Here is a 111,938-nt window from a genome sequence, read left to right as displayed (position 1 = left end):
TGGCCTGGCCTTTGCGCTGTCGGCCGCGGCGCTCTACTTCGGCGGCCGGGATTCGCACCTGCTGCCGGCGCTCGGTGGGGAGGGGGTGGTGGAGCTGTTCGGCGCTACCACGCCCGTGCATGCGCTGGCGCTGACCGGCATTGCGGTGCTGCTGGTCGGTGCGCTGCGCCTGTTCTACACCAGGACCCTGGCGGGCCTGGCCATGACCGCTGCCTCGCTCGATCCGGATGGCGCCACCACCACCGGCATCAACGTGCGCCGCATGCGCACGTACACGTTCCTGCTCGGCGGCGGGTTCGGCGCGATCGCCGGCGTGCTGGTCACGCCGCTGCTGTCGATGAACTACCAGATGGGCATCGGCCTCACGCTGAAGGGCTTTGCCGCGGCCATTCTCGGCGGCCTGGGCAATCCGCTCGGGGCCGTGGCGGGAGGCCTGCTGCTCGGCCTGGCGGAATCGCTGGCGGTGGTGGGTTTCCCGTCTGGCTATCGCGACGTGATCGCGCTGTCGATCCTGATCGTCATCATGATTCTGCTGCCCAACGGCGTGCTGGGCCGGGCCGGGCGCAAGGGAGGATAACCATGAACCCGTCACGCGCGTTCATCCTGGCTGGCGTGTTGCTGTGGGTGGCGGCCGGGCAGCTGCTGTCGCGGCACCACGTCGACCTGCTCAACTTCGCCGCCATCCTGGCCGTGGGCGGCCTTGGCGTGGGCCTGCTGCTGGGGCAGTGCGGCATCGTCAACCTGGCGCAGGCCTCGTTCTACGGCATCGGCGCATACGCCTCGGCGTACTGCACCACGGCGCTGGGCTGGCCGGCGTTGGCCGGTGCGGCCGCCGGGCTGGCCATCAGCGCCGCGCTGGCTGCGGCCATCGGCGTGCCGGTGCTGCGCCTGGGCGGCTTCTTCCTGGCGCTGGCGACGCTGGCGGTGGGAAGCATCGCCAACGTGCTGTTCTTCGAGTGGGACTGGCTGACCGGCGGCACGCTGGGAATCGGCGGCATTCCCAAGCTGTCCTGGTTCGGCTATGTGCTGGACACCCCGGAGCGCTACTACTACTTCGTCTGGCCGCTGCTCGCGGTGCTGCTGTGGCTGGTCGACAACCTGGTCAAGGGCCGCCCGGGCCTGGCCATGCGGGCGATGCGCGATGCCGCGCCGGCGGCGCAGGTGCTGGGCGTGGACATGCACCGGCTGAAGACCTCGATGTTCGTGCTGTCGGCCATGCTGGGCTCGCTGGCCGGGACCTTGTTTGCCCACTATGTGTCGTTCGTCAGCGTGCAGAGCTTTACGGTGGAGCGCTCCATCGTGTTTCTGCTGGTGCCGGTGGTGGCGGGTGCCCGCTCCACCTATGGCGTGATCCTTGGTGCGCTGTTCGTCTCGCTCGTGCCGGAACTGCTGAGCGGGCTGGGGGATTTCCACCAGGTGCTGTTCGGCGCGGTGCTGGTGCTGGTGGTCACGCTGATGCCCGGCGGGATGACGGGCGGCATCGCTGGTGCGCTGCAGCGCATGCGCGGACTGAAGGAGGCAAGTTGACATCCTCCCCTCCCTAAAGGGAGGAGTTTCCCTCTGCAGGCGATCGATGTCCCGATCGGGCAAGGACATTTAGCGCAGCGTTCACATCGCGATCATGTACAGCACCGCATCCACTGCATACCCACTGCCTTATTCCAAGGTCTGCGATACCTTTCGGCCTCTCCGGCGGCATCGCGTCGCACGAAGAACAAACCTGGGTGGTGAAACGTTCGTCGACTTCCTCGTACCACGCGCCATGCACAATCGCCTTGTACGCGAGCATTGTGCGGAAGGACGACCAGCCCGCATCGAGGACGGACTTCGCCACGCTGGTCTTGGCGAGGCCGGCGGCGTTCACATTCCCCACCGCGATGTAGTCGAAGTCCCGCACGATGCGATGCGAGAGCTTGTGCAGAAAGTCACGCCGCCCATTTTTGATGCGCGCGTCGAGGTTCGTGGCCTGTCGTTTCTTGCGCGCACGCTGCGCCTTGGCCAGCGCTTGCTCGAGTCGGCCAAGGTGGCGCGGATTCTCGACCTTTTCGCCGGTGGACAGCGTGGCAAGGTCCTTCAAGCCAAGATCGATGCCGACGCCGCGTTCCGGGGGCCGGGCCTGGGTGTCGGCAACTTCAATCACGATGTTCAGGAACCAATTGCCTCGCGCATCGCGGGAGAAATTGGTGCCGTCCTTGATCTTGCCCTCGGGAAGGGGGCGGGAGCTGAACACGCCGGCAAAGCGGAATCCGTCGCCCGAGCGCTTGAGATCCCGGCCCTTGAGCGGTGCCCAACCGAGCGACTTGCGGCCGCGATAGCGCAGGCACGGCCGGCGGTGCTGGCTACGCGACTTGGCGTACTGCTCGCAAACCGCGTTGATTGTGCCGGAATGGATACGGAGTTCCTTGCTGCTGCCGGTCGTCAGCACGTTCAGATCGAAACCCGTGGGCCACTTCTTGCCCCATTTGAGCGCGTGCTTCTGCGTGTCATTGCAGAAGTTCCAGACGTAGTTCACCGCGCGGCTCTGCTGATTGAGCAGGCCGTTCAGCGACTTCACCCGGTAGCGATAGACGAGAGGCATGCCGGTCATTCTAATTTGGGATTGCTTGCTGCCGGCAGCACTCCTTTCACTCCCCGCCCTGAAGGGCGAGGTTTTTCGGAGCAAGTCTGATGAACCATCCCGTTCCTGCTTTTGGCACGGCGCCACAAGCCGTGCGCCCGGCGCAGGCATTACTGCGCCTCGACGCGGTCGCGCACAGCTTCGGCGGGCTGGAGGTGCTGCGCAATGTCAGCTTCGACGTGCCGGCCGGCCATATCGTCGGCCTGATCGGTCCGAACGGCAGCGGCAAGACCACCTGCTTCAATATCGTCTCCGGCTTTCTGCGCCCGAAGGGGGGCAAGGTGTCGCTGGCGGGGCGGGACATCACCGCCGACACCGTCCAGCAGCGCAGCCGCGCCGGCCTGGTGCGCACCTTCCAGACGCCACAGGTGTTCGAGCACATGACCGTGCTCGAGAACCTGATGGCAGGCTGCCACAAGGCCACCCACGCTGGCGTGCTGCAGGCGATGCTGCGCACGCCGGCGTCGCGCCGCGAGCTGGCGGCCATGCACGACGCCGCGCTGGCATGCGCCGGCAAATTCGGGCTGGAGCGCTTGCTGCAGCACCGGGCCGGCACCCTCCCGGCGGGCCAGCGGCGCATCGTCGAACTGGCGCGTGCCTGCATCGGCAATCCGGAACTGCTGTTGCTGGACGAGCCGTCGTCGGGGCTGAACAGCGAAGAGATCGAACTGCTGCGCGCATGGATCGTGCGCCTGCACCAGGAGGGCATGACCATCCTGCTGGTCTCGCACGACATGGGGCTGATGACGATCTGCGGTACGGCCCATGTCCTCTATTACGGTGAAATCATCGCCAGCGGGGCGCTGCACGAGGTGCAGGCCGATCCGCGCGTGCGTGAAGCCTATCTGGGAGTCTGACCATGCTGAACGTGAAAGGCCTGCGCGCCGGTTACGGCGCGGTGCCGGTGCTGCACGATGTCGACATGACGGTCGCGCCGGGCGAGGCGGTGGCGGTGGTGGGCGCCAACGGCGCCGGCAAGACCGCGCTGGTGCGCACGCTGGCCGGCCTGATCCGGCCGATGGCCGGCAGCATCGTCAAGGACGGGGCGGAGATCGGCCATGTCCCCGGGCATCGCCGCTTCAGGCATGGCATCGGCGTAGTGCTGGAAAACCGCAACCTGTTTGCCGAGCTGTCGGTGCGCGACAACCTGCGCCTGGCCGAGCAGGCCGGCAAGCGCGCCCGCGGCGGCGCGCTGCGCTACACCTATGACGATGTATGCGATCTGTTTGCGCTGCTGCGCGAACGTGCCGACAGCGCGGTCGGGCTGCTGTCCGGGGGGCAGCAGCAGATGGTGGCGATCGCGCGCGCGCTGTTGCTCCAGCCCGACCTGCTGATCATGGATGAACTCACCACCGGCCTGGCGCCCCGCATCGTCAAGGAGATCCTGGCGGTGCTGAACCAGCTGCGCGCGCGCGGGCTGAGCATCTTGCTGGTCGAACAAAGCGTGGCGATCGCCGCGGACATGACGGATCGCGCCTACGTGCTGTCAGTGGGGCGCGTGATCCATGAAGTCCGGCGCGGCGAATGGCAGGCGCTGCTGAACGACAAGACCCTGGTGAAGGCTTACCTTCATGGCTGACCTGGAGACCACGACGATGGCATTGGGCGAAGCCGCGGACCTTGCCGCACTCACGCAAGCCGATCAGGCGCGCTATCGCGCCATGCTGTCCGGCGACCTGGCTGCGCTCGATGCCCTGCTGGCCGACGAGCTTTCCTATACGCACTCCTCGGCATTGCGCGAGAGCAAGGCGGAGTACCTTGGCTCGATCCGCAGCGGGCGGGTGCGCTACCTGCAAGCGAGCCTGGCGGAGGTGGGGCAGGCGGTCTACGGCGACATGGCCGTGATGCAGGGCAAGGCCCTGCTCAGGGCCGTGGTCGACGGGACGGAGCGCGCGCTCGACAACCGCTTTCTCAGCGTGTGGAGGCGCCATCAGGGCGCGTGGCAGATGCTGGCCTGGGCCTCGACGCCGATGCCGGCCGCGAGCGCGCCGCCCGTGCCCGTAGCCTCTTGACGGCAGCATGCGGAGCAGCACCGATGGACCCGGACGACACGTACTTCATCATCCATTGCCTGGACCATGCCGACGCGCTGCCGCGCCGGCTGGCAAGCCATGACGCGCACCGCAGCGCGACACTTGCCACCCTGGGGCTGAACCTGAATGTTCATCTCCATATCTCGCAGAACTGCCACCCCACTTAAGTTGGGGATTTGCGCCGCGAAAATCAGGGCCCGTTTTTCGCCGCTTGTTATAGATTGTTAAGACATATAAGAGCGTGGGTTTCGCATGGAACCCCAGCCAATAAGTGCACTATTAGCATCAGTCGTTGGTGACGGCCGTTCAGCCGCATGGTTGCCATCGACATCCGGGGGGAAACAATCTTGCGCCAGACGCTTGCGCGCGCGCTGCGCCCGCTTGGACGCCTTGGGTCGCGCACCATCACCGCGGGCACCTTGCTGCTTGGCGTGATGACGACGGCTGTCGTCTATGCGTTCTGCACCGACCTGCTTGAGAAGGACGTCCGCCTGCGTTTTGAGAACGATACCGGCGACGTGATCCAGCAGATCGATACACGGATCCGCCTCTATACCGATGTTCTGGTGACCATGCAGGCGCTGTTCGGCGCCAGCGACCATGTCTCGCGCGGCGAGTTTCGCGATTTCGTCAGCGGCTTGAACCTGCCGCAGCGCTATCCCGGTTTCCAGACGCTGAACTACGCGCCCTACGTGCCGGCGGCCGAGATCGACGCCTTTGTCGCCCGGCAGCGCAGCGATCCGATCCTGCGCGAGGCCGGCGTGACGTTCAACGTCCGCCCTCCCGGCCAGCGGCCGGGGCATTTCGTGCTGACCTATGTCGAACCGCTCGCCCTCAACCTGGCGTCGATCGGCATCGACATGGGCGCCGAGCCACGCCGCCTGGCCGCGCTGGAACGCGCGCGCGATACCGGGCAGCCAGTCAGCAGCGGGCGCCTGATCTTCAGCGAGGCAAAGAACCCGCATGTGGGCATCGCGCTGCGCCTGCCGGTGTACCGCAAGGTGCCCGACCTGGATTCCGTGGAAGCGCGCCGGCGCGCCTATGTCGGCTCGGTTGGCGCGGGGATCCGGGTGGACGACCTGCTGAAGGACCTGGTCAGCAATGAGAACCTGCGCCGGATCCGGTTCCGCGTGCATGATGCCGGAGACTTCGCGCAGGCGGCGGTTCCGCTCTCTGCAGCCAACCTGCTCTATGACAGCGTGACCGGCCTGGCGGCCAGGGAACGCAGCCGGGTTGCTGGCGGCAGCACCGTCCACGCCAGTGCCGCGCATGGCGCGACCGCACTGGCGGACGCCCAGGCGGCCCCGGGCCAGCATGACCTGGCCAAGAGCGTGGTGCGGAATTTCGGCGGACGGCGCTGGGTGATTGCGTTTGCTGCCGATGCCAAGGCCATCAGTGGTCCGCAGCGCTACCTGCCGGGGCTGGTGGTGATTTCCGGCCTGATCATCAGCGTGCTGCTGGGGTGGCTGGCCTACGCGTTGTCGAGTTCGCGCGCGCGCGCCGTGGCCGTGGCCGACCAGATGACGCACAGCCTGCGCGACAGCCAGGCCGCGCTTGCCGAGGCGCAGCAGATTGCCCACCTGGGCGACTGGCGCATCGACCTGGACCAGGACATCGCGCACTTTTCCCAGGAAATGGCGCGCCTGCTAGGCTTGCGCGGCGACAAGCCGACTCCGGAAGCGCTGTTCCAGGCGATCGACGCCGGCCATCGCGCCGTGCTGCGGGAAAGGATGCGGACAGCCCTGCAGGATCGCCAGCCGTTCGAGTTCGAGTGCCCGTACCGGTCGCGGCGCGGACGCCGGGGCTGGCTGCACCTGATCGGCCACGCGCATGGAGCGCCGGACAGCGCAGTGCTGCGGGGCACCGCGCAGGACATCAGCCAGCGCAGGTCCGCCGAGCAGGCCAGGACGCAGGAACACCAGATTGCCCTGCACCTGGCCACCGCCACCAGCGAGATCGAGGTGTTGGAGGGGATTGTCCACACGCTGCTCGAAGGCATGGACTGGGAGGCCGGTGCCTTCTGGCCGGGCGATGACAGCCAGGGGCTGAAGCTGCCGCCGGTCTACCTGGCCCGCGTCAAGACGCTGCAGCCGTGGCTCGCCGAGCGCCCTGCAGGGCCGGCCGGCGCCGCGGTCTTGCCGGCGCCGCAATGGTATGCAAGCCGCAGCGCGATGGCCCGGCATCCGCAAGCCAGGTGGCTCGACGCGGGCGGTATCCGGACGGTGTTCGCCTTCCCGCTGAGCCGGGGCCACGTGAGCCTCGGCGTGGTCGAACTCTATTCCCGCAGCAAGCGCAGCCCCGATACGCATGCGCTCGCGATGGCGAGCGGCATTGCCAATCAGACCGGGCACTTCCTGCTGCGGCGCCAGGCCGAGGAAAACCTGCGCTTCATCGCCAATCACGATGCCCTTACCGGGCTGCCCAACCGCCTCATGTTCAAGGCCGAGTTCGAGCAGGCGCTGACCCGTGCCCGCGCCAGCGGCCAGGCCCTGCATGTCATCTTCGTGGACCTGGACGAATTCAAGGTCGTGAACGACACCATCGGCCACAATGCCGGCGACATCGTGCTGCGCGAGATGGCCGACCGGTTGCGCGGCAGCCTGGAGGAGGTGGAGCTGATCACCCGCTTCGGCGGCGATGAATTCGTCGTGCTGCTGGACCCCAAGGGCGATTCGACGATCCTGGACCGGACCATTGCCCGGATCCAGGCTGCGCTCGCGCCAGGCTTCGTCGTCAACGAGTCGGAACTGCGCATGACGGCAAGCATCGGCATCAGTTCCTTCCCCGAGGACGGCAGCGACTGGCAGACCCTGCTCAAGCATGCCGACCTGGCCATGTATGGTGCCAAGCAGCTCGGCAAGAACGGCTACCAGTTCTACTGCCGGGGCATGAGCGCGTCGCTGCAGCGGCGCATCGACATGGAGTCGCACCTGCACCGCGCGCTCGAGCAGGACGAATTCATCCTCTACTACCAGCCGCGCATTGCGCTCGCGTCGGGAGCGTGCACGGCGGTCGAGGCACTGATCCGCTGGCGCCACCCGGAACTCGGCCTGGTCATGCCCGGAGATTTCATTCCCTTCGCGGAGCAGAGCGGCGCCATTGTCGAGATCGGTGCCTGGGCCCTGCGCGAAGCGTGCCGGCAGAATGCCGCATGGCGCGCGCAGGGACTGCCGCCGGTGCGTGTTTCAGTCAATCTTTCGGCACGGCAGTTCGCCGACAAGTCGCTCAGGCTGACCATCATCGATGCCCTGCGGCAAGCCGGGCTGCCCGGCAACCTGCTGGAGCTTGAACTCACCGAGAGCATGGTCATGCGCGATGCCGAACAGGCGTCCAGCTGGCTCTCGCGCCTGAAGCGCACCGGTGTCCGGCTGGCGATCGACGACTTCGGCACTGGCTACTCCTCGCTCGCCTACCTGAGCCGCTTCCCGATCGATACGGTCAAGATCGACGGCAGCTTCGTCCGCTACATACCGGAAAGCCGCAGCGACACGCAGATTACCAGCGCGGTGATCGGCCTTGGCCACCGGCTTGGCCTCGAAGTGGTCGCCGAAGGCGTGGAGAACGAGGTGCAACTCGAGTTCCTGCGCCGCGAAGGCTGCGACGAAGTGCAGGGCTACTACTTCAGCCATCCGCTGCCGCCGGCGAAGATCACTGCCTTCCTGGCCAGCCGCATGGAGAACGGTCCCGCTCTCGAGCATGGACCGCAACCGATGCGCGCCTGACTGCCCGTCAGTCCGGTGCGTGCTTAAGCAGTCCAATAACAGGGAGCTAGATCATGCAGGACCGTACTATTGAAATCATGTGGCAGGCCATCGACGCCCTGGACTTTTCCAGGATGAAGGCCAAGCTGCTGCATCAGAAGCATGCGCATTGGTCGCCGGAATCGCTGGAGCAGGCGGAGAGCGGCTACCGGCAATTCCTCAAGCTGGCGGCGAAGCATCCGGACACGCCCGTCGTCCCCAGCGAGCAGGTGGATGCCTTCTGGCATGCCCACATCCTGGACACCAGGCGCTATGCGAGCGATTGCGAGCGCATCTTCGGCTATGTCCTTCACCATGACCCCTACGTTGGCATCGACGGTCCGGAGGACGAGGCCCGCCTCCTGCAAATGGCCGCTGCGAGCGATGCGCTGAGCATGCGCGAATTCGGCAGCCCGCTGACGTCTGCCGCATATTGTGCCCGGGCAGCGGCCGACGAGCCCGCGTACTGCGCACGCATTGCCAGGACGGAGGCACCGGCGTACTGCGCGCGCATGGCCAAGGTGGAAGAGGCCGCGTACTGCGCACGCATGGCCAAGGCGGAAGAGGCCGCGTACTGTGCACGCATCGCCAGGACGGACGAACCTGCGTACTGCGCGCGCATGGCCAGGGCGGAAGAGCCCGCGTATTGCGCACGTATCGCCAGGGCGGAAGAGCCGGCGTACTGCGCCCGCATTGCCACGGCCGGCGCCCCCGCATACTGCGCACTGGCTTCGCCCCAGGCCGCGGCCTGCTGAAGGCCTGCATTCGTGGCCGGGCGGGCGTCGTCAGCCTGGCCACGTTGCCCACGCCGGCCCTCCCGGTTGCCGCGAGGCACAGGTGCTGCATCGCGCATTGGCCGCGGCACCCATGAAATGAAAAATTTCATTTCTGAAATTCGTTAAGCCGGCCTCGGAAGAAAATCTTCTGCCAAATCAAAGGGATGGTGCCTGAACCGGCCGTGGCCCGGTTCTTGCGGCAGCAGGACGGGGCGGGCGCGTATTTCATCGTGCCTGCAAACCTGCCGTCGCCCTGCATCGCGCTGCGTCGTGGGCAGGCGAACCTGGTCTTGATGAGGAAGGCACCACGATGTACTACGGAAGAATCGGAGCCCGCGCGCACAGCCGCGAGCTTGCCGGGGACGGCGATCAGCCACTTGCCGGCCAGAACCGAAGCGAGCATGGCGATCGGGACCAGCAGTCGCCAAAGCGGGCCAACTGGGCGTGGGCCGCTGCATCGGCGCACTATGACTGGATGGACTCGCACGTCCCATTTGCCCAATACGACTAGCAGCCCGGGCAAGCCTTGCGCCCGTGCTGCATCCCCGATCACCTGATCCTGCCGTGGCGGTTGCGCGCGGCTGGTTCGCTTCCCTGCATCCCATGGACTACGCCCCTATCCGCTCCCTGCTGATTGCCAACCGTTCCGAGATCGCGATCCGCGTGATGCGCGCGGCCGCCGAGATGAACGTGCGCACGGTGGCAATCTATTCGAAGGAAGACCGGCTCGCGCTCCATCGCTTCAAGGCCGATGAGAGCTACCTGGTCGGCGAGGGCAAGAAGCCACTGGCGGCTTACCTCGACATCGACGATATCCTGCGCATTGCCAGGCAGGCGAAGGTCGACGCCATTCATCCGGGCTATGGCTTCCTTTCAGAGAACCCGGACTTCGCGCAGGCCGTGATCGACGCGGGTATCCGCTGGATCGGCCCGTCGCCCGAGGTCATGCGCAAGCTTGGCAACAAGGTGGCGGCGCGCAACGCGGCGATCGACGCGGGCGTGCCGGTGATGCCGGCAACCGATCCGCTGCCGCATGACCTGGACACGTGCAAGCGCCTCGCCGCCGGCATCGGCTATCCGCTGATGCTCAAGGCAAGCTGGGGCGGCGGCGGACGCGGCATGCGGGTCCTGGAACGCGAGCAGGACCTTGAGGGGGCGCTCGCCGCGGCGCGGCGCGAGGCGCTGGCTGCGTTCGGCAACGACGAGGTGTATGTCGAGAAGCTGGTGCGCAACGCGCGCCATGTCGAAGTGCAGGTGCTCGGCGACACGCACGGCAACCTCGTGCATCTCTATGAGCGCGACTGTACCGTGCAGCGGCGCAACCAGAAGGTGGTGGAGCGGGCGCCCGCGCCATACCTCGACGATGCCGGCCGGGCCGCGCTGTGCGAATCGGCCCTGCGGCTGATGCGCGCGGTCGGCTACACGCATGCCGGTACGGTCGAGTTCCTGATGGATGCCGACTCCGGCCAGTTCTACTTCATCGAGGTCAATCCGCGCATCCAGGTCGAGCACACGGTCACGGAGATGGTCACCGGGATCGATATCGTCAAGGCGCAGATCCGCGTGACCGAAGGCGGCCATCTCGGCATGACCGAGAACACGCGCAATGAGAACGGCGAGATCGTCGTGCGCGCCGCGGGCGTGCCGGTGCAGGAAGCGATTTCGCTCAACGGTCACGCGCTGCAATGCCGGATCACCACCGAGGACCCGGAGAACGGGTTCCTGCCGGACTACGGCCGCCTCACTGCCTACCGCAGCGCGGCCGGCTTCGGCGTGCGCCTGGACGCCGGCACCGCCTACGGCGGCGCGGTGATCACGCCGTACTACGATTCGCTGCTGGTCAAGGTTACCACCTGGGCGCCGACCGCGCCCGAATCGATCCGGCGCATGGACCGCGCGCTGCGCGAGTTCCGCATCCGCGGCGTCGCGTCCAACCTGCAGTTCCTCGAGAACGTCATCAACCATCCCTCGTTCCGGTCCGGCGACGTCACCACGCGCTTTATCGACCTGACGCCGGAACTGCTGGCGTTCACCAAGCGCCTGGACCGCGCCACCAAGCTGCTGCGCTACCTGGGCGAGGTCAGCGTCAACGGGCACCCGGAGATGAGCGGCCGCACGCTGCCATCGCTGCCGCTGCCCGCACCGGTGCTGCCCGCCTTCGACACCGGCGGCGCGCTGCCCTACGGTACGCGCGACCGGCTGCGCGAGCTGGGCGCGGAGAAGTTCTCGCGCTGGATGCTGGAGCAGAAGCAGGTGCTGCTGACCGATACCACCATGCGCGACGCGCACCAGTCGCTGTTCGCCACGCGCATGCGCACCGCCGACATGCTGCCGATCGCGCCGTTCTATGCGCGCGAACTGTCGCAGCTGTTCTCGCTGGAGTGCTGGGGCGGCGCCACCTTCGACGTGGCGCTGCGCTTCCTCAAGGAAGACCCGTGGCAGCGCCTTGAGCAACTGCGCGAGCGCGTTCCCAACGTGCTGTTCCAGATGCTGCTGCGCGGCTCCAACGCGGTTGGCTACACCAATTATGCGGACAACGTGGTGCGCTTCTTCGTGCGCCAGGCGGCCAGCGCCGGCGTGGATGTGTTCCGCGTGTTCGATTCACTGAACTGGGTGCGCAACATGCGCGTGGCGATCGATGCTGTCGGCGAGAGCGGCGCGCTGTGCGAAGGCGCGATCTGCTATACCGGCGACCTGTTCGACAAGTCGCGCGCCAAATACGACCTGAAGTACTACGTAGGCATCGCGCGCGAGCTGAAGCAGGCCGGCGTGCACGTGCTGGGCATCAAGGACATGGCCGGCATCTGCCGTCCGCAGGCCGCGGCGGCACTGGTCAGGGCGCTCAAGGAAGAGACCGGGCTGCCGGTGCATTTCCATACCCACGATACCAGCGGCATCTCGGCCGCTTCGGCGCTGGCCGCGATCGAGGCCGGCTGCGATGCGGTCGACGGCGCGCTCGACGCCATGAGCGGGCTGACCTCGCAACCCAACCTGTCGAGCATCGCCGCGGCCCTGGCCGGCAGCGAGCGCGATCCCGGCCTCAGCCTGGAGCGCCTGCACGAGGCGTCGATGTACTGGGAAGGGGTGCGCCGCTACTACGCGCCGTTCGAATCCGAAATCCGCGCCGGCACCGCCGACGTGTACCGCCACGAGATGCCCGGCGGCCAGTACACCAACCTGCGCGAGCAGGCGCGCTCGCTCGGCATCGAGCATCGCTGGACCGAGGTGTCGCGGGCCTATGCCGAGGTCAACCAGATGTTTGGCGACATCGTCAAGGTGACGCCGACGTCCAAGGTGGTCGGCGACCTGGCCTTGATGATGGTGGCCAACGACCTGAGCGCCGCCGATGTGTGCGATCCCGCCAGGGAGACTGCCTTCCCTGAATCGGTGGTGTCGCTGTTCAAGGGCGAGCTGGGCTTTCCGCCGGACGGCTTCCCCGCGGAACTGTCGCGCAAGGTGCTGCGCGGCGAGCCGCCCGTGCCGTACCGGCCCGGCGACCAGATCCCGCCGGTCGACCTCGACGCGGCGCGCGCCGCGGCCGAAGCGGCGTGCGAGCAGCCGCTCGACGACCGCCAGCTGGCTTCGTACCTGATGTACCCGAAGCAGGCCGGCGAGTACCACGCGCATGTGCGCAACTACAGCGACACCTCGGTGGTACCCACGCCGGCATACCTGTACGGCCTGCAGCCGCAGGAAGAAGTGGCGATCGACATCGCTGCCGGCAAGACCCTGCTGGTCTCGCTGCAAGGCACGCACCCCGATGCCGAAGAGGGTGTCATCAAGGTCCAGTTCGAGCTGAACGGGCAGTCGCGCACCACGCTGGTCGAGCAGCGCAGCACCACGCAAGCGGCGGCAGCGCGCCATGGCCGTCCGGTTGCCGAACCCGACAATCCGCTGCATGTCGCCGCGCCCATGCCGGGCTCGATCGTGACGGTGGCGGTGCAGCCGGGGCAGCGCGTGGCCGCGGGCACGACGCTGCTGGCGCTGGAGGCGATGAAGATGGAAACCCATATCGCGGCGGAGCGGGACTGCGAGATCGCCGCAGTCCATGTTCAGCAGGGGGATCGCGTGGCGGCGAAGGATCTGCTGATCGAACTGAAGGGCTGACGTTGGCCGGCAGGGCGCAGGCTCCGATTTGCATCCTGCAGCGAACCGTCCGCCACTTCCACCACGCCGATCAGACAGATCCCGGCTACGTGCAATTGTCGCGGTACGCCTGCTGCAGTTGCTTGCGCGTCTTGTCGCGTTCGATCTTGGGGATGGTCCGGCCCTGCGCGTTCTGCGTGCCCGGGGCGGAATGGTACGAACGCCTTTTTGATGTGGCGTTGTACTGCTCCTTCAGCTCCTCGCACTTCGCGCGTGCGGCCTCTTCGGGATCCTGGGTGGCGGCCGACGGGGGGCGATAGGGATTGGTCCCGCCCTGAACGGCATCCGATATGGCGCTCGCGGCACCCTCGGTCGATGCGCGCTGCGCCAGCGCCGCCGAGGCGCAGCCCAGTGCCACCAGGCCGGCTACCAGGCATCTCTTGGATATCGGCATCGTTCTCTCCCCGGTGATGGATAACGGGCATGCCCGCCAGACAACCATCATATGTGCCCGTCGCGGGATTGTCAGAAACTGATGGTTGTCGACAGCGCGCAGACCTGCGCAGGCAGCGTGGCAGCACGAGGAGGTGTTGCGATGCAGCATCGGAGCGGCTCGCGGGAGCCTCGGCCTGGTGCCGCCAGCGCAATCCAAAATCCCTTTTTTCTTTGCTTCGATGCACATTTGTCGAAGCGCGACCTCCTATAGTCGATGCATACTCCTTGCCTGCCCAGGGCATAACTCGACCCATGCAGCCCCAGAACCTGACCCCCGCCGCGCAGCGCGAAGTCGACAAGGCACCCGGATGGTTGCGCTGGCTCCCGGGACTGCTGGTGTTGAAGAACTATCAGCCGGCCTGGCTGCCGAAAGACCTCGCCGCCGGTCTGGTGCTCACGACCATGCTGGTGCCGGTCGGCATCGCCTACGCCGAGGCCTCCGGCGTGCCCGGTGTCTACGGGCTCTACGCCACCATGGTCCCGCTGCTGGTGTATGCCCTGCTTGGCCCGAGCCGGATCCTCGTGCTGGGGCCGGATTCGGCGCTGGCGGCGCCAATCCTGGCGGTGGTGTTGCAGGTCTCCGGCGGCGATCCGGGGCGCGCGGTCATGGTGGCCAGCATGATGGCGATCGTGTCGGGCGTGGTCTGCATCGTGATGGGGCTGTTGCGGCTGGGGTTCATTACCGAATTGCTGTCCAAGCCGATCCGCTACGGCTACATGAACGGGATCGCGCTCACCGTGCTGGTCAGCCAGTTGCCCAAGCTGTTCGCCATCTCGATCGAAGACGCCGGCCCGCTGCGGGAGATGATCAGCCTCGGCCGGGCGATCCTGGGCGGCGAGACCAACTGGTACAGCTTTGCGGTCGGCGCGGGCAGCCTGGTGCTGATCCTGTTGCTGAAGCGCTTCGAGCGCGTGCCCGGCATCCTGATTGCCGTGATCGTCGCGACGGTGGCCGTCAGCATGTTCGATCTCGACCAGAACGGGGTGAAAGTGCTGGGCAAGACCCCGCAAGGGCTGCCGGGCTTTGTCGTGCCCTGGGTCAGTGGCGCGGACCTGGTTGCGATCCTGCTGGGCGGCATTGCCGTCGCGCTGATCTCGTTCGCGGATACCAGCGTGCTGTCGCGCACCTTTGCCGCGCGCACCAACACCCGGGTCGACCCGAACCAGGAGATGGTCGGCCTGGGCGCCGCCAACCTGGCCGCGGGATTCTTCCAGGGCTTTCCGATCAGCAGCAGCGCGTCCCGTACGCCGGTGGCCGAAGCCGCGGGCGCGAAGACCCAGCTCACCGGAGTCGTGGGCGCACTGGCCGTGGCGCTGCTGCTGATGTTCGCGCCCAACCTGCTGCAGTACCTGCCAAACAGCGCACTGGCGGCGGTGGTGATCGCGGCGGCCATAGGCCTGTTCGAGTTCGCGGACCTGAAGCGCATCTACCGCATCCAGCAGTGGGAGTTCTGGCTGTCGATGGTCTGCTTTGCCGCGGTTGCCGTGTTCGGGGCGATCCCGGGGATCATCCTGGCCGTGGTCCTTGCAGTGATCGAATTCCTGTGGGACGGCTGGCGGCCACACTATGCCGTGCTCGGCCGTGTCGAGGGCCTGCGCGGCTACCACGACACCAAGCGCTACCCGGATGCCGAGCGCATCGACGGGCTGCTGCTGTTCCGCTGGGATGCGCCGCTGTTCTTCGCCAATGCCGAGCTGTTCCAGGCGCGGCTGATGGAAGCGATCGACGAATCGCCGACACCCGTGCGCAGGGTGGTGGTGGCGGCCGAACCGGTGACCAGCGTCGACGTCACCTCGGCCGACATGCTGCGTGAACTGAGCGGCATCCTGCGCGAGCGCGGCATCGCGCTGCATTTTGCCGAGATGAAGGACCCGGTGCGCGACAAGCTCAAGCGCTTCGAGCTGATGGAAGCGATCGGCGACAAGAACTTCCACCCCACGGTGGGCAGTGCGGTGGATGACTACGTCGACAAGCCAGCCTGAACCGTTACGGTCCAGGCTGGTTGCGCCGCGCGCCGGCTACTCCAGCCGGAACCCGGTCTGCTTGATGGCGAGCGCCCATTTCTTCTGCTCTGCCGCCATGAACGTCGCAAACTGGTCCGGAGAGCTCTGGCTGGCCGGCTCATAGCCCTTGCTGACAAGCTGCTGGCGCACACCTGGCGCATTCAGCGCCTTGTCGATTTCCTTGCTCAGCAGCGCAACGATCTCCCTGGGCGTGCCGGCAGGCGCGACCAGGCCATACCATTCGCTGGCTTCTATGCCCGGGAAGCCGGCTTCCGCCATGGTCGGCACGTCGGGGAACAACGGCAGCCGCTGCTTGCTGGCCACGGCGATGCCCTTGAGCTGGCCGCCCTTGACGAACGGCATCACCGCCGGCACGCCGTGGAACATCATGTGGATATGGCCTCCCACCATGTCGGTCAGCGCCTGGGGTCCGCCCTTGTACGGCGCGTGCACGACGTTGATATGCGCGGTTTCCTTGAACACCTCGCTGATCACGTTCTGCTGGGTGCCCGGGCCGGGCGAGGCATAGCTGAGCTTGCCGGGCTCCGCCTTGGCCCGTGCCACCAGTTCCTTGACCGAGCCGCCCACGGACGGGTTGACCACCAACATGTACGGCGAGCTTGCCATCAGCCCCAGCGGCGCGAAGTCCTTGCCCATGTCGAAGGGCAGGTTCTTATGCAGGCTGGCGTTGATCGCCATCGGCGCGCTGGCGACCAGCAGCGTGTAGCCATCCGGCGCCGCCTTGGCGCCCATGCCGGCGCCGATATTGCCGGTCGCCCCGGGGCGGTTGTCGACCACGACTTGCTGCCCGAGGCTGGCGGTCATCTTCTCGGCCACCGTGCGGGTGACGGCATCGACGCCGCCGCCTGCCGGCCACGGCACGATGATGCGGATTGGCCGGTTGGGATATCCGCCTTGTGCCAGCGCGCTGGTGGCGCAGGCAGCCAATGCGATCGCGCCCAGGGTACGGCCAAAACGGTTCAATACGGATTTCATCTGTTGTCTCCTCGCTGTCTCTGACGGGCCCCGGTGAAGGTGACGGGGCTTTCGTTGGTTCAGTCTTTGGTTTATGCCGCTTCAGTAGCTTTGATTTGTCCCGGCTTTGCGCTCCCTTGATGCCATTGCGCCATCAGCCGCTCCCAGCGCGTGCGCGTGGCCGCCAGGTTGCGCGCCTTGACGTGGCCGTAGCCGCGGATCTCCTGCGGCAGCCGGGCAATCTCCAGCGCCAGCTCGAGCTTTTGCGCGGAAAGTGCCGGCAGCAAGGCTTCCACGCTGCGCCGGTATTCACCGATCAGGGCCCGCTCCTCCTTGCGCTCCAGGGTGTAGCCGAAAGGATCGAATGCCGTGCCGCGCAGGCCCTTGAAGCGGGCCAGTACACCGAATGCGGTGCGCATCCACGGGCCATAGGTGCCCTTGACCAGTTCGCCGGCCTGGCTCTTCCGCGCAAACAGGGGAGGGGCCAGGTGGTGCACCAGCCGGACCTTGCCTTCGAACATCGACGCGATCTGCTGGCGGAATGCGGCTCCGGTATGCAGGCGAGCCACCTCATATTCGTCTTTATAGGCCATCAGCTTGAACAGCGAGCGGGCCACGGCTTCGGTCAGCCGGGTGCCGCCGACGACCGATTCCGCCGCCTTTACGCGTCCGACAAACGACTCGTATTGCGCCGCGTAGGTCCGGTTCTGGTAGCCGGTCAGGAATTCGGCGTGCTTCTTCATGAGTTCCTCCACCGGCACCTTGCGCACGAACTGGATCACCTGCGAGCCGGCCGGCTGCGCGGGTATCTTCGACATATCGTGGGCGCACAGCCGGCCCCATTCGAAGGCCGCCTTGTTGCTGTCGACCTGCACGCCGTTGAGTTCGATGGCGCGCATCAGGGCCGCGTGCGACAGCGGGACCTTGCCTTTCTGCCAGGCATAGCCGAGCAGCAGCAGGTTGGCGTAGATCGACTGGCCGAGCAGCTGCTTCGCCACCTGTTCGGCGTCGAAGCCGGCGAGCTGGCCCTTGCCGACGGACTGGGCGATCCTGCCCACGGCCTCGCCGACCTGGGGATCCCAGTCGGGGTTGCGGACAAAAGCCGCGGTGGGGGTGATATGGCTGTTCAGCACCACATAGGTCCGTGCCGGCGACATCGCGGCCAGCGAGGTCTTGCTGGCCGCGACCACGGTATCGCAGGCGATCACCAGGTCGGCCATTGCCATGTCGACGCGGCTCGCATGCAGGGCGTCCGGGCTGGCGGCGATCTGGATGTGGCTCCAGGTGGCCCCGCCCATCTGCGCCATGCCGGTCGCGTCCTGGGTGATCACGCCCTTGCCTTCGAGGTGGGCGGCCATGCCCAGCACGCCGCCGATGGTGACGATGCCGGTGCCGCCGATCCCCGCCACCACGATGCGCCGCGGCTTGCCGGCGTCCGGCAGCGTGGGCATCGGGATGGCCGGGGGCGTGGCGCGGCCGCTCGCGGTGGTGGCGGGCTTCTTCAGTTGGCCGCCTTCGACCGTGACAAAGCTCGGGCAGAAGCCCTTGGTGCAGGAGAAGTCCTTGTTGCAGGTGTCCTGGTTGACCTTGCGCTTGCGCCCGAAGTCGGTCTCGACCGGCTGCACCGCCAGGCAGTTGCTTTGCACGGAGCAATCGCCGCAACCTTCGCACACCAGCTCGTTGATGACCACGCGCCTGGCCGGATCGATCATGGTGCCGCGCTTGCGCTCGCGGCGCTTCTTGGTGGCGCAGGCCTGGTCGTAGATGATCACGGTCACGCCGGACACCTCGCGCAGCTCGCGCTGCACGGTATCGAGTTCGTCGCGGTGGCGCACGGTGACGCCGGCTGCGAGGTCGTCGACACCCTTGTACTTGCCCGGCTCGTCCGTGACAACGATGATCTGCCGGGCGCCTTCAGCGGCCAGTTCACGTGACATCGCCGGTACATCGAGCTGGCCGTCCACCGGCTGGCCGCCGGTCATGGCCACGGCGCTGTTGAACAGGATCTTGTAGGTCAGGTTCACGCCGGCGTGGATCGACTGGCGCACCGCCAGCAGGCCGGAGTGGTTGTAGGTGCCGTCGCCCAGGTTGGCGAACATATGGGTGCGCTTGCTGAAGGGTGCCTGGCCCATCCAGTGCACGCCTTCGCCGCCCATCTGCGACCATGAGGTGGTCGAGCGGTCCATCCACACCACCATGCCATGGCAGCCGATGCCAGCCGTCGCGACCGAGCCTTCCGGCACGCGGGTGCTGGTGTTGTGCGGGCAGCCCGGGCAGAACCACGGGAGGCGGTCGGTGGCGCGCGCATCGCCCTGGGCGGTGGCGCGTTCCTTGGCGTCGATTTCCTGCAGGCGCACGTCCATGCGCGCGGCCACGTCGGCCGGCACGCCCAGCGCCTTGAGCCGCTGCGCGATGGCCTTGGCCACCAGCGCGGGAGAGAGATCGGCCTTGGCGCGCAGCAGCCAGTCCTCGGCCGGCTTGCGGTGGCTCCATTCGCCGCCGGCGCCGTCGGCGTGGTGGTACTTGCCAAAGACGGCCGGGCGGGAGGTGGGTGGGTAGTGGTACAGCTCGTCCTTCAACTGCTGCTCGATCACGGGACGCTTTTCCTCGACCACCAGGATCTCGCGCAGCCCGCGCGCAAAGTCGCGCACGCTGTCGGGCTCCAGCGGCCATACCACGCTGACCTTGTGCAGCCGGACGCCGAGCGCGCGGCAGGTGGCATCGTCAAGCCCAAGGTCGAGCAGGGCCTGGCGCGTGTCGCTGTAGGCCTTGCCGCTGGCGATGATGCCAAGGCGGTCGTTGGATCCCTCGATCACGTTGTGGTTCAGGCGGTTGGCGCGCACATAGGCGAGCGCGGCCGGCCACTTGAATTCCATCATGCGCGCCTCGGCCGCGAGCGGATCGTCGGGCCAGCGGATATGCAGGCCGCCGTCTGGCAGGGTGAAGTCTTCCGGCAGCACGATGTGCACGCGATCCGAGTCGGTGGTCACGGAGGCGCCCGATTCCACCACCTCCTGCACGGTCTTCATGCCGGCCCACAGCCCGCTGAAGCGGCTCATGGCCAGGGCATGCACGCCCAGGTCGAGGATGTCCTGCACATTGGACGGGAAGAACACCGGCAGCCCGCACGCCATGAAGGTGTGGTCGCTCTGGTGGGCCAGCGTGCTGCTCTTGGAGACGTGGTCATCGCCGGCGAGCGCGATCACGCCGCCCAGCGGCGAGGTGCCGGCGAGGTTGGCATGCTTGAGCGCATCGCCGCTGCGGTCGACGCCGGGGCCCTTGCCATACCAGATGCCGAACACGCCGTCGTAGCGCTTGCTGGCGGTATCGAACTCCAGTTGCTGCGAGCCCCAGACCGCCGTGGCGCCGAGTTCCTCGTTGACGCCGGGTTTGAAGACCACGTGGTTGTCGGCAAGATGCTTCTTTGCCTGCCACAGCGCCTGGTCATAGGTGCCCAGGGGTGAACCGCGGTAGCCGGAAATAAAGGCGGCGGTGTTGTGGCCGGCCGCGGCATCGCGCTTGCGCTGCAGCAGCGGCAGGCGCACCAGCGCCTGCACGCCGCTCATGTAGGCACGGCCGGAGTCCAGCGCGTACTTGTCGTCGATCGACACGGCTCGCAGGGCCTGCCGGGCCGCGTCGGGGAGAATTGGAGCATTCATAGGGGCGATTTCAGGCAAACAGGGTTGAGCGGGGGCTGCCGGCGTGCGTTGGCACCCGGATTCCTGGCAATACTGGTGACGGAAGCGGCGCTAGCCGGGGAGGGGGATGCCGAGTTCCCGGCCGAGCGTATCCAGTGCCCGGACGACCGCGTCGGGCAGGGTGATGCCTTGCTGGCGGCCTTCGCGCTCGAGCGCTTCGCCACGGTGTCCGGGTAGCCGGGCGTCGGCGCCGCCGGCGGCAAGATAGTTGCCGGTCCACTGCGCCATGTAGTCGGCGAACAGCTCCTTGCCGGCAAAGGCGTCCGGCTTGACCAGCCACACAAAACCGCCCTGGCGGCCGACCGCGCCGGCGCCGCTGACAGTGTTGCGCGCCGGGGAAAGCGAGTCCGCGGTGGCGGCCATGGCGCCGGCCAGGCACTCCACCATCATGGCGATGCCGATGCCCTTGTGCCCGCCAGTGGGCAGCAGCGAGCCTTCCAGCGCGCGTTGCGCATCGGTGGTCGGGTGGCCGTCGGCGTCGAGCGCCCAGCCCGCGGGAATCGGCTTGCCTTCACGGGCGGCCAGCAGGATATGGCCGCGTGCGGCAACGCTGCAGGCCACGTCGAACACGATCGGTGCCGCACCCGGCAACGGGCAGCCGAAGGCAATGGGGTTGTGCCCGATCGCGGCGCGGGCAAAGCCTTCCATGCCCAGCACGGGCGGCGTGCGCTGGCCGACCATGCAGAAGGCCCCGGCCTCGGCGGCCAGCAATGCCGGGATACCGAGTGCGCCGAGATGGCCGCACGATTGCACCGCAACCAGCACCGACGCGCTCGACTGCAGCGCCTCCAGTCCGAGTTGCACGGCGCGCGGGCCCGCGATCTGGCCCATGGCGCCGTCGGCGTCGAGCACGACGCCGCCCGGGAAGGTCTTGTGCGACATCTCGGGGCGTGGGTTGAAATCGCCGGCACGCAGGCGTTCGACGTAGGAGGGGACCCGCGTCAGGCCATGCGTCTTGTAGCCGCGCAGCTCGCTGCGCACCAGCGCGGCGGCGGCTTGGGTCGCCTGGTCTGGCGCCACGCCGCATGACTCAAACACGGCGGCAGTCCAGCGCGCGAGGCTGTCAGTGTTCCAGCGGATACTCATGTCGATTTCTCCCGCACGATCATCAGGCGCTCCGCGAACGGGGCGGCGTAGACCGACTGGTAGTAGAGCGGCTGGTCGCGCAGCGTGTAGCCACGCAACTCCATGATGAATGCCGGCGCCTCGGGGTCCAGACCAAGTTCCTGCGCGGCCACGGCCGGGGCCGGGCCGAAGCGGATCCACTGGTCCACGCGCAGCGTCGGCAGCGACAGGCGCTGGCCGATCAGCTCGCGCAGGTTCTTCTCCAGGGCATCGCGGTCCAGCCCGCCGAGTTGCGCGAAGTCTTCCTCGCGCAGCCAGAACTCGCTGTAGAGGTCGAAGCGGCCGCCGACGCTGATCACGCGCTCGATGCGCACGTAGCCGTCACCGGCGAGGAACTCCGACCACGGACCCTTGCGCTTGATCCGCTTTACCGAGCGCGCATGGACGTAGGACGGCAGTTCGTTGCCCTGTTCATCGCGGAAGCGCAGGTAACGGACATCCGCCGGCGCCACGCGCGTCCCGGAAACAAAGGTGCCCCGTCCCTGTTCGCGCGTGATCAGTCCGGAATGCGTCAGCCGTGCCAATGCCTTCTGGACCGTGCCGACGCTGACTCCATGGAAGCTGGCGAGCTCGCCCTCGGAGGGCAGGCGGTCGCCCTCGCGCAGGTCGCCGGATTCGATGGAGCGGATGATCGCGTCGGAGACGCTGCTAAGTTTGGTCATGGTTGTTCAGAGGCTCAGTGCGAATCGACTGACCGCGGTCTCCCGGATATCGAGCACCTCGCTGGTCAGCCGCGTGCCGGATGCGACGTCCATCGCATAGCCAAACAGCTGCTCGCCGAGGTCGGAGATCTTGTCCCCGTTCTGCAGGACTCCGCTGACGTCGAAGTCAATGTTGTCGGCCATGGTGTGCAGGGTATTGACGTTGCCGCACACCTTGACGGTCGGTGCCACCATGCTGCCGATCGGATTGCCCACCCCCGTGCCGAAGAAGGTGAGCTGGCATCCGCCGGCAGCCAGCGCAGTCAGATTTTCCACTGCCGCGGCCGGCGCGTCCATGAAATGCAGCCCCTTCTTCTGCGGCGCCTCGCCGTAGCGCAGCACGCCCACCAGCGGGCTGGTGCCGGCCTTGGCCATCGCGCCCAGCGCCTTTTCCTCGACCGTGGTCAGGCCGCCGCGCTTGTTGTCGGGCGAAGGCTGGTCCTCGCGCATGTCGACCCCGCGCGAGATCGCCAGGTCTTCCATGTTGCGCACCGCCGTGACGAAGGCCTCGCGCACCCGGCCATCAGCCGCGCGCTCGGCGAACAGGTGCTCGGCGCCGATGAACTCCGAGGTCTCGGAAATGATCACGGTGCCGCCGCCGGCGACCACCATGTCCGCCATGCGGCCGATCACGGGGTTGCAGCTCAGCCCGGAAGTGGTGTCAGAACCGCCGCACTCGACGCCGATCACCAGCGACGACACCGGGCATGGCACGCGGCGCGCCTTCGACGCGGCCAGCGACAGACGGCTGGCCTTGCGCGTGCCTTCGGCAATGCATGCGACCGTGCCGTCGGGCTGCAGGTGCACGCATTCGACCGGCTTGCCGGTGCTGCGGATGCGGCGCGCGACTTCTTCCGTCGACGATTCCTCCAGGCCCACCAGCAGCACCGCGGCGATATTGGGATTGCGGCCCAGGCCGGCCAGCGACTCGAATGCGAAATCCAGGTCGGCGCCGAACTGTCCGCGCACGAACAGCGTCGTGACCGGGATGCAGCCGCCCACGGTGCGGGCAATGGTGCGGGTGACCGGATTGCAGTTGTCCATCACGGAGACCACCGCGACCCAGTTGCGCACACCGACCGCGCCGTTCTCGCGCGGGTATCCGAGGAAGGTTGCTGTCATCTGCATTACCCCTTTTGCAGGTCGCCGCGGGCACGCGCCGACTCGATGTTGTGAACATGCATGTGTTCTCCGGCGCGCACCGCGCGGCTGGCGCGGCCGATGACCTGGCCGTACTTCACGATGGTTTGTCCCTCGGCCGTGTCGGCGATGCAGATCTTGTGGCCGAACGGCACGTCTTGCAGCAGCACCAGCCTGCCTTGTCGCTCGCCTTCCAGTGCGCAGGCTTCGCCGGCCTGGCCGGCGTCCAGCAGGGTGGCCACATTGTCGGCCGGGTTCAGTACGATGGCTCGGGGCATTGATCAACTCCTGTATAGGTGTTGAGGTCAAATGTAGGGAGTCGGCTGCCATATAGTCAAGGATAAAACAGCGGAACTCAGAGAAAACCACTACTCCTACAGTTGAAGTCCTATATAGAAGTTTGTTGACATCAGTCCGGCCGCTGTCTATCGTCATGACAACGGCGATGTTGTTTGCGCCGGAGCATTGACGCAGTGAATCAACGGAGAAGGCGGACATGAACGTCATGTCACACAAGGAGAAGATCGCGAAGCTGCAGGCCCTGCGCGCACGCCTGGATCCGCTGCAGGACTTCGGCCTGTGGTTCTGGGCAGGCATGACCGCTGGCACCCATGCCGTCAATGCAGCACTGCACCAGGCCGGCATCACGCTGGACGACGACCGGTTCCCCACGCAACCCGGCGTCTACCTGGTGCCGCAGCCCGACGGCAGCCTGAAGCCGGCGTTCCGGCCGCTCGGCGACGTACTGCATGTCGGCCGCCCGAAAGTGGAGGGGCTGGTGCCTGCCGATATCGCCGGGATGATGGAAGCGATGGAGCACATCGAGCACTACCGTGATCCCTGTCTGCGCGAAGGGTTGGCACCCACCGCCGAGATTGCCGAGGGTTGCGATGCCGCGCTGCGCCGCTGCCTGGACTTATTGGAAGCGCGCCTGGAAGGAGACCGCCATGGACATTGAGCAGCACATGGCGATTGCGCGCAGTCTCGAGGCGTCGCTGCAGAAGTGCACCAGCGCCGACTACGAGATGACTATCGAAGGCGCGATGCTGGCGGGCACGCACTGGCTGAACGCGCTGCTGCACAAGCTGGGCGCGACGCCGCCGCAGGCGGATGTGTTCCACACCTACCTGCTGACGGTCAATGAATTCCGGCGGCTGGCGGTGGCGGCGGAGAAGCCGCTGCACGCGCTGGCCGCCATCGAGGACACGCGGGCGCCGTTTGTGCGCGGCAACCATCCGGGTGGAGAAGCTGCTGCCGAACGGGCGCTGGAACTGCTGTCGCTGATCCGCGCGACGGCGCTGGGACGCGCATAGCAAGTTCAGACACAGCAAGAGACACGTCGAGAGACAGGATAAGGAGACAACAGTGAAGGCAGTCCGTGTAGTGCCGGGCCCCGAGGGCGGCAAGGTCGAAGTGCAGGCTATCCCCGTGCCGGTGGCGGCAGCGGGGCAGGTACTGGTGAGGGTGCGCGCTGCCGGCCTCAACCGTGGCGAGATCAACCAGGCGAAGGAACTGCGCTCGGGCAACACCATCACCACCGGCGTCGAATTTGCCGGCGAGATCGCCGAAGTCGGTGAAGGCGTCAGCGGCTGGCGCAAGGGCGACCGCGTGATGGGCCACGGCCGCGGCTGCCAGGCGGAGTATGTGGTGGCCGATCCGTTGGCGCTGATCCCGGTGCCGGACGGCATGTCGTGGATCGATGCCGCGGCGTTCCCCAACGTCTTTATCACCGCGCATGACGCTCTGGTTACCAACGGCCGCCTGGTGGCGGGCGAGTCGGTGCTGGTCAACGGCGCCTCGGGCGGCGTGGCGATGGCGACGATCCAGATCGCCTCGCTGATGGGCGCCCGGCCCGTGATCGCGTCCTCGCGCTCGGCGGCCAAGCTCGACAAGATCATCCAGTTTGGCGTGGATGTCGGCATCGACGCCTCGCAGGACGACCAGGTCGAGGCCGTCTTGCAGGCCACCGACAACAAGGGCGTCGACATCATCATCGATACCGTCGGCGGCCCGGTGTTCGAGGCCAACATGAAGAGCCTGGCGGTCAAGGGCCGCCTGGTGAATATCGCGCGGCTGGGCTCGGCGACCGCCCAGATCGACCTGGCGCAGCTCTGGCTCAAGCGCCTGCAGCTGATCGGCGTGACCTTCCGCACGCGCACGGAACAGGAGCGGCTGGAATGCATCCAGGCCTGCGCGCGCGACATGCTGCCCTTTTTGCGCGCGGGCCGCGTGCGGCTGCCGATCGACCGGACCTTTGCCATGACCGACATCGACGCCGCGCATGCATACATGAAGCAAGACCAGCACGTCGGCAAGATCGTGTTGCTGGTCGACTGATTCCACAGAGAAGCGATAGATAAGAGGAGACATGATGACAATCCAGATCAAGCCGCTGACCGGCTCCGTGGCCGCAGCCGTGACCGGTGTCGACCTGAACCAGCCGCTCGACGACGCCAGCTTCGAGATCCTGCACCGGGCATTCCTGGAGCATGGCGTGCTGGTGTTCCGCGGCCAGCAGCTGCAGCCGGCCGCGCAGGTCGCGTTCGCCCGGCGCTGGGGCAAGCCGGTGCAGGGCAACCCGCTGCTCAAGGGCCTGACCGAGTTCCCGGAACTGGCGCAGGTCACCAGGATCCCGAAGGAAACCGCCTCGACCGAGGCCTGGCATTCCGACTCGATCTATACCGAGGTGCCGCCGAAGATCTCCATCCTGTCGGCCGTCACCATCCCCATCGGTGGCGACACCATGTGGTGCAACCAGTACGTCTCGTACGACCGCCTGTCGCCGGCGATGCAGCGCATGATCGACGGGCTGCGGGCCCGCTTCTCGGGGGCGCGGCTGGCCAGGATGACGGGTTCGGACAAGGTGCCGACGGCGGTGCACCCGATCGTGCGCACGCACCCGGAGACCGGGCGCAAGGCGCTTTATGTCGGCCACCCCGACACCGCGCAGTGCATCGAAGGCATGACCGAAGCGGAGAGCCGTCCGCTGCTCGACTTCCTGTATGAGCACTCGGTGACGCCGGACAACGTCTACCGCCATATGTGGCAGGAGGGCGATGTAGTGATGTGGGATAACCGCTGCACCATGCACTACGCCGTGCACGACTATGGCAATGCCGATCGCGTGCTGAACCGCGTCACGCTGGAAGGGGAAGTGCCCCGCTGAGCTGTACCGCCAAGACCGGCGCCGCGCCTTGCCGTTGATCCGGCATGCGGCGCCCGGCACACAGGTTGCCCGTCCACCCCCGACGCACGGAATGCACGGGACCAAAGGAGATTGAAATGCAGATAGGGATCCCGACTGAGACGCGGGCGGGGGAGGCGCGCGTTGCCGCAACGCCGGAGACCGTGAAGAAATACGTGGCACAGGGCCACCAGGTCATATTGCAGGCTGGCGCCGGCGTGCGTGCCAGCCAGACCGACAGCGCCTATGAGGCCGCGGGCGCGCGCATCGGCAGCGCCGCCGAGGCGCTGGGCGCGCAACTGGTGCTGAAGGTGCGCGCACCGGACGAAGCCGAGCTGGCGCAGATGAAGCCGGGCGCCGTGCTGGTCGGCATGCTCAATCCCTTCGACGCCGAGAACAACGCGCGCATGTCCGCCGCGAACATCACCGCCTTTGCGCTTGAAGCCGCGCCGCGCACGACGCGCGCGCAGAGCATGGACGTGCTGTCGTCGCAGGCCAACATCGCCGGCTACAAGGCCGTGCTGGTGGCGGCGCACCACTACCAGCGCTTCATGCCGATGCTGATGACCGCCGCCGGCACCGTCAAGGCCGCGCGCGTGCTGATCCTGGGCGCAGGCGTCGCCGGCCTGCAGGCCATCGCCACGGCCAAGCGGCTGGGTGCGGTGATCGAGGCCTCCGATGTGCGCCCAGCGGTCAAGGAGCAGATCGAATCGCTCGGCGCCAAGTTCCTCGACGTGCCCTTCCTCACCGATGAAGAGCGCGAGATCGCCCAGGGCGTCGGCGGCTATGCACGCCCGATGCCGCCGGACTGGATGAAGCGCCAGGCCGAGCTGGTGCACCAGCGCGCCGTCCAGGCCGACATCGTCATCACCACCGCACTGATCCCGGGCCGCAAGGCGCCGGTGCTGCTGCAGGAAACCACCGTGGCGCAGATGAAACCCGGCTCGGTGGTGGTAGACCTGGCCGCGGCACAGGGCGGCAACTGCCCGCTGACGGTGGCCGACGAAGTGGTCAACCACAACGGCGTCATCATCATCGGCCACACCAACCTGGCCAGCATGGTCGCGGCCGACGCCTCGGCGCTCTATGCCCGCAACGTGCTGGACTTCCTCAAGCTGGTCATCGACAAGAACGGCCAGTTCACGCTGAACCTGGAAGACGACATCGTCGCCGCCTGCCTGATGACGCGGCGCGAAGAACTGGCGCTGGCCAGCTGAACCGGCAATCAAGGAGATCTCGATGGAAATGGTTAGCCACACGGTGTTCAACCTGATCATCTTTGTACTGGCGATCTACGTGGGCTACCACGTGGTCTGGACGGTAACCCCCGCGCTGCACACGCCGCTGATGGCGGTGACCAATGCGATCTCGGCCATCATCATCGTCGGCGCCATGCTGGCCGCCGGCCTGACCGAGGGCTACGTTGGCCGCTCAATGGGGACGCTGGCGGTGGCGCTGGCGGCGGTGAATGTGTTCGGCGGCTTCCTGGTCACGCAGCGCATGCTGGAGATGTTCAGGAAGAAGGCACCCAAGGCGCAGCCCGAAGCCAAGGGGCAGCCTGGCGGCAAACTGGCGGAGGTAGCGCAATGAATGGCCTGTCGATGAATATGGTGACGCTGTCCTACCTGGGCGCGTCTGTTTGCTTTATCCAGGCGCTCAAGGGGCTGTCACACCCGACCACGGCGCGGCGCGGCAATACCTTCGGCATGGCCGGCATGTTGGTGGCGGCGCTCACCACGGTGGCGCTGATCTTCAAGCTGAAGAGCGAGCTGCTGTCCGGCGGGGCGCTGATCCTGGCGGCGCTGGTAGTGGGCGGCGGCATCGGCGCCTATGTGGCGAAGAAGGTGCAGATGACCAAGATGCCCGAGTTGGTCGCAGCGATGCACTCGCTGATCGGCCTGGCCGCCGTGTTTATTTCGGTGGCGGCAGTGGCGGAGCCCGCTGCCTTCGGCATCACGGTTGCCGGTTCGCATGACATTCCGCTGGGCAACCGCATCGAACTCTTCATCGGCTGCTTCGTCGGCGCCATCACCTTCTCGGGCTCGGTGATCGCCTTCGGCAAGCTGGCCGGGCGCTACAAGTTCCGGCTGTTCCAGGGCGCACCGGTGGTGTTCGCCGGCCAGCACTGGCTGAACCTGCTGCTGGCGGTGGCGATGGTGGGCTTTGGCATTGCGTTCTTCCTGACGCAGGCATGGATGCCGTTCCTGGTCATGCTGGCGATCGCCTTCGTGCTGGGCGTGCTGATCATCATTCCGATCGGCGGCGCCGACATGCCGGTGGTGGTGTCGATGCTGAACTCGTACTCGGGCTGGGCGGCGGCGGGCATCGGCTTCTCGCTGAACAACCCGATGCTGATCATCGCCGGCTCGCTGGTGGGCTCCTCCGGTGCGATCCTGTCGTACATCATGTGCCGGGCGATGAACCGCTCGTTCTTCAACGTGATCCTGGGCGGCTTCGGCAGCGACGCCGCGGCCGCGGGCGGCCCGGCAGGGCAGGCGCAGCGCAACGTGAAATCGGGCTCGGCGGACGACGCCGCCTTCCTGATGGGTAACGCCGAGACGGTCATCATCGTCCCGGGCTATGGCCTGGCGGTGGCGCGCGCGCAGCACGCGCTGAAAGAACTGACCGAAGCGCTCACGGAGAAGGGCGTGACCGTGAAGTACGCAATCCACCCGGTGGCGGGCCGTATGCCGGGCCATATGAACGTGCTGCTGGCCGAGGCCGAGGTGCCGTACGACCAGGTCTTCGAGATGGAAGACATCAACAGCGAGTTCGGCCAGGCCGACGTGGTGCTGGTGCTGGGCGCCAACGACGTGGTCAATCCGGCGGCCAAGAACGACCCCAAGTCGCCGATCGCCGGCATGCCGATCCTGGAGGCCTACAAGGCCAAGACCATCATCGTCAACAAGCGCTCCATGGCCGCCGGCTACGCCGGGCTGGACAACGAGCTGTTCTACATGGACAAGACCATGATGGTGTTCGGCGACGCCAAGAAGGTGGTCGAGGACATGCTCAAGGCCGCCTGAGCCCGATGCAGAGGAGACAAGCAATGAACCAGCAAGAACGCAACCTCGGCCTGTTTGCCGACCTGGAGGGCAAGGTAGCGCTGGTGACCGGGGCCTTTGGCGGCCTGGGCCTGCATTTTGCGCAGACGCTGGCGCGCGCCGGCTGCAAGGTGGCGCTGGCGGGCCGGCGCGTGGCCGAAGGCGAGGCCGTGCTGGCGGAACTGCGCAAGCAGGGCGGGCAAGGCTGCGTCGTAGCGCTCGACGTTAGGGATCCTGCATCGGTCGGCGCGGCGTTCGAGACGGCGCGCCAACAGCTCGGCCCGGTCCAGGTGGTGGTCAACAGCGCCGGCATCGCCACCACCGGGCCGGCCATGGAGGTGGATGAGGACGCCTGGCAAGGCGTGATCGATACCAACCTGAACGGCGCCTGGCGCGTGGCGCAGTGCGCGGCGCGGATGATGCGCGAGGCCGGCAGCGGCGGCAGCATCGTCAATATCGCGTCGATCCTCGGCCTGCGCGTGGCGCAGCAGGTCCCGGCCTACACCGCCGCGAAGGCGGGCCTGATCCACCTGACGCGCTCGCTGGCGCTGGAATGGGCGCGGCACGGGATCCGCGTCAACGCGCTGGCGCCGGGCTATTTCGAGACCGACATCAACCGCGGCTTCTTCAAGACCGACAGCGGCCGGGCCATGATCGGGCGCATTCCGCAGCGCCGGCTCGGCCAGCCCCGCCAGCTCGACGGCGCGCTGCTGCTGCTGGCCTCGGATGCTTCCGACTACATGACCGGTACGGTGCTGCCCGTGGACGGCGGCCACGCGGTCAGCTCGCTCTGAGCCCACCCGCAATCGAGGAGAGCGATCCGATGCAACCAGCCCTTGCAGTTCCCGCCGCCACTGGCGGTTCGGGTTTCGACAGCGCTGCCCTGGCGACGCTGCTGCACGCAGAAGGCCTGATCGACCGGCCCGAACTGACCCTGGAGCGCCTTGCCGGCGGCCAGTCCAATCCGACCTACCGGCTGGCCTGCGGCGCGCAGCAGTACGTGCTGCGCACCAAGCCGCCGGGCCAGTTGCTGTCGTCTGCCCATGCCATCGACCGCGAGTACCGCGTGATGCACGCGCTGCGCGACAGCGACGTGCCGGTGCCGCGGGTCTACCTGTACAGCGAAGACACCACGATCCTTGGCACGCCTTTCTACGTGATGGGATTCCTGCAGGGCCGCGTGATCTATGACCAGTCCCTGCCGGGCCAGTCCCCGCAACAGCGCGCCGCGATCTACCGCGAGATGAACCGCGTGATCGGCGCCTTGCACCGGGTGGACTATCGCGCCGCCGGCCTGGCGGACTATGGCAGGAGCGGCGGCTACGTGGCGCGCCAGGTCGCGCGCTGGGCCGGCCAGTGCCGCGACACCGGCATGGGCGACAACAAGGCGCTGGCGGCGCTGGCAGAGTGGCTGCCGCAGCATGTCCCGGACGCGGAGCAGACCAGCGTGGTGCATGGCGACTACCGCATGGACAACCTCGTCTTCCATCCCACCGAGCCCCGCGTCATCGGCGTGCTCGACTGGGAGCTGTCCACGCTCGGCCACCCGCTGGCGGACCTGGCCTACCACTGCATGAGCTGGCATATCCCGGCCGACCTGTGGCGCGGTATCGGCGGGCTCGACCTGCAGGCGCTGGGCATTCCCGACGAGGCGACCTACCTGCGCTGGTACGGCGAGACCAACGGCACGCACGCGCTCGAGCACTGGGACTTCTATCTTGCCTACAACTTCTTCCGGCTCGCGGCGATCATGCACGGCATCGGGCAGCGAGCCAGGAGCGGCAACGCCGCCGCGGCGGATGCCGTGGAGACAGGCAGGAAGGCGGCGCCGCTGGCCGAACTGGGGTGGCAATTCGCGATGCGCTACCGCGCGGCAGGGCGCTAGTGTCGGCGCACGGTCCGGCGCCAGCCGGATCGAAGCCGCCGCAGGTGGCGGAATCTGCCCTGGACTCCTTATCGGGAATCAAAGTTTGCCTTCCGATCCGGCCTGGCTTAAAGATAGGAAGGGGAGATGGGCCCGCGGATTCAAGGGCCGCATCGGAACCGGGCTGTCTGGCATCCCGAGCCTTCAGGAGACGTCAATGAGTGTGCTGATGCTTGTGAATATCGATACGGCGACAACCGACGAGGAAATCCAGGAGTTCATCGGTCGTTACGGCTTCCCGGCCTGCGATGAGATCGAGCGCGTTCCGGGAGACGGCACCCGCCCGGCGGTGTCGCTGCATTTCAATTCGGTCGATGGGGCCGCGCTGCGGCTGCTGCAGCCGCGCATCAACCACCTGTTCTGGAAGCAGCGCAAGGTGGACGCGATGGTGCTGACCGAGCGCTTCGAATAGGCCGCTGCCGCGGCTGGCGGGCATGTGGGTCCGGTGCTTCCGCGCTTGCCCGATTGGGGGCGTGCCATGGCGGAGGAGGCAAGATGAACAGGCGATACACGATCCTGCACGCGCTGGCATGCAGTGCCGCAATGCTGGCGGGTGCAATGTCGGCGGGGCCGGCCGTTGCCTATTTTGACCACTACCTGGGCGGCACCATCGTCGGCACGCTTACCCAGGACCAGCTCACGGCGTTGACGGCTGTCTTCCGCAGGACCCTGGAGCAGGGCGCCGACGGCGCCCGCATGACGTTCAGGCTGCCGCCCGACACGCGCGAGCGGCAGGTCGAAGGTTCCTTCACGCCATTGCAGTCCCGGCGCGACCACGGCGACCGCTGCCGGCAACTGCGCAGTGAATTCCGCCGGGCCGGCGAAACCGAAGCCTGGACCGGGTGGTACTGCAAGGAGAAGGACGGCAACTGGAGGTCGCGCAAGCTGCCGAAGTAGCTAGTACCGGTCTTCGACGTACCGATAGGGATAGTCGGGCTCCCGGTATCCGCCCGCCTTCTGCCTGGCAGGCAGCTTGACCGGCTTGCGTTCGATCGCCTGGTACGGGATCTGTGCCAGCAGGTGCGTGATGATGTTCAGGCGCGCCCGGCGCTTGTCATTGGAATTGGCCACATGCCATGGGGCATAGTCGGTATCGGATGCGGCAAACATGGCGTCGCGCGCGCGTGAATAGTCGTACCAGCGGCTGTACGAGCGCAAGTCCATGTCAGTGAGCTTCCAGACCTTGCGGCCGTCCTTGATGCGTCCCTGCAGGCGGCGGGTCTGCTCCTCCGGGCTGACCTCGAGCCAGTACTTGATCAGGATGATGCCGGAATGCACGATGGCGCGTTCGACCAGCGGGACGGCGCGCAGAAACTCGTCGGCCTGCGCTTCGGTGCAGAATCCCATCACGCGTTCGACGCCGGCGCGGTTGTACCAGCTCCGGTCGAAGATGACGATCTCTCCCGCGGCGGGCAGGTGCGGCAGGTAGCGCTGCACGTACATCTGGCTCTTTTCGCGGTCGGTCGGCGCGGGCAGGGCGACCACGCGGAAAATGCGCGGGCTGACGCGTTCCGTGATGGCCTTGATAGCGCCGCCCTTGCCGGCACCGTCGCGCCCTTCGAACACCACGCAGACCTTGCTGCCGCTGGCCTGCACCCATTGCTGCAGCTTGACCAGCTCGACATGAAGGGTGAAGAGCGCCTTCTGGTATTCCTTCTCCGACATGCGCTCGCGCTGCTGCTGGTCCGGCTTTTCGTCGAGGCTGTCAGCCGGGCCTGGTTCGCGCGGCGGCTCCGCCTGGCTCCCGTTGCCGCCGTGGCGCTTCCCTTTTCGCTTGGCCATGATCTTCCTCCACTGACGTACCGGTGCCTTGAGGGTCCGGTCATGCACCTTCAAACCTGGGGGTACCGCTTGCATGCGCGCTGGCGGCTCGTTTCTACGATAGGAACAAAATCGGGGGAAATCCTCATGCCGATCCGTTTTCCTGTCGCAACCCTTGCCGGGCGGCGACCGGAATTCGGTTGAATTTCAATGTCTTCCGTACTACCTTCGTAGCGCGTATGGAGCAATATCCGCTCTGTATGCCGGCTGGCAATGGCGCGCGGCAGGAGAACATCCTCCAGCCCGGCGCGCTGCCCCAGTACGCCTCGGATGGCTCCGTCACCGGCTGCGAGGAGGGAACATGGCCTTTCTGGTCAGGCGGCTGCTCAGGTCCGGCTGCGCATGGCTGTTTGTCGCGCTGGTGGCGGGAGCGGGCGGCGCCGCTGCCCAAGACTTACAGAACCCGCCACCCACCTTCAAGCCCGAGGAGCTTGAGGCGCTGGTCGCGCCGATCGCGCTCTATCCCGATTCCGTGTTGTCGCAGGTGCTGATGGCCTCCACCTATCCGCTGGAGATCGTGCACGCGGCGCGCTGGGTCAAGGCCAATCCCAAGGTCAAGGGCGACGCCGCGGTCAAGGCCGTGGCCGACCAGCCCTGGGATGTCAGCGTGAAGTCGCTGGTGGCCTTCCCGCAGGTGCTTGAGCCGATGAACGACAAGCTCGACTGGACGCAGAAGCTGGGCGATGCCTTCCTGGCCCAGGAGAAAGACGTGCTGGCCGCGGTCCAGCGGCTGCGCAACAAGGCCCAGCAATCCGGCAACCTCAAGACCACCGAACAGCAGAAGGTCATTGTCGAGCCCGCGACCACGGCGGCGCCAGGCGTGCAGACCGTGGTGCGCATCGAACCGGCCGACCCGCAGGTCATCTACGTCCCGGCCTACAACCCCACCGTGGTCTACGGCTCCTGGGGTTATCCGTCCTACCCGCCGTACTACTGGCCGCCTTATCCCGCCTACTACCCGGGCGCCGCGCTGGCCACGGGCTTTGCCTGGGGCATCGGGCTGGCCGCCGCCGGGGCGATCTTCGGCAACTGCAACTGGGGCGGCGGCGACGTGAACATCAATGTCAACCGGGCCACCAATATCGACCGCAACTTTGACCGCACCAAGGTACAGGCGGGCGGGCGCTGGCAGCATGACGCCAGTCACCGCCAGGGCGTGGCCTACCGCGACAACGCCACCCGCGAGAAATTCTCGCGCGATGTGCCAGGCGGGGACCGGCGCAATGAGTTCCGCGGTCGCGAGGGCGGTGCCGGCGTGTCCGACCGCGCGGTGCGCGACCGGGCAGGCGGGCAGGAGCGGCCGGGTGCCGGGGATCGGGCCGGAGACCGGGCGGGTGATCGGGCGGGAGACCGGGTCGGTGATCGCGCTGGCGAACGGGGTGGTGATCGGGCCGGGGTCTCTGACCGGGCCGGAGTTTCCGATCGAGGCGGCGTATCTGACCGGGCCGGTGCATCGGACCGCGCGGGGACCGCCGACCGGTCGCGGGGCGCCGGTGAACGGGCCACCACCGTAGCCGACCGCGGCGGCGGTGGCGGGCGGGACAACGCCTTCCAGGGCGTGGGCGGCGGCGCGGCGTCGCAGCGCGACTTTGATCGCGGACGCTCCAGCATGCAGTCGGCCGGAGGCCGCGCAGGCGGCGGCTTCAGCGGCGGCGGGGGCCGTGGTGGCGGCGGCTTCGGCGGCGGGGGCCGTGGCGGTGGCGGACGCGGTGGCAGGCGCTAGCGGACCAGGGAGCCTCGATCATGACGTCACCACTAAGCCTTGCCCGATCCCTGCCTGGCCGCCTGGCCTGCGCGCTGGCGCTTGCGCTCGCGCTGACCGTTGCCGGCATGCACGCCGCGCACGCGCAGAAGCCCTTCAAAACCCCCGAGGCCGCCATGAACGCCTTTGGCGAGGCGGTCGCCACCAGCGACGACGATGCCATGAAGGTGCTGCTGGGCGCCAGGTTCCACGACCTGATCCCGCCAGTCGGCGCCGACATCCGATACCGCTTTCTCGAGGCCTGGCGGATCTCGCATGCGGTCAAGCCAGAGGGCGACAGCCATGCCCGCATCGCCGTAGGCAATGACGGCTGGACCCTGCCAGTGCCGCTGGTGAAGACATCGAAGGGCTGGCAGTTCGATACGCGTGCCGGGGTCGACGAGATGCGCATACGCCGCATCGGCCGCAATGAACTCGCGGTGATCCAGGCCATGCTCGCGGTCTATGACGCCCAGCGCGAATACGCCCGGACCGACCATGACGGCGACGGCCTGCTGGCCTACGCGGGCAAGCTTGCGAGTACGCCGGGCAAGCAGGACGGGCTGTACTGGCCGACATCGGATGGCGCACCGCCCAGCCCGCTCGGGGCCGCGTTCCTCACGGCCGGCCAGCGCAATCCCGGGCAGGGCGGCTACTACGGCTATCACTACAAGCTGCTGACCGCGCAGGGCCCCAACGCACCCGGCGGCGCGTACAACTATGTCGTCAATGGCAAGCTGTTCGGCGGCTTCGCCGTGCTGGCCTGGCCGGTGCGGTATGGCGATACCGGCGTGAAGAGCTTCATGGTCAGCCACGATGGCCAGGTCTATGAGCGCGACCTGGGGCCCGACAGCGCCGGCAAGGCCGCGGCGACCAAGACCTTCGATCCCGGCCCTGGCTGGAGCAAGGTGACGCCATGAAGCATGGGCTCGGGCTCCTGGCGGGCGTCGCCGTGTTCGCCGCAATGCCGGTGCTGACGGCATGCTATCCCTACCCTTACCCTGCCGAGGTGGTCCCGACCACCTACCCGGGGCTGCAGCCCAGCCGTTACGACCGCGCCTTTGCCGCGGCCGCCGGCGCCATGCGCGACCAGGGCGTGGCGATCAGCACCGAGGATGCCGTGGCCGGCACGGTGGAAGGAACCCGCAACAACCTGCCGGTGAGGGCCAGCGTGCGCCGCCAGGCCGACGGCACGGTGCGGGTGCAGTTCGACGGCACCGACCCGTCGGATCCGCGTCTGCTGGAGCGCATCTCGCGCAGCTACGACGCGCGCATGGGCCGCTGAGGCGCGCTGCGCCGCCGTTGCCGCCTACCAGTCAAGGCTGCGCGCGCGGAATGACCGGCGCCCCCGGCGCCGGACTGGCCGGGCGCTGCGGATACACCGACGTGCCGAAGGTGTTGCCCATGCGATGGCTGGTGGCCGCCTCGTTATAAAGGCCGAGCTGGTTCGAGGGCCGCTGCGCGATCGCCTCGGCCGCCAGTCCGCTGTCAGGCCGTGCCGGCCTGCCTGCGTTGGCAGGTTGCAGCTTCTGCGTCAGGCACGGGAACGAAGGCGCGCGCTCGCCGTTGACCTCGACCTCGACGCAGGGCGCGGGTCCCGCAGCGGCGGCGGGTACCATGTCGACCAGTCCAAGCGCCGCAACGGCGCATAGCGTCAGCCAGGTCCGCATCCGATACCTCCTTCGTTGGCCGCCAGGCAGGACGCCGGCGAAGCCGCTGCAGTATAGCCAGCAGGCTGCGCTCGCGGGGACCATCCTCGCGCAGGGATTTGCCGTTGACTCTGTCCCCACGCCTCCCTCCTTCGTCCTCGATGAATCTTTTGTGACAAACGACAGGCGGCGCCAGTGCCGTCCGTCTAGGCACCGTGCGCAATGCTGACATGAGGGCACGCCATCATGTCCTGCGATCGGATGCGCGCCTGCCGTGCCCTTGGTCAGGGCGTTGCGGCAGGGGCGCGGCGGCAATCGATTCGAACAAGAAGCTTGAGTCAATCCAATGCATGACCCCGCGTGGGCCGCGTGCGCGTGGTCGGTGCCGAGTACAACTCGCCGCGGGAGGTGCGCGAGCAGGTGCCGGCGCTGGCGGAAGGCGTGGTGCCTGATTTCACGCAGGCGCAGACAGAGCTGACTGCGTTGAACCGTAGTGCCAAGCGCCAGGTGGTGGCGCTGGTGTGGCAGGGCGCGATGCCGGGCACCATGGTCGTCGACCTGAAGGTCGACGACAGCAGTCCGTGGCGCGCCAGCGTTGGCCTGAACAACGACTACAGCGCCGATACGAAGGAGCTGCGCGCCTTCGCCTCGCTGGGCCACGACAACCTCTGGCAGCTGGGCCATAGCGCCTCAGTGAGCTTCTTCGGCACGCCACAGGATTTGAACCAGACCCAGGTGTGGTCCGGCTCCTATGTGGCGCCGATCCGCGGCAGCAACTGGAGCGTGGAGGCGTCGGGCTATCTTTCCGACAGCAACGTGGCCACGGTGAACGGCACCAGCGTGCTGGGCAAGGGCCACGCCGTCGGCCTGCGCGGCACCTATACCGTGCCGGACACCGGGGCATGGTGGCATACGCTGAGCCTGGGCGTGGACTTCAAGGACAACGAAGAGGTCACGCGCCTGGGCAATGCCGGCGACACCGTGCCGCTCAAGTACGCGCCGATCACGCTTGCCTAGCGGGCTTCACCCAGACCGAGTGCGGCCAGCTGGGCGTCATCTGCGCCCCGGAGTCGAGATCGTCAGCGCCACGCCGGACGGCGACCTGCACCTTGACGGCGATATCGACCTGTCGGGTTTCCGCTACGCCACCTTCGCCGCGACTGCCTCCCCCTGGCCGTCCGCCGCTTCGCGCTGGAGCGCTGAAGCGCGCTGCACCAGCTTGCTCAGGCTGGGGTTCATCGGCTTGAGTTCCATGCGCTCGGCCGCCAGCGCGCAGGCCAGGTTGGCGCGTTGGCCTCGCAACGCCGCCTCGATCAGCGTCAGGTTGATGAGATCGCGCTGGGCATGGCTGCCGCCGAACCGATGCGCGATCTGGCGCACCGGCAGCAGCAGCTCGATGGCGTGGTCGTAGTCTTGCCGCGAGAAGGAGAGCAGGGCCTCGGTCACCGGCAGGCCGACCTCGCGGGTGATCATCGCGTTGGAGCCACTGCCACCTGCCGCAGCGCGCATGCCGGCAAGCAGGCCGGCCAGGGCGCTGTCGCGCCCGGCGCAGAGATAGGACATGGCGGCATGGGTATCGTTGAAGGCGTAGTAGCCTTCGGCGCCGCGTGCCTGCCAGGTGTCGGCGACTTCGTTCCAGCGCTCGCCCACGTCGATGCCGCGCAGGTGCAGGCGCCACAGCATGGCGCAGGCATCGATCAGCTCCAGCGCCACCGCGGAGTGGTTCTCGCGGATATGCGCGTCGTAGATGTCCAGCACCTGCCTGGTATGGCCGAGTTCGAGATGGAACAGCGCCAGGTGCCACCAGTTGTGCACGGCCATCATATTGTCCTGCGACCAGTCGGCGGCGCGCCCGCTCAGCCAGTCGATGCCTTCATCCTGGCGGCCCTGCATTTCCATCACGTGGGCGACCGCATGAATGGCCCAGGGATCGCGCGGGTTCAGTTCCAGGGCGAAGCGGCCGCGTTCCTCCGCTTGCTCGTACAAGTTCGTTTCCTCCAGGCCGAACGCATGCATGCCCAGGACGTAGCCGAAGCCGGGTACGCGCGTAGTCCAGTGGGGCAGCACCTGGGCGATGCGGTCGCGCAGCAGGGTGGACTGCCCGAGCAGGAAATCCCCGATATGGGCGATCTGCAGCGCCAGGCTGTCGCGCGGATAGTCGACCACGATGTCGCCGTACAGCTGGATCGAGCGCGCGAAGTGGCCATCCAGCCAGGCGCGTGCCGCCGCGATATGCCGGCGCTCGCGCTCGTTGGCGCTGGTGGACAGCGCTTCGCCTGCCTCGACGCTCTGCCTGAGCATCGGCTCCACGGTGCCATCGCCAGCCGTGATCATCATCCCCGCGCGCATGGCATGGCCCATCACGAAGCCCGGATCGTCGGCCAGGGCATGGTCGATCACCGTAAGCGGGTCGCCATAGTAGCCATGCAGCAATTCCAGGGCGGCTTCGAAGCGCTCCAGCGAGTTGGTGTTGGTGCTCGAGACCGAAACACCGCGCGAGTCAGTATGTGTCATGACGCAATCCTTCCAGTGTGACCGAGGCAGCCCTTGCCTCGATGGCAGCCCCTGTTCGTCCGCTATGTCGGAGCCACGCGGCCCGGGGTTGTCGTCATACTAGGGAGCCGCCGTGAACGGGCCCGGCAATCCAGCGTGAAAGAAGCGTGAAAATTGCGGCAGGCCAAGGAAGTACCGGCTTCATCTCTTTGCGCTGGCGAGGCGCGCGTTGGCCCGTGCCGTCGCCTATAAATGATGGGTTTTCCGGTTTCCCTATCATGGCCCGTGCCCGTCTTGACCTGTTCGGCGGCTTCCAGCTGAGTTCTGCAGACGGAACGCCGATTTCGCTTTCTGCCCGCAAGGCGCGCGCCGTGCTGGCCTATCTCGCGCTGGCGCAAGGGCGCGCCCAGCCGCGCGACAAGCTGGCCGCACTGTGCTGGGCCGAAAGCAATACCGAGCAGGCGCGCAGCAGCCTGCGCCAGGCACTCAGCGCGGCGCGGCGCGCACTGGAAGAAGCTGGCCAGCACGTGGTGCTGGCAGAAGGCGACAGCGTGACGCTAGGCGAGATCGGGGTCGACGTGTGCGAGTTCGAGCAGTGTGCCCGGGAAGCCACGCCCGCGTCGCTGGAGCGCGCCGCGGCGCTGTACCGGGGTGACTTGCTGGAGGGCTTTCATGCCGCCGCGCCGGCGTTCGACCACTGGCTGGCGATCGAACGCGAGCGTCTGCGCGGCGTGGCGTTGGCGGTCATGGCCAGGTTGCTGGCGCACCACGAGCAGGCTGGCGAGACGGAGCGGGCCATCGCCACTGCCACCCGGCTCCTTGCCCTCGATCCGTTGCAGGAAGACGTGCACCGGACGCTGATCCGGCTGTATGAGCGCCAGGGCCGGCAGGCGCTGGCGCTCAAGCAATACCGCTTGTGCCGGGCGGCACTGCAACGCGAACTCGGGGTATCGCCTGAGCCCGAGACCGAGGCGCTGTACCAGGCAATGCTGCGGGCCCGCCGCGAGCCGGTGGCTGGCATGGCTGCGGCCGGTGACGACGGTGCCGCGGTGCCACCTGCTTGCGCCGTGATGGCTGCCGAGCCGCAACTGCGCCACGCAGTGGTCCTGGTAGCCAGCCTGGACGATAGCAGCGCTGGCCTGGAGCCCGAGCCATTGCACGATGCCCTTGCGCGCTGGCGCCAGCATGCCAGGGCATTGGCCAGCGCCTGCGGCGGCCATATCACCGATGAAATCGGCACCCGGCTGACCATCGTGTTTGGCGTTCCGGTGGCGCATGGGAACGACGCCGAGCGCGCCCTGCATACCGCCGGGGCGCTGCATGCCGGTCTGGCGCGGCTGGCGGAATCCGCCAACGCCAGGCTGCTGGCGCGCGTAGGCCTGGCCAGCGGCCAGGTGCTGGCCGCCTGCCGCGAAAGCGGCATGACGCTGACCGGCGGGCCGGTTAGCGTGGCCTTGCAGGCGATGGAGCGCGCCGAGCCTGGCGCAACCATGGTGTCGAATCGGGTCTACCAGGCGCTGCCCGGACGCCTGGAAGCGGACTGCGTGGCGCACGCCGTGCTCCCCGGCGTGGCCGAACCGATTCCGCTCTGGCGCGTGCGGCGCTTTCTCGGGGTGGAACAGGCGCCGGCGCAGCACGCGTTCGTCGGGCGGCAAGCGGAGCTGGCCCAGCTCGCCGGCGTTGCCGACAGCTGCCTGCGTTCCGGCCATGGCCGGGTCGTGCTGATCCGCGGCGAGGCCGGCATCGGCAAAAGCCGGCTCGCCGACCGCTTCGTCGCGCTGGCGCGCGAGCATGGCCTGGAGGCACACCGGGCGCTGGTGCTCGACTTCGGTGCCGGCAGCGGCGGCGATCCGTTGCGCATGCTCGCGCGCAATCTGCTGGGCGTCGCGCCTCGCACGGGCGCGGATGGCGCCGCCGCCGAAGTAGCGACAGGCGCGGCCATCGAGCAAGCGCTCGCGGCCTGGCAACTCGGCGAGGATGAGCTTGGGTTCGCCCGCGACATGTTCGAGCAGCCCCAGTCCCAGGAGCAGGCCGCTGCACTGGCCGCGATGGACGCCGCCAGCCGGCAACGCGGCGCACAGCGATTGATGGTGACGCTGGCCACCCGCCGCAGCGTGGTGCGCACGCAGTTGATCGTGGTCGAAGACGTCCACTGGGCCGAGCGCACGGTGCTCGATTGCCTGGCGCAGCTGGCCGCGGCAACCCGCAGCCATGCGCTGATCCTGGTGCTGACCGTACGGCCCGAGCATGACCCGCTCGATGCGGCCTGGCGGGCGACCAGCCAGGGAGCATCGCTGACCACCATCGACCTCGGGCCGCTCGACGATGCCGAGGCGCACGAACTGGCAGCCTGCCATCGCCAGGTCGATCCTGCAGTGGCCGCTACCTGCATTCGCCGGGCTGAGGGCAATCCGCTGTTTCTCGACCAGTTGCTGCGCGGCGCGGAGGCGGGTGCGGACGAGTTGCCCGGCACGCTGCAGAGCATTGTGCTGGCGCGGATGGACCGGTTCTCTACCGCCGACCGCCAGGCGCTGCAGGCCGCTGCCGTACTGGGCCAGCGCTTTGGCCCGGCCGCGCTGCGGCATTTGCTCGAGGACCCCGCGTACGCTTGCGAGCGCCTGGTGCAGGAGGCCATGGCCCGGCCGGAAGGCGAAGACTATTTGTTCATGCACGCGCTGATCCATGAGGCGGTGTACGCCTCGCTGCTCAAGTCGCGGCGACAGAATCTGCACCGGCGCGCGGCTGCCTGGTACGAAGGCCGGAATCCGGCGCTGGCGGCCGAGCACCTGGATGCCGCAGGCGATCCCGGCGCGCCCGAGGCCTATGCCGCCGCGGCGCGCCATGAGGCGGCGCACTTCCGCGGCGAGCGCGCATTGCGCCTGGTCGAGCGTGCGCAGCGCCTGGATAGCGGCGACGCCTGCAGGCACACGCTTGCCTGCCTGCACGGCGAGCTGGCACTTGACCTGGGCCTGCCGACGCAATCGCTGCAGGCGTTCCGGCAAGCGCAGTTGCTGGCGAGCGATGCGGCACAGCGGGCCCGGGTGTGGCTTGGCACGGCGGCCGCCTTGCGCCTGCTCGACCGCTATGACGAAGCCCTGGCGGCGCTGCGCGAGGCGGAGCAGGCCGCCGCCGCGCTGGGCCAGCCCGAGCGGCTGGCCGAGATCGAATCGCTGCGCGGCAATCTCTATTTCCCGAAGGGCGACATGGAAGAGTGCCTCGCCGCCCACCAGCGCGCCCTCAGCCATGCGAGGGCGGCCGGATCGGTGCTGGGCGAGGCGCGTGCGCTGGGCGGCCTCGGTGATGCGTACTACCAGCAAGGCCGCATGCTGACCGCGCATGCGCATTTTGTCCGCTGCGTCGAGCTGGCGCGGGCGCACGGCTTCATCCGCATCGAATGTGCCAACCTGCCGATGGTGGGCGCGGTGGAACTGTTCCGCAACGAACTTGCGGCCGCGCAGGCCAGCTGCGAGGAAGGGCTGCGCCTGGCGCGGCGGATCAGCGATGCGCGCAGCGAGATGCTGGCCTACGACGTGATGGCGTCGACCGCACAGCTCGCCGGCGACTGGCCGGGTGCCGAAGCGCACGCGCGGCTGGCACTGGCGCTGACGCGCCGGCTTGGGGCCCGGCGCTTCGAGGCGGAAGTGCTGGCGCGGCTTGGCCTCGCCATTGGCGCGCTCGGCCAGGTGGAGGAGGCGGAGTCCGTGCTCGACGAGGCGCTGCAACTGAGCCACGCCAGCGGCGTGCGGTATTCAGGGCCAACCGTGCTGGCGTTCCTGGCGCGCACTACGCGCGATCCGGACAAGCAGCTCGACGCCCTGCGCCAGGGCGAGGCCATTCTGGCCCAGGGCTGCGTGAGCCATTGCCACGTCGATCTGCTCGAAGCTGCGATCGACGTTTCACTGGCGGCGCGCCGGTGGCAGGAAGCCGAACGCTACCTGGCAGCGCTGCAGGATTACATGCAGCATGAGCCGTTTCCGTGGGGAGACTTTCTGATCCGCAGGGGCCGCGCCTTGATATGCGCCGGACGGGAACAGGGGGCCGGGACCACGCCGCCCCTTTTTGCCCGATTACGGCTGCTCAGGGACGAGGCGCATGCGGCAGGTCTGAATGAGTCCCTGGGTGCCATCGATGCTGCACTGGAGAGGCTGGCAGCGACATCGCGTATCGAGTCGGACGCATCAGGCCGGTCCTGATCGAAATTCCTGCGCTCGCAGATAACGCCTGTAGCAGCAGGCATCATGAGCGGATTCATGCCATGCGTGGTATGCAGATTCACTGAGGGCTCACCGTCACCCCCGCGCAGCGTTCAAGCAGTGCCTCGCCGCTGGTCACGGGCGCGCTACAGGCGCGATGGCGGCACACGTAGGCTGCCGGCCGGCCGTCCACCGGGAGCCGCCCCTGGCCGACGGGAACGTCTTCGGCGAATGCCAGCACGCGTGCCGGAAGATAGGTGCGGTGAACGCTTTCCACCAAGGCGGCGGCCGCCGCCTTGTCGCCGGCAAGAATGATCCCGAACGCGCCGCGCTGCGCGAAGTCCGCGGCGGCCAGGAAGTGCACGAAGCCGGCCGGGGCCGCGCTGGCGGCAGCCCGGTAGCGCTGGAATTCGTGCTCGGCGAGGTCACGATAGCGATCCTCGCCGCTGAGTTCATGCAAGCGCAGGAAGGAGAACACGCTGGCTGAAATGCCGGACGGCCAGGCGCCGTCGTGCGGCGCGCGAGGCCTGTGTATCAATGGCTCGCCATCATTGGGCGTGAAATACAGCCCGTCGTCCCAGAAGTTATCGATGATGAGCGCCACGAGTTCGGCTGCGCGATCAAGGTATCGCCTGTCGAAGCAGGATTCGTAGAGGTCGATCAGCGCGTTAGCCAGGAAGGCATAGTCTTCCAGGAACCCTGGCACCTTGACTGTGCCGTCCTTCCAGTACCGATACACACCGCCGTCCGGCATGGTGAGCTTGTCCTGGATAAAGCTGGCGGCACGCCTTGCGGCGGCGAGGTGTGCGGGGTTGCCCGTTGCCTGGTAAGCGGCGCAGAGTCCCTGGATCATGAGACCGTTCCACCCGGCGAGAATGTTGTCGTCGCGCCCGGGGCGCACGCGCTGGGCGCGCGCAGCCAACAGCCGCTCGCGCCAGCCTTCCAGCCGTGCCTCCTCCAGGGGAGTCAGCGTGACGGCACGCTGGAGCACCGATCTGCCGGGTTCAAAGTTCCCGCCTTCGGTCACGCCGTAGGCGCGACACGCCAGGGCTCCCTCGGATTCGCCCAGGACTGCCTTCACCTCGGGCGCTGTCCAGACATAAAAGCGGCCTTCCTCGCCTTCGCTGTCGGCATCTTCGCCGGCATAGAAGCCGCCGTCGGGGTGCGTCATGTCCCGCACAATGTACGCGATCGTTCCCTCGAATACGCGGCGCCAGGCTTGCTTTCCCGTCAGGCGATAGGCGTTGGCGTAGAGCGTGACGAGCTGGCCGTTGTCGTAAAGCATCTTTTCGAAGTGGGGCACGGCCCAGCGTTCGTCGACACTGTAGCGGGCGAAGCCACCGCCGAGCTGGTCATGGATGCCGCCGGCCGCCATGCCGTCGAGCGTGCGCTCCAGCGCATCAAGCAGCGCGGGTTCATGCGTGCGCTGACAGATGCGCAGCACGAGGTCGTACGCGCTTGCGTTGGGAAACTTGGGCGCTCCGCCCAGGCCGCCATGGGTCGGGTCCGTATTGCGCGCGAGGGCGAGGGCTGTCTGCGCGGGCAGATCCTGGACTTCCGCGGCTTCTTCCGCGTCTTCACGGCTCAGGACCGTATCGTCCAGTTGCCGGAACCCCTGCTGAAACTGCTCGATGGTGTCGCGCAGTGCCTCGCGGCGATGCGTCCAGGCTTCGCTCAGGCTCAGCAGCACGCGCGCGAGCCCGGGGCGGCCATAGCGGTCATCGGGCGGAAAGTAGGTGCCGCCGTAGAATGGCTCTCCTTGCGGCGTCAGGAATACCGTCAGCGGCCAGCCGCCGCCCTGTCCCATCATCTGGGGGACTTTCTGGTAGATGTCGTCGAGATCGGGACGCTCCTGCCGGTCGACCTTGATGCTGATGAACCGATCGTTCATCAGGCCGGCGATCCGGGGATTCTCGAACGATTCGTGCGCCATGACGTGGCACCAATGGCAGGTGGCGTAGCCGACGGAAAGCAGGACCGGCTTGTCATCGTCGCGCGCGCGGCGAAACGCCTCTTCGCACCAGGGATACCAGTCGACAGGATTCTCCGCGTGTTGCCGGAGGTAAGGCGAGGTTTCTGTGGCGAGCCGGTTTGTCATCATGGTCTCCAGCCTGGGCCCGGTGGGACCACTGTGGCGCAGAACAGGGCGCCCGGCAAGCGCGTGGCGGGTTTCCGGCATCAGGCCACCCCAACCCCTTGTGACCAGCACTGGTGCCGCCAGGTAAAGCCATCGCGCGGTGGCATGGTGCCGGCGGGTGCTCCACCGCCACGATAGGCGAAGGTGTACAGCACCAGCGCCGTGCGCCGCGAAGAATACCGGTCGCGCAGTGGCATGGCCTCTCTTGCAGGCCACCAGCGCGGTGCGAGCAGCGCGCCGCTGACATAGGCCAGGCCGCAGTGACCCCAGCCGGCGGCAGACAGCTGCCACAGCCAGCGGTAGCCGGCGTCGGGAGGGCGTGAGCGGGCGCGCATGCGACTCCTTGTTTCAGTTCGGATCAGGTACGGCTCTGATCCGATCCGTCCACTTTTGCATTACCCGAATCGCTCAATGGCGGCGCGCGAGGCGAGTGGTCAACGTCGCCCCGTATGCCGCCAATAAAAAGAGCACCTTCCACAGGTGCTCAGCGCTTCAATCTGGGTGCATCCGAACCGGGTCAGCAACTTATGATCCGGTCCGGACCTGCAGGCATATGTGGCCTGCACGATCACGCTTCATCTGGCAGATCATCCAGGAAGCATGATCGTTTGGCTGGCCTACCTTCGCTTTACTAAAGCGTGTCTCAGCCAGCACTTTAAGTATAGGGCAGCCGACGATCAGGTCAACCTGAATCTGGCTGTGCGCGAGCCGCCTGATCCATCGATCTGCGCTACAGGGCCGCGATGAACTCGTCCCACGGCGTCGCTTGCAGCGTCTCGGTCGCGGCGTGTCCATAGCCCCGGATGATCAACGCCGCCCGCTCGAGCTGCTTCAGGTCGTCCGTCTCGACAATGTCCACGACGTCAAAGCGCCCGAGTGTCAGATAGCTGTCCTTCCAGGTGACGGCAGGGCATTCAGACTTGATTTTCTCGGCCACCGTGGCGGCGAGCTGCTTCATGTCCTTGGGATCCGTGAACGCATCAGGAGCGAGACGGCTGAGGATGACGTATGTAGTCATGGCATACCTCCGTGCAAGAAATTGCCCCGCAAACCGGCACGGCAGTCATGCGGGAACAACCGGCCGCAGGTCTTTCAGTCTATGTCATCGGCGCTCGCCTGCTGCGACGATGGCTTTGATCATCCATGCGCCTGCGAATGCAGTTCCACCACGTCCCGATCGGCTACCGGATGATCGGCGCCCACCTGCTGGCCGCTGAACTTGCCACTCCCCCAGATGCGGGCGAACTTGAACGTACGCGCGAGATCGGGGTGCACCTGCAAGGCGACATCCAGCACGGTGTCGCCGCGGCGCATCGTAAAAGGCCGACGCTGGTCGACAGGTTTCCCGGGTGCCTTGGTGTAGACACGCACGATGCGCAGAGCCCTGAAAAGGAACGGACCGACCTCGGCCAGTCCGCGCCCGTCGATGGCCGAGGTTGCGAGCGCCGGAAAGCTTACACCGAGCAGGTCTTCGAGCACGGCCGCGTCTTCCGGGTTGGCGAGATCGGTCTTGTTGGCCAGCAGCAGCGCAGGGAGGTGAACACTGAACGGGTCAGCCGCCGGTTCCGCCGTCGCCCCAGGGCTGTCGGCCTGACCCGGCCAGCGCTCCGACAGGATGATCTTTGCCTCGGCGAGGCGCCGCAGAATCAACGCCAACTGTTCGGTACAGTCTGGCGCGCTCAGGTCGACCACCAACAGTACGCCGTCTGTCGCCCGCAATATGTCAGTGAGCCCGGGTTGCATGAATTCGACCGATACAGGTGGCAGGTCCACCAGCTGGAAAGCAATGTCGTCGAACGGCAACATGGCGGGGACCGGCACCTGCGTAGGGTGGGGGGAGGCTCCGACCTCGCTGCCCGATCCTGTCAGCCTTGCGTGCAGGCTGGATTTTCCCGCGCCGGGCGGGCCGATCAGACAGAGCTGGGCCGCGCCTTCGGCATGCACCGCATGTGCCGGCCCTCTGTGAGCGGCCTTCCCGTGGCCCGCAGATGCCTGCGTGAGCTCCCTGATGCGCGACTTGATATCGGCCTGCAGATGCTCCGTCCCCTTGTGCTTCGGGATGACACGGAGCATCTCCTTCAGGCATTCGAGCTGCTCGCGCGGCTGGCGTGCCAGCCGATAGGCTTGTTCGGCCTGCTTGTACTCTGGAGTGAGGTTTGCTGGCATGGGCTGTCGCCAGAGCTTCAGCGTCCGGAAGCCGAAAGAGCGATCCAATCGCCAAAGGGCAGTTTCATTTTAGTCTGCCGTCCGTGCTGCTAATGGCAAGCGGGGCCGGCAGTGGCGGCTCCGTACCCGGTCTCCAGCCCGACCATCCGCTCAGCGCGCAAGGCAGCCCGCCGGCCCCGCATGGTGTTGACCCCGCACAGCAGGCCCAGCCCGACCACGAAGTAGCTGCCGGTGACCAGCAGCGCCTGCCGGTGATCGCCGCCCGTCAGCCAGCTTGCCATGCCATAGGTCAGCGGCCCGGCGATCGAGGCCAGCTTGACCGCCAGGCCCCACAGACCGAAGAACTCGGCCGCGCGCGAGGGCGGGGCCAGCAGCCCCACCATGGCCCGTCCCGCGGACTGGGCGGCGCCCAGGCACAGGCCGGCCACGTTGGCGGCAAGCCAGAACAGCGGCGCTTCGCGCGCGGCGTGCGCCAGCAGGATGGTCAGGATCCAGCCCAGCAGCGTCAGGGCAATGGCGCGCACGTGGCCGATGCGGTCCTGCACAGGGCCGAACAGGAAGGCGCCGGCCGCCGCCGTCAGGTTGACCACCAGCACCAGGGTCAGGGTCTGCTGCATGGTGAAGCCCATGGCCTGGTTGGCGTAGATGGCGGTCAGCGTGATCACTGCCTGGATGCCGGCCTGGTAGAACAGGGTGCACAGCAGGAAGCGGCGCAGGTCCCTGAACTGGCGCAGCTGGCCCAGGCGTTGCCATACCCTGGCCCAGGCCTGTTCGCCAGCCGGCGCGGACGCAGCGATCCGTGGCGCGCCGCGGTCGCGCAGCAGCAGGAAGGTCGGCAGGCTCGCCAGGGCAAAGATGGCCGCCGTGATCAGCATGGTGACGGGAACGAACTGGCTGGCGACGTGGCCGCGTGCGCTGGCCCAGTTGACATAGAGCAGGCATGCGCCCAGCGTGGCCAGGCCACCGATATAGCCAAGGCTCCAGCCCCAGCCCGATACCCTGCCCAGGGCCCGGGTGGTGGAAAGCGACGGCAGGAAGGCTGCGATCAGGTTTTCGCCGCTGCCGAAAAAGAAGTTGGACAGGACCACGCACAGGATGGCCAGGCCAAGGGTGCCGGGCTGCGCAAAATAGAGCAGGGCGGTGAACACCACGCAACCCGCCGTCGTCACCGCAAGCAGTGGCTTCTTGGCTGCGCGCAGGTCGGCGTAGGCACCGACCAGCGGCGCGCTTAGCACCACCAGCGCATAGGAGAGCGAAAGCGCCGCGGTCCACGCCAGCGTGGCCCAGGACGCATTGCCGGCCACCACGGCGACGAAGTAGGCATTGAACAGCGCGGTGATGACCACGGTGGTGTAGCCAGAGTTGGCAAAGTCGTACATGGCCCATGCCCACACTTCGCGCGGCCGTACGTCGACGCCCAGGGCAGAGGGCTCGCTGGGCTCGCGAGCGTGGCCACCAGGTTGGGGCACGGTCATGTTCCTTCCTCCACGATGCGGCGCCGCTTCAGCCGAAGCAAGACGCCATAGACGGCCAGCGCCGCGAACACGTGCTTGAGTGTGTGCCCGCTGACCAGCCCCGTGAGCGCGGCGATCTGGTGATCCAGCACATCGCAAGCCAGGGCCAGCACATAGCAGCCGGTGATGGCCAGCACATCCCGGTCGCCAGTGTAGCGCGGCGCATAGAGGCAGAGCAGCAGCGGCACCACCAGCATGGCCGATGCCTGAACCAGCAGATAAGGGCGCAGGTCGCCGATGCCGCGGGCCTCGCTCCATGCCCAGTAGGCGACGCTGGCCGGCCCTGCGATCAGCAGCAGCGGCAGCAGCCGCAAGCCGGCCTTCAGGCTGACCCGCTCGCACAGGTTGGCGCCCAGCCAGGACATCAGCGCGAACGCCAGCGGGGCCCTGTCCCACACCAGCCGCTGGTTGTCCGGCGCAAGGTGGTAATAGGCGGAGCCCAGGCCAACCAGGAAGACGGCGAGGAAAAGCAGCCGGAAAGGCCAGGCCTCAGCCGGCGCGATAAAGGCACGGCTGGCAGCCGTGGTGCCCAGATAGCGCAGGCCTGCCGCGCCCGCGAGCAGGAACAGCAGATTGGAGCCGATGTCGAGGCAGTGGGGCGTGCCGAAGCAGACGTAAGGGTCGGCATAACGATGGTATTGCGGCGGCTGCGCGATGCGCGGCAGCAGCCAGGCCGCGGTGGCCATGGCCGCCACCAGCAGCCAGACTGCGGCGACCCTGGCGGCAGGGCGGGCTTGTCGGCAGGCGCGCATGATGGCCTCCTTGCGCTTGTGGGCGGCCCCGTGACAGCCGCGTACTACCAAGTTTCGACAATTGTCTGTGGCTTTGCCAATTCCTTGGCCGTGACGTCGCATTGTTTCGGCATTGGAACACTGTGTTTGCTTCGGGCAGGCTTCCGCAAATCTGAAGGGCTGCTATCTTCGAGCGCCGTGATCAAAACAAAGTGGCAGCGCCGCGATACACGTCGACGCTGCCCGAAACCCACGGATGTCAGTGAAGATAGCAACCCCATCAAGCCGGCTGGCGCACCTTGCTGCCGCCGTTCCGTTTGCGGCCTGCCTGTGCGCGCTTCCGGCCGCCGCCGACGCGGCAACCTTCTCGATGCAGGGCGGCTATGGCCGCGACAACCGCCACGGCGTTGAAAAATACGAAGTGGCCGCGCGCTGGGACGATATCGTGCAGTGGCAGCTGTCAAGCCGCCTTGCGCTGTCCCTGGACGGCGAGGTCAATCTCGCAAACTGGCGGGCGCTGTCGTCCCGGCCGTCGAGCCAGCTGACGGAGTTCGGCGTGTCACCGATCTTCCGCCTCAGCTATGCGGGCGAGTACGCGACGCCGTTTGTTGAAGCCTCCGTGGGTTTGCGCGTGCTCAGCCATACCGAGATCGCCGACGGCCATCGCATGGGCTCGGCGTTCCAGTTCTCTGACATGGTCGGCGTGGGCATTGCCTTCGGCAAGGCGCAGCGGCTTGCCATCGGCTACCGCTTCCAGCACCTGTCCAATGCCGGCATCAGGCAGCCCAATCCCGGCACCAACTTCAGCATGGGCTACGTGCGCTACCGCTTCTGACGGACGGCGGCCGGGCATCGTTCCAGCCACAGGACACTGCATTGCAATCCCACGGTCTACCGCGCGCCGGCTGCAGCTCCTATCATTGCTCCATGGATCATTGCCTGCCGCTATCGGTCGGCATACTCGGAGATCAGACATGAAGCGCATTCTGGGCGTCTACAGCGCACCGCGTCAGCACTGGGTCGGAGATGGCTTTCCGGTGCGCTCGATGTTTTCGTACATGAGCCACGGCAAGCAACTGAGCCCGTTTCTGCTTTTGGACTATGCCGGGCCGGCCGACTTCACGCCGACGCAGCGCCCGCGCGGGGTTGGCCAGCATCCGCACCGCGGTTTCGAGACCGTGACCATCGTCTACAAGGGCGAGGTCGCGCATCGCGACTCGACCGGGCAGGGCGGCGTGATCGGCCCCGGCGACGTGCAGTGGATGACGGCGGGCGCCGGCATCCTGCATGAGGAATTCCACTCGCCGGCCTTTACGCAAAGCGGCGGCGCGCTGGAAATGGTGCAGCTGTGGGTCAACCTGCCGGCGCGCGACAAGATGACCACGCCCGGCTACCAGGCCATCGTCGACCGCGATATCCCGGTGGTGCCGATGCCCGATGGCGCCGGCACGGTGCGCGTGATCGCCGGCGAGTACGCGGGCAAGGCCGGCCCGGCGCGCACCTTCACGCCGATGCATGTGTGGGATATGCGCCTGAACCAGGGTGCCAGCGCGCGGCTGGCGCTGCCGGAGGGCTGGCATACCGCGCTGGTGGTGCTGCGCGGCAAGATCACCGTCAACGCGGAGGCGACGGTGCGGGATGCCGAGATGGTGGTGCTGGACGGTGCCGGCGAGGATGTGAACATCGAAGCCAGCACCGACGCGGTGGTGCTGCTGCTCAGCGGCGAGCCGATCGACGAGCCGATCGTCGGCCATGGCCCGTTCGTGATGAACACTGAAGAGCAGATTGCCGATGCCTTCCGCGACTTCAGCAGCGGTCATTTCGGCAGCATCGCGGCGGGCGGCCGGTAGGCGCCTGCTGCAGCAACGGGGGCTCGCCAACGCGAGCCCCCGCTTCGGTGCGGCTGGATTTACTGCACGTTGCCGGCGACCGCGATCACCTGGCCGGTGATGTAGTTGGAATCCGGCGAGCAGAACAGGTACACGCCGCCCGCGGCTTCTTCCGGGGTGCCCCCGCGGCCAAGCGGATTGCGCTGGGCGTGCGACTTCAGCATCTCCGGATTCAGCCCGACGCGGATTTCACGGCCTTCGATGTTGACCGTGGCGCCGGCCTTGGCGTCGGCCGAGGTCATGCGGGTGTGGATCAGCCCAAACGCCACCGCATTCACGTTGACGTTGAAGCGGCCCCACTCGCGCGCCATGGCGCGGGTCATGCCGATCACGCCGGCCTTGGCGCCGGAGTAGTTGATCTGGCCGGCATTGCCGTTCAGGCCCGAGGTCGACGAGATATTGACGATCTTGCGGTACACCTCGCGGCCGGCTTCCTTGTCGGCGGCGGCCAGTGCCTTGATGTGCGGGTAGGCGGCGCGCAGGATGCGGAACGGCGCGGTCATGTGGCAGTCCAGGATGGCGTACCACTGCTCGTCGCTCATCTTCTGCACCACGTCGTCCCAGGTGAAGCCGGCGTTGTTGACGATGATGTCGATGCTCTTGAAATTGCTCATCGCCGTGTTGATGAAGCGGTCGGCAAAGTCCGGTGCGGACACGTTGCCCACGCAGGCCACGGCTTCGACGCCCATTGCCTTCAGTTCCTCGACGGTCTGTTGCGCCGGCTCGGCGTCCAGGTCATTGATGACCAGGCGCGCGCCTTCGCGTGCCAGCCGCATGGCGATGGCGTTGCCGATGCCGCGGCCCGAACCGGTGACCAGTGCCACCTTGCCTTCAAGTGCTCCCATTTCAGACTCCTTGTGCTTGATTGGATTTACAGGGCAACGACGGCGTCGCCGAGGATCTTGCTTTCGCCATACTGGTTGGCGGTCTGGATTTCCAGCCTGACGCGCTTCTCGCCGTCGACTTCCAGCTTCTCCACCACGCGGCCGGTGCAGGTGATGCGATGGCCCAGGTGGGTGATGCCGACAAAGCGCACGCCGAACTGGCGCAGCTGGCGCTGGTCCACCCACTGCGTCAGCAAGCGGCCCAGCCAGGCCATCGCCAGCATGCCGTGGGCAAACACGTCGGGGTTGCCGGCCTTGCGTGCGAAATCGATGTCGATGTGGATCGGGTTGTGGTCGTTCGACGCGCCGGCGAACAGCGCCAGCGTGGTGCGGTTGACCGGCTCCAGCGTCAGCGGCGGCAGGGTGTCGCCTACCTTGACCTGGTCGAAGCCTAGTTTGCTCATGCGGGTTCTCCGGTTCAAGTGCGATGCACCAGCACGCTGCGCAGGTCTGCCACGTGCTCGCCATCCTGGTTGGTCACGCGCGTCTCGCGCACTACGAATTCCAGCGCGCCGCCCTTCTTGTCGTAGATGTCGGCGATGGTGGACTTGAAGTGCAGGGTGTCGCCGGCGTAGGCCATGCGGTGGTAGGCAAAGGATTGCTCGCCGTGCAGGATGCGGTCGATGCGGATGCCCAGCTCATCTCGCCAGCCGGTCGCCGGCCCGGCCAGTTCCAGCGAAAAGAGGAAGGTCGGCGGCAACGGCAGGCCCGGGTGGCCGGCGTCGCGCGCGGCGGCTTCGTCGAGATAGACCGGATCGGTCTGGCCGGTGGCCTTGGCGAAGAAGCGCAGCTGGCTGGCCGGTGCGCAGGCGCGGAAATCCGCCACCACCTTGCCGATGTGTTTCTTGTCGATCATGGATGGACTCCTGTGTCAGTGTGCTCAGGCGTGCTTCTGGTACAGCGTGACCACGCAGGCGCCGCCCAGGCCGAGGTTGTGCGTCAGGGCCAGGCGTGCGCCTTCCACCTGTCGCTGGTCGGCGGTGCCGCGCAGCTGCTGGACCATCTCGTAGCATTGCGCCAGGCCGGTGGCGCCCAGCGGATGGCCCTTGGACAGCAGGCCGCCTGACGGGTTGACCACCCACTTGCCGCCGTAGGTGTTGTCGCCGTCGTTGACCAGCTTCTCGGCGCCGCCTTCCGGGCACAGGCCGAGGCCTTCATAGGTCAGCAGCTCGTTCTGCGCGAAGCAGTCGTGCAGCTCGATCACGTCGAGGTCCTGCGGGCCGACGCCGGCCTGCTCATACACCTGCTGCGAGCCTTCGCGCGTCATGCCGAAGCCGACCACGCGGATCATGTCGCGTGCGTCGTAGGTGCTGGGGCGGTCGGTGGTCAGCGACTGGCCGGCGATCAGCACGTCGGTCTTCAGGCCCTTCCTGCGCGCGAATTCCTCCGACACCACGATGGCGGCAGCGGCGCCGCAGGTTGGCGGGCAGGCCATCAGGCGCGTGAGCACGCCTTCCCACAGCGCCGGCGCGGCCAGCACGTCCTCGGTGGTCAGCACGTTGCGGAATACGGCCAGCGGGTTGTTGGCGGCGTGGCGGCTGGCCTTGGCGCGGATCCTGGCGAAGGTTTCCAGCCTGGTGCCGTACTTTTCCATATGGGCCTTGCCGGCGCCGGAGAACTGGCGGATGGCATTGGGCAGGTCCTTGCGGTCGACCAGTTCGTCCACCAGGCCGATGGCGCGCTCAAGCGCCGGGGCGCGGTCGTCCCAGCGCGACTTCAGCGCGCCGGGCTGCATGAACTCGAAGCCGACCGCGAGCGCGCAGTCCACCGCGCCGCTCTGCACCGCCTGGCGCGCCAGGAACAGCGCCGACGAGCCGGTGGCGCAGTTGTTGTTCACGTTGATGACGGGGATGCCGGTCATGCCGACCTGGTACAGCGCCTTCTGGCCGCAGGTCGAGTCGCCATACACGTAGCCGGCGTAGGCCTGCTGCACGTCCTCATAGCCAAGGCCGGCGTCTTCCAGCGCCTGGCGCACGGCGGTTGCGCCCATCACGTCATAGGTGTCGCTGCTGCCCGGCTTCTTGAACGGGATCATGCCGGCGCCGGCGACGAAAACCTTGCGAGTCATAGGTGTGCTCCGATGATTGTTTGTCTTGGGGTCAGTGCTTACAGCTTGCGCGCGATCAGATCGCGCATCACTTCGCTGGTGCCGCCGTAGATGCGGGTCACGCGCATGTCGGCAAAGGCGCGCGCCACCGGGTACTCCATCATGTAGCCGTAGCCGCCGTGCAGCTGCACCATCTGGTCCAGCGCGGTGCCCAGAACTTCGGTCGCATGGAGCTTGGCGATGGCCGCTTCTTCCAGCGTCAGGCGGCGGCGGATGTGCTCGCCGAGGTAGTGGTCGACCAGCAGCCGCACCGAGATCGCCTGCGTCTTGATGTCGGCCAGCTTGAACTTGGTGTTCTGGAAGTCCCAGACGGTCTGGCTGAAGGCCTTGCGGTCCTTGACGTAGGCCAGCGTGTGTTCCAGGCAGACCTCCAGCTTGGCGGCGGCGCTGACCGCGATCGACAGGCGCTCCTGCGGCAGTTCGGCCATCAGGTAGGCAAAGCCCTTGCCTTCCTCGCCCAGCAGGTTGGCCACCGGCACGCGCACGTTGTCGAAGAACAGCTCGGCGGTGTCCTGCGCGTGCTGGCCGACCTTGTCCAGCTTGCGGCCGCGGCGGAAGCCCTCGCGCTCGGCTTCGACCACGATCAGGCTGACGCCGCGCGCGCCGGCGGTCGGGTCGGTCTTGCAGACCATGATGATCAGGTCGGCGTTCAGGCCGTTGCTGATGAAGGTCTTGCTGCCGTTGATCACGTACTCGTCGCCATCGCGGGTGGCAGTGGTGCGGATCGCCTTGAGGTCGCTGCCGGTGCCGGGCTCGGTCATGCCGATGGCGAGGATGTATTCGCCGGAGCAGACCTTGGGAAGCCAGCGCTGCTTCTGTTCCTCGTTGCCGATGCGGGCGATATACGGCGCGATGATGTCGGAGTGCACGCCGAAGCCGACCCCGCTCAGGCCGGCGCGGGCATACTCTTCGGCATAGATGGCGGAGTGGCCGAAGTCGCCGCCGCCGCCGCCGTACTCGGTCGGCAGCGTCACGCACAGCAGGCCTTCGCGGCCGGCCTTGAGCCAGGTCTCGCGGTCGACCTTGCCGGCCTTGTCCCATTCGGCTTGCCTGGGCAGGCATTCGCGTTCGAGGAAGCGGCGCACGGTGGTGCGGAACATCTCGTGGTCGTCACGATAGATGCTGCGGTTGATTTCCATTGAGTACTCCGGATGTCGGTCTGCGGAAGGTTGCCTCAGCCCAGCAATGCGGCCGTTGGTATGGCGCTAAGGTACCGGGGAGGAGGGGGCCGCGAACACCACCCGCGTCAGGTGGCCGGAGACAGCAAAGGGGCGGCCGCGCATGGGTTGCGCGGCGTTGGGGAGGGGGGAGGGAGAGGGGGCGGTTGCGCCGTCAGTGCGGCGCGTCAGGCGGCGCCTGGTCCAGCTCGCGGTCGCGGACGCGCGCCACGGCCTCGTCGCGGCTGCTCACGCCCAGCTTGCGGAAGATGTTGCGCAAGTGCCATTTCACCGTCTCCGGCGACAGGCCCAGGGTGCGCGCAATCTTCTTGTTGGGCAGGGCCTGGCCGAGCAGGCGCACGACATCGGCTTCGCGGTCGCTCAGTTCCTCGAGGCGCGCGTCGGCCCGGGCCGGGCTGCCGGCGGGCGCGGCAGCCGCGGCGGTGCCGCCCGCCGCGCCGGCTTGCGCGGCGCGCGGCGGCACGGTGGCCTGCAGGCGTTCGACATAGAAGGCCAGCACCGGGTCCAGCGTGGTGTCCGCGGCCACGCGCACGATCTGGCCGAGCGCGCCGGGGCAGGCATCGATCACGCTGCGCATCAGCCCGAGCCGGTGGCCGCGGCGCAAGCCTTCCAGCACATGCGTGCGTGCCGCCTCGGCGTCGCCGCGGCGCGATGCCACCACGGCCGCCAGCATGTGCATCTGCGCCACGTGGCGTTGCCAGCCGCGCGCCTCGCAGTACGCGATCAGCGCTGCGGTGCGGGCCTCGGCCCCGCGCATGTCGTCATGCGCCAGGCTGAGCAGCAGGTGGGCGCGCTCGGTCACCATGTGGATGGCGTCCAGCGAGCCGCGCGGCGCGTTGCGATGGCGTGCGGCAATGGCATCCAGGCGCGCCAGCGCGGCCTCGGCGGCGGCAATGTCGCCGCTGGCCAGGTGCAGCCGGATCTGGTTGGCCAGGCTCTGCGCGACCAGCCGGTCCAGGCGCAGTTGGGTGCCGTAGTCTTCCAGCCGCTCCAGTTGCACGAAGGCATCGAGCCGGTGGCCACAGATCCAGTGCGCGGCTGCCAGCACGGTGTGCACCCGCAGCACCGAGTCCGGGATCGAGACCCGCTCGAGCACGTCGACGCGGTCCTCCAGCAGCCGGCGTGCAGCCTCCAGGTCGTTCTGCTCGTACAGCGCCTCGCCCAGCAGGGCCGCGGCAAAGTACTCCGGCTCGGCGCCGCCGTGGCCCGCTTGCTCGACTTCGCGCAGCACGTCGCGGGCGACGCGCTCGGCCTGGATCATGTTGCCTTCCAGCGCATGGCTGAAGCCGATCATGCAGCGCCCGTTGAGCATGCCGCTGGCGGTGCCCAGCAGCGGCACGCCGTCGATCACCAGCGGCGCTGCCTCGGTCTGGATGCGGCGGGCGCGCTCGTAGTCGCCCAGGTGCATGTAGAGCCACGACAGCAGGTTGTTGCGCGAGCCGATAAACAGCGCCGGCATGTCGGCGGGCACGTTCTCGATCTGCGGCAGCAGCGCCAGCGCGCCCTGGCTGTCGTCTTGCAGCAGCACCAGGGAAAAGCGCAGCAGCGCGAGCCGGTAGCGCAGCGAGGCGTCGCCCGGCGGGATGTCGGCCTCGAGCCGGTCCGCGGCCGCGGCGCACGCGTCCAGCTCGCGCGAGAACATCTGCGTGCGCAGTGCCAGCAGGCGCAGTTCGGGGCGCGCCTGCACCTGGTAGGCGGGGATGGCGCGCAGCAGCCCGAGCGCCTTGCGCACCTCGCCGCGAATGATCAGGGTGTCGGCATAGCGCTGCACCAGGTCGGCGGCGGTGTCGGCGTCGCCGGCCAGCACCGCATGGCGCACGGCCTCTTCCAGCATGCGATGGTCGCGGAACCAGCGCCAGGCCGCCGCGTGCACGGCGCGCTGCTGGGCATCGCTGCGCGAGCGGAAGCGCTGGGCCAGGGTTTCGCGCAGCAGCGGATGCAACCGGTACCAGGATTCGCGCTCGGGGCCCTGCGCCGGGGTGATGAAGAGGTTCTCCTGTTCCAGCCGCGCCAGCAGCGCCAGGATCTCGCCTTCGCCCAGCGCCTGCTCGCCCAGGGCCTCGCACAGCGACGCGGTAAAGCGTTCGCACGCGGCGGCGCGCACCAGCAGCTCGGCTTCGTCCGGCGCCAGGCGCGACAGCACCTCGCGTTCGAAATATTCTGCGAAGGCGCCGGCATCCTGCACGCTGGCCTGCACGAAGCCGGTGGCAAAGGTGAGGCCGCTGGCGTTGGCCTTCTTGCGCTTCCAGTGCGCGGCAAAGAGCTGCAGGCCGGCCACCCAGCCGTCGGTCAGCTCGTGCAGCATGCGCGCATCGCGCGGGCTGATGTCGCCCAGCTGGGCGCGCAGGAAATGCTGCGATTCAGCCAGCGTGAAGCGCAGGTCGCGCTGGTCCAGCTCCAGCAGCATGCCCTGGTCGCGCAGGCGCCCGAGCGACAGCGGCAGCGCCACGCGCGAGGCCAGCACCACATGGAAATTGGCCGGGGCATAGTCGAGCAGCCACTGCAGCGGCTCCAGCACGCGCGCCGTCAGGTGGTGCACGTCGTCGAGCACCAGGGTCACGTCGCGCTGGTGGGCGGCAATGCCGCGCACCAGCGCGATGATGGCGCGCTCGACGGCTTCGTCGTCGGTGCCGCGGTCGGCCAGGACCATGGCTTCGCGCGTCAGCGCGGGGCTGACCTCGGACAGGCAGCCGAGCAGGCGGTCGAGCCAGCGCTGGCGCTCGTTGTCGGCCGGCTCCAGCGTCAGCGCGGCCATGTCGAAGCCGAGCGCGAGCAGGTCCAGCCGCCACGCGGTCAGCAGCGCGGTCTTGCCGTAGCCGGCCGGGCCCTGCAGCACGATGCAGCGCCGGCGCCGTGCCTCGGTCAACTGCACCAGCAGGCGCTCGCGCGCGACCACGCGCGCCGCGCTGCGCAGCGACGCCGGCCGGGACGGCTGCGAGACTGGCGCGGCGGGCTGGCTGCGGGGGGCGGCTGGCGGATTGGCTGGCGTCTGGGGCATGGGCGAGGCAGGACGGTGCAGGTGAGATGCGGAGGAAATGCGGGTGGGGCAGCGCGATGCCGGGCAAAGGCGGCACGTTGTCGCGATTGTACTGGCAGACGCGGCGCGGCGGCCAAGCCACGCCTGGCCGGCTGTCCGCGTGGCCCGGGTGAGACGCGCGCAGCACCCGCAGGCCATCAGCAACAGGTGGGGGAGGGTTTGCCGGGTGCCCGGTCACAAGGCGTCGCCTTATATCTGCCGGCCAGTGGTGCGCGCGTGGCCTGTTCCTGGAGCCAACCCCGCCCGATCCGGACGAGGTTGCCGATGGGGGCGGGCGCGAGCGCGAGATCCTCGCGCTGCTTGAGCAGTCGATGTCGAACAAGCGCATTGCGCTGGTGCTCAACCTGAGCGTCGACACCGTCAAGTGGAACCTGCGGCAGATCTACGCCAAGCTCAATGTGTCGCGCCGCTACGATGCGATCCTGGTGGCCGCGCAGCGCGTTGCAGCGGCCGGGCTGACCGCACTGGCCACCCGGCTGCGCGCTTGCCTTATTCCGCGGTGGCGCCGCTGGCCTTGATCATCTGGGCGACCACGGGCTCGGTCGCGTCGAATTCGCGCCGGAACTCCGCCGGCGAGTTGCCCACCGGATCCATGGCCAGTGCCTCGAGCCGCGCGCGCATGGTCGGCGACTGGACCGACGCCCGCGCTTCCGCTTCCAGCCGCGACAGCACCGCCGCCGGCGTGCCGGAGCGCGCGAACAGGCCAAGCCAGGCGGGCGAGCGCAGTTCCTGCTCCTTCAGCCCGGCCTCGGCCATGGTCGGTACGTCGGGCAGCTCCTTGATGCGCTTGTCGCCCATCACGGCGAGGGCGGTAAGCCGGCCGCTCTTGATATGCGGGCCGAGCGTGCTCATCGAGCCGATCGCCCAGGCGATATTGCCGGCGATCATGTCCTGCGCCATTGGCGCTTCACCCTTGTAGGCCACATGCGCCATGTCCAGGCCGCGCACCTGGTTCAGGTGCGCGCCGACAAGGTGCGGGAAGGTGCCGACGCCATAGGAGCCGTAGCTGACCTTGCCCTTGTTCTTCGCGGCCCAGTCGAGGAACTGCTGCACGTTCTTTACCGGCACGTCCCGGTTCACGGCCAGCACGATCTTGGCGATGCAGAGTTCGGTGACAAAGGCCAGGTCCCGGCGCACGTCATACGGCACGTTGCGGTACAGGTGCGGCGTGTTGATCAGCGGCGAGGAGTGGGTGAGCAGGATGGTGTAGCCGTCCGGCGCGCTGCGCGTGATGGCCTGCACCGCGATCACGCCCGCGCCGCCGGGCTTGTTGTCGACGATGATGGTTTGCCCGAGACGCTTGCCCATGTCCTCGGCCAGTGCGCGCGCCACGGTGTCGGTGGCGCCGCCGGGCGGGCCCGGGACAACAACGGTGATGGGACGCGACGGGTAGCTCTGGGCACCGCAGGCGGCGCTCCACGCCATCGCTGCCATCGCGATCAGGGACTTCATGCGCATGATGTGATACCTCGGGAAGGGGGGTAGGAGACTGCGCAGCAAGAAGGGCTGCATGTGGGAAGTTATAGGATGCCCGGCACCTTGCATGCCCCCCATATCGGCTGGGCGGGATTGCCCTGGGTGGCGGTGCCACGCAGCGGGGCAGCCATGAAAAGAATGCTCCGGCTCGGGGCCGGAGCAAAACACGCGGCCGGACGATGCCGGCCAGGTGGACATTGAGTTGTGCGGCGCGGCGCCTGCCGCGCGTGTGCGCCTTAGCGCTCTGCCATCAGTCCCAGGCCCTGTGCCTGCAGCTGTGCCACGCCATCGGCATCGAAGCCCCAGTCGCGCAGCGCGGCGGCGCCATGCTCGCCGCGCGCCGGCGCGGGGCCGGAGATCTCGGAAGGCGTGCCGAGGAATCGCGGCGCCGGTGCCGGCTGCACCACGCCCGCGACTTCGACGAAGCTCGGCGCGCCGTTTTGTCTGCGGAGCAGGACACTAGGCCTTGTGGTTCGGCAACGGAGCTCCCTGCATCTCCTGCTCCTGCAGTTCGCGCCACGCGATCTTGCCGGTGGCGGAGCGCGGCAGGCGTTCGACAAACTGCACGATGCGCGGCGCCTTGTAGGTCGCCATGCTGGTGCGGCACCACGCCAGCAACTCTTCCTCGGAAACGCCGGCGCCGTCACGCCGCACGATCACCGCCTTCACGGTCTCGCCCCGGTGCGGATCGCGCGCGGCGATCACGCAGGCTTCCAGGATGGCAGGGTGGGTATGCAGGATCGCTTCCACCTCGGCCGGCCACACCTTGTAGCCCGAGGCGTTGACCATGCGCTTGAGGCGGTCGCGCATGACGAAGTAGCCGTCGGCATCGACGCTGGCAAGGTCGCCGGTACGGAAGAAGCGCTTGCCGTCGATCGTGATAAAGCTCTCGGCATTGGCCGCGGGCTGGTTCCAGTAGCCCAGCATCACCTGCGCGCCGTGCACCACGATCTCGCCGACCTCGCCGCGCGGCACTTCGGTCAGCGTGGCGGGATCGATGACGCGCGCATCGACGCCGTAGGTCGGCACGCCCAGGTGCCCGGAGCGCGCTGCGGCAAGCGGGTTGGCGATGATGAACGAGGCAGTCTCGGTCAGGCCGTAGCCTTCGACAAACTGCAGTCCGTAGCGCTCCTTCATCAGCCGCGCGGTACTGTCGGGCACCGCCGCGCCGCCCCCGACCACGCAGGCCAGGCTGCTCAGGTCGAATGACTCGATACCTGGCTGCGCGAAGAACTCCACCAGCATCGGCGGCGGCGCAGCCCAGAACGTGACGCGATGGCGCGCCACCAGCTGCGCCACGGTGCGCCGGTCCCAGCGCGGCAGCAGCACGATGGTGCCGCCCATGTAGACCGGCGCGTTGACGCCGTTCTGCAGCCCGAGCAGGTGGAACATCGGCGCCACTGCCAGGAAGGTCGATTCGGCGTGCGAGCGCCGCCACAGCTGCGAGCCCGCCACCGACACCATCACCGTGCGGTGCGTGTGCATGCAGGCCTTGGGCGCCCCGGTGGTGCCCGAGGTGTAGGGCAGCATGCACAGGTCGTCCAGGCCTGCGGAGCGCGGCGATGGCGTGGAGCCGGCGGCCATGGCCTGCTGCCAGTGGACCGCGCCGGCCGGCAACGCCGTGCCGGACGAGCGCTGCTGCACCCAGTCCGGAATCGAGAGTCCGTCGTCGGGCTGCGCGGGCAGGGCATCGCCATAGTGATGCACGATCACGTGGCGCAGCGGCGTGGTGCCGACCAGCGGCGCCACCTGGCCGACCAGCTCGCTTGCGGCAAACGCGGCCACCGCGCCGCTGTCGGTGACGATATGGCGCAGCTCGTCTTCCAGCAGCATGGCGTTGGCCGGCACCACCACGGCATCGGCGCGCAGGATCGCGTGGTAGGCCACGATGAACTGCGGGCTGTTCTGGCTGAGCAGCACCACGCGGTCGCCGCGGCGCACGCCGCATGCCTGCTGCAGGTAGCCGGCCATGCGCTCCACCTGCGCCAGCAGTTCGGCATAGGTGGTGGCGCCGTGGTAGAACTGGACCGCGACCTTGTCGGGGAAGCGCCGGGCCGAGATCTCAAGGTTCTCCGCCAGGGTGGTGTGCGGCATATGGAAGACGCGCGGCACGTCGCCGAGCGCCACTGCGGCGTCCACCGCAAGCGGACCCGCGGGGACGGCGGTGACGCCTGCATCGGGCAGATAGTTGTGGGTCATGGTTGTCTTTACTGTCATGTTGCAGTTGCCGTCAGAGCGCGGTATCGCCCATCCAGCAGCCGGCCTCAGGCCAGCGTGAACGTCGGTACCGGTGCGCCGCCATCGCTGGGCGAGAACTTCACCTGTACCTTCTGTCCGATCCGCACCGTGTCGAGGTCGCAGTCGACGATATGGGTCATCATGGTCACGCCTTCGTCCAGCTTCACGTAGGCGATGCAGAACGGATTGGGGCCGGCGCGGCGCGTCACGCTGAAGCTGTAGATGGTGCCGCGGCCGCTGGCTGGCTTCCATGAGGTGGTGCCCATGCAGAACGGGCACAGCACGCGCGGATACCAGTGAGGCTTGCCGCAGTCGTCGCAGACCTTGACCAGCAATTGCCCTTCGCGCGCGGCCTGCCAGAAGGGAAGGTTGTCGGGCTGCTCGTCCGGTGCCTTGTAGGCAAAGGGGGTATGTGGGGTCGTCATGTCATTGCTCCCGCGCATTATTCACGTTCAAGGATCAGGGTGGCGCTGCCGTGGCGCGAGCCCAGGTAGCCGCCGGTGCCTTGCGCCAGCGCCAGGTCGCAGTTGGCGACCTGCACCGCCGGGTGGGCTTCGCCGCGCAGCTGGCGCACGGCCTCGATGACCTTGGTGATGCCGCCGCGGTTGGCCGGGTGGTTGTTGCACAGGCCGCCGCCGTCGGTGTTGAAGGGCAGCTTGCCGACGCCCGAGATCAGGTTGCCGTCGGCGACGAACCTGCCGCCTTCGCCTTTCTTGCAGAAGCCCAGGTCTTCCAGCTGCATCAGCACGGTGATGGTGAAGCTGTCGTAGATCGACGCGTACTTGATGTCGGCCGGCGTGACGCCCGCCTCGGAAAATGCCGTCGCGCCCGAGAAGCGCGCGCCGGACCAGCTCAGGTCGACTTCGCCACCGAGCTGGCCCTTGATGTACTCGCCGGCGCCGCGGATCTTCACCTTGGGCCGTTTCAGCGTGGCGGCGATTTCCGGGCGCGCCACGATCAGTGCGCCGCCGCCGTCCGATACCACGCAGCAGTCGAGCTTGTGCAGCGGATCGGAAATCATCGGCGAGTTCAGCACGTCTTCGACCGTGACCACGTCGCGCAGCATGGCATGGGGGTTGTGCTGCGCGTGGTGCGACGCGGCCACCTTGACCCAGGCGAACTGCTCGGCAGTGGTACCGTACTCGTGCATATGGCGCATGGCCGCCATCGCGTACAGGTTGACTGTGACCGGGCTGAAGGGGCTCTCGAACGGCGCGTCGGGCAGGTTGGCGCCCCAGTTGCGCGCCTGCGTGCCGCTGGAGCCTTCCGAGCGCGGGCGCCCCGCCAGCGTGATCAGGGCCACGTTGCACTTGCCGGCCGCGATGGCCTGCGCCGCATGCGAGACATGGACCAGGTAGGCGGAGCCGCCGGTGTCGGTGGAGTCGACATGGCGCACCTTGAGACCGAGATAGTCGACCATGTTGACCGCGCCCAGCCCCGGCGCGTCGCCGGCGCAGAAGTAGCCGTCCACGTCGGCCAGCGTCAGGCCAGCGTCCTGCAGCGCGCCCTTGGCGCTTTCAGCGTGCAGCTGCGCCACCGACTTGTCCGGTGCCTTGCGGGTCGGGTGCTCATAGGCCCCGACGATATAGGCCTTGCCCTTGATGCTCATCTTTTCTCCTCTGGTGCGTCAAATGGTGCTACGCATGGATATTGCAGGGGTTTCCGGGCCGAACGGCACCCTGCCGCCGAGGCACTGTGCGATCTCTTCCTTGGTGCGCACCCTGCTGAAAGACTCGATGGCGTCGATCACCTGCTGCGCATTGCACACGCGCCCGGCCGTTCGTCGGTCAGCTTTTGCACGTTGCGCTCATTTGGTCGATCCCTGCGACGTCCGGCATGCGGCTTTATGTACGTACATAGTAAGAGATCAGCGCGGTTCGGTGGCAAGTCAAGGCGCCGGCCCACCCGTATCGGGTGGGTGAATTTCCGCCAAGATTTCCTGGATATTCCGATCATTGACATAGCTTGGTCCGCCCTCCACTATGTACGGACATAGTCACGGCGGGAGACGAGGTCTTGCGCCAGCATGACGGTGCCGGCCGAAGCGGACCGGCGCTTCTTCGAGGCCTGAGCGGCGCGGCTCCGGGTGCCGCTGCCGCTTGTCTTAGAATGCGCGGCCCCATTTTTCATGCATCGGCCCGGGACATCTCATTGCCATGCGCAACCAACTGAACGACAAGCGTGCGGAAGCACCGGCGGCGCCGGGGGCGACCGCCTCGACCCGCTATGCCGAGCTGGCCAGCACCCTGGTCCGGGATATCGTCGAGGGCCGCCGCGTGGTCGGCAGCCTGCTGCCGACCGAGCATGATCTCGCCGAGCAGCATGGCGTCAGCCGCCATACCGTGCGCGCGGCACTCAAGCTGCTGCAGGACTGGGGCTATATCTCGCGCAAGAAGGCGGTGGGGACCATCGTCGAGAGCGCCAACCCGGACGCGTCGTACATCCAGTCGTTCGGCACCGCAGAAGACCTGGTGCGGGTGGCAGCCACCGAGATCCGCAGTATCGAGGCGGTGCACAGCGTCACGCTGGACCGCGCCGAGGCCCGCCTGCTGGAGGCGCCGATTGGCAGCGAATGGCTGCGTTTTTCCGGCACGCGGGTCGATGCGCGCAAGGGCAGCACGCCGGTGGCGCGCGCCGACATCTACATCGACGCCTCGCTGGCGCACCTGGCGGATACCATCCGCAACAACCCCAGGCTATTGGTCAGCGCGCTGATCGAGCGCGATTGCGGCGTGGCCATTGCCGAGATCCGGCAGGTGATTCACGGCGTGCTGATCGATGCGCGGCTGGCAGCGGTGTTGGGCGCCGAGCCGGGCTCGGCCGGCCTGCGGCTGATCCGCCATTACAAGGACGCGCAGGGCAGGATCCTTGAGATCACCGACACGATCTATCCGGCGGACCGGGTGACGGTGGCGTTCCAGCTCAAGCGCAGCCGGGTGCAGCTGTAACGGCTGCATCCCGGCGCAGCGAAGGAGACAAGGATGAAGGCTGCTGTCCTCTACGAGGCCAAGACCCCGTCCGTCATCGAAGACGTTGTCATCGGCAAGCCCGGCCCGCGTAAGTGCGGTGCCGGCCGCGGAAGATGGTGACGACTTGGTCGGGCTGTTGCTGCAGCGAGCGGTGCAGGGCTCTGGTCAGGTACAAGGTTGTCTGCGTCAATCTCTAATCTGTGCATGAGGTGCTGCGAGTACTGCCGATCATAAGCCGGGCTTTGCATTCGAAAATTCCAGATTGTGGGGTTCGCAGGTGGTGCCCCCTCGCCGGAGACTCTGCCTGATTCATCTTCCTTCGGGGCGCTTCTGCGTCGCCTGTCTGTGTGACGCAGTGCATACCGAATGCTCGCGGCGACCGCTACAATCCGCGATGGGACATTTACGAACATGGCGAAGAAGGATCGATGACCTACATCGTTGAAGCGGTGGACGAAGCCTTGGGCTTGCTGATGCTGGTGGCCGAGCACCCATCGCTGGGCGTGACCGAACTGGCGCGGCGGGCCGGGCTGACCAAGGCGCGCGCGTTCCGCCTGCTGACCACGCTGGAGCACCGCGGCCTGATCGCGCGCGAGTCGCCGGCAGCGGTCTACAAGCTCAGCTACAACGCGCTGCTGGTGGGCAATGCCGCGCGCGAGCAGTTCGACCTGGTCAAGCTGGTGGCGCCGCGGCTGGCGGCGATCGGCGCGGCCTGCGGCGAGAACGTGATCGTGCGCGTGCGCGACGGGCTGGAGTCGGTGTGTGTGGCGCGGCATGAGTCGACCCAATCGGTGCGCGTGCATACCGAGATCGGCAACCGCCGGCCGCTGCATGTGGGGGCCTCCGGCAAGCTGCTGCTTGCCTACGCTGCGCCCGAGGTGCTGGACGCCGTGCTGGCGCACCAGCTGGAACGTTTCACCGCCAAGACCATCATCGAGCCGCAGTCCCTGCGCGACGAGCTTGCGGCGATCCGCGCCGCGGGCTATGCGGTGTCGCTTGGCGAGCGCGATGCCGATGCTGTCTCTGCCGCCGCGCCGCTGCGCGATCACAGCGGCGCGGCAGTGGCGTCGCTGAGCATCGCCAGCCCGGCCAGCCGGACCACGCAGGAGGCGCTGGACCGGCATGTGGCGATGGTGGTGGCGGAGGCCGCCGCGCTGTCACGCGCGCTCGGGCATACCGGCGGCTGAACCCGGCTGGGCGCGGCAGGACCGCGCAAATTCCCGATATCTCAAAAGCGGCGCTTCGGCGCCGCTTTTTCTTTGGCCGCGCGAATCACAGGGGTAAACCCTGCTTCTCGACAACGGCTTCGATGTCTTATTCTTCGATACGCGGTATCACTGAATGAAACATTGTTTCGAGAAACGAACCAGATCCCCATGTCTCACCTTGCTGTCCACCTGGCGTCACGTATCGCCGCTGCCCTGGCTGCCTTCGCGCTGCTCGCGGCCGGCCACGCCGCGCATGCCGCCGACCTGCGCATCGGCTACAAGGCCGAGATCAGCGCCGCCGATCCCCATGTGCTGGACGCCGCCGGCCGCAACCTGTGGGGCCACGTGTACGAGACCCTGGTCGGCCTGGACAATGCGCTGCGCCCCGTGCCCCAGCTGGCCACGGCATGGCGCCAGCTGGACGACCGCAACTGGGAATTCCAGCTGCGCCCGGGCGTGCGTTTCAGCAACGGTGAGCCATTCACCGCCGAGGATGCACGCTATTCGATCGAGCGCGCCATGAAGCTGCCGGGGGCGCGCACCTTCCGCACTTACCTGAAGTCGGTTGCAGCGGTAGAGGTGACGGGGCCGCTGACGCTGCGCGTGCGCACGCGCTCGCCCAACCCGGTGCTGCCGCAGAACATCGGCATGGTGGCGATGCTGCCGCGCTCGCTCGGCAAGGCCGTGCGCGAGGCCGACTTTGCCCATGGCAGCGCCAGCATCGGCACCGGCCCATACAAGCTGGTGGCCTGGGAGCACGGCCAGCAGCTGACGCTGGCGCGCAATCCGGGCTACTGGGGCGGACCGCAGCCGTGGCAGCGGGTGGTGTTCCAGTTCATCCCGAAGGAGCCGGCGCGGGCCTCGGCGCTGCTGTCGGGGCTGGTGGATGTGATCGACGCCTCGTCGGCCAGCATCGCCGAAGCCTTTGCGCGCACCAACGGCCGCATCCGCACCGTATCGGCGACCTCGTACATGCTGAACTACCTGCAGCTGGACCAGGCGCGCGCGGTGTCGCCTTATGTGCAGGACAACGCCGGCCAGCCGCTGGCGGCCAATCCGTTGCGCGATGCCCGGGTGCGCCAGGCCATCAGCCTGGCCATCGACCGCGACCTGATCGCGGCGCGCGTGACCAGGGGCGATTCCGTGCCGGCCGGGCAGATGGTGCCGCAGGGTTTCTTCGGCTTTGCCCCCAACGTGCCGGCGCCGCGTGCCGATGCCGCGCGGGTGCGCCGCCTGCTGGCCGAGGCTGGCTATCCCGAGGGCTTCCGCCTGACGCTGCATTGCCCCAACGACCGCTATCTGAACGACGCCAAGACCTGCGAGGCGGTGGGGCAGATGCTGACCCGCGCCGGCATCCGCACCGAGGTGCGCACGCTGCCGTATTCGGTCTATATCACCCGCGCCACCTCGGGCGGCGACGGCGGCAAGCCGGAATTCAGCGTCTTCCTGCTCGGCATCGGCGCGGTCAGCGGCGATTCGCTGGAGCCGCTGGTGGCGGTGGCGCATGCGCAGGACAAGGCCGCCGGGCTGGGCGCCAACAACCGCAGCGGCTATGCCAACGCGGCAGTGGATGCGCTGATCGAGGAATCGATGCATACCATGGCGCCGGCGCCGCGCGACCAGGCGCAGCAGCGCGCGGCCGAGAAGCTGGCCGCCGACGCGGGCATCGTGCCGCTGCATCACCTGCGCGCCGCGTGGGCCTATCGCGACGGGCTCGCGGTGCAGCCGCGCAGCGACGGCTTCACCTATGCCAGCAATATCCGCCCGGCGCCGCCCGCCGCCCCGCAACGCTGATCCGCGCCACGGACTATCCCGCCTTTAATCATCATGTTCGAAACCCTTCTCAAACGGCTGCTGCAGAGCCTTGCGGTGCTGTGGATCATGTCGGTGCTGACCTTCTGCGCGGTCAACCTGATCGGCGACCCGGTGCACCTGCTGGTCAGCCCCACCGCCACCGAGCAGGAAATCACTGAGGCGCGCCACGCGCTCGGCCTGGACCTGCCCATGCCGCAGCAATACCTGCGCTTCCTGCAGGGCGCCCTGCACGGCGACCTGGGCGATTCCTTCATCTATAACCGGCCGGCGATCGAGCTGATCGTCAGCCGCGTGCCGGCCACGCTGGAACTGGCCGTGACGGCGCTGCTGCTGTCGCTGGGCATCGGCATCCCGATGGGTGTGTTTGCGGGCCTCAAGCCGCATAGCCGGCTGGCGCGGATGCTGATGGCGTGCTCGCTCGGCGGCGTGATCATGCCGACCTTCTGGATCGGCATGATCTGCATCCTGGTGTTCTCGGTGAACCTGGGCTGGCTGCCTTCGGGCGGGCGCGGGCCGGTCAGCACGGTGCTGGGCATGCCGCTGTCGGTGACCAGTTGGGAAGGCATGCGCTTCCTGCTGCTGCCGGCGCTGACGCTGTCGCTGTTCAAGATCTCGCTGGTCGCGCGCCTCACCGAGGCCGGCACGCGCGAAGTGGCCGGTCAGGAGTACATCAGGTTTGCCCGCGCCAAGGGCGTGGGCGGCGCGCGGCTGGTGCTGCGCCATGTCGTTCCCAATGTGCTGATCCCGATCGTCACCGTGGTCGGCCTGGAGTTCGGCCACCTGATCGCGTTCTCGGTGGTGACCGAGTCGGTGTTCTCCTGGCCTGGCATGGGCAAGCTGATCATCGATTCGGTGCTGGCGCTGGACCGTCCGGTGGTGGTGGCCTACCTGCTGGTCACGCTGGTGCTGTTCGTGGTGCTGAACCTGGTGGTCGACCTGCTCTACGTGGTGCTGGACCCGCGCCTGCGGCACAAGCCGGCCTAGACCCCGCCTCCGCCGCTTTTCTCCCTCCAAAAGAACGAGACTGAACCGATGTCCCTGCCTGTATCTGAAGCCGACACTGCCGTGCCCGCGCTTGCGCCGGCCGCGGCGGAACCGGCGCCTGCCGCCGCGCCGCCTGCGGCACGGCCCTCGCTGCTGCGGCGCTTCTGCGCCAACCGCGTCTCCGCCGCCGCGCTGGCACTGCTGGTGGCGCTGCTGCTGGTTGCCGTGCTGGCCCATGTGATCAGCCCGCAGAATCCCTATGACCTCGCCACGGTGTCGGTGATCGACTCCGAACTGCCGCCGGGCAGTGTCGGCTACGAAGGCCGGCCGCATTACTGGCTGGGCACCGACGGCGCCGGGCGCGACCTGCTCAGCGCCATCTTCTATGGCATCCGTATCAGCGTGGGCGTGGGCGTGATCAGCGCGGTGGTGGCGCTGATGGTCGGCAGCGCCGTGGGCCTGGCCGCGGCGTACTTCGGCGGGGTGGCGGATGCCGCCATCATGCGCGTGGTCGACCTGCAGCTGAGCCTGCCCGCGGTGTTGGTGGCGCTGATCCTGCTGGCGGTGCTGGGGCAGGGCGTGGACAAGACCCTTCTGGCGCTGGTGATCGTGCAGTGGGCCTACTTTGCCCGCACCGTGCGCGGCGCGGCTCAGGTGGAGCGGCGCAAGGAATATGTCGAGGCCGCGCTTGGCCAGGGCTTGCCGGCGCTGCGCGTGATGTTCCGCCATATCCTGCCCAACTGCATGGCGCCGCTGGTGGTGACCGGAACGCTGCAGATCGCGCATGCGATCACGCTGGAGGCCACCATGAGCTTCCTCGGCATCGGGCTGCCACGCACGCAGCCGTCGCTGGGCATGCTGATCGCCAATGGCTTCGAATACATGCTGTCGAACAAGTACTGGATCAGCATCTTCCCGGGCGTGGCCCTGGTGCTGCTGATCGGCTCGATCAACCTGGTGGGCGACCGCCTGCGCCGCGTGCTCAATCCGCGGCTGGAAGGGTAAGGAGCCCGGCATGGCACTACTGGAAGTTACCGGCCTGAGCACCAGCTTCGCGCTCGCGCGCGGGGCCGTGAAGGCGGTGGATGGCGTGTCGTTTGCGCTGGAGCCGGGCGAGATCCTCGGCATCGTCGGCGAGTCAGGCTCGGGCAAGTCGGTGACGGCGTTTTCGCTGATGAACCTGCTGGACCCGCCCGGGCGTGTCACTGGCGGTTCGGTGCGCTTCAAGGGACGGGAGCTGCTGGCGTGTTCGCCGCGCCAGTGGCAGGCGCTGCGCGGCGACCGCATCGCGATGGTGTTCCAGGATCCGATGATGTCGCTCAACCCGGTGATGCGCGTGGGCGACCAGCTGGCCGAGACCGTGCTGGTGCATCGCCGCCGCACCCGCGCGCAAGCGCACGCGCAGGCAGTCGACGCGCTCACGCGCGTGGGCATCCCGGCGCCGGAGCAGCGCATGCGCGCCTATCCGCATGAGCTGTCGGGAGGCATGCGCCAGCGCGTGGCAATCGCCAATGCGCTGATCAACCGCCCGGACCTGATCATTGCCGATGAGCCCACCACCGCACTGGACGTCACCATCCAGGCGCAGATCCTCTACGAGATGAAGCAGCTGGTGCGCGAGACCGGTGCCGCCGCGATCTGGATCAGCCATGACCTGGCCGTGGTCAAGGACCTGGTCGACCGCGTCTGCGTGATGTACGCGGGCAGGGTGGTGGAGCAGGGCCCGGTCGCCGACCTGATTGAGCGGCCGCTGCATCCGTACACGCGCGGGTTGCTGGATTCCCTGCCCACGCCGGCCATGCGCGGCGCAACGCTGCGCGCGATCCCGGGCGCGGCCCCGGCGCTGGCCGCGCTGCCACCGGGCTGTGCTTTTGCGCCGCGCTGCCAGCGCGCGCAGGACGCATGCCGCCAGGCGCCCGCCGAAACCACCGTGCGCGGCCGGACGCTGCGCTGCTTTTATCCCCTGGAGGTGGCATGACAGTCATGCTCGAAGCGCGCAACCTGCAGAAACGCTTCTCCATGAGGCCCGGCCTGCTGGGACGCATGGCCGGCAAGCCAGTGCAGGCGGTGCATGCCGTCAATGATGTCTCGCTGCAGGTGAAGAAGGGCGAGGTGCTGGGTGTGGTCGGCGAGTCCGGCTGCGGCAAGTCCACGCTGGGCCGCATGCTGGCGGGGCTGCTGCCGCAGACGGGCGGCGAGATTGCGTGGGAAGGCAGGCGCGCCGATATCGCGTCCGCCGGCTATCACCGCGCCGTGCAGATGGTGTTCCAGAACCCCTATGCCTCGCTCAACCCGCGGCTGCGCATCGGCCAGGCCATTACCGAAGGCGCGGTCTATCACGGCATGGTCAAGCGTGCGCGCGCGGCGTCGTTCGCCGGCGAACTGCTGCAGCAGGTGGGGCTTGATCCCAGCTACGCCGAGCGCTTTCCGCATGAGTTCTCCGGCGGCCAGCGCCAGCGCGTGGCCATTGCCCGCGCACTGGCGCTGCGCCCGCGCCTGCTGATCTGCGACGAGGCCGTGTCCGCGCTCGACGTCTCGGTGCAGGCGCAGATCATCAACCTGTTCATGCAGCTGCGGCGCGAACACGAACTGACCTATGTCTTCATCAGCCACAACCTGGCGGTGGTGGAGCATATGTCGGACCGCGTGGTGATCATGTACCTGGGCCGCATCGTCGAGAGCGGCGCTGCGCGCGACGTGTTCGGCGCGCCCAACCATCCCTATACCCGTGCCCTGCTGGCCGACGCGCCGCGCCTGGGCGCCAGCCCGCCAGCGCACCAGCCGATCCGCGGCGAACTGCCCAGCCCGCTGGCGCCGCCCACGGGCTGCGCCTTCCATCCGCGCTGCCCGCATGCGAGCGCGCGTTGCGCGGCCGAAGTACCGGTGCTGCGCGATATCGGTGGGCGGCTGTCCGCCTGCCACTTGAATGACTAGATAGCTGCCGCCCGGCCGGCCCACGCTCCCCCCTGTGCATCGATGCCATCCCGCCGCGCGCGCGGCGGGCGGGGAGCGTGCGCGCTGCGCGGACAGACAACGCGGCAGTTGGGATCACCCTAGGGGCACTTGTGCGTTGGCACACAACAATAGAGGGAGCAGAAGCATGAAGGGTATCCAGACCAAGAGTGCGCTCGCACGCGCCTGCATCGGCGGCGCGCTGGCGCTGCTGTCGGCCGCGGCCGACGCATCGGTGACGCTGTACGGCCGCCTCGACACCGATATCGAATACCAGAAGGGCCCGGACGGCCGCGCCACGCAGATGGTCGACAACGCCTCGCGCTGGGGCATGCGCGGCAGCGAAGACCTGGGCGGGGGCTTGCGCGCCGCGTTCGGGCTGGAGCAGGGCTTTGCCGCCGACAGCGGCACGGCCACCAACCCGCAGTTCCGCAATGCCTTTGTCGGACTGCAGGGCGGCTTCGGCGCGATCGCGCTGGGGCGGCTGGATTCGGTGACGATCGTGGGTTCGCCGATCTACTCGCAGGTGACGCAGAACATCGACTTCGCCATCCATGATGCGGGCGCCACTGCCATCGGCACCAAGGTGCTGAACGCGCGCAACCGCGTGTCGAACGCGCTGGGCTACGCGACGCCGGAGTTCGGCGGCTTTTCAGTACGGGCGCGCGTGAACCTGGCGGGCCCCGATCCGGCCACTCCCAACGCCAGGTCGCCGGTGCGGGCCGAGGACGACTTCCGCCAGTACGACCTTGGCCTTAACTACGCTGCCGGCAACTTTGCCGCGGGCGTGGGCTATTCGCGCGATGCCAAGGCCGGCGGGCTGGTGGCCAATGATTTCCGCGACAAGGTGCAGGGCGCGGCGTCGTATAACTTTACCGTGGTCAATATCTACGGCATCTACGGGCGCGACCGCTACGCCGGCACTGCCGCCACCCGCACCGACGTGCCTTACTGGCTGGTCGGCTTCACCGTGCCCTATGGCGCCCACAAGCTCACCGTGAACTACATGGAGCGCGCAGTACAGCGCGACCCGCAAGGCAGGCTCAAGAAGGTGCAGGCCGGCTATGGCTACAGCCTGAGCAAACGCACCATGCCCTACGTCTTCTTCGATCGCGAGGATCCCAACTCGCACAAGCCCGGTGACACCGTGACCACGGTCGGCATCGGCATCCAGCACAAATTCTGATAATGGCCCTTCCTTATTCGCTGACTGAACCGGCCGGCGCGGCGCTGCCGCTGGTGGTGGACTCCCCGCACAGCGGGCTGGTGCATGCCGAGACCCTGCCGCTGGCGGCGCCCCCCGAAGCCCTGCTGACGGGCTGGGACGCTTATGTCGACCAGTTGTTCGCGCATGCGCCGATGGTGGGCGGCACGCTGCTGTGCGCGCGCTTCCCGCGCTGGATGGTCGACGTCAACCGCGCCCGCGATGACATCGATCCCGCGCTGATCGACGGCGCCATGCCTTATGCCGTGCAGCCCAGCGACAAGTCCGGGCGCGGCATGGGCGTGCTGCGCCGGCTGGCGCTGCCGGGCGTGCCGGTGTACGCCGCGCCGCTGTCGCCGGACATGGCGGAGTACCTGCTGAAGACCTACTACGATCCCTATCACGCCGCGCTGTCCGGCCTGCTGGCGCAGCATCATGCGCGCTCGGGCGCGGTGTGGCATATCGACTGCCATTCGATGAAATCGCGCGGCAATGCGATGAACGTGGACAATGGCGTGGAGCGGGCTGACTTTGTGATCAGCAACGGCGACGGCGCCACCTGCTCGCCTGCGTTTATCGAGCTGGTGGCGCAGTGCCTGCGCGGCTTCGGCTACCGGGTGGGCATCAACTGGCCGTACAAGGGGGCGGAGCTGATCCGTGCCTATGCGGACCCGGCGCACGGCCGCCACAGCCTGCAGATCGAAATCAACCGCGCGCTTTATATGGACGAGGCAAGGTTCGCGCAGCACCGCGGCTTCGCCGTGCTGCGCGGCCATCTCGACCAGTTGCTGGAGGCGGTGGCGGCATATATCCGCGAGGCACTGGCGCGATGATGGCGCGGCGCGCTCAGATCACCTTGCCGGGATTCATCAGCCCCTGCGGATCGAGTGCGCCCTTGATCGCGCGCATCATCGCCAGTTCGACTTCGCTCTTGTAGAGCCGGTTTTCCTCGCGCTTGAGTTGGCCCAGTCCGTGCTCGGCGGAAATCGAGCCGTTATGCGAGCGCACGCTGTCGTGCACGATGCGGTTGACCTGGTCCTGGTGCGCCAGGAAGGCGTCATGGTCGACGCCTTCCGGCGGCGACACGTTGTAGTGCAGGTTGCCGTCGCCGAGGTGGCCGAAGGTCACCATGCGCGCGCCGGGGAAGGCGTTCTGCAGCAGCGCGTCGGTGGTCTCGATGAAGTCCGCCACGCGCGACACCGGCACGGCGATATCGTGCTTGATGTTCTTGCCGTCTTCCACCTGCGCCAGCGGGATATGCTCGCGCAGGTTCCAGAAATCGCGCGACTGCTGCACCGATTCCGCCACCACCGCGTCGGCGACCACGCCGGCATCGAAGGCGGCCGACATCATGGTCTCGAAGATGCCGCGCGCATGGGCTTCGCTTTCGCTGTCGGACAGTTCCAGCAGCACCAGCTGCGGGTGGATGTCTGCGAACGGATAGCGCAGCTGCGGGAAGTGCCGCGTCACCAGCGTCATGCTGAGCGCGGACATCAGCTCGAACCCGGTCAGCATGGCGCCCGCATGCGATTGTGCGATGGCCAGCAGCGCCAGCGCGGCGCGCGGGCTCTGCACCGCGGCCAGCGCGGTGACCGAGGCGCGTGGCAGCGGGAACAGCTTCATCACCGCCGCGGTGATGATGCCGAGCGTGCCTTCTGCGCCGACAAAGAGGTCGCGCAGGTCGTAGCCGGTGTTGTCCTTGCGCAGCCCGCGCAGGCCGTGCCAGATCTCGCCCGACGGCGTCACCACTTCCAGGCCCAGGCACAGCTCACGCGTGTTGCCGTAGCGCAGCACCGCGGTGCCGCCGGCATTGGTCGACAGGTTGCCGCCGATGGTGCAGCTGCCTTCGGCCGCCAGGCTCAGCGGAAACAGCCGGCCGTGCTCGCGCGCCACCTCTTGCAGGTGCTGCAGCACCACGCCGGCCTCGACCGTGATGGTGTTGTTGAGCGGATCGACCTGGCGGATGCGGTGCAGCCGCTGCAGCGAAACCACCACCTGGTCCTGCCCGGCCACCGGCGTGGCGCCGCCGCACAGGCCGGTGTTGCCGCCTTGCGGCACCACCGCGATCTTGTGCGCATGGCAGGCATGGACCACCTCCGCGACCTCCTCGGTGGTGCCGGGGCGCAGCACCGCCAGCGCTTCGCCGCGATAGCGCTTGCGCCAGTCGGTCAGGTAGGGTGCCTTGTCGGCTGCATCGGTCAGCACGTGCTGCGCACCCAGCGCGGCGCGGCACAGTGCGAGGAAGGAGTCTTGAGGCGAGGTCATGGCGACGGCGGAATGAGGGTCAGGACTTGGGCGCGGCCGGCTTGCCGGCCGCCCGGGCGCGGCGCTTGTAGGGGCGCAGGTACAGGATGGTGCTGGTGAAGAACACCAGCGTCAGCGCCACCTCCACCCACGCCAGCGTGGACGAGGGCGCGCGGTCGCTGGTGGCGCGCACGATGCCCTCGGTGAAGAACAGCAGGATCAGCATCGACGACCACTGCATGGTGTAGCGGTTGCGCGTCAGCACGCCGCGCAGCGGCAGCAGCAGCGACAGGAACTTGATGATCAGCCACGATCCGCCAGGGCGCAGCGGCGCCAGGAACCATTCCCAGGCGATGCACAGCACCACCAGCGCCAGCAGGCTGCCCACGCTGAACCGGTACAGCCAGGGACTGTGCAGCGCCTGGTCGCTCTCGGGGATGGGGCTCATGCCGCGCCTCCCGCCAGGCGCAGCGCGGTCTGAGCCAGCCGCCGGCCCATGGCGATGGCCAGTCCCGATTCGTCTTCCGTGACCGGGCCGCGGTTGTCGCCGTGGGCATGGTGGCTGGGGCCGTAGGGTGTGCCGCCCGAGGCCGTGGTCATCAGGCCCTTCTCGGAATACGGCAGGCCCAGGATCAGCATGCCGTGGTGCAGCAGCGGCAGCATCATCGACAGCAGCGTGGTTTCCTGCCCGCCGTGCAGGCTGCCGGTGGCGGTGAAGACGCAGGCCGGCTTGCCGGTCAGCGTGCCCGACAGCCACTGCGCCACGGTGCCGTCCAGGAAGTACTTCATCGGCGCGGCCATGTTGCCGAAGCGGGTGGGGCTGCCCAGGGCCAGGCCGGCGCACTCCTCCAGGTCGCGCAGCTCGGCATAGGGCGGGCCGTCGGCCGGGATATCGGACGCGGTGGCCTCGCACACGGTGGAAACCGGCGGCACCGTGCGCAGCCGGGCCTGGGCGCCGGGGACGCTGTCGATACCGTTGGCAATCAGTTCGGCTAGTTTGCGGGTGCTGCCGTGGCGGCTGTAATACAGGACGAGGATGTCGGTCATGGAGCGGGATGGCCGGCGGTGGCGGGGTGGTGTTGCGCGAAAGGTGCCGGAAGCAATGCGCGTATTATAGATGCGCCCCCCGCGCCATCTCCCATCGGCTTTGCGCCCCCGGTGCCGCGGGCCGCCTGTTTATCCGTCAGAACCAGATCCAGGAGGTTGTTTGCGCATGATCGGACCCCGCGTTGCCCGCCTGCGCCGGGAATGGAACCTGCAGAAGGTACGCGCCCTGGCGCGGTATGCGCTGCGCCGCGCCGGCGAAGACCGGCTGCCACAGGTCTCGGCCAGCCTGACCTTCACCACCGTGCTGGCAGTAGTGCCGGTATTGACGGTGGCGTTCGCGCTGCTGGCCGCGTTCCCGGTGTTCCGCGACTTCCGCAACGCCATCGAGGCGTTCCTGTTCCAGAACCTGATCCCCGGCAACGTCAGTGAATCGATCCAGCGCTACCTCGGCATGTTCGCCAAGAGCGCGCGCGGGCTGACCGCAATGGGCCTGGGCGGGTTGATGGTCACCTCGGTGCTGACCATGCTGACCGTGGAAGACGCGCTCAACGCGATCTGGCGCGTCAAGCAGCGCCGCCCGCTGGCGCAGCGGGTGCTGGTGTTCTGGGCGGTGCTGACCTTCGGGCCGGTGCTGATCGGCGCGAGCCTGTCGATCAGCTCCTACCTGATCTCGGTCTCGGCGGGCTATGTCGGCACCATGCCGGTGGGGCTGGGGCTGCTGGTGGGCGCGACGCCGGTGCTGCTGTCGGCGCTGGCCTTCGCCTTCCTGTACACGGCGGTGCCCAATGCCTATGTCGAATGGCGCGATGCCATCGTGGCCGGCCTGGTGGCGGCGGTCGCGTTCGAGTTCGCCAAGCGCGGCTTCGGCTATTTCATCACCGAGATCCCGGCCTATACCGCGGTCTACGGCACCTTCGCCGCGTTGCCGCTGTTCCTGCTGTGGATCTACCTGAGCTGGCTGGTGACGCTGCTGGGTGCGACCATTGCCGCCAACCTGCCGGTGATCCGGCAGGGCTACTGGCGCCGCCGCACCTTTGCCGGCAGCGAGTTCTTCGATGCGCTGGGCGTGCTGCTGCTGCTCTACCGCGCGCGCGACGAGGTGCCGCGCAGCGTTGGCGAACTGGACCTGGGCCGCAAGCTGCGGGTCGAGGCCGATTACCTGTCGGACCTGCTGGGCAAGCTCAAGGCCATGCATCTGGTCGGGCGCTTGCAGCAGGAGCGTGGTCAGGCCCATTGGGCACTGCTGTGCAATCCGTCACAGGTGACGTTGCGCACGCTGCATGACCGGCTGGTGCTGAACCTGCCGCGGCTGCCGCGCACCGCGCTGGCGCAGCAGCTGCAAGGGGCGGATGCGCTCAAGTCGGTCCTGGACAATCCGCAGCTGGATCAGACGCTGGAGGCGGTGTTCCGGCAGCAGCCGGCTGATCTGCCGCCGACTGAAGGGGATGGGGGGAGCCACCCCCAGCGGCGCACGCTGGAAGTGGTGCCGCCGGGCTGGCATGGCCAGGTGTAAGGTCCGCCCCCTGCGACAGTGAAGTTGCTCAGAACGGGATCCTGCCCCGCCAGATATCGGCATACATCACCCAGTCTCCCATCAGGCTGTAGAGCGGATGCCGGAACGTCGCCGGCCGGTTCTTCTCGAAACCAAAGTGCCCGACCCAGGCAAAGGCGTAGCCTGCCAGCACGGCGGCCAGCAGCCACCATGCATTGCCGGTAACCACCAGCGCCACCAGGCACAGCAACGCTACCGTCGACCCGGCAAAATGCAGGCGCCGGCAGGTACGGTTCTGGTGTTCGCTCAGGTAGTAGGGATAGAAGGCCGCGAAGTTCTCGAACTCGCGCGCGCGGGCGTGGGCCATGGCTGTCTCCGGCAGGTCTTGTTTTGTGCAGTGTAGACCTTCTGCGCCGAGGTGTCGGGAGGCTGGCCGCCGGCGTGGCCGGCCAGCCATCCGCGACCAGGCTTAGCCGGCAGCGACCACCTTGCGCGCAAAGGCCGCCAGCGCGTCCAGCACTTCATCCGGGCGTTCGCCCATCAGCGCGTGGCCGCACGGCACCGTGACCAGGCTTGCCTTGGCCATCTTGCCGGCCAGCGCCTGGGCCGCCTTGGGCGACGTCATCATGTCCTTGGTGCCGGTGATGAAGAGCGCCGGGCAGGCCACTGCGGCCGCGGCCTCTTCGCCATGGGCGTAGGCATTGCAGGCCGAGAAGTCATTGTGGAACACATGGGCCTGCGGGTTGTTGCGCGACACGCGCTCCATCAGCCGCTGGCTGCCGCCGTGCATCCACGCGCCCGGCCCGGGCGAAGACGGCTTGTTGGCCAGGCTCGAATGCGACCAGGTATTGACCATGGCGATGGCCTCGCCCTCGCGGTTGAGCGAGGCGTCCAGCAGCGCGTCCGAGACCTTCATCGGGTAGGCCGTCGCCAGCAGGCCGATGCCGCGCACCGCCTGCGCATGCCGCGCCGCGCATTCCAGCGCGATCAGCGAGCCCATGCTGTGGCCGAACACGAAGGCCGGCGTCTTCACGCCGGCGGCGGCCACCAGCGCCATGACCCAGTCGGCCATGGCCTCGACGGTGGCGAGCGGCGCGCCCTTGCTGCGGTTGTGGCCCGGCAGGTCCACCGCCAACACCGAGAAGCCGTGGTTGGCAAACCAGCGCGTCTGCAGAGCCCACACGCTATGGTCGTTCTGCGCGCCGTGGACGAACACGGCACAGGGCAGGGCGGGATCGAAGGGTTTGCCGCCGGTATAGGCGTAGGCCGGCTGGCCGGCAATGGTCAGTTCCATCAGGCTTGCCCTCCCTTGCCGCTCATGGCTTTCTCGGCCGCCTTCAGGCCGCGCTTGAGATCGTCGATCAGGTCATCCGGGTCTTCCAGCCCGATCGAGAGCCGGATCGTGCCCTCGGTGATGCCTGCCGACTGCAGCGCCGCCGCGTCCATGCGGAAGTGCGTGGTCGAGGCCGGGTGGATCACCAGCGAGCGCGCGTCGCCCACATTGGCCAGGTGCGAGAACAGCGACATGCTCTCGATGAAGCGCTGGCCGGCCACGCGGTTGCCCTTCAGGTTGAAGCTGAACACCGCGCCGCAGCCGCGCGGCAGCAGGCGCCTGGCCAGTTCGTAGTCGGGGTGCGATTCCAGTTCCGGGTAGGACACCGACTCCACCATCGGGTGCGAGACCAGGAACTGCACCACCTTGCGGGTGTTGTCGACATGGCGGCTCATGCGCAGCGGCAGCGTCTCAACGCCCTGCAGCAGTTGCCAGGCGGCCATCGGGTTCATGCAGGCGCCGAAGTCGCGCAGGCCCTCGCGGCGCGCGCGCAGCAGGAAGGGCGCCACCGTGCTTTCCTCGGTGAACACCATGTTGTGGAAGCCCTCGTACGGCTCGGACAGCTCCGGGAAGCGCCCGGAGGCCTCGAAGTCGAAAGTGCCGCCTTCGACCAGCACGCCGCCGATGGTGGTGCCGTGGCCGCCCAGGAACTTGGTGGCCGAGTGGTAGAGCAGGCCGGCGCCGTGATCGAACGGGCGCAGCAGGTAGGGCGTGGTGAAGGTGGAATCCACCAGCAACGGGATGCCGTTATCCTGGCCCAGTTGCGCCAGCGTCGGGATGTCCAGCACGTCCAGCCCCGGGTTGCCCAGGGTCTCGCCGAACAGCAGCCGGGTATTGGGCCGGATCGCGGCGCGCCAGGCGTCGATGTCGCGCGCCTTGACGAAGGTGGTCTCGATGCCGAAGCGGCGCAGCGTGTAGTGCAGCAGGTTGTGCGAGCCGCCGTACAGCGCCGACGAGGCCACCACGTGCGAGCCCGCGCCCATCAGCGTGGCCACCGCCAGGTGCAGCGCGGCCTGGCCCGAGGCCGTGGCGACGGCGCCGGCGCCGTTCTCCAGCGCGGCGATGCGCTCTTCCAGCACGGCCACGGTGGGGTTGGAAATACGGGAATAGACGTGCCCCGCGCGCTCCATGTTGAACAGCGACGCGGCGTGCTCGCTGTCGCGGAACACGAAGGACGTGGTCAGGTGGATGGGGGTGGCGCGGGCCCCGGTGGCGGGGTCTGGCGCGGCGCCGGCGTGCAGCGCCAGCGTGTCGAATCGGGTTCCGGACATGGTCGGTCGGCCTTGAGTTGTCTCCGGCCAGCATCGTAGCACCGTGCGCGCGCCGACGCCCGCAAACCGGCCTCCTGCTTTACTTTGACGGCGGGTTTGGGCTAGGATCGGCCAACGGGGCGCCGTGATGCAGCGCGCGCCCGCACACCCGTAGACAGATAACAATGTGACCGGTATCGCCTCCTGTGCCCCCCGCCGGAGCGATGCCCCCAGTTTGAGCGCAGGCAGCGGAGACCAACATGAAAGTCAGCGACATCCTCCAGATCAAGGGCAATACGCTCTATACCGTGACGCCTGACACCTCCTTGCTGGTAGCCGTCCACACCATGGCCGAGCACGATATCGGCTCGCTGGTGGTGATGGAATACGGCGACCTGGTCGGCATGCTGACCTTCCGCGAGATCATCGAGACACTCGCCCGCAATCATGGCAACGTCGGTGGCACCAGCATCCGCAAGGTGATGGACGATGCGCCGCTGACCTGCACCATGGAGACCGACGTCAACGAGGTCCGCCGCATGATGCTGGAGCGTCACACCCGCTACCTGCCGGTGCTCGACAACCGCACGCTGATGGGCGTGATCTCCTTCTACGACGTCGCCAAGGCCGTGGTCGAGGACCAGAGCTTCGAGAACAAGATGCTCAAGGCCTATATCCGCGACTGGCCGGAAGAGCGCGCCGAGTGATGGCGCCGGGCCGCCCGGACTGAAGCTTCCTTCGGAAATACCCTCGGTTGGCGCCGCGCGGCCGTGGCGGGGTGGCGGCCGGGCGCCGGCTCCGGCAAACTTGCCGGCGTTCCCACTTCCGCGGCGGTCCGCCGACCGACCGGCCCATCCATGAGCCAACCCAGCCAGTTCCGACTGCTCGGCCTGCGCCGCTTCGCCCCGTTCTTCTGGACCCAGTTCCTGGGGGCGATGAACGACAACGTCTTCAAGGTCGCCTTCACCTCGCTGGTGACCTACCACACGGCGCTGTTCGAGGGCGTGGACGCGCGCAGCGCGGCCTTCCTGATCTCGGCCATCTTTATCGCGCCGTTCGTGCTGTTCTCCGCCACCAGCGGGCAGATCGCCGACAAGCTGGAGAAGTCGCGCCTGATCCGGCTGGTCAAGTCGCTGGAAATCGCCATCATGGTGCTGGGCCTGGCCGGCTTTGCCTGGCACAGCGCGCCGCTGCTGTACGCCGGCACCTTCCTGATGGGGCTGCATTCCACGCTGTTCGGGCCGGTCAAGTTTGCCTACCTGCCGCAGCACCTGGATGAAAGCGAACTGGTCGGCGGCAACGGCATGGTGGAGATGGGCACCTTTGTCGCGATCCTGATCGGGACGCTGATCGGCGGCGAACTGGCCGGGCTGCAGCAGGGCGGAACCATCGTGGGGCCGATGTACGTGGGCGCGGTGTGCGTGGTGATCGCCGTGGCGGGGCGGCTGGTGTCGGGCCGCATCCCGGTTTCGCCGGCGCCGCAGCCGGACCTGCGCATCAACTGGAACCCGTTTTCCGAGACCTGGCGCAACCTGGTGCTGGCGCGTGGCAACCGCACGGTATTCCTGAGCCTGCTCGGCATTTCGTGGCTGTGGTTCCTGGGCGCCACCTTCCTGACCTCGTTCTTCAGCTATGCCAAGGATGTGCTGGGCGGCGACCAGAACGTGGTGACGCTGCTGCTGGCGGTGTTCTCGCTGGGCATCGGCACCGGTTCATTGCTGTGCGAGCGCTTGTCCGGGCGCCATGTCGAGATCGGCCTGGTGCCGTTCGGCTCGATCGGCATGACGGTGTTCGCGGTCGACCTGTACTTTGCCAGCCAGGGGCAGGCACCCGTGGCGCTCAGCAGCATCGGCGGCTTCCTGGCCGAGCCGCGCCACTGGCGCGTGCTGGCGGACCTGTTCCTGCTGGCCATGTTCGGCGGCTTCTACAGCGTGCCGCTGTACGCGCTGATCCAGAGCCGCAGCGCGCCCACGCACCGCGCCCGCATCATCGCCGCCAACAACATCCTGAACAGCTTCTTCATGATCGCCGCGTCGCTGCTGGGCGTGGCGATGACGCAGGCGGGCTACAGCATCCCGCAGCTGTTCCTGGTGGTGGGGCTGCTCAATGCGGTGGTGGCGGTCTACATCTACTCGCTGGTGCCGGAATTCCTGCTGCGCTTTATCGCGTGGATCCTGGTCCATACCCTCTACCGGCTGCGCCGCGTCAATGCCGAGCGCATTCCCGCCGACGGCCCGGCCGTGCTGGTCTGCAACCACGTCAGCTTTGCCGACGCGGTGGTGCTGATGGCCTGCAGCCCACGCCCGGTGCGCTTCCTGATGGACCACAACATCTTCAGGGTGCCGCTGCTGTCGTGGTTCTTCCGCCAGGCCCGCGCTATCCCGATCGCGCCGGCGCACGAGAATCCGGACATGCTCAGGCGTGCCTATGACAGCGTGGCGCAGGCGCTGGACGAGGGGGATCTGGTCTGCATCTTCCCCGAAGGCAAGATCACCGCCACCGGCGAGATCAACCCGTTCAGGCAGGGCGTGCAGCAGATCATCCGGCGCACGCCGGTGCCGGTGGTGCCGATGGCGCTGCGCGGGCTGTGGGGCAGCTTCTTTTCGCGCAAGGGGGCACCGGCGATGTCGCGGCCGTTCCGGCGCGGCATCCTGAACCGGCTGGAACTGGTGGTGGGCGAGCCGGTGCCGCCCGAGGCCGCCACCCCCGAAGGGCTGCAGCAGATGGTGCAGGCCCTGCGCGGCGACTGGCGCTAACGCCTTGTGCCGAACCCGAATCCACGATGATCACGCTCTACACCTTTGGCCCCGCCTTCGGGCTGCCCGACGCCAGCCCCTTCGTCACCAAGGCCGAGATGCTGCTCAAGCTGGCCGGCCTGCCTTACCAGGCGCGCCGCGGCAGCCTGCGGCGCGCGCCCAAGGGCAAGCTGCCCTACCTGGACGACATGGGCCGGATCGTGGCGGATTCCACCTTGATCCGCTGGCATATCGAGAAGACCTACCACATCGACTTCGACGCGGGCCTGAGCGCGGCCGAGCGCGGTATCGCCTGGGCCGCCGAGAAGCTGATGGAAGACCACCTGTATTGGGCGGTGGCGCGGGTGCGCTGGCTGGACCAGGCCAACTTCGACAAGGGGCCGGCCCAGTTCTTCCGCGGCGTGCCGGCGCCGGTGCGCGGCCTGGCCGAGCGGCTGGTGCGCTACAAGGTGCGCAAGACGCTGTGGGGGCAGGGCCTGGGCCGGCATAGCGAAGAAGACCTGGTGGCGCTGGCCAGCAAGGGCGTGACCTCGATCGCCGACATCCTGGGCGACAAGCCCTACCTGATGGGCAATGTGCCATGCGGGGCCGACGCCACGCTGTTTGCCTTTGCCGGCAGCCTGCTGTGCCCCGTATTCGACACTCCGATCCGCACCGCGGCCGAGGGGCATGCCAACCTGGTGGCCTATATGGAGCGGATGCGCGCCGAGTTCTACCCCGAACTGGCGCTGGAAAGCGCCGCCGCCTGAGCCTGCCGGGCCGCCCGAGGCCCGCCATTGGCCTTACAATGGAAACCTTCCCCAATTCCTGTGCGGTTTCCATCATGTCCGGCAACACCCTTGGCCTGCTTTTCACTGTTACCACCTTCGGCGAATCGCACGGGCCCGCCATCGGCGCGGTGGTGGACGGCTGCCCGCCGGGCATGGCGCTGACCGAGGCCGATATCCAGGGCGACCTGGACCGCCGCCGGCCCGGCACCTCGCGCCACGTCACGCAACGCCAGGAACCCGACCAGGTCGAGATCCTGTCCGGCGTGTTCGAGGGCAAGACCACCGGCACCCCGATCTGCCTGCTGATCCGCAATACCGACCAGCGCAGCAAGGACTACGGCAATATCGTCGAGACCTTCCGCCCGGGCCATGCCGACTACACCTACTGGCAGAAGTACGGCATCCGCGACCATCGCGGCGGCGGCCGCTCGTCGGCGCGCCTGACCGCGCCGGTGGTGGCGGCCGGGGCGGTGGCCAAGAAGTGGCTGCGCGAAAAGTATGGCACCGAGATCCGGGGCTATATGTCGCAGCTGGGCGAGATCGCGGTGCCGTTCACGGACTGGTCGCACGTGCCGGAGAACCCGTTCTTCGCGCCCAACGCCGACATCATCCCCGAGCTTGAAACCTATATGGACGCGCTGCGCCGCGACGGCGACTCGGTCGGCGCGCGCATCGAGGTGGTGGCCAGCAACGTGCCGGTGGGCCTGGGCGAGCCGCTGTTCGACAGGCTCGACGCCGACATCGCCCACGCCATGATGGGCATCAACGCGGTCAAGGGCGTGGAGATCGGCGCCGGCTTCGACAGCGTGGCCCAGCGCGGCAGCGTCCATGGCGACGAGCTGACCGCCGAGGGCTTCCGCACCAACAATTCCGGCGGCGTGCTGGGTGGCATCTCCACCGGCCAGGACGTCACCGTGTCGCTGGCGATCAAGCCGACGTCTTCCATCCGCACCCCGCGTGAATCGATCGACAAGGCCGGCAATGCCGCCACCGTCGAGACCTTCGGCCGCCACGACCCGTGCGTGGGCATCCGCGCCACGCCGATCGCCGAGGCCATGCTGGCGCTGGTGCTGATCGACCACGCCCTGCGCCACCGTGCCCAGTGCGGCGACGTCAAGGTCGATACGCCGCGCATTCCCGCGCAGGCCGGCCAGACCCCCTGACCTGACCTCGCGTTGGCCACGCCTTTCGCGGGCGGCGGTGCCACCGGCGCCGGCCGCCCCGACTACGCCCGTTTCGGGCTCTTCTATCTTGGCTACTACGGCTACGTCGGCCTGATCTCGCCGTACGTCAGCCTGTATTTCGCCGACCGCGGCTTCAACCCGGTGCAGATCGGCGTGCTGATGGCGAGCTTCCAGGTCAGCCGCATCGTCGGGCCCTACCTGTGGGGCTGGCTGTCCGACGTGATGCATACGCGCGTGCGCATCCTGCGCGTGAGCGCGTTCACCTCGTTGCTGGCCTTCCTGATGCTGCCGGGTGTGGGCAGCTACGGCGGCATGATGGCGATGATGCTGACGCTGAGCCTGCTCACCAGCGCGATGTCGCCGCTGGGCGATGCCCTGACCATCTCCACGCTGCGCCGCTACGGCGCCTTCGACCATAGCTACGGCCGCATCCGCATGTTCGGCTCGGTCGGCTTTATCGGCGCGGTGCTGGCCGGCGGGGCGCTGTTCGAAGCGGTCGGCATGCGCGCCTTCCCGTGGGTGGCCAGCACGCTGCTGGCGATCCTGGCCGGCGTGGTGCTGACCATGCATGACGCCGCCGACGACGGCCCGCGCACGGCGCCGCCGCGCGCCTTGCCGCTGCTGCGCCGCCCGGACGTGGCCTGGTTCCTGGCGTCAGCCTTCCTGATGATGTTCGCGCACGCCGCGCTCTATGTGTTCTATTCGCTGTGGCTGGCGCAGCTGGGCTACAGCAAGTTCGCCATTGGCGTGATGTGGACCATCGGCGTGGTCGCCGAGATCGTTTTCTTCTACTACCAGGGCCTGCTGTTCGCGCGCTATGCGCTGCGCACGATCCTGGCCGGCACCTTCGTGCTGGCGGCGCTGCGCTTCGGCCTGACCGGCTACCTTGCCCAGTTTGCCTGGCTCATGGCGCTGGTACAGGTGCTGCACGCGGCCACTTTTGCCGCGCACCACAGCGCCAGCCTGAAGCGGTTGCAGGCATGGTTTGCCGGGCCGCTGCAGGGGCGCGGGCAGGCGCTGTACACGGGCATTTCCTACGGCGTCGGCGGCACGCTGGGCGGGCTGGCGATGGGCTGGACCTGGAACGCGCTGGCGCCCGAGCATACCTTCGGGCTGGCCGCCATTGCCGCGGCGGCCGGCGCGTTCTGTGCGGTGATGAGCTTCCGCGCGGAAGGCGATGGCGCCGCTCAGGCCAGCGCCGCGCAGACCCGCTCGGCGATCGCCAGCGACGAGGTCAGCCCTGGCGACTCGATGCCGAACAGGTGAACCAGCCCCGGCACGCCATGCACGGCGGGGCCGTCGATGCGGAAGTCCGCGGCAACCTCGTGCGGCCCACTGATCTTGGGGCGGATGCCGGCATAGCCGGGTTGCAGCGCGCCGTCGGCCAGCCCCGGCCAGTAGCGGCGCACTTCGTCATAGAAACCGTCGGCGTCGGCCGGGTCCACGCCGTATTCGATCTCGTCGATCCAGCGCACATTGGGGCCGAAGCGCGCCTGGCCGCCCAGGTCGATGGTCAGGTGCACGCCCAGCCCGGCCGCCTCGGGCACCGGGTAGATCAGCCGTGAGAACGGCGCGCGCCCGGCCAGCGTGAAATAGCAGCCCTTGGCGTAGTACTGCGGCGGGATATGGGTCTCGGGCATGCCGTCGATGCGGCGCGCCAGTTCCGGCGCGGTCAGCCCGGCCGAGTTCACCACCGTGCGCGCCAGCAGCGTGGTGGCGCTGCCATCCTCGCTGCCGATCTCCAGCCGGATGCCGTCCGCCGTCACCGCGCCGCCCAGCACCGGCGACTGCACCGCCAGCATCGCCCCGGCGTTTTCCGCGTCGCCCAGCAGCGCGGTCATCAGGCCATGGCTGTCGACAATGCCGGTCGACGGCGACAGCAGCGCGGCATGGCACTGCAGTTGCGGCTCCAGCGCCTGCGCCTCGGCGCGGCTGACAAGGCGCAGGTCGTCCACGCCGTTGGCCGCCGCCTTGGCGCGGATGCCTTCGAGCGTTGCCACCTGGGCCTCGCTGGTGGCCACGATCAGCTTGCCGCAGCGCTGGTGCGCCACGTGGTGACTGGCGCAGTAGTCGTACAGCATGGCCTTGCCGCGCACGCACAGCTGTGCCTTGAGCGAGCCGGCCGGATAGTAGATGCCGGCGTGGATGACCTCGCTGTTGCGCGCGCTGGTGATGGTGCCGAAGGCGTTCTCGGTTTCCAGGATGATCACTTCGCGACCCTGCAGCGCGAGTGCGCGCGCCACCGCCAGTCCCACCACGCCGGCGCCGATGACGACGCAATCCACTGTTTCCATGGTTGTTCCTTGCTTCAAAGTCTGTGTGTTCGGAGGCTCAGGCCGTCAGGCCGAGGCGGGCGGCGGCGGCCGCAAGGTGCTGTTGCGCGGCACTGCGGGCGGCCGTGGCATCGCCGGCGGCAATCGCTTCGGCCAGCGCCGCATGTTCCTGGTCGGCGGCGCGCGGCGCGCCAGTCGTCACACTCAGCCGCGCGGTGTTCTCCCAGGCGCGCTGGCGCGCGGCCAGCATCTGCTGGCTGACGAAATCGGTCAGGCCGGTAAAGCAGGGGTTGTGCGCGGCTTCGGCAATGGCATGGTGGAAGGCCATGTCGGCCGCCGCCGCGCTGGCCATGTCGCCCTGGCCGTCGGCCTGTGCCTGCATCGCCGCCAGTGCGCCGCGGATGGCATCGATATCGGCATCCGTGCGCCGCTGCGCGGCCATTTCGGCGCAGGCGGTTTCCACTACCCGGCGCAGTTCGAACAGCTGCGCCAGCGTCGGGCCGCCGTCGGGCGCGCTGGCCACGCGCCAGGCCTTGCCGCCCGGGGTCTCCGACACATAAGCGCCCGAGCCCTTGCGCGTCACCAGCACGCCATCGGCCTTCAGCTGGGCGATGGCCTCGCGCACGATCGGCCGGCTCACGCCGAAGTTATCGGCCAGGCTGGCCTCGGCCGGCAGGCGCGCGCCCGCGCCGTAGCGGCCGGCGAGGATGTCGTCGTGCAGGGTCTGGGCGATGCGGCTGGCGAGCGAGGCCGGGCGGGGCAGGATGGTCATGGTTTTGATATGTCAGGCTGTCAGACAGCTTTTGTTGATTTTCGGCCTAACTTTGCGAGGCGTCAAGGTCTCCGTAGGGAGTGAATGCTACACATGCGACTCTGGTCAATCGCCGAGGGCTTAATTTCGCCGCTCCGGCGCCGATAGAAGTCTGATACAGGTGGCGGATCCTGCGCGTCGGCTCCGCCCAAGGCTTGCCATGCCCCCATCTAATGCCGGGGCCTACTGCGAACAGCCATGATCCAGCTCACACCTAACGATCTTCCCGTCGGATACCCGCTGCCCTGGTCATTGCTCGATGGCGAGGGCAACCTGGTGCTCGGCAGCGGCAGTGTCATTCCCGATGAACGCGACCTGGCGCTGGTGTTCCGCCATGGCGTGGTCTGTCGCGAAGATGGCCACGACGATGCCGATGACGAACTGCGTCCGGCCACCGGGCCGCTTGGCCTGCAGGTCGGCACGCTGCTGCATGTCAAGCATGAGGGCGAGGCCGCGCGCCCGGCCGCCAGCCGCCTGATCGGTTTTATCGAGCAGGGCCTGTTTGTCACCTGGCCGCAGCTCGGCGGGCGCGACCTGCCGCTGCAGGCGGGCGATGCCGTGCTGCTGCGCGGCTTCTCCGGACACGCCATCCACAGCTTCACCTCGACCATCACCGCCGTGTGCCGCAGCCCGTTTCGCTACCTGGTGCTGTCGGCGCCGGTGCAGAAGCACGCAATGCCGGTACGCAAGGCTGCACGCGTGCCAACCCGGCTGGCCGCCTACCTGACCGAGCCCGGCGATGACGACGACATCGACACCGGCACGGCGCGGCTGGCGCTGCTGTCCGACCTCAGCACCGGTGGCGCGCTGGTGCAGACCACCGCGCCGGCGCCGGCGCCGGGCAGCCGCGTGCGGCTGCGCTTCAAGATGCGCACGGCGTCACTGGACAGCGAGGTCACCATCGATGGCTGGATCCGCCTCGCGCCCCCCGGCGCGGCCAGCGACGATGCCGACTTTCCGGCCTTCGGCGTGGCCTTCGACGTGCTGGCCGAGCGCGAGCTGACGCTGCTGCAGTGCTACATCTACGAACAGCTGCTTTCCAGCACCCGCATGCCCTTGCAGCCCGCGGCTGTAGCGGCCGTTTAGAGGGAATCCGCTAATGTTTTGATTGTCTCGTCGGGGCGGCCAGTCTTTACTGCTTCCAACATAAAAAGACCCACCACCGAGGAGACAAGATGGAGCACAGCGGACACCACGCGTGCGGACGACGCACGCCCGCGCTACGCGAGCAGAAGGCCGGCAAGGCCTTGCGCAGGCTCGCAGGCACAGCCACGCTGGTCGCAGCGGCCATGCTGGCGCAGCCAGCACCAGCCCTGGCCGCGAGCGGCGACTACGCGAAGACGCGTTACCCGATCGTGCTGGTCCACGGACTGACCGGCGCGGCCAGGATGGGTGGTGTGCTCGACTACTGGTATGGCATCCCCGAAGTGCTGCGGGCCAACGGCGCGCAAGTCTATGTGGCCACGGTGCCGTCGTTCAACAGCGACGAAGAGCGCGCCCTGGCGCTGCAGGCCTATGTGCGCGCGGTCAAGCTGGAAAGCGGCGCAGACAAGGTCAACCTGATCGGCCACAGCCAGGGCGGGCCGACCTCGCGCATGCTGGCGGCGATGTCGCCGCAGGACGTGGCCTCGGTCACCACCATCGGCAGCCCGCATCGCGGCAGCGAAGTGGCCGACACCGTGCTGGACCTGATCAATGGCGTCAACAGTATTCCGATCGCCGGGCCGGTACTCGTCGGCATCATCCAGGGCGTGCTCGATACAGTGGGCTGGTTCAACGGCATCGGCAACGGGCAGGCGCTGGACCAGGATGCGCTGGCCTCGCTCAAGATCCTGACCACGCGTGGCGCCGCCGAGCAGAATGCGCGCCTCGATGCCACGCTGGTGCCCGGCACGAAATCGGCACTGGGGCCGGATTGCAATACTGCTGGCGCGGTGTCCGAGCAACGGCAGGCGCGCGATGCCGCGGGCAACTTCGTCACCCATACCCAGGCCGCGTATTCCTGGACCGGGCAGGGTGGGCCGTTCAGCCTGCTGCGCTCCAACCTGCTGGATCCGACCACGGTGATGATGTCGGCGTCGGCCGGGCTGATGGACCTGAAGGGCGCCGGCCCCAATGACGGGCTGGTCTCGGTCTGCAGCAGCAAGTGGGGCCGGGTGCTGGCCACGGGCTACTACTGGAACCATCTCGACGAGGTGAACCAGATGGCCGGCCTGTACCAGGACGTCGATCCGCGCACGGTCATTCTCAGCCACGCCAACCGGCTGCGCAATGACCAGCTCTGAGCGCTCGCCGCGGCCCTGGCTGGCCTTGCTGCCGGCCGGCGCGGCGGCGGCCGCGGTGTACTGGCTGACGATGCCGTCTGGCCCGGTTGCCGTGCCGCAGCGCCCGGCAGCGATCACCACCGCTGCGAGTCCTTCGGCGACATCGGCTGACGCCGGACCCGCCGGCGTGGCTGCCTTGCCATCGCTGTCCGGCGTCGACGTGCCCGCGGGCCCCGAACTCGACGCGCAAGGCAACCTGCGCCTGACGCGCGCGCTGCGCACCTACTTCGACTACTTCCTCAGCGCCCGCCACGACGCCGGCGGCGCCGACGCGCTGGACCGGCTGGTGTACGACGATATCCGCCGCCGCGTGCCGCAGCCCGCGGCAGGGCAGGCGTGGCAGCTGTGGCAGCGCTACCTGGCTTATCTTGCCGAGATTCAAGCGCTGGCCGCGCGCAAGCCGCGGGCGGATACGAACGGCACGCTGGATGCGGCACAAGTGCAGCAGTTGCGCGCGCTGCAGGCCGGGCGTAACGGCGCGCGGCAGCACCTGCTGCCGGAGGTGGCGGCAATCTGGTTCGGCGACGAGCAGGTGTATGACGATGCCATGCTGGCGCGGCTGGACATCGCGGCACAATCCGGCCTGGATGACGCGCAGCGGCGGCAGCGGCTGGCCGAACTCGAAGCCACGCTGCCCGAGCCACTGCGTGCGGCACGGGAGGCCAGCGCGCGTCCGCAGGCGATCAGCGACACCATCGCCGGCATGCAGGCCGCCGGCCGCAGTGCGCAGGACATCGGTGCGGCGTTGGCGCAGGCCTACGGTGCCGAGGTGGCGCAGCGCTACCAGCAGCAGGCGCAAGCCGGGCAGGCCTGGCGGCAGCGCTACGACGACTACGCCGCGCGCCGCGAGCAGATCGAGTCATTCCCGGGGTTGTCGGAGCAGGACCGCCGGCAGCAGCTGGATGCGCTGCGCAGCCAGGCCTTCGGCAATCCCGCCGAGGCGCTGCAGGCCGAGGTGGTCGACAAGGCGATGGCCGCGCGGCGGCAGGCACGATAGCCGCGCTGCATCGCCCAAAGAAAAACGGCACCGGGTTTCCGGTGCCGTTTTTTCTGCCGCTGGCGCGGCAGGCTTACATCCCGACGTAGTTCGGACCGCCGCCGCCTTCCGGCGTCACCCAGACGATGTTCTGGGTCGGATCCTTGATGTCGCAGGTCTTGCAGTGAACGCAGTTCTGCGCATTGATCTGCAGACGTTCCTTGCCCGACGTCTCGTCCTGCACGAACTCATACACACCTGCCGGGCAGTAGCGCGACTCGGGGCCGGCGTACCTGTCCCAGTTGATGTTGACCGGAACGCTGGCGTCCTTGAGCGTCAGGTGCGCCGGCTGGTTCTCTTCGTGGTTGGTGTTGCTGATGAACACCGAGCTCAGGCGGTCGAAGGTCAGCTTGCCGTCCGGCTTCGGATACTCGATCTTCTGGCACTCGGCCGCGGGCTTCAGGTACACATGGTCCGGCTTCACGCGGTGGATGGTCCATGGCGGGTTGCGGATGCCTAGCTTGGGCAGCAGCCATTGCTCGATGCCGGTCATCAGCGTGGCGGTGGTGCGGCCCTTCTTGAACCACTGCTTGAAGTTCTTGGCCTGCAGCAGTTCCTTGTGCAGCCAGCTCTGCTCGAACGCGGTCGGGTAGGCGGCCAGCTCATCGTGCTGGCGGCCGGCCTGCAGCGCGTCATAGACGGCCTCGGCGGCTAGCATGCCGGTCTTGATGGCGGCGTGGCTGCCCTTGATGCGCGAGGCGTTCAGGTAGCCGGCGTCGCAGCCGACCAGCGCGCCGCCCGGGAACACGGTCTTGGGCAGCGACAGCAGGCCACCGGCGGTGATGGCGCGGGCACCGTAGGAGAGGCGCTTGCCGCCCTCGAAGTACTGGCGGATTTCCGGATGCGTCTTGAAGCGCTGGAATTCCTCGAACGGAGACAGCCACGGGTTAGTGTAGTCCAGGCCGACCACAAAGCCGACCGCGACCTTGTTGTCTTCCATGTGGTACAGGAACGAGCCACCGTAGGTGGCGGGGTCGAGCGGCCAGCCGGCGGTGTGCACCACCAGGCCTGGCTTGTGCTTGGCCGGGTCGATCTCCCACAGTTCCTTCAGGCCGATGCCGTAGCTCTGCGGATCCTTGCCGGCATCGAGCTTGAATTTCTCGATCAGTTGCTTGCCCAGGTGGCCGCGCGCGCCTTCGGCGAAGATGGTGTACTTGGCATGCAGTTCCATGCCCAGCTGGAAGTTGTCGGTGGGCTCGCCTTCCTTGTTGATGCCCATATTCCCGGTGGCCACGCCCATGACCGAGCCGTCTTCGTTGTAGAGCACTTCGGCGGCGGGGAAGCCCGGGAAGATCTCAATGCCCAGCGCCTCGGCCTGCTGGCCCAGCCAGCGCACGAAGTTCGACAGGCTGATGATGTAGTTGCCTTCGTTGTGGAAGCACTCTGGCAGCAGGGCCGGAGGCGTGCCCTTGGAGCCGGACTCGTTCAGGAACAGGAACTTGTCTTCGGTGACGGCCTGGTTCAGCGGCGCGCCCAGTTCCTTCCAGTTCGGGATCAGTTCATTGAGGGCGCGCGGGTCCATGATGGCGCCCGACAGGATGTGGGCGCCGGGCTCGGAGCCCTTTTCCAGCACGCACACGTTGACGTCGGCGCCTTTCTCCTGCGCGAGTTGCTTCAGGCGGATGGCGGTGGCCAGGCCGGCGGGGCCGCCGCCGACGATGACCACATCGTATTCCATGGCTTCGCGCGGGCCGAACTGCTCCAGGAGCTGTTGCTGATCCATTGTCTCTAACCCTCTATTTCTTTGCTGCTTGCTTGCAATTGTGGGAAATGCGGTGATCGTTTTGCCGAGAACCGGGCCAGCGCGCGGACGGGAACCGCGGATGGGTGAGTTGGCAGCGATTTGGGGTCCAAAGACTCCCGGATCGCGCGTTTTCCCTCTTTCCCTTTGCTGGTCAAGTTCTTAGAATCTCCGGCATTGTCCGGGACTCGCCACCCACAGGCAAGGATTTTTTTGGAACGGTCGTTCTTTTTTTGATATGCTGCCTTCTGCTCCCGAATAGGCCGGAGGAGCTCCCGCACAAGAGGTAATCATGGGTTTGTCGATCAATCTGGAAGGCAAGGTCGCGCTGGTCACCGGCGCTTCAAGCGGGCTGGGCTCGCGTTTCGCCACGGTGCTGGCCGCCGCCGGCGCCAAGGTGGTGCTGGCCTCGCGCCGAACCGAGCGGCTCAAGGAACTGCGCGCTGCGATCGAGGCCGAGGGCGGCAGCGCCCATGTGGTGCGGCTGGACGTCACCGACCCGGACAGCATCCGCGCCGCGGTGGCGCATGCGGAGACTGAGGCCGGCTCCATCGACATCCTGGTCAACAACTCCGGCGTGTCGACCACGCAGAAGCTGACCGATGTGACCGCCGACGACTTCGATTTCGTGTTCGACACCAATACCCGCGGTGCCTTCTTCGTCGCCCAGGAAGTGGCCAAGCGCATGATCGCGCGCGCCAAGGGCGCCGAGCGCAACGGCAGCCCGCTGCCGCAGGCGCGGATCGTCAATGTCGCGTCGGTGGCGGGGCTGAAGGTGCTGTCGCAGATCGGCGTGTATTGCATGAGCAAGGCGGCCGTGGTGCACATGACCAAGGCCATGGCGCTGGAATGGGCGCGCCATGGCATCAATACCAACGCGATCTGCCCGGGCTATATCGATACCGAGATCAACCACCACCACTGGGATTCGGACGCCGGCCAGAAGCTGATCCAGATGCTGCCGCGCAAGCGCCTGGGCAAGCCGGAGGATCTCGACGGCCTGTTGCTGCTGCTCGCATCCGACCAGTCGCAGTTCATCAACGGCGCTGTCATCACCGCCGACGACGGCATGGTCTGACCGCCTGATCGCTGACCGGGGGGGCGCAAGGCCCCCTGCATCCCGGCTGCGCGCCAAAAGCGCCGCGGGATGCCCGGACTGCACGCCCAGGGCTTATCCGGTCCCCTTGGGTGCGCCGTCGTCAGCACACATCAATCATCAGAAAATTCGTGCGTGGCGGGCCAGTCTTGGCATAATCCGCCATGTCTGCAGATTAAGTCTTTACATACAAGTAAAAAAACGCCGCGGTGGCCGCATGGCCCGAGCGGCCCGGACCGGAGGCCGGGGAGATGGAGCAACAAGAAGAGGCACGGCGCAACGCCGTGCCGCAACACGTCGTCGATTCCGCGGTGATCCCGCAGGCCGCCGACGAAGCGCAGGACGCTGATTTCCGGGTATCGCCCCGCATCGAGGACTGGGTTGGCGTGATCGTGATGGTGCTGCTGGTCGGCATCACTTTCGCCAACGTGGTGGTCCGCTATTTCACCGACGAGTCATTTGCCTGGACCGAGGAGTTCTCGGTCTTCCTGATGATCGTGCTGGCGCTGGTCGCCGGCAGCGCCGCGGTGGCACGCGATCGCAATATCCGCATCGAATTCTTCTTCGAGCGCGGCAGCGCGGCCCGCCAGCGCCGCCTGGCGATCCTGTCGGCGCTGGCGGTGGCGGTGATGTTCATCGCGCTGGCGGTGCTGGGCGCACGCATTACCTGGGATGAGTACACCTTCGGCGAGACCTCGCCGGGCATCGGCGTGCCGAGCTGGTGGTACTCGATCTGGCTGCCGGTGCTGTCTGCCGGCATCGCGCTGCGCGCGCTGGGGCTGGTGCTACGCAACGTGCGCGCGCTCAAGGCGCTGCATGAAGGCAAGGCCACCACGACGGAGAAGGCGCAATGACGTTCGTCGCCATCACCCTGTTCGTGGTCTTTATCGGCCTGATGCTGCTGGGCGTGCCCATCGGCGTGTCGCTGGGCCTGGGCGGCCTGGTTGCCATCGGCCTGTCCAATCTCGACACCCAGATGTTCGGCCTGCTGGCCGTGCCGCAGAACTTCTATGCGGGGCTGGCCAAGTATCCGCTGCTGGCGATCCCGATGTTCGTGCTGGTGGGGTCGATCTTCGACCGCTCCGGCGTGGCGCAGCGGCTGGTGACCTTTGCCATCGCCATCGTTGGCCGCGGCCCGGGCATGCTGCCGCTGGTGGCGATCCTGGTGGCGATGTTCCTCGGCGGCATCTCCGGCTCCGGCCCGGCCAACGCGGCCGCGGTGGGCGGCGTGATGATCGCGGCGATGTCGCGCGCCGGTTATCCGGGTTCGTACAGTGCCGCGGTGGTCGGCGCGGCAGCCGCGACCGACATCCTGATCCCGCCGTCGGTGGCCCTCATCATCTACAGCGTGCTGGTGCCCGGCGCATCGGTGCCGGCCTTGTTCGCCGCGGGCATGATCCCCGGCATCCTGGCCGGCGTGGCGCTGATCGTTCCGGCCGTGTGGCTGGCGCGCAAGCACAACATGGGCGCGATCGAAGCCGCGCTGCCGCGCCCGCCGTTCTGGAAGAGCCTGCGCGAGGCCGCATGGGGCCTGGTGGCGCCGTTCCTGATCCTGGGCGGCATGCGCGCCGGCTGGTTCACGCCGACCGAAGCCGCCGTGGTGGCAGTGGTCTACGGCCTGTTCGTCGGCATGGTGGTGTACCGCAGCATCGGCATGCGCGACCTGTTCACCATCTTCCAGGAGGCGGCCGAGACCTCGGCAGTGATCCTGCTGGTGGTGGCACTGGCCGGCATCTTCGCCTATGCGCTGTCGACGCTGGGCGTGATCGACCCGCTGGCGCACGCCATCGCCAATTCCGGGCTGGGCGAGTACGGCGTGCTGGCGCTGATCGTGCTGCTGCTGATGACGGTCGGCATGTTCCTGGACGGCATCTCGATCTTCCTGATCTTCGTGCCGCTGCTGCTGCCCATTGTCAATGCCTTCCACTGGAACCCGGTGTGGTTCGGCGTGGTGCTGACACTGAAGGTGGCGCTGGGCCAGTTCACGCCGCCGCTGGCCGTGAACCTGATGGTGTCGTGCCGGATTGCCCGGGTGCGCATGGAAGAGACCGTGCCCTGGGTGATCTGGATGTTGCTGGCGATGTTTATCGCCATGCTGATGGTGCTGGCCTATCCGCCGCTGGCGACCTGGCTGCCTGAGTACCTCGGCTACTGATGTTCCGCATTCACAAACAAGAATTGACGCTTTCCCGAGAGGAGATGAAATGAAACGTCGTGCCCTGATGCTCGCAACGGCTGCCGCCATTGCCGCTTCCGCCTTCGCCCCCGCCGGCGCAATGGCCCAGACCTACAAGTCCGAGTACAAGATGTCGCTGGTGCTCGGCCCGGCCTTCCCGTGGGGCAAGGGCGGCGAGATCTGGGCCGACCTGGTCAAGCAGCGCACCAACGGCCGCATCAATATCAAGCTGTACCCGGGCACCTCGCTGGTGGCCGGCGACCAGACCCGCGAGTTCTCGGCGATCCGCCAGGGCGTGATCGACATGGCGGTGGGCTCGACCATCAACTGGTCGCCGCAGGTCAGGGAACTGAACCTGTTCTCGCTGCCGTTCCTGATGCCCGACTACAAGGCGCTGGACGCGCTCACGCAGGGCGAAGTCGGCAAGTCGATCTTCGCCACGCTGGAAAAAGCCGGCGTGGTGCCGCTGGCCTGGGGCGAGAATGGCTTCCGCGAGGTGTCCAACTCCAAGCGCGAAATCCGCAAGCCGGAAGACCTCAAGGGCATGAAGCTGCGCGTGGTCGGTTCGCCGCTGTACATCGAGACCTTCAACGCGCTGGGCGCCAACCCGACCCAGATGAGCTGGGCCGATGCGCAGCCGGCGATGGCCTCGGGCGCGGTCGACGGGCAGGAGAACCCGCAGTCGGTGTTCGCCGCCGCCAAGCTGTACACGGTGGGCCAGAAGTTCGTCACCACCTGGGGCTACGTGGCTGACCCGCTGATCTTCGTGGTCAACAAGCAGATCTGGGAAAGCTGGACCCCGGCCGACCGCGAGATCGTGAAGCAGGCCGCCGTCGACGCCGGCAAGCAGGAAATCGCGCTGGCCCGCAAGGGCCTGGCCGAGCCGGGCGCGCCGGCCTGGAAGGACATGGAGGCGCACGGCGTCAAGGTCACGCACCTGACGCCGGCCGAGCATGACGCCTTCCGCAAGGCCACCGCCAAGGTCTACGACAAGTGGAAGAAGCAGATCGGCACCGACCTGGTGACCAAGGCCGAAGGCGCGATCGCCAAGCGCTGAGCCAAGCAGAGGGCCCGCCAGACCCGGCGGGCCTGTTCTTTTGGAGGCTGTGATGAAGCACGTCTATACGGTGGTCATGCCGATCCGCTGGGGCGACATGGATGCCATGGGCCATGTCAACAACACCGTCTACTTCCAGTACCTGGAGCAGGCGCGCATCGAGTGGTTCGCGTCGCTGGGCCGCGGCGGCAAGGATGCACGCGGGCAGGGGCCGGTCATCATCAATGCGCACATGACTTTCCTGAAGCAGCTGCGCTACCCGGGCGACATCGAGTGCCGCGTCTACGCCGGCCAGCTCGGCCGCACCAGCTTCGAGACCCGCATGGAAATCCGCCGCACCGACCAGCCCGACGTGGTCTGGGCCGAGGGCGGGGCCAAGGTGGTGTGGTGCGATTACACGCAGGAGAAGTCGGTGCCGGTGCCGGCAGAGATCCGCGCGATCATCGAGGGCTGATGCCTGCCACGGGGCTCAGTGGTTGACCAGCCGCTGCACCAGGTCCACCGACGTGCTGGCCCCGTACTTCTTCATCAGCCGCGCCCGGTAGATGTCCACCGTGCGCGGGCTGATCGCCAGCAGCTTGCCGATCTGCTTGCTGGTCTTTCCCTCCACCAGCTGCGCCGCGATCTCGCGTTCGCGCGCGGTCAGCTCCGCAGTGACCTGGCGCTTCTGCGACAGATCCTCGAAGGTCCAGATCCCCGCGCCCAGCGGTTGCGTGCGGTCCAGTGCGCGCCCGGTGACATGGCACCAGAACAGCTCGCCGCCGGCGCGCTTCATGATGCGTTCGTCCGAGTACATGCCGCGCTTGCCCATGATCGGCGCGATGCGCGCGCCGGTGCGCTCGAATTCGTCGGCGGTGGGGTAGAGCACCTGGAAGGACTGGCCCAGCAGCGCTTCGCGCGTGGTGCCGAAAATGCGGCAGACCTCCTCGTTGCAGTCCTCGATCACGCGTTCGCGTGACAGCACCAGGCCCACGGGGGCGAGCTGGAAGGCGGTCTGGTAGTCGATTGCGGGCATCTGCTTATGTATTTTTACGTAATGGCGTAGCCGGCTGCGCTTGCGTATGCTGTCGGTCGGACGAGTTGCGGCGACTGTCGCCCGCCTGTTGCCGATTGTACCGTTACAATTTCCCTGCGTCGCCCGCCGCACAACCCGGTGGCGGGAAGAGCGACAGGGAACTACCGAGGAAGGAGCGAAGCATGAACAAGGTCTACGCCAGCGCCGCAGAAGCGCTTGCAGGCGTCGTCCGCGACGGCCAGACGATCGCCGTGGGCGGTTTCGGCCTGTGCGGCATCCCCGAGGCGCTGATTGCCGCGCTGCGCGACAGCGGCGCCAAGCAGCTGACCTGTATCTCCAACAACGCCGGCGTCGATGGCTTCGGCCTGGGCCTGCTGCTGGCCACGCGCCAGATCAGCAAGATGATCTCGTCCTACGTGGGCGAGAACAAGGAGTTCGAGCGCCAGTACCTGGCGGGCGAACTTGAGCTGGAATTCACCCCGCAAGGCACGCTGGCCGAGAAGCTGCGCGCCGGCGGCTCGGGCATCCCGGCCTTCTTCACCAAGACCGGTGTCGGCACCATCGTCGCCGAAGGCAAGGAAATCCGCGAATTCGACGGCCAGCAGTACGTGATGGAGCGTTCGCTGACCGCCGACGTGGCGCTGGTCAAGGCATACAAGGCTGACAAGGCCGGCAACCTGGTGTTCCGCCGCACCGCGCGCAACTTCAACCCGATGTGCGCCATGGCGGGCAAGGTCACCATCGCCGAGGTCGAGCATATCGTCGAGACCGGCGAGCTGGACCCGGATGAAATCCACCTGGCCGGCATCTTCGTGAAGCGCCTGGTGCTGAACACCACCCCCGAGAAACGCATCGAGCAGCGCACCGTGCGCGCGGCCAGCTAAGGAGACGCATCATGGCATGGACACGTGACGAAATGGCCGCGCGCGCCGCGACCGAGCTGCAGGACGGTTTCTACGTCAACCTGGGCATCGGCCTGCCGACGCTGGTGGCCAACTGGGTGCCCGAAGGCATGGAAGTGTGGCTGCAGTCCGAGAACGGACTGCTGGGCATCGGCCCGTTCCCGACCGAGGACGAAGTCGACGCCGACATGATCAACGCCGGCAAGCAAACCGTGACGACGCTGCCGGGCTCGTCGATCTTCTCGTCGGCCGACTCGTTCGCGATGATCCGCGGCGGCCACATCAACCTGGCGATCCTGGGTGCGATGCAGGTCAGCGAAAAGGGCGACCTGGCCAACTGGATGATCCCGGGCAAGATGGTCAAGGGCATGGGCGGCGCGATGGACCTGGTCGCCGGCGTCGGCCGAGTGGTGGTGCTGATGGAACACACCGCCAAGAAGAAGGATGGCACCGAGGACATCAAGATCCTGAAGGACTGCAACCTGCCGCTGACCGGCGTGGGCGTGGTCAACCGCATCATTACCGACCTGGGCGTGATCGACGTGACCGACGAAGGCCTGAAGCTGGTGGAAACGGCTCCGGGTGTCAGCCGCGAGGAAATCCAGGCCAAGACTGGCGCTCCGCTGCTGTAAGCGGGCTGAGCTCCGAAGCCTGGCAGGGCCCCTGAGGTGCGATGCGCCGCAGGGGCTTTTTTGTCGGGTCGCTTCGCTTTGGAATTGCCCGGCCGGGCTACGCCAGCCGGCTGCATTCCCTAGCTCTTCCGGCGAATAGCCCGGCAATATCGCTGCGCACTAAGCTGGCTGCTCTCCGGCAAGGCGCAGACCCTGCCGCCCGGCAGCCGCAGGTCAGCCTGCCTGCTTGTTGTAGCTGGCGAACACCGAAGCGGCGCCATCCGCTTTTACGATCAGCACGTCGAACGGGTCCTTGCGCGGGCCCTGTTCCATGCCGGGCGAGCCGACCGGCATGCCCGGCACGGCCAGGCCGACGGCCTTGGGTTTTGCTGCCAGCAGCTTGCGGATATCCGCCGCCGGCACATGGCCCTCGATGGCGTAGCCGCCGATATACCCGGTGTGGCAGGAGCCAAAGCGTTCCGGCATGCCGAAGCGCTTGCGGTACACGCCGGTGTCCTCGACATCATGCACCGTCACGGTGAAGCCGTTGCTGCGCAGGTGCTTGACCCAATCCTCGCAGCAGCCGCACAGCGGGCTCTTGTAGACGTCGATGGCAAGCGGCTTGGCGGCTTGCGCCAGCGCGCCGGCCACCGGTGCCAGCGCCCCGGCCGAGACCGCGCCCAGCGCCAGCGCGCGCAGGAAACTGCGTCGTTGCATCGTTTGCTCCTTACTGCGCCACCCAGCCGCCGTCCATGTTCCAGATCGCGCCGCGGACCTGGCGGGCCGCTTCGGACGACAGGAACACGGCCAGCGCGCCCAGCTCATCGGGCGTGACGAACTGTCCCGAGGGTTGTTTCTCCAGCACCAGCTCGCGCTTGGCCTGTTCCACCGGAATGCCTTCCTTCTGCGCGCGGGCTTCGACCTGCTTCTGCACCAGTGGCGTCAGCACCCAGCCCGGGCAGATCGCGTTGGCGGTGACGCCGGTCTGCGCGGTTTCCAGCGCGGTCACCTTGGTGAAGCCGACGATGCCGTGCTTGGCCGCCACGTAGGCGGACTTCTGCGCCGAGGCCACCAGCCCGTGGGTGGAGGCGACATTGATGATGCGGCCCCAGTCCTTCTGCTTCATGCCGGGCAGCGCCAGGCGCGTGGTGTGGAAGGCCGAGGTCAGGTTGATGGCGATGATCGCGTCCCAGCGCTCGGGCGGGAAATCCTCGATCGCGGCCACGTGCTGGATGCCGGCGTTGTTGACCAGGATGTCGGCGCCGCCGAAGTCGGACTGCGCGTAGCGCATCATGTCTTCGATCTCGGCCGCCTTGCTCATGTCGGCGCCGTGGTAGCCGACCCGGATCCCCTGGCCGGCCTGCGCGATTTCTGCCTTTGCGGCGTCCGCGTCACCAAAGCCGTTGACGATGATGTTGGCGCCCTGGGCCGCCAGCGCTTTCGCGATGCCGAGCCCGATGCCGCTGGTCGAGCCAGTCACCAGTGCGGTCTTGCCGTTGAGCATGTAAGCCTCCGTCGAGAGAAAGGAATGCCACAGAAAGGTTGCCACAGGGTTGGCGGAGCGCGCCGTGGCGGTGCGCGGCCGCGCACGCGGGACGCTGACACTGTGCTGTGGCATTGTACCCGCTGCGGCGTACAATCCAGCTTTGCTCAACCTCCGGCAGCGCCGTCTTTTTGCGGTCCGCGGTCCGGTTCGTCAGGGAGTCCAGATGTCTGCCAGTCCGCGTCTCGGTTTTGTCCAGTGCATCAGTCCGGCGGGCCTGCACCGCATGGCCTACCACGAGTGGGGCGACCCCGCCAATCCGCGCGTGCTGGTGTGCGCGCATGGGCTGACGCGCACCGGCCGCGACTTCGACACCGTCGCCAGCGCGCTGTGCGGCGACTACCGCGTGGTCTGCCCCGATGTGGCCGGGCGCGGCCGCTCGGAATGGCTGGCCGATGCCAACGGCTACGTGGTGCCGCAGTATGTGTCCGACATGGTCACGCTGATTGCGCGGCTCAACGTGGAGAAGGTGGACTGGTTCGGCACCTCGATGGGCGGGCTGATCGGCATGGGCCTGGCCGGGCTGCCGAAGTCGCCGGTGCGCAAGCTGCTGCTCAACGACGTGGGCCCGAAGCTGGCGCCGTCGGCGGTGGAACGGATCGGCGCCTACCTGGGGCTGCCGGTGCGCTTCAAGACCTTCGAGGAAGGCCTGGCCTACCTGCAAACCATCAGCGCATCGTTCGGCCGCCATACGCCCGAGCAGTGGCGCGAGCTCAACGCCGCCATCCTGAAACCGGTGCAGGGCACGGACGGCCTGGAATGGGGCTTGCATTACGATCCGCAGCTGGCGGTGCCGTTCCGCAAATCCACGCCCGAGGCCATTGCTGCCGGCGAGGCCGCGCTCTGGCGCAGCTTCGAGGCCATCGAAGGCCCGGTGCTGGTGGTGCGCGGCGCGCAGTCGGACCTGCTGCTGCGCGAGACCGTGGCCGAAATGGTGGCGCGCGGCAAGCATGTGAGTTCGGTGGAAGTGCCCGACGTGGGCCATGCCCCGACCTTTGTCGATCCGGCGCAGATTGCGATCGCCCCGCAGTTCTTTACCGGGGCCTGATGGCATCGCATGCCGGCCCTGTTTTTATCAGTCAACGCATTGTCATGAGTAACCTTGAACTGAAGCGCGCCCATGTGGGCAAGCGGTTGTCCGAATACGCGGTCTATAACGGCGTGGTGTATCTCGCCGGTCAGGTGCCCGAGGTCGATCCCAAGGCCGATATCCGCGGCCAGACGCGCGAGGTCCTCGGCCATATCGACCGGCTGCTGGCCGAGGCCGGCAGCGACAAGACCCGCATCCTGTCGTGCCAGATCTTCCTGACCAATGTCGACCAGATCGGCGAGATGAACGAGGTCTGGGACGCCTGGGTGCCGCAAGGCAACACGCCCCCGCGCGCCACTGTCGAAGCCCGTCTGGCCAATCCCGATTACCTGATCGAAGTGGTGGTGACCGCTGCGCTCAACTGATGCAGGCGTTGTGACATGGTGACGTCCACCGACCTGACCGGTCGGGTCGCGGGCATTCCGGATGCCGAACTGGTCGAACGCGCACTGGCCTACGTGCGCGAGCATGGTGCCGAGGTAGCGCTGCCCACCGGCGAGACCGTGCTGTCGCACGCGCAGGGCATGCTGCGCATTCTCGACGGCCTGCGCGTCGACGACGCCGCGCGTGCCGCCGCCTGCCTGTTCGGGCTGGTGGCCTTCGTGCCCGGTACCGAGGCCGAGATCGCACCGCGCTTTGGAGACGAGGTGGCACGGCTGGTCGACGGTGTGCGGCAGCTGCTGCGCATCGGTGCCATCGCCGGCAGCCGCCCCGAGGCCGAGCCGGCCGCGCCGTCCAAGAACGAAGCGCAGGCGCGCCACGAACAGGTCGAGGCGCTGCGCAAGATGCTGCTGGCGTTTGCGCAGGACATCCGCGTGGTGCTGGTGCGCCTGGCCTCGCGGCTGCAGACCCTGCGCTGGCTGGCCGAGACCAAGCAGGCGCCGCAGCCGGGCGTGGCGCGCGAAACGCTGGACATCTACGCGCCGCTGGCCAATCGCCTTGGTATCTGGCAGATGAAGTGGGAACTGGAGGACCTGGCGTTCCGCTTCGAGCAGCCCGATACCTACAAGCGCATCGCCAAACTGCTGGACGAGAAGCGCATCGAGCGCGAAGGCTATATCGGCGGCGCCATCGAACGGCTGCAGTCCGAGCTGGCGACTGCCGGCATCCGTGCCGAGGTCAGCGGGCGGCCCAAGCATATCTACAGCATCTGGAAGAAGATGCGCGGCAAGGAGCTGGATTTTGCCGACCTGTACGATGTGCGCGCCTTCCGCGTGATCGTCGACGATATCAAGGACTGCTACACGGTGCTGGGTATCGTCCACCATATCTGGCAGCCGATCCCGCGCGAGTTCGACGACTATATCTCGCGGCCCAAGGCCAATGGCTACAAATCGCTGCATACGGTGGTGATCGGCGATGACGGGCGCGCCTTCGAGGTGCAGATCCGCACGCATGAGATGCACCACTTTGCCGAATACGGCGTGGCCGCGCACTGGCGCTACAAGGAAGCGGGCAGCCGCGGCTATGCCGGGCAGTTCTCCGCCAGCGAGCGCTATGACGAGAAGATTGCCTGGCTGCGCCAGCTGCTGGCGTGGAAGGACGATGCCGACCACAGCGTGGCGCACGATGAATCGTGGGAGCAGATCAAGCACGCCGCGATCGACGACCACATCTACGTGCTGACGCCGCAGGCGCGCGTGGTGGCGCTGCCGCAGGGCGCCACCGCGGTGGACTTTGCCTACTACCTGCACAGCGATCTCGGCCACCGCTGCCGCGGCGCGCGCGTGGACGGCACCATGGTGCCGCTGAACACGCCGCTGAAGAACGGCCAGACCGTGGAGATCATCGCGGTCAAGCAGGGCGGACCGTCGCGCGACTGGCTCAACGCGGACCTGGGCTACCTGGCCAGCAGCCGCGCGCGGGCCAAGGTGCGGGCCTGGTTCAATGCGCTCGATTCGCAGGAGACCATCGCCCAGGGCCGCGTGCTGATCGACAAGACCCTGCAGCGCGAAGGCAAGACCGCGGTCAAGCTGGAAGACCTGGCCACGCGGCTGGGCTTCAAGACGCCGGAGGACCTGTTTGCGGCAGTGGCCAAGGACGAGTTCAGTCTGCGCCACGTGGAGCACGCGCTGCGACACCCGGAGGGCGAGGTCCAGGCGCCGCTGAGCGAGGAAGACGCTGTCACCAAGAAGAGCCGCGCCACCAGCGTGGCGCGCGGCGCCAAGAGCGGCGTGCTGGTGGTGGGGGTGGATTCGCTGATGACGCAGATGTCGCGCTGCTGCAAGCCGGCGCCGCCGGACGACATCGTCGGCTTTGTCACGCGCGGGCGCGGGGTGTCGATCCATCGGCGCAGCTGCCACACCTTCCAGCAACTGGCCGGGCGCGCGCCGGAGCGGGTGATCCAGACCGAGTGGGGCCAGAAGAGCCACGCCGCGGTCTATCCGGTCGATATCCATGTCGAGGCGATCGATCGCCAGGGGCTGCTGCGCGATATCTCCGAAGTGCTGTCGCGCGAGAAGATCAATGTCACCGGCGTCAAGACGCTCTCCAGCAAGGGCGTTGCGCGCATGCAGTTCACTGCCGAAGTGTCCGAGGCTACGCAGCTGCAGCGCGCGCTGCAGTTGATCGAAGACGTCCAGGGGGTGTTGCAGGCGAAAAGAAAGTGATGCTATACTTGCGGCTTCGCTAGGCTCGTAGCTCAGCTGGTTAGAGCACCACCTTGACATGGTGGGGGTCGTTGGTTCGAGTCCAATCGAGCCTACCAACGAATTGCAGTAAAGCAGTAAAAGAAGTGTGGCAAGTCCGATTCAACCCCATACGGAACGGAAGCGCATCATGGTTATGACACCGCGAACTACTACCGCTGGCAAGCGACAGTAGTCGAGGTGCGCCTTCGACCCGGTTGGATCGGGTTTGACAAAGAGAAACGCGGCCTTGGCCGCGTTTTTTTTCGTCTGTCGCCTGTCAGCGTCCTGATAAGCTGCCGCGTTTCCGGTGCGGCAGGGCAGGGCAGCAAAGAATAAATCGCCGGTCCCGCAGGCATGCAGGGCCGGTGCCACAAGATGCAGTTTGATCCGCTCGGGCGAAGCGCAAGACGCCGCCGGCGGAATCCTGGAGAGTCGAAATGATCGCAATCACGCTGCCGGATGGGTCCCGCCGCGAGTTTCCCGGCCCGGTGACGGTTGCCGAAGTGGCGCAGGGCATCGGTGCTGGCCTGGCCAAGGCCGCGCTGGCCGGCAAGGTGGACGGCCAACTGGTCGACACGAGCTACAGGATCGACCGCGATGCCGAGCTGGCCATCGTCACGGACAAGGACGCCGATGGCGTCGATGTGATCCGCCACTCCACGGCGCACTTGCTGGCCTATGCCGTCAAGGAGCTCTATCCGGAAGCGCAGGTGACGATCGGCCCGGTGATCGAAAACGGCTTCTACTACGACTTTGCCTACAAGCGTCCCTTCACGCCCGAAGACCTGGCCGCCATCGAGAAGAAGATGACGGAACTCGCCCGCAAGGACGAGAAGGTCGTGCGCGAAGTATGGAACCGCGACGAAGCGGTGGCGCTGTTCGAGTCGATGGGCGAGAAGTACAAGGCCGAGATCATCGCCTCGATCCCCGCCGACCAGGAAATCGGCTTGTACCGTGAAGGCAGCTTCGTCGACCTGTGCCGTGGCCCGCACGTGCCGTCCACGGGCAAGCTGAAGGTCTTCAAGCTGATGAAGGTGGCCGGCGCCTACTGGCGCGGCGACGCCAACAATGAGATGCTCCAGCGCATCTACGGCACGGCCTGGGCCAGGAAGGAAGACCAGGAAGCCTACCTGCACATGCTGGAAGAGGCCGAGAAGCGCGACCACCGCAAGCTGGGCAAGACGCTCGACCTGTTCCACCTGCAGGAAGAGGCGCCCGGCATGGTGTTCTGGCACCCGAAGGGCTGGCAGGTGTGGCAGGCCGTCGAGCAGTACATGCGCGGCCGCCTGACGGACGCCGGCTACGATGAGGTTCGTACGCCGCAGGTGATGGATCGTTCGCTTTGGGAAAAGTCCGGCCACTGGCAGAACTACAAGGAGAATATGTTCGTCACGGAGTCGGAGAAGCGCGACTACGCGATCAAGCCGATGAACTGCCCGGGCCATGTGCAGATCTTCAACCACGGCCTGCGTTCGTACCGCGACCTGCCGCTGCGCCTGGCCGAGTTCGGCGCCTGCCACCGCAACGAGCCGTCGGGCGCGCTGCACGGGCTGATGCGCGTGCGCGGCTTTGTGCAGGATGATGCGCACATCTTCTGCACGGAAGAGCAGATCGTGGCGGAGGCCAAGGCCTTCAACGAACTGGCGTTCTCGGTCTACGACGACTTCGGCTTCAAGGATGTGAAGGTCAAGCTGTCGCTGCGCCCGGACCAGCGTGCCGGCTCCGACGAGATCTGGGATCACGCCGAAGAGGGCCTGCGCCTGGCGCTGCGCGCCTGCGGCGTGGATTGGGAGGAGCTGCCGGGCGAGGGCGCGTTCTACGGCCCCAAGGTCGAGTACCACATCAAGGACGCGATCGGCCGCTCGTGGCAGTGCGGCACGCTGCAGCTTGACCTGGTGCTGCCGGAGCGCCTGGATGCCGAATACGTCTCCGAGGACAATTCGCGCAAGCGCCCGGTGATGCTGCACCGGGCCATCCTGGGCTCGTTCGAGCGTTTCCTGGGCATCCTGCTGGAAAACCACGCCGGTGCGCTGCCGGCCTGGCTGGCCCCGGAGCAGGTGGTGGTCATGAATATTGCGGATTCGCAGGCGGAATACGCCGAAAGCGTCGTGCAATTGCTGCAAAAACAAGGGTTTAGGGCCAAGGCTGATTTGCGTAATGAGAAAATTACGTATAAAATCCGCGAGCATTCGCTTCAAAAGGTTCCCTACCTGCTGGTAGTGGGCGACAAGGAGCGGGATGCCAGTCAAGTGGCCGTGCGTGCCCGTGGCAACGTGGATCTGGGTGTGATGCCCGTCTCCGCGTTTGTTGAGCGTCTGAAAAACGACGTCGCCAGCAAAGCCTGATGGGTGGTGAGCACGGCTTGTTTTTTTGTCTTCTTGAGGTAACGCAACATCGCTACGGACAAAGGTCATCGCATCAACCGGGAAATCAGCGCGCCTGAGCTGCGCCTGGTAGGGGTTGATAACGAACAGCTCGGCATCGTCAAGTTCATGGACGCGCTCCGGCTGGCTGAAGATAAGGACTTGGACCTGGTCGAGATCGCGCCGAACGCGGTTCCGCCCGTCGCCCGGATCATGGATTACGGGAAGTTCAAGTACGAGGAAGCCAAGCGCGCCCACGAGGCGAAGCTGAAGCAGAAAATCATCCAGGTCAAGGAAGTCAAGTTCCGGCCGGGTACGGATGATGGCGACTACAACGTCAAGCTGCGCAACCTGAAGCGCTTCCTGGAAGACGGCGACAAGACCAAGATCACGCTGCGGTTCCGTGGTCGCGAGATGGCGCACCAGGAAATCGGCGCGCGCATGCTCGAACGCCTGAAGGCGGACCTGGAAGAAATCGGCCAGGTCGAGCAGATGCCGAAGATGGAAGGGCGCCAGATGGTGATGGTGCTCGCCCCCAAGAAGAAGAAGTAATTCCTGCGCGGTGCAGCGGCCGGGATGCCAGGCATCCCGGCGTTGCTTCGTGCGGAAGTCGCGCGCGGTCCGCAAGGGCCGCTGTGCAACAACAAGTGGATGCGGGTCTTGCAAGCGTCGGCGTGAGCCGTCCACCTGCATGCATGTCATATGAGCTGGAGTTTTTCATGCCGAAGATGAAGACGAAGAAAAGCGCCTCCAAGCGCTTTACTGCACGTCCGAACGGTTCGTTCAAGCGTGGCCAGGCCTTCAAGCGTCACATCCTGACCAAGAAGACCACCAAGAACAAGCGTCAACTGCGCGGTACTCAGGACGTCCATGAGACGAACCTGAAGTCGGTGCGCGCGATGATGCCTTACGCATAACCCCTGACGAAAACGAAAGGAGAATTACATGCCTCGAGTAAAGCGTGGGGTCACTGCACGGGCCCGTCACAAGAAAGTCATCGACGCTGCCAAGGGTTACCGCGGCCGTCGCAATAATGTCTACCGCATCGCCAAGCAGGCGGTCATGCGTGCTGGCCAGTACGCATACCGCGATCGCCGCAACAAGAAGCGCGTGTTCCGCGCCCTGTGGATTGCGCGTATCAATGCCGCGACGCGTGAGCATGGCATGACCTACAGCGTGTTCATGAACGGTCTGAAGAAGGCCTCGATTGAACTGGACCGCAAGGTGCTGTCGGACATGGCTATTCACGACAAGCCTGCCTTTGCCGCCATCGTCAACCAGGTGAAAGCCACCGTTGCCTGATGCCGGCTGCGGCAGCGCGTAAGCGCTGCCGGGCAAGCACCGACCGCAAGGTCGACCGCCGACTGCAAGGTCCGCTGAAACGGGGCTCCTCACCGAGCCCCGTTTTTATTTCGAATGCCGTTTCAGTTGCCGCTATCCGGTTGCCGAGACCGCATTCGAAACGAACACCGCACGTAGTGCCAACCCACGTCGGACCGGTGCGTACCGGCCCCGACGCCAAAAATCCCACGACCGCCGCCATGTCTCAGGATCTGGATCAAATTGTCGCCGATGCCCAGGCCGCCTTCGCTGCTGCCAACGACAACGCCACGCTGGAAAACGAAAAGGCCCGCTTCCTGGGCAAGACCGGCGCGCTGACCGAACTGCTCAAGGGCCTCGGCAAGCTCGACCCGGAAACCCGCAAGACGGAAGGCGCCCGCATCAACCAGATCAAGCAGCAGGTTGAAGCCGCACTGCAGGCACGCCGCCAGGCGCTGGCCGATGCGCTGATGAACGCGCGCCTGGCCGCCGAGGCCATCGACGTCACGCTGCCTGGCCGTGCGGTCAGCCGCGGCAGCCTGCACCCGGTGATGCGCACGTGGGAGCGCGTCGAGCAGATCTTCGGCTCGATCGGTTTCGATGTGGCCGACGGCCCCGAGATCGAGACCGACTGGATGAACTTCACCGCGCTGAACAATCCGGACAACCATCCGGCGCGTTCGATGCAGGACACGTTCTACGTGGATGGCCGCGACAGCGAAGACAAGCTGTTGCTGCTGCGCACGCATACCAGTCCGATGCAGGTCCGCTACGCCAAGATGCATGTCGAGAAGTACGCCGGCAAGGCGATGCCGCCGATCAAGGTGATCTGCCCGGGCCGTACCTACCGTGTCGACAGCGACGCCACGCACTCGCCGATGTTCAACCAGGTCGAAGGCCTGTGGATCGGCGAGGACGTCAGCTTTGCCGACCTGAAGGGCGTGTACACAGACTTCCTGCGCAAGTTCTTCGAGCGCGATGACATCCAGGTGCGCTTCCGCCCGTCGTACTTCCCGTTCACCGAGCCGTCGGCGGAGATCGACATGGCCTTCGGCAATGGCAAGTGGCTGGAGATCTCCGGTTCGGGCCAGGTGCATCCGAACGTGCTGCGCAACATGGGCCTCGATCCCGAGCGCTATATCGGTTTCGCGTTCGGCTCCGGCCTGGAGCGCCTGACCATGCTGCGCTATGGCATCAACGACCTGCGCCTGTTCTTCGAGGGCGACGTGCGCTTCCTGCGCCAGTTCGCCTGACGCGCCGCCGTCCCCTCGTCAACGACCACACAGAATACTTACCGGATCAGAAGCGCCATGCAATTCTCGGAATCCTGGCTTCGCACCTTCGCCAACCCTGAAAAGATCTCCACCGACGCGCTGTCGCACACGCTGACCATGGCCGGCCTGGAAGTGGAAGAAGTGGGCTCGGTCGCGCCGCCGTTCGACAGGGTGGTGGTCGCGCGCGTGCTGTCGACCGAGCGCCATCCCAATGCCGACCGCCTCAACGTGTGCCAGGTCGATGCCGGCACCGGCGAGACCCTGCAGATCGTCTGCGGCGCGCCCAACGTCAAGCCCGGCATTCTGGTGCCGTGCGCACTGGTCGGCGCCGTGCTGCCGCCGTCCGAGGATGGCGGCAAGCCGTTCGAGATCAAGATCGGCAAGCTGCGCGGCGTGGACAGCTACGGCATGCTGTGCTCGGCGCGCGAACTCAAGCTGTCGGAGGACCACGGTGGCCTGATGGTGCTGCCGGAAGACGCGCCGGTCGGCCAGGATATCCGCCAGTACCTCGACCTGGACGACCAGGTCTTTGTCATCAAGCTGACGCCGAACAAGGCCGACTGCCTGTCGATCCACGGCGTGGCGCGCGAAGTGTCGGCGCTGACCGGTGCCGCGCTGAACCTGCCGGAGATGAAGCCGGTGCCGGTGACGATCCAGGACAAGCTGCCGGTC

At 67.3% G+C, this 111,938-nt stretch carries 103 protein-coding genes, 1 tRNA gene and 1 pseudogene (2 of these 105 cut by a window edge); 64 read left to right on the top strand and 41 right to left on the bottom strand.

The features are described from left to right. Together I6H87_RS00800 and I6H87_RS00795 are read left to right on the top strand one after the other, a co-directional pair. A protein-coding gene (locus I6H87_RS00800; protein ID WP_010808944.1) for a branched-chain amino acid ABC transporter permease crosses the window boundary here: on the top strand, positions 1-577 show its 3' portion. It extends 311 nt beyond the left edge of the window; 577 of the gene's 888 nt are visible here — the last part of the coding sequence; the start codon falls outside the window, past its left edge; its stop codon occupies positions 575-577. A 2-nt stretch (positions 578-579) separates the two neighbouring features. Further along, positions 580-1,527 (top strand): branched-chain amino acid ABC transporter permease, encoded by a 948-nt coding sequence (locus I6H87_RS00795; RefSeq protein WP_011614950.1) that lies wholly within the window; start codon positions 580-582, stop codon positions 1,525-1,527. A gap of 13 nt (positions 1,528-1,540) precedes the next feature. On the opposite strand, the gene I6H87_RS00790 is transcribed toward I6H87_RS00795, so the two are convergent. Then, positions 1,541-2,578 (bottom strand): RNA-guided endonuclease InsQ/TnpB family protein, encoded by a 1,038-nt coding sequence (locus I6H87_RS00790; RefSeq protein WP_041687675.1) that lies wholly within the window; start codon positions 2,576-2,578, stop codon positions 1,541-1,543. A gap of 89 nt (positions 2,579-2,667) precedes the next feature. Here I6H87_RS00790 and I6H87_RS00785 point away from each other — a divergent pair, with 89 nt between their 5' ends. From I6H87_RS00785 to I6H87_RS00760, 6 genes are all read left to right on the top strand, one after another. Further along, positions 2,668-3,474 carry an ABC transporter ATP-binding protein gene (locus tag I6H87_RS00785; protein ID WP_011614952.1) on the top strand — a complete coding sequence of 269 codons (807 nt, stop codon included), beginning with the start codon at positions 2,668-2,670 and terminating at the stop codon, positions 3,472-3,474. 2 nt (positions 3,475-3,476) lie between these two features. Beyond that, positions 3,477-4,196: an ABC transporter ATP-binding protein gene (locus tag I6H87_RS00780; RefSeq protein ID WP_010808940.1), complete on the top strand. Its 720-nt coding sequence runs from the start codon at positions 3,477-3,479 to the stop codon at positions 4,194-4,196. Then, a complete protein-coding gene (locus tag I6H87_RS00775) occupies positions 4,189-4,629 on the top strand; it encodes a nuclear transport factor 2 family protein (RefSeq protein WP_011614953.1) in 441 nt (146 codons plus the stop codon). Before I6H87_RS00780 ends, I6H87_RS00775 begins: the two co-directional genes overlap by 8 nt. A 23-nt stretch (positions 4,630-4,652) precedes the next feature. Beyond that, a complete protein-coding gene (locus tag I6H87_RS00770; protein ID WP_011614954.1) occupies positions 4,653-4,817 on the top strand; it encodes a YciI family protein in 165 nt (54 codons plus the stop codon). Positions 4,818-4,964: 147 nt separating this feature from the next. After that, on the top strand, positions 4,965-8,372 hold the full coding sequence (locus tag I6H87_RS00765) for a bifunctional diguanylate cyclase/phosphodiesterase (RefSeq protein WP_041687249.1): 3,408 nt from the start codon (positions 4,965-4,967) through the stop codon (positions 8,370-8,372). 53 nt (positions 8,373-8,425) lie between these two features. Next, positions 8,426-9,145: a glycine-rich domain-containing protein gene (locus I6H87_RS00760; protein WP_062804576.1), complete on the top strand. Its 720-nt coding sequence runs from the start codon at positions 8,426-8,428 to the stop codon at positions 9,143-9,145. A 127-nt stretch (positions 9,146-9,272) separates the two neighbouring features. Here I6H87_RS00760 and I6H87_RS00755 read toward each other — a convergent pair whose 3' ends face one another. Continuing rightward, positions 9,273-9,569 (bottom strand): hypothetical protein, encoded by a 297-nt coding sequence (locus tag I6H87_RS00755; RefSeq protein ID WP_011614957.1) that lies wholly within the window; start codon positions 9,567-9,569, stop codon positions 9,273-9,275. A gap of 200 nt (positions 9,570-9,769) precedes the next feature. Here I6H87_RS00755 and I6H87_RS00750 point away from each other — a divergent pair, with 200 nt between their 5' ends. Then, positions 9,770-13,273, top strand: a complete 3,504-nt coding sequence (locus I6H87_RS00750) for a pyruvate carboxylase (RefSeq protein ID WP_011614958.1) — start codon at positions 9,770-9,772, stop codon at positions 13,271-13,273. Between the two features lie 85 nt (positions 13,274-13,358). Here the strand turns inward: I6H87_RS00750 and I6H87_RS00745 are convergent, their stop codons facing one another. Beyond that, a complete protein-coding gene (locus tag I6H87_RS00745) occupies positions 13,359-13,706 on the bottom strand; it encodes a hypothetical protein (protein WP_010808933.1) in 348 nt (115 codons plus the stop codon). Positions 13,707-13,999: 293 nt separating this feature from the next. Here I6H87_RS00745 and I6H87_RS00740 point away from each other — a divergent pair, with 293 nt between their 5' ends. Continuing rightward, positions 14,000-15,730: a SulP family inorganic anion transporter gene (locus tag I6H87_RS00740; RefSeq protein ID WP_010808932.1), complete on the top strand. Its 1,731-nt coding sequence runs from the start codon at positions 14,000-14,002 to the stop codon at positions 15,728-15,730. Positions 15,731-15,766: 36 nt separating this feature from the next. Here the strand turns inward: I6H87_RS00740 and I6H87_RS00735 are convergent, their stop codons facing one another. The 6 genes from I6H87_RS00735 to I6H87_RS00710 form a co-directional block, all read right to left on the bottom strand. Continuing rightward, positions 15,767-16,747 (bottom strand): tripartite tricarboxylate transporter substrate binding protein, encoded by a 981-nt coding sequence (locus I6H87_RS00735; RefSeq protein WP_011614959.1) that lies wholly within the window; start codon positions 16,745-16,747, stop codon positions 15,767-15,769. A 71-nt stretch (positions 16,748-16,818) separates the two neighbouring features. Beyond that, positions 16,819-20,385 (bottom strand): indolepyruvate ferredoxin oxidoreductase family protein, encoded by a 3,567-nt coding sequence (locus I6H87_RS00730; RefSeq protein ID WP_011614960.1) that lies wholly within the window; start codon positions 20,383-20,385, stop codon positions 16,819-16,821. 90 nt (positions 20,386-20,475) lie between these two features. Continuing rightward, a complete protein-coding gene (locus tag I6H87_RS00725) occupies positions 20,476-21,510 on the bottom strand; it encodes an Ldh family oxidoreductase (RefSeq protein ID WP_011614961.1) in 1,035 nt (344 codons plus the stop codon). After that, the gene (locus I6H87_RS00720) at positions 21,507-22,211 is read right to left on the bottom strand and encodes a GntR family transcriptional regulator (protein WP_011614962.1); all 705 of its coding nucleotides are present in this window, start codon (positions 22,209-22,211) and stop codon (positions 21,507-21,509) included. The genes I6H87_RS00725 and I6H87_RS00720 overlap by 4 nt, the downstream gene beginning before the upstream one ends. A gap of 6 nt (positions 22,212-22,217) precedes the next feature. Next, on the bottom strand, positions 22,218-23,372 hold the full coding sequence (locus tag I6H87_RS00715) for a UxaA family hydrolase (RefSeq protein WP_041687679.1): 1,155 nt from the start codon (positions 23,370-23,372) through the stop codon (positions 22,218-22,220). 5 nt (positions 23,373-23,377) lie between these two features. Continuing rightward, positions 23,378-23,668: a UxaA family hydrolase gene (locus I6H87_RS00710; RefSeq protein WP_011614964.1), complete on the bottom strand. Its 291-nt coding sequence runs from the start codon at positions 23,666-23,668 to the stop codon at positions 23,378-23,380. A 218-nt stretch (positions 23,669-23,886) separates the two neighbouring features. On the opposite strand from I6H87_RS00710, the gene I6H87_RS00705 reads away from it, so the two are divergent. The 11 genes from I6H87_RS00705 to I6H87_RS00655 all read left to right on the top strand — a co-directional run bounded on the left by I6H87_RS00705 (position 23,887) and on the right by I6H87_RS00655 (position 32,439). Continuing rightward, the gene (locus I6H87_RS00705; protein WP_011614965.1) at positions 23,887-24,348 is read left to right on the top strand and encodes a hypothetical protein; all 462 of its coding nucleotides are present in this window, start codon (positions 23,887-23,889) and stop codon (positions 24,346-24,348) included. Next, on the top strand, positions 24,338-24,703 hold the full coding sequence (locus tag I6H87_RS00700; RefSeq protein WP_011614966.1) for a hypothetical protein: 366 nt from the start codon (positions 24,338-24,340) through the stop codon (positions 24,701-24,703). The genes I6H87_RS00705 and I6H87_RS00700 overlap by 11 nt, the downstream gene beginning before the upstream one ends. A gap of 52 nt (positions 24,704-24,755) precedes the next feature. Then, positions 24,756-25,727: a zinc-binding dehydrogenase gene (locus I6H87_RS00695; protein ID WP_011614967.1), complete on the top strand. Its 972-nt coding sequence runs from the start codon at positions 24,756-24,758 to the stop codon at positions 25,725-25,727. A gap of 34 nt (positions 25,728-25,761) precedes the next feature. Further along, positions 25,762-26,556: a TauD/TfdA dioxygenase family protein gene (locus I6H87_RS00690; protein ID WP_041687681.1), complete on the top strand. Its 795-nt coding sequence runs from the start codon at positions 25,762-25,764 to the stop codon at positions 26,554-26,556. Positions 26,557-26,672: 116 nt separating this feature from the next. After that, entirely contained in the window at positions 26,673-27,791 is a 1,119-nt protein-coding gene (locus I6H87_RS00685; protein ID WP_011614969.1) for a Re/Si-specific NAD(P)(+) transhydrogenase subunit alpha, read from the top strand. A 22-nt stretch (positions 27,792-27,813) separates the two neighbouring features. Then, positions 27,814-28,164, top strand: coding sequence for an NAD(P) transhydrogenase subunit alpha part 2 (locus tag I6H87_RS00680; RefSeq protein WP_011614970.1), 351 nt, complete (start codon positions 27,814-27,816; stop codon positions 28,162-28,164). Then, positions 28,161-29,600 carry an NAD(P)(+) transhydrogenase (Re/Si-specific) subunit beta gene (locus I6H87_RS00675; protein ID WP_011614971.1) on the top strand — a complete coding sequence of 480 codons (1,440 nt, stop codon included), beginning with the start codon at positions 28,161-28,163 and terminating at the stop codon, positions 29,598-29,600. Before I6H87_RS00680 ends, I6H87_RS00675 begins: the two co-directional genes overlap by 4 nt. A 23-nt stretch (positions 29,601-29,623) precedes the next feature. Then, positions 29,624-30,412, top strand: coding sequence for an SDR family NAD(P)-dependent oxidoreductase (locus I6H87_RS00670; RefSeq protein ID WP_011614972.1), 789 nt, complete (start codon positions 29,624-29,626; stop codon positions 30,410-30,412). A gap of 29 nt (positions 30,413-30,441) precedes the next feature. After that, the gene (locus I6H87_RS00665; protein WP_011614973.1) at positions 30,442-31,503 is read left to right on the top strand and encodes a phosphotransferase family protein; all 1,062 of its coding nucleotides are present in this window, start codon (positions 30,442-30,444) and stop codon (positions 31,501-31,503) included. Between the two features lie 196 nt (positions 31,504-31,699). After that, positions 31,700-31,954: a hypothetical protein gene (locus I6H87_RS00660; protein ID WP_010808930.1), complete on the top strand. Its 255-nt coding sequence runs from the start codon at positions 31,700-31,702 to the stop codon at positions 31,952-31,954. An 83-nt stretch (positions 31,955-32,037) separates the two neighbouring features. After that, positions 32,038-32,439, top strand: a complete 402-nt coding sequence (locus I6H87_RS00655; RefSeq protein ID WP_010808929.1) for a hypothetical protein — start codon at positions 32,038-32,040, stop codon at positions 32,437-32,439. Here I6H87_RS00655 and ppk2 read toward each other — a convergent pair whose 3' ends face one another. Then, on the bottom strand, positions 32,440-33,324 hold the full coding sequence (gene ppk2, locus I6H87_RS00650; RefSeq protein ID WP_010808928.1) for a polyphosphate kinase 2: 885 nt from the start codon (positions 33,322-33,324) through the stop codon (positions 32,440-32,442). 340 nt (positions 33,325-33,664) lie between these two features. Between ppk2 and I6H87_RS00645 the strand changes: the two genes are divergently transcribed. The 3 genes from I6H87_RS00645 to I6H87_RS00635 are packed head-to-tail and all read left to right on the top strand — an operon-like array spanning position 33,665 to position 36,389. Then, positions 33,665-35,086: a DUF3300 domain-containing protein gene (locus I6H87_RS00645; protein ID WP_011614974.1), complete on the top strand. Its 1,422-nt coding sequence runs from the start codon at positions 33,665-33,667 to the stop codon at positions 35,084-35,086. Between the two features lie 20 nt (positions 35,087-35,106). After that, complete coding sequence (locus tag I6H87_RS00640; RefSeq protein ID WP_010808926.1) at positions 35,107-36,024, top strand: DUF2950 domain-containing protein; 918 nt, start codon at positions 35,107-35,109, stop codon at positions 36,022-36,024. Continuing rightward, complete coding sequence (locus I6H87_RS00635; RefSeq protein ID WP_011614975.1) at positions 36,021-36,389, top strand: hypothetical protein; 369 nt, start codon at positions 36,021-36,023, stop codon at positions 36,387-36,389. The genes I6H87_RS00640 and I6H87_RS00635 overlap by 4 nt, the downstream gene beginning before the upstream one ends. A gap of 31 nt (positions 36,390-36,420) precedes the next feature. On the opposite strand, the gene I6H87_RS00630 is transcribed toward I6H87_RS00635, so the two are convergent. After that, the gene (locus I6H87_RS00630) at positions 36,421-36,774 is read right to left on the bottom strand and encodes a hypothetical protein (protein WP_010808924.1); all 354 of its coding nucleotides are present in this window, start codon (positions 36,772-36,774) and stop codon (positions 36,421-36,423) included. A gap of 339 nt (positions 36,775-37,113) precedes the next feature. On the opposite strand from I6H87_RS00630, the gene I6H87_RS00625 reads away from it, so the two are divergent. Further along, entirely contained in the window at positions 37,114-37,770 is a 657-nt protein-coding gene (locus I6H87_RS00625; RefSeq protein WP_011614977.1) for a ShlB/FhaC/HecB family hemolysin secretion/activation protein, read from the top strand. A 123-nt stretch (positions 37,771-37,893) separates the two neighbouring features. Here the strand turns inward: I6H87_RS00625 and I6H87_RS00620 are convergent, their stop codons facing one another. After that, positions 37,894-39,267, bottom strand: a complete 1,374-nt coding sequence (locus tag I6H87_RS00620; RefSeq protein ID WP_011614978.1) for a tetratricopeptide repeat protein — start codon at positions 39,265-39,267, stop codon at positions 37,894-37,896. Positions 39,268-39,524: 257 nt separating this feature from the next. Between I6H87_RS00620 and I6H87_RS00615 the strand changes: the two genes are divergently transcribed. Further along, the gene (locus I6H87_RS00615; RefSeq protein WP_011614979.1) at positions 39,525-43,439 is read left to right on the top strand and encodes an ATP-binding protein; all 3,915 of its coding nucleotides are present in this window, start codon (positions 39,525-39,527) and stop codon (positions 43,437-43,439) included. 79 nt (positions 43,440-43,518) lie between these two features. Here I6H87_RS00615 and I6H87_RS00610 read toward each other — a convergent pair whose 3' ends face one another. The 6 genes from I6H87_RS00610 to I6H87_RS00585 all read right to left on the bottom strand — a co-directional run bounded on the left by I6H87_RS00610 (position 43,519) and on the right by I6H87_RS00585 (position 50,008). Then, positions 43,519-45,537, bottom strand: a complete 2,019-nt coding sequence (locus I6H87_RS00610; RefSeq protein WP_041687253.1) for a thioredoxin domain-containing protein — start codon at positions 45,535-45,537, stop codon at positions 43,519-43,521. Between the two features lie 80 nt (positions 45,538-45,617). Further along, the gene (locus I6H87_RS00605; protein ID WP_010808919.1) at positions 45,618-45,911 is read right to left on the bottom strand and encodes a hypothetical protein; all 294 of its coding nucleotides are present in this window, start codon (positions 45,909-45,911) and stop codon (positions 45,618-45,620) included. A gap of 395 nt (positions 45,912-46,306) precedes the next feature. After that, a complete protein-coding gene (locus I6H87_RS00600) occupies positions 46,307-46,594 on the bottom strand; it encodes a GYD domain-containing protein (RefSeq protein ID WP_010808918.1) in 288 nt (95 codons plus the stop codon). 119 nt (positions 46,595-46,713) lie between these two features. Continuing rightward, a complete protein-coding gene (locus I6H87_RS00595) occupies positions 46,714-47,742 on the bottom strand; it encodes a TGS domain-containing protein (protein ID WP_011614981.1) in 1,029 nt (342 codons plus the stop codon). Positions 47,743-47,831: 89 nt separating this feature from the next. Next, positions 47,832-49,217 carry an MFS transporter gene (locus I6H87_RS00590; RefSeq protein WP_011614982.1) on the bottom strand — a complete coding sequence of 462 codons (1,386 nt, stop codon included), beginning with the start codon at positions 49,215-49,217 and terminating at the stop codon, positions 47,832-47,834. After that, complete coding sequence (locus I6H87_RS00585) at positions 49,214-50,008, bottom strand: hypothetical protein (RefSeq protein WP_011614983.1); 795 nt, start codon at positions 50,006-50,008, stop codon at positions 49,214-49,216. Before I6H87_RS00585 ends, I6H87_RS00590 begins: the two co-directional genes overlap by 4 nt. A gap of 235 nt (positions 50,009-50,243) precedes the next feature. On the opposite strand from I6H87_RS00585, the gene I6H87_RS00580 reads away from it, so the two are divergent. Then, positions 50,244-50,822 (top strand): acyloxyacyl hydrolase, encoded by a 579-nt coding sequence (locus I6H87_RS00580; protein WP_010808914.1) that lies wholly within the window; start codon positions 50,244-50,246, stop codon positions 50,820-50,822. Positions 50,823-50,961: 139 nt separating this feature from the next. Next, positions 50,962-51,837 carry a pirin family protein gene (locus I6H87_RS00575; RefSeq protein WP_010808913.1) on the top strand — a complete coding sequence of 292 codons (876 nt, stop codon included), beginning with the start codon at positions 50,962-50,964 and terminating at the stop codon, positions 51,835-51,837. Between the two features lie 59 nt (positions 51,838-51,896). Here the strand turns inward: I6H87_RS00575 and I6H87_RS00570 are convergent, their stop codons facing one another. The 6 genes from I6H87_RS00570 to I6H87_RS00545 form a co-directional block, all read right to left on the bottom strand. Further along, positions 51,897-52,721, bottom strand: a complete 825-nt coding sequence (locus tag I6H87_RS00570; protein ID WP_010808912.1) for an SDR family NAD(P)-dependent oxidoreductase — start codon at positions 52,719-52,721, stop codon at positions 51,897-51,899. A gap of 26 nt (positions 52,722-52,747) precedes the next feature. Next, complete coding sequence (locus I6H87_RS00565; protein ID WP_010808911.1) at positions 52,748-53,164, bottom strand: MaoC family dehydratase; 417 nt, start codon at positions 53,162-53,164, stop codon at positions 52,748-52,750. A 14-nt stretch (positions 53,165-53,178) separates the two neighbouring features. Further along, positions 53,179-53,616, bottom strand: coding sequence for a MaoC family dehydratase N-terminal domain-containing protein (locus I6H87_RS00560; RefSeq protein ID WP_010808910.1), 438 nt, complete (start codon positions 53,614-53,616; stop codon positions 53,179-53,181). Positions 53,617-53,640: 24 nt separating this feature from the next. After that, positions 53,641-54,828, bottom strand: a complete 1,188-nt coding sequence (locus I6H87_RS00555; protein ID WP_010808909.1) for a lipid-transfer protein — start codon at positions 54,826-54,828, stop codon at positions 53,641-53,643. Between the two features lie 38 nt (positions 54,829-54,866). Beyond that, complete coding sequence (locus I6H87_RS00550) at positions 54,867-56,006, bottom strand: acyl-CoA dehydrogenase family protein (protein ID WP_010808908.1); 1,140 nt, start codon at positions 56,004-56,006, stop codon at positions 54,867-54,869. Positions 56,007-56,199: 193 nt separating this feature from the next. After that, positions 56,200-59,043, bottom strand: a complete 2,844-nt coding sequence (locus I6H87_RS00545; RefSeq protein ID WP_136227753.1) for a winged helix-turn-helix domain-containing protein — start codon at positions 59,041-59,043, stop codon at positions 56,200-56,202. A 350-nt stretch (positions 59,044-59,393) separates the two neighbouring features. Between I6H87_RS00545 and I6H87_RS00540 the strand changes: the two genes are divergently transcribed. Further along, positions 59,394-59,600, top strand: coding sequence for a helix-turn-helix transcriptional regulator (locus I6H87_RS00540; RefSeq protein ID WP_041687256.1), 207 nt, complete (start codon positions 59,394-59,396; stop codon positions 59,598-59,600). On the opposite strand, the gene I6H87_RS00535 is transcribed toward I6H87_RS00540, so the two are convergent. The 5 genes and pseudogenes from I6H87_RS00535 to I6H87_RS00515 form a co-directional block, all read right to left on the bottom strand. Next, a complete protein-coding gene (locus I6H87_RS00535; protein ID WP_010813149.1) occupies positions 59,572-60,540 on the bottom strand; it encodes a Bug family tripartite tricarboxylate transporter substrate binding protein in 969 nt (322 codons plus the stop codon). The two genes, I6H87_RS00540 and I6H87_RS00535, sit on opposite strands and share 29 nt — an antisense overlap. 254 nt (positions 60,541-60,794) lie before the next feature. Beyond that, a pseudogene (locus I6H87_RS00530) lies at positions 60,795-60,986 on the bottom strand (CoA transferase); the annotation flags it as partial. 31 nt (positions 60,987-61,017) lie between these two features. Beyond that, positions 61,018-62,757, bottom strand: a complete 1,740-nt coding sequence (locus tag I6H87_RS00525) for a long-chain fatty acid--CoA ligase (protein WP_011614985.1) — start codon at positions 62,755-62,757, stop codon at positions 61,018-61,020. A 65-nt stretch (positions 62,758-62,822) separates the two neighbouring features. After that, on the bottom strand, positions 62,823-63,221 hold the full coding sequence (locus I6H87_RS00520; RefSeq protein ID WP_010813146.1) for a Zn-ribbon domain-containing OB-fold protein: 399 nt from the start codon (positions 63,219-63,221) through the stop codon (positions 62,823-62,825). Positions 63,222-63,238: 17 nt separating this feature from the next. Beyond that, positions 63,239-64,405: a thiolase family protein gene (locus I6H87_RS00515; RefSeq protein ID WP_010813145.1), complete on the bottom strand. Its 1,167-nt coding sequence runs from the start codon at positions 64,403-64,405 to the stop codon at positions 63,239-63,241. 547 nt (positions 64,406-64,952) lie between these two features. Here I6H87_RS00515 and I6H87_RS00510 point away from each other — a divergent pair. The 9 genes from I6H87_RS00510 to I6H87_RS00470 all read left to right on the top strand — a co-directional run bounded on the left by I6H87_RS00510 (position 64,953) and on the right by I6H87_RS00470 (position 74,761). Next, a complete protein-coding gene (locus tag I6H87_RS00510) occupies positions 64,953-65,744 on the top strand; it encodes a GntR family transcriptional regulator (RefSeq protein ID WP_011614986.1) in 792 nt (263 codons plus the stop codon). Between the two features lie 449 nt (positions 65,745-66,193). Then, positions 66,194-66,952: an IclR family transcriptional regulator gene (locus I6H87_RS00505; RefSeq protein ID WP_010813142.1), complete on the top strand. Its 759-nt coding sequence runs from the start codon at positions 66,194-66,196 to the stop codon at positions 66,950-66,952. A 189-nt stretch (positions 66,953-67,141) separates the two neighbouring features. Further along, positions 67,142-68,767, top strand: a complete 1,626-nt coding sequence (locus I6H87_RS00500; RefSeq protein ID WP_010813141.1) for an ABC transporter substrate-binding protein — start codon at positions 67,142-67,144, stop codon at positions 68,765-68,767. A gap of 33 nt (positions 68,768-68,800) precedes the next feature. Then, a complete protein-coding gene (locus tag I6H87_RS00495) occupies positions 68,801-69,772 on the top strand; it encodes an ABC transporter permease (RefSeq protein WP_011614987.1) in 972 nt (323 codons plus the stop codon). Between the two features lie 48 nt (positions 69,773-69,820). Continuing rightward, positions 69,821-70,777, top strand: coding sequence for an ABC transporter permease (locus I6H87_RS00490; RefSeq protein ID WP_011614988.1), 957 nt, complete (start codon positions 69,821-69,823; stop codon positions 70,775-70,777). A gap of 10 nt (positions 70,778-70,787) precedes the next feature. Further along, positions 70,788-71,750 (top strand): ABC transporter ATP-binding protein, encoded by a 963-nt coding sequence (locus tag I6H87_RS00485; protein WP_011614989.1) that lies wholly within the window; start codon positions 70,788-70,790, stop codon positions 71,748-71,750. Continuing rightward, a complete protein-coding gene (locus I6H87_RS00480) occupies positions 71,747-72,706 on the top strand; it encodes an ABC transporter ATP-binding protein (protein WP_011614990.1) in 960 nt (319 codons plus the stop codon). Before I6H87_RS00485 ends, I6H87_RS00480 begins: the two co-directional genes overlap by 4 nt. Positions 72,707-72,872: 166 nt before the next feature. Beyond that, positions 72,873-73,910, top strand: coding sequence for a porin (locus tag I6H87_RS00475; RefSeq protein ID WP_011614991.1), 1,038 nt, complete (start codon positions 72,873-72,875; stop codon positions 73,908-73,910). A gap of 2 nt (positions 73,911-73,912) precedes the next feature. Continuing rightward, entirely contained in the window at positions 73,913-74,761 is an 849-nt protein-coding gene (locus tag I6H87_RS00470) for an N-formylglutamate amidohydrolase (RefSeq protein WP_011614992.1), read from the top strand. A gap of 13 nt (positions 74,762-74,774) precedes the next feature. Here the strand turns inward: I6H87_RS00470 and I6H87_RS00465 are convergent, their stop codons facing one another. Genes I6H87_RS00465 through wrbA form a run of 3 tightly spaced genes read right to left on the bottom strand, consistent with a single transcriptional unit; the run spans position 74,775 to position 77,219 of the window. Further along, complete coding sequence (locus I6H87_RS00465; protein WP_010813134.1) at positions 74,775-76,193, bottom strand: FAD-binding oxidoreductase; 1,419 nt, start codon at positions 76,191-76,193, stop codon at positions 74,775-74,777. 19 nt (positions 76,194-76,212) lie between these two features. Then, positions 76,213-76,620 carry a DUF2069 domain-containing protein gene (locus tag I6H87_RS00460; RefSeq protein ID WP_011614993.1) on the bottom strand — a complete coding sequence of 136 codons (408 nt, stop codon included), beginning with the start codon at positions 76,618-76,620 and terminating at the stop codon, positions 76,213-76,215. After that, positions 76,617-77,219: an NAD(P)H:quinone oxidoreductase gene (wrbA, locus tag I6H87_RS00455; protein WP_010813132.1), complete on the bottom strand. Its 603-nt coding sequence runs from the start codon at positions 77,217-77,219 to the stop codon at positions 76,617-76,619. Before wrbA ends, I6H87_RS00460 begins: the two co-directional genes overlap by 4 nt. A 166-nt stretch (positions 77,220-77,385) precedes the next feature. Between wrbA and I6H87_RS00450 the strand changes: the two genes are divergently transcribed. Next, positions 77,386-78,732 carry a YihY family inner membrane protein gene (locus I6H87_RS00450; RefSeq protein ID WP_010813131.1) on the top strand — a complete coding sequence of 449 codons (1,347 nt, stop codon included), beginning with the start codon at positions 77,386-77,388 and terminating at the stop codon, positions 78,730-78,732. A gap of 28 nt (positions 78,733-78,760) precedes the next feature. Here the strand turns inward: I6H87_RS00450 and I6H87_RS00445 are convergent, their stop codons facing one another. The 3 genes from I6H87_RS00445 to I6H87_RS00435 all read right to left on the bottom strand — a co-directional run bounded on the left by I6H87_RS00445 (position 78,761) and on the right by I6H87_RS00435 (position 81,315). Then, the gene (locus tag I6H87_RS00445) at positions 78,761-79,078 is read right to left on the bottom strand and encodes an Mpo1-like protein (RefSeq protein WP_010813130.1); all 318 of its coding nucleotides are present in this window, start codon (positions 79,076-79,078) and stop codon (positions 78,761-78,763) included. Positions 79,079-79,180: 102 nt separating this feature from the next. Beyond that, on the bottom strand, positions 79,181-80,005 hold the full coding sequence (locus tag I6H87_RS00440) for an alpha/beta fold hydrolase (protein WP_011614994.1): 825 nt from the start codon (positions 80,003-80,005) through the stop codon (positions 79,181-79,183). Continuing rightward, positions 80,005-81,315: an O-acetylhomoserine aminocarboxypropyltransferase gene (locus I6H87_RS00435; RefSeq protein WP_010813128.1), complete on the bottom strand. Its 1,311-nt coding sequence runs from the start codon at positions 81,313-81,315 to the stop codon at positions 80,005-80,007. Before I6H87_RS00435 ends, I6H87_RS00440 begins: the two co-directional genes overlap by 1 nt. Before the next feature lie 239 nt (positions 81,316-81,554). On the opposite strand from I6H87_RS00435, the gene I6H87_RS00430 reads away from it, so the two are divergent. The 5 genes from I6H87_RS00430 (at position 81,555) to I6H87_RS00410 (ending at position 87,270) form a co-directional block, all read left to right on the top strand. Then, the gene (locus I6H87_RS00430; RefSeq protein ID WP_010813127.1) at positions 81,555-82,001 is read left to right on the top strand and encodes a CBS domain-containing protein; all 447 of its coding nucleotides are present in this window, start codon (positions 81,555-81,557) and stop codon (positions 81,999-82,001) included. Between the two features lie 150 nt (positions 82,002-82,151). Further along, positions 82,152-84,050: an MFS transporter gene (locus tag I6H87_RS00425; protein WP_010813126.1), complete on the top strand. Its 1,899-nt coding sequence runs from the start codon at positions 82,152-82,154 to the stop codon at positions 84,048-84,050. Between the two features lie 26 nt (positions 84,051-84,076). Beyond that, a complete protein-coding gene (locus I6H87_RS00420; protein WP_010813125.1) occupies positions 84,077-84,799 on the top strand; it encodes a glutathione S-transferase C-terminal domain-containing protein in 723 nt (240 codons plus the stop codon). Between the two features lie 74 nt (positions 84,800-84,873). Then, positions 84,874-85,983 (top strand): chorismate synthase, encoded by a 1,110-nt coding sequence (gene aroC / locus I6H87_RS00415; RefSeq protein ID WP_010813124.1) that lies wholly within the window; start codon positions 84,874-84,876, stop codon positions 85,981-85,983. 12 nt (positions 85,984-85,995) lie between these two features. Continuing rightward, a complete protein-coding gene (locus I6H87_RS00410; RefSeq protein WP_011614995.1) occupies positions 85,996-87,270 on the top strand; it encodes an MFS transporter in 1,275 nt (424 codons plus the stop codon). Here the strand turns inward: I6H87_RS00410 and I6H87_RS00405 are convergent. Beyond that, entirely contained in the window at positions 87,192-88,298 is a 1,107-nt protein-coding gene (locus I6H87_RS00405) for an NAD(P)/FAD-dependent oxidoreductase (protein ID WP_011614996.1), read from the bottom strand. The genes I6H87_RS00410 and I6H87_RS00405 overlap by 79 nt on opposite strands. Positions 88,299-88,335: 37 nt before the next feature. Further along, entirely contained in the window at positions 88,336-89,049 is a 714-nt protein-coding gene (locus tag I6H87_RS00400; protein ID WP_011614997.1) for a FadR/GntR family transcriptional regulator, read from the bottom strand. 237 nt (positions 89,050-89,286) lie between these two features. On the opposite strand from I6H87_RS00400, the gene I6H87_RS00395 reads away from it, so the two are divergent. From I6H87_RS00395 to I6H87_RS00385, 3 genes are all read left to right on the top strand, one after another. Next, the gene (locus I6H87_RS00395) at positions 89,287-90,174 is read left to right on the top strand and encodes a flagellar brake protein (protein ID WP_011614998.1); all 888 of its coding nucleotides are present in this window, start codon (positions 89,287-89,289) and stop codon (positions 90,172-90,174) included. A gap of 89 nt (positions 90,175-90,263) precedes the next feature. Then, on the top strand, positions 90,264-91,373 hold the full coding sequence (locus I6H87_RS00390) for an esterase/lipase family protein (protein WP_010813119.1): 1,110 nt from the start codon (positions 90,264-90,266) through the stop codon (positions 91,371-91,373). Further along, entirely contained in the window at positions 91,360-92,409 is a 1,050-nt protein-coding gene (locus tag I6H87_RS00385; RefSeq protein ID WP_255266278.1) for a lipase secretion chaperone, read from the top strand. Before I6H87_RS00390 ends, I6H87_RS00385 begins: the two co-directional genes overlap by 14 nt. 73 nt (positions 92,410-92,482) lie before the next feature. Here the strand turns inward: I6H87_RS00385 and I6H87_RS00380 are convergent, their stop codons facing one another. Continuing rightward, complete coding sequence (locus tag I6H87_RS00380; protein ID WP_011615000.1) at positions 92,483-94,171, bottom strand: electron transfer flavoprotein-ubiquinone oxidoreductase; 1,689 nt, start codon at positions 94,169-94,171, stop codon at positions 92,483-92,485. 310 nt (positions 94,172-94,481) lie between these two features. Here I6H87_RS00380 and I6H87_RS00375 point away from each other — a divergent pair, with 310 nt between their 5' ends. The 5 genes from I6H87_RS00375 (at position 94,482) to I6H87_RS00355 (ending at position 98,972) form a co-directional block, all read left to right on the top strand. After that, entirely contained in the window at positions 94,482-95,267 is a 786-nt protein-coding gene (locus I6H87_RS00375) for an SDR family oxidoreductase (protein WP_010813116.1), read from the top strand. 269 nt (positions 95,268-95,536) lie between these two features. Continuing rightward, positions 95,537-96,139, top strand: coding sequence for a TRAP transporter small permease (locus I6H87_RS00370; protein ID WP_011615001.1), 603 nt, complete (start codon positions 95,537-95,539; stop codon positions 96,137-96,139). Beyond that, positions 96,136-97,440, top strand: a complete 1,305-nt coding sequence (locus I6H87_RS00365; RefSeq protein ID WP_010813114.1) for a TRAP transporter large permease — start codon at positions 96,136-96,138, stop codon at positions 97,438-97,440. The genes I6H87_RS00370 and I6H87_RS00365 overlap by 4 nt, the downstream gene beginning before the upstream one ends. 49 nt (positions 97,441-97,489) lie before the next feature. Next, positions 97,490-98,518: a DctP family TRAP transporter solute-binding subunit gene (locus I6H87_RS00360; RefSeq protein WP_011615002.1), complete on the top strand. Its 1,029-nt coding sequence runs from the start codon at positions 97,490-97,492 to the stop codon at positions 98,516-98,518. A gap of 52 nt (positions 98,519-98,570) precedes the next feature. Beyond that, positions 98,571-98,972, top strand: coding sequence for an acyl-CoA thioesterase (locus I6H87_RS00355; RefSeq protein WP_010813112.1), 402 nt, complete (start codon positions 98,571-98,573; stop codon positions 98,970-98,972). Positions 98,973-98,987: 15 nt separating this feature from the next. Here I6H87_RS00355 and I6H87_RS00350 read toward each other — a convergent pair whose 3' ends face one another. Beyond that, the gene (locus tag I6H87_RS00350; RefSeq protein ID WP_010813111.1) at positions 98,988-99,533 is read right to left on the bottom strand and encodes a PAS and helix-turn-helix domain-containing protein; all 546 of its coding nucleotides are present in this window, start codon (positions 99,531-99,533) and stop codon (positions 98,988-98,990) included. 182 nt (positions 99,534-99,715) lie between these two features. Between I6H87_RS00350 and I6H87_RS00345 the strand changes: the two genes are divergently transcribed. Next, positions 99,716-100,417, top strand: a complete 702-nt coding sequence (locus tag I6H87_RS00345) for a CoA transferase subunit A (RefSeq protein WP_011615003.1) — start codon at positions 99,716-99,718, stop codon at positions 100,415-100,417. An 11-nt stretch (positions 100,418-100,428) separates the two neighbouring features. Further along, positions 100,429-101,067: a CoA transferase subunit B gene (locus tag I6H87_RS00340; RefSeq protein ID WP_010813109.1), complete on the top strand. Its 639-nt coding sequence runs from the start codon at positions 100,429-100,431 to the stop codon at positions 101,065-101,067. A 213-nt stretch (positions 101,068-101,280) separates the two neighbouring features. On the opposite strand, the gene I6H87_RS00335 is transcribed toward I6H87_RS00340, so the two are convergent. After that, entirely contained in the window at positions 101,281-101,763 is a 483-nt protein-coding gene (locus tag I6H87_RS00335; RefSeq protein WP_010813108.1) for a DUF411 domain-containing protein, read from the bottom strand. Positions 101,764-101,773: 10 nt separating this feature from the next. Then, complete coding sequence (locus I6H87_RS00330) at positions 101,774-102,550, bottom strand: 3-hydroxybutyrate dehydrogenase (RefSeq protein ID WP_010813107.1); 777 nt, start codon at positions 102,548-102,550, stop codon at positions 101,774-101,776. 205 nt (positions 102,551-102,755) lie between these two features. Here I6H87_RS00330 and I6H87_RS00325 point away from each other — a divergent pair, with 205 nt between their 5' ends. The 10 genes from I6H87_RS00325 to pheT all read left to right on the top strand — a co-directional run. Beyond that, complete coding sequence (locus I6H87_RS00325) at positions 102,756-103,637, top strand: alpha/beta fold hydrolase (protein WP_011615004.1); 882 nt, start codon at positions 102,756-102,758, stop codon at positions 103,635-103,637. Between the two features lie 44 nt (positions 103,638-103,681). Continuing rightward, positions 103,682-104,044 (top strand): RidA family protein, encoded by a 363-nt coding sequence (locus tag I6H87_RS00320; protein ID WP_010813105.1) that lies wholly within the window; start codon positions 103,682-103,684, stop codon positions 104,042-104,044. A 15-nt stretch (positions 104,045-104,059) separates the two neighbouring features. Beyond that, positions 104,060-106,288 carry a RelA/SpoT family protein gene (locus I6H87_RS00315; protein WP_011615006.1) on the top strand — a complete coding sequence of 743 codons (2,229 nt, stop codon included), beginning with the start codon at positions 104,060-104,062 and terminating at the stop codon, positions 106,286-106,288. A 21-nt stretch (positions 106,289-106,309) separates the two neighbouring features. Then, a tRNA-Val gene (locus I6H87_RS00310) sits at positions 106,310-106,386 on the top strand. A 360-nt stretch (positions 106,387-106,746) separates the two neighbouring features. Then, complete coding sequence (gene thrS, locus I6H87_RS00305; RefSeq protein WP_011615007.1) at positions 106,747-108,654, top strand: threonine--tRNA ligase; 1,908 nt, start codon at positions 106,747-106,749, stop codon at positions 108,652-108,654. A gap of 48 nt (positions 108,655-108,702) precedes the next feature. Continuing rightward, on the top strand, positions 108,703-109,224 hold the full coding sequence (gene infC / locus I6H87_RS00300) for a translation initiation factor IF-3 (protein ID WP_078195944.1): 522 nt from the start codon (positions 108,703-108,705) through the stop codon (positions 109,222-109,224). Between the two features lie 167 nt (positions 109,225-109,391). Then, positions 109,392-109,589, top strand: coding sequence for a 50S ribosomal protein L35 (gene rpmI / locus I6H87_RS00295; protein WP_006575466.1), 198 nt, complete (start codon positions 109,392-109,394; stop codon positions 109,587-109,589). Between the two features lie 28 nt (positions 109,590-109,617). Continuing rightward, on the top strand, positions 109,618-109,974 hold the full coding sequence (rplT, locus tag I6H87_RS00290; protein ID WP_008650487.1) for a 50S ribosomal protein L20: 357 nt from the start codon (positions 109,618-109,620) through the stop codon (positions 109,972-109,974). A gap of 239 nt (positions 109,975-110,213) precedes the next feature. Then, on the top strand, positions 110,214-111,245 hold the full coding sequence (gene pheS / locus I6H87_RS00285; protein ID WP_010813101.1) for a phenylalanine--tRNA ligase subunit alpha: 1,032 nt from the start codon (positions 110,214-110,216) through the stop codon (positions 111,243-111,245). 57 nt (positions 111,246-111,302) lie between these two features. After that, positions 111,303-111,938 carry the beginning of a phenylalanine--tRNA ligase subunit beta gene (pheT, locus tag I6H87_RS00280; RefSeq protein WP_010813100.1) on the top strand. The gene runs 1,812 nt beyond the window's last position, so only the first 636 of its 2,448 coding nucleotides appear in the window; it begins with the start codon at positions 111,303-111,305; the stop codon falls past the right edge of the window.

This window comes from Cupriavidus necator (genome assembly GCF_016127575.1).
GTDB lineage: Bacteria > Pseudomonadota > Gammaproteobacteria > Burkholderiales > Burkholderiaceae > Cupriavidus > Cupriavidus necator_D.
The sequence above is the reverse complement of the archived record's forward strand: the minus strand, read 5'-3'. Positions and strand labels throughout refer to the sequence as shown.

What these genes read in the sequence shown, in the direction of transcription:
- I6H87_RS00795 (WP_011614950.1), top strand. Translation starts at nt 580, where the DNA reads ATGAACCCGTCACGCGCGTTCATCCTGGCTGGCGTGTTGCTGTGGGTG.
- I6H87_RS00790 (WP_041687675.1), bottom strand. Translation starts at nt 2,578, where the DNA reads ATGCCTCTCGTCTATCGCTACCGGGTGAAGTCGCTGAACGGCCTGCTC.
- I6H87_RS00785 (WP_011614952.1), top strand. Translation starts at nt 2,668, where the DNA reads ATGAACCATCCCGTTCCTGCTTTTGGCACGGCGCCACAAGCCGTGCGC.
- I6H87_RS00780 (WP_010808940.1), top strand. Translation starts at nt 3,477, where the DNA reads ATGCTGAACGTGAAAGGCCTGCGCGCCGGTTACGGCGCGGTGCCGGTG.
- I6H87_RS00775 (WP_011614953.1), top strand. Translation starts at nt 4,189, where the DNA reads ATGGCTGACCTGGAGACCACGACGATGGCATTGGGCGAAGCCGCGGAC.
- I6H87_RS00770 (WP_011614954.1), top strand. Translation starts at nt 4,653, where the DNA reads ATGGACCCGGACGACACGTACTTCATCATCCATTGCCTGGACCATGCC.
- I6H87_RS00765 (WP_041687249.1), top strand. Translation starts at nt 4,965, where the DNA reads ATGGTTGCCATCGACATCCGGGGGGAAACAATCTTGCGCCAGACGCTT.
- I6H87_RS00760 (WP_062804576.1), top strand. Translation starts at nt 8,426, where the DNA reads ATGCAGGACCGTACTATTGAAATCATGTGGCAGGCCATCGACGCCCTG.
- I6H87_RS00755 (WP_011614957.1), bottom strand. Translation starts at nt 9,569, where the DNA reads ATGCTCGCTTCGGTTCTGGCCGGCAAGTGGCTGATCGCCGTCCCCGGC.
- I6H87_RS00750 (WP_011614958.1), top strand. Translation starts at nt 9,770, where the DNA reads ATGGACTACGCCCCTATCCGCTCCCTGCTGATTGCCAACCGTTCCGAG.
- I6H87_RS00745 (WP_010808933.1), bottom strand. Translation starts at nt 13,706, where the DNA reads ATGCCGATATCCAAGAGATGCCTGGTAGCCGGCCTGGTGGCACTGGGC.
- I6H87_RS00740 (WP_010808932.1), top strand. Translation starts at nt 14,000, where the DNA reads ATGCAGCCCCAGAACCTGACCCCCGCCGCGCAGCGCGAAGTCGACAAG.
- I6H87_RS00735 (WP_011614959.1), bottom strand. Translation starts at nt 16,747, where the DNA reads ATGAAATCCGTATTGAACCGTTTTGGCCGTACCCTGGGCGCGATCGCA.
- I6H87_RS00730 (WP_011614960.1), bottom strand. Translation starts at nt 20,385, where the DNA reads ATGAATGCTCCAATTCTCCCCGACGCGGCCCGGCAGGCCCTGCGAGCC.
- I6H87_RS00725 (WP_011614961.1), bottom strand. Translation starts at nt 21,510, where the DNA reads ATGAGTATCCGCTGGAACACTGACAGCCTCGCGCGCTGGACTGCCGCC.
- I6H87_RS00720 (WP_011614962.1), bottom strand. Translation starts at nt 22,211, where the DNA reads ATGACCAAACTTAGCAGCGTCTCCGACGCGATCATCCGCTCCATCGAA.
- I6H87_RS00715 (WP_041687679.1), bottom strand. Translation starts at nt 23,372, where the DNA reads ATGACAGCAACCTTCCTCGGATACCCGCGCGAGAACGGCGCGGTCGGT.
- I6H87_RS00710 (WP_011614964.1), bottom strand. Translation starts at nt 23,668, where the DNA reads ATGCCCCGAGCCATCGTACTGAACCCGGCCGACAATGTGGCCACCCTG.
- I6H87_RS00705 (WP_011614965.1), top strand. Translation starts at nt 23,887, where the DNA reads ATGAACGTCATGTCACACAAGGAGAAGATCGCGAAGCTGCAGGCCCTG.
- I6H87_RS00700 (WP_011614966.1), top strand. Translation starts at nt 24,338, where the DNA reads ATGGACATTGAGCAGCACATGGCGATTGCGCGCAGTCTCGAGGCGTCG.
- I6H87_RS00690 (WP_041687681.1), top strand. Translation starts at nt 25,762, where the DNA reads ATGACAATCCAGATCAAGCCGCTGACCGGCTCCGTGGCCGCAGCCGTG.
- I6H87_RS00685 (WP_011614969.1), top strand. Translation starts at nt 26,673, where the DNA reads ATGCAGATAGGGATCCCGACTGAGACGCGGGCGGGGGAGGCGCGCGTT.
- I6H87_RS00680 (WP_011614970.1), top strand. Translation starts at nt 27,814, where the DNA reads ATGGAAATGGTTAGCCACACGGTGTTCAACCTGATCATCTTTGTACTG.
- I6H87_RS00675 (WP_011614971.1), top strand. Translation starts at nt 28,161, where the DNA reads ATGAATGGCCTGTCGATGAATATGGTGACGCTGTCCTACCTGGGCGCG.
- I6H87_RS00670 (WP_011614972.1), top strand. Translation starts at nt 29,624, where the DNA reads ATGAACCAGCAAGAACGCAACCTCGGCCTGTTTGCCGACCTGGAGGGC.
- I6H87_RS00665 (WP_011614973.1), top strand. Translation starts at nt 30,442, where the DNA reads ATGCAACCAGCCCTTGCAGTTCCCGCCGCCACTGGCGGTTCGGGTTTC.
- I6H87_RS00660 (WP_010808930.1), top strand. Translation starts at nt 31,700, where the DNA reads ATGAGTGTGCTGATGCTTGTGAATATCGATACGGCGACAACCGACGAG.
- I6H87_RS00655 (WP_010808929.1), top strand. Translation starts at nt 32,038, where the DNA reads ATGAACAGGCGATACACGATCCTGCACGCGCTGGCATGCAGTGCCGCA.
- ppk2 (WP_010808928.1), bottom strand. Translation starts at nt 33,324, where the DNA reads ATGGCCAAGCGAAAAGGGAAGCGCCACGGCGGCAACGGGAGCCAGGCG.
- I6H87_RS00645 (WP_011614974.1), top strand. Translation starts at nt 33,665, where the DNA reads ATGGCCTTTCTGGTCAGGCGGCTGCTCAGGTCCGGCTGCGCATGGCTG.
- I6H87_RS00640 (WP_010808926.1), top strand. Translation starts at nt 35,107, where the DNA reads ATGACGTCACCACTAAGCCTTGCCCGATCCCTGCCTGGCCGCCTGGCC.
- I6H87_RS00635 (WP_011614975.1), top strand. Translation starts at nt 36,021, where the DNA reads ATGAAGCATGGGCTCGGGCTCCTGGCGGGCGTCGCCGTGTTCGCCGCA.
- I6H87_RS00630 (WP_010808924.1), bottom strand. Translation starts at nt 36,774, where the DNA reads ATGCGGACCTGGCTGACGCTATGCGCCGTTGCGGCGCTTGGACTGGTC.
- I6H87_RS00620 (WP_011614978.1), bottom strand. Translation starts at nt 39,267, where the DNA reads ATGACACATACTGACTCGCGCGGTGTTTCGGTCTCGAGCACCAACACC.
- I6H87_RS00615 (WP_011614979.1), top strand. Translation starts at nt 39,525, where the DNA reads ATGGCCCGTGCCCGTCTTGACCTGTTCGGCGGCTTCCAGCTGAGTTCT.
- I6H87_RS00610 (WP_041687253.1), bottom strand. Translation starts at nt 45,537, where the DNA reads ATGACAAACCGGCTCGCCACAGAAACCTCGCCTTACCTCCGGCAACAC.
- I6H87_RS00605 (WP_010808919.1), bottom strand. Translation starts at nt 45,911, where the DNA reads ATGCGCGCCCGCTCACGCCCTCCCGACGCCGGCTACCGCTGGCTGTGG.
- I6H87_RS00600 (WP_010808918.1), bottom strand. Translation starts at nt 46,594, where the DNA reads ATGACTACATACGTCATCCTCAGCCGTCTCGCTCCTGATGCGTTCACG.
- I6H87_RS00595 (WP_011614981.1), bottom strand. Translation starts at nt 47,742, where the DNA reads ATGCCAGCAAACCTCACTCCAGAGTACAAGCAGGCCGAACAAGCCTAT.
- I6H87_RS00590 (WP_011614982.1), bottom strand. Translation starts at nt 49,217, where the DNA reads ATGACCGTGCCCCAACCTGGTGGCCACGCTCGCGAGCCCAGCGAGCCC.
- I6H87_RS00585 (WP_011614983.1), bottom strand. Translation starts at nt 50,008, where the DNA reads ATGCGCGCCTGCCGACAAGCCCGCCCTGCCGCCAGGGTCGCCGCAGTC.
- I6H87_RS00580 (WP_010808914.1), top strand. Translation starts at nt 50,244, where the DNA reads ATGTCAGTGAAGATAGCAACCCCATCAAGCCGGCTGGCGCACCTTGCT.
- I6H87_RS00575 (WP_010808913.1), top strand. Translation starts at nt 50,962, where the DNA reads ATGAAGCGCATTCTGGGCGTCTACAGCGCACCGCGTCAGCACTGGGTC.
- I6H87_RS00570 (WP_010808912.1), bottom strand. Translation starts at nt 52,721, where the DNA reads ATGGGAGCACTTGAAGGCAAGGTGGCACTGGTCACCGGTTCGGGCCGC.
- I6H87_RS00565 (WP_010808911.1), bottom strand. Translation starts at nt 53,164, where the DNA reads ATGAGCAAACTAGGCTTCGACCAGGTCAAGGTAGGCGACACCCTGCCG.
- I6H87_RS00560 (WP_010808910.1), bottom strand. Translation starts at nt 53,616, where the DNA reads ATGATCGACAAGAAACACATCGGCAAGGTGGTGGCGGATTTCCGCGCC.
- I6H87_RS00555 (WP_010808909.1), bottom strand. Translation starts at nt 54,828, where the DNA reads ATGACTCGCAAGGTTTTCGTCGCCGGCGCCGGCATGATCCCGTTCAAG.
- I6H87_RS00550 (WP_010808908.1), bottom strand. Translation starts at nt 56,006, where the DNA reads ATGGAAATCAACCGCAGCATCTATCGTGACGACCACGAGATGTTCCGC.
- I6H87_RS00545 (WP_136227753.1), bottom strand. Translation starts at nt 59,043, where the DNA reads ATGCCCCAGACGCCAGCCAATCCGCCAGCCGCCCCCCGCAGCCAGCCC.
- I6H87_RS00540 (WP_041687256.1), top strand. Translation starts at nt 59,394, where the DNA reads ATGTCGAACAAGCGCATTGCGCTGGTGCTCAACCTGAGCGTCGACACC.
- I6H87_RS00535 (WP_010813149.1), bottom strand. Translation starts at nt 60,540, where the DNA reads ATGCGCATGAAGTCCCTGATCGCGATGGCAGCGATGGCGTGGAGCGCC.
- I6H87_RS00525 (WP_011614985.1), bottom strand. Translation starts at nt 62,757, where the DNA reads ATGACCCACAACTATCTGCCCGATGCAGGCGTCACCGCCGTCCCCGCG.
- I6H87_RS00520 (WP_010813146.1), bottom strand. Translation starts at nt 63,221, where the DNA reads ATGACGACCCCACATACCCCCTTTGCCTACAAGGCACCGGACGAGCAG.
- I6H87_RS00515 (WP_010813145.1), bottom strand. Translation starts at nt 64,405, where the DNA reads ATGAGCATCAAGGGCAAGGCCTATATCGTCGGGGCCTATGAGCACCCG.
- I6H87_RS00510 (WP_011614986.1), top strand. Translation starts at nt 64,953, where the DNA reads ATGCGCAACCAACTGAACGACAAGCGTGCGGAAGCACCGGCGGCGCCG.
- I6H87_RS00505 (WP_010813142.1), top strand. Translation starts at nt 66,194, where the DNA reads ATGACCTACATCGTTGAAGCGGTGGACGAAGCCTTGGGCTTGCTGATG.
- I6H87_RS00500 (WP_010813141.1), top strand. Translation starts at nt 67,142, where the DNA reads ATGTCTCACCTTGCTGTCCACCTGGCGTCACGTATCGCCGCTGCCCTG.
- I6H87_RS00495 (WP_011614987.1), top strand. Translation starts at nt 68,801, where the DNA reads ATGTTCGAAACCCTTCTCAAACGGCTGCTGCAGAGCCTTGCGGTGCTG.
- I6H87_RS00490 (WP_011614988.1), top strand. Translation starts at nt 69,821, where the DNA reads ATGTCCCTGCCTGTATCTGAAGCCGACACTGCCGTGCCCGCGCTTGCG.
- I6H87_RS00485 (WP_011614989.1), top strand. Translation starts at nt 70,788, where the DNA reads ATGGCACTACTGGAAGTTACCGGCCTGAGCACCAGCTTCGCGCTCGCG.
- I6H87_RS00480 (WP_011614990.1), top strand. Translation starts at nt 71,747, where the DNA reads ATGACAGTCATGCTCGAAGCGCGCAACCTGCAGAAACGCTTCTCCATG.
- I6H87_RS00475 (WP_011614991.1), top strand. Translation starts at nt 72,873, where the DNA reads ATGAAGGGTATCCAGACCAAGAGTGCGCTCGCACGCGCCTGCATCGGC.
- I6H87_RS00470 (WP_011614992.1), top strand. Translation starts at nt 73,913, where the DNA reads ATGGCCCTTCCTTATTCGCTGACTGAACCGGCCGGCGCGGCGCTGCCG.
- I6H87_RS00465 (WP_010813134.1), bottom strand. Translation starts at nt 76,193, where the DNA reads ATGACCTCGCCTCAAGACTCCTTCCTCGCACTGTGCCGCGCCGCGCTG.
- I6H87_RS00460 (WP_011614993.1), bottom strand. Translation starts at nt 76,620, where the DNA reads ATGAGCCCCATCCCCGAGAGCGACCAGGCGCTGCACAGTCCCTGGCTG.
- wrbA (WP_010813132.1), bottom strand. Translation starts at nt 77,219, where the DNA reads ATGACCGACATCCTCGTCCTGTATTACAGCCGCCACGGCAGCACCCGC.
- I6H87_RS00450 (WP_010813131.1), top strand. Translation starts at nt 77,386, where the DNA reads ATGATCGGACCCCGCGTTGCCCGCCTGCGCCGGGAATGGAACCTGCAG.
- I6H87_RS00445 (WP_010813130.1), bottom strand. Translation starts at nt 79,078, where the DNA reads ATGGCCCACGCCCGCGCGCGCGAGTTCGAGAACTTCGCGGCCTTCTAT.
- I6H87_RS00440 (WP_011614994.1), bottom strand. Translation starts at nt 80,005, where the DNA reads ATGGAACTGACCATTGCCGGCCAGCCGGCCTACGCCTATACCGGCGGC.
- I6H87_RS00435 (WP_010813128.1), bottom strand. Translation starts at nt 81,315, where the DNA reads ATGTCCGGAACCCGATTCGACACGCTGGCGCTGCACGCCGGCGCCGCG.
- I6H87_RS00430 (WP_010813127.1), top strand. Translation starts at nt 81,555, where the DNA reads ATGAAAGTCAGCGACATCCTCCAGATCAAGGGCAATACGCTCTATACC.
- I6H87_RS00425 (WP_010813126.1), top strand. Translation starts at nt 82,152, where the DNA reads ATGAGCCAACCCAGCCAGTTCCGACTGCTCGGCCTGCGCCGCTTCGCC.
- I6H87_RS00420 (WP_010813125.1), top strand. Translation starts at nt 84,077, where the DNA reads ATGATCACGCTCTACACCTTTGGCCCCGCCTTCGGGCTGCCCGACGCC.
- aroC (WP_010813124.1), top strand. Translation starts at nt 84,874, where the DNA reads ATGTCCGGCAACACCCTTGGCCTGCTTTTCACTGTTACCACCTTCGGC.
- I6H87_RS00405 (WP_011614996.1), bottom strand. Translation starts at nt 88,298, where the DNA reads ATGGAAACAGTGGATTGCGTCGTCATCGGCGCCGGCGTGGTGGGACTG.
- I6H87_RS00400 (WP_011614997.1), bottom strand. Translation starts at nt 89,049, where the DNA reads ATGACCATCCTGCCCCGCCCGGCCTCGCTCGCCAGCCGCATCGCCCAG.
- I6H87_RS00395 (WP_011614998.1), top strand. Translation starts at nt 89,287, where the DNA reads ATGATCCAGCTCACACCTAACGATCTTCCCGTCGGATACCCGCTGCCC.
- I6H87_RS00390 (WP_010813119.1), top strand. Translation starts at nt 90,264, where the DNA reads ATGGAGCACAGCGGACACCACGCGTGCGGACGACGCACGCCCGCGCTA.
- I6H87_RS00385 (WP_255266278.1), top strand. Translation starts at nt 91,360, where the DNA reads ATGACCAGCTCTGAGCGCTCGCCGCGGCCCTGGCTGGCCTTGCTGCCG.
- I6H87_RS00380 (WP_011615000.1), bottom strand. Translation starts at nt 94,171, where the DNA reads ATGGATCAGCAACAGCTCCTGGAGCAGTTCGGCCCGCGCGAAGCCATG.
- I6H87_RS00375 (WP_010813116.1), top strand. Translation starts at nt 94,482, where the DNA reads ATGGGTTTGTCGATCAATCTGGAAGGCAAGGTCGCGCTGGTCACCGGC.
- I6H87_RS00370 (WP_011615001.1), top strand. Translation starts at nt 95,537, where the DNA reads ATGGAGCAACAAGAAGAGGCACGGCGCAACGCCGTGCCGCAACACGTC.
- I6H87_RS00365 (WP_010813114.1), top strand. Translation starts at nt 96,136, where the DNA reads ATGACGTTCGTCGCCATCACCCTGTTCGTGGTCTTTATCGGCCTGATG.
- I6H87_RS00360 (WP_011615002.1), top strand. Translation starts at nt 97,490, where the DNA reads ATGAAACGTCGTGCCCTGATGCTCGCAACGGCTGCCGCCATTGCCGCT.
- I6H87_RS00355 (WP_010813112.1), top strand. Translation starts at nt 98,571, where the DNA reads ATGAAGCACGTCTATACGGTGGTCATGCCGATCCGCTGGGGCGACATG.
- I6H87_RS00350 (WP_010813111.1), bottom strand. Translation starts at nt 99,533, where the DNA reads ATGCCCGCAATCGACTACCAGACCGCCTTCCAGCTCGCCCCCGTGGGC.
- I6H87_RS00345 (WP_011615003.1), top strand. Translation starts at nt 99,716, where the DNA reads ATGAACAAGGTCTACGCCAGCGCCGCAGAAGCGCTTGCAGGCGTCGTC.
- I6H87_RS00340 (WP_010813109.1), top strand. Translation starts at nt 100,429, where the DNA reads ATGGCATGGACACGTGACGAAATGGCCGCGCGCGCCGCGACCGAGCTG.
- I6H87_RS00335 (WP_010813108.1), bottom strand. Translation starts at nt 101,763, where the DNA reads ATGCAACGACGCAGTTTCCTGCGCGCGCTGGCGCTGGGCGCGGTCTCG.
- I6H87_RS00330 (WP_010813107.1), bottom strand. Translation starts at nt 102,550, where the DNA reads ATGCTCAACGGCAAGACCGCACTGGTGACTGGCTCGACCAGCGGCATC.
- I6H87_RS00325 (WP_011615004.1), top strand. Translation starts at nt 102,756, where the DNA reads ATGTCTGCCAGTCCGCGTCTCGGTTTTGTCCAGTGCATCAGTCCGGCG.
- I6H87_RS00320 (WP_010813105.1), top strand. Translation starts at nt 103,682, where the DNA reads ATGAGTAACCTTGAACTGAAGCGCGCCCATGTGGGCAAGCGGTTGTCC.
- I6H87_RS00315 (WP_011615006.1), top strand. Translation starts at nt 104,060, where the DNA reads ATGGTGACGTCCACCGACCTGACCGGTCGGGTCGCGGGCATTCCGGAT.
- thrS (WP_011615007.1), top strand. Translation starts at nt 106,747, where the DNA reads ATGATCGCAATCACGCTGCCGGATGGGTCCCGCCGCGAGTTTCCCGGC.
- rpmI (WP_006575466.1), top strand. Translation starts at nt 109,392, where the DNA reads ATGCCGAAGATGAAGACGAAGAAAAGCGCCTCCAAGCGCTTTACTGCA.
- rplT (WP_008650487.1), top strand. Translation starts at nt 109,618, where the DNA reads ATGCCTCGAGTAAAGCGTGGGGTCACTGCACGGGCCCGTCACAAGAAA.
- pheS (WP_010813101.1), top strand. Translation starts at nt 110,214, where the DNA reads ATGTCTCAGGATCTGGATCAAATTGTCGCCGATGCCCAGGCCGCCTTC.